Origin of the sequence: Streptomyces tyrfis (assembly GCF_037034285.1) — a bacterium.
Classification (GTDB): domain Bacteria; phylum Actinomycetota; class Actinomycetes; order Streptomycetales; family Streptomycetaceae; genus Streptomyces.
Map to the genome: position 1 here is coordinate 1 of NZ_JBAGJZ010000034.1, position 84,006 is coordinate 84,006.

Consider the following 84,006-nt stretch of genomic DNA (forward strand, 5'->3'; position numbering starts at 1 on the left):
AAGTCCGGCGCTTCCGCGCTTTTCCCTTTCCGGCGGTTCCGACTCTATCAGATCCTTTCGGGCCTGATTCCCAGTCAGCGGGATTTGTCTTCCCGGCCGCTGGGTCGTTCCGACGAGTGAGACTTTAGCGGAATCACGGGCCTCGACGCTAATCGGGGTCGCGTTCCTTCGAACGCGGATTCCTCATTTCGCAAATACACACAAGAGGCATGACGACATGCGTCGTCGGCCGAATGTGGTTACTGCGGAATGGCTGTCCGGGGACCGACAGGGTCGGCGCTCACGTCGGACAACTCGGAGAACCTTACGGACACGGGTACGTCATGTCAACCTCCGGCCGGTCAAGGCACGGGAGGGGTGTCGGGCCCGGGCGGGGAACGGCTCGGGCCCACCGCCGTGTCCTCGCACGGTGGTGGGCCCGGTGGCGGGTCAGCCGTTGCCGGAGGCGAGTTCGCGGCTGCGATCGCGGGCGGCTTCGAGGGCGGCGATGAGCGCGGCGCGTACGCCGTGGTTCTCCAGTTCGCGGATGGCGCTGATGGTGGTGCCGGCGGGGCTGGTGACGGCCTCGCGGAGCTTCACCGGATGCTCGCCGCTGTCGCGGAGCATCACGGCGGCGCCGATGGCGGCCTGGACGATCAGCTCGTGTGCCTGGGCCCGGGGCAGACCGAGCAGGATGCCCGCGTCGGTCATCGCCTCGACGAGGAAGTAGAAGTACGCCGGGCCCGAGCCGGACAGGGCGGTCGCCGCGTCCTGCTGGGACTCCGGGACGCGCAGGGTCTTGCCGACGCCTCCGAAGATCGCTTCGGCGGCCGCGAGGTGCTCGGTGGTGGCGTGGCTGCCGGCGGAGATGACGGACATGCCCTCGTCGACGAGAACGGGGGTGTTCGGCATGACCCGTACGACGGGAGTGTCCGGGGCGAGACGCTCCTCGATGGACGCGGTGGTGATGCCGGCGGCGGCGCTGATGACCAGTCGGTCGGAGGTGACGTGCGGGGCGAGCTCGTCGAGGAGCCGGCCCATGTCCTGGGGCTTCACCGCGAGGATGAGGATGTCGGCGTGCTTGGCCGCCTCGGCGTTGCCGACGGATTCGACGCCGTAGCGGTCGCGCAGCTCCTGGGCGCGTTCGGAGCGACGGGTGGTGACCAGTAGGTTCGCCGGACGCCAGCCCGCCCGGATCATGCCGCTGAGGAGGGCCTCCCCGATCTTGCCGGTGCCGAGGACGGCAACTGTCTGGGTCATGTGGTTCACCCTCCGGGCTGTGCTCGCGGTGTTCTTGGTGTCGGTCGGTTCTCGTCGTCCGTGGCGGCCCCGGGCGGCGGTGGCGGCTCCGGCGGCCGTGGCGTTCGTGTGTGCGTGACGGCCGCGGGGTCCGTGTTCCGCGGCGTGCGTGGGATGCGTGGTGTGCGCGTCGTCCCTGACGTCATCCTCGCACCGGAGGCGCGGGCCGTTCCGGGCGGAGGGCCACGATGAGCTCGACCACATAGCTCTCCACGACCGTGCCGTCCGGGAAGAGTTCCGCGAGCCGGTCGCGTTCCTCGTCCAGGAAGCGCCGCGCGGCGTCGTCGCCGAGGACCAGGAAGGCGGAGTGGGTGCCGAGGTTGGCGAGGTGCGCGTCGAGGGAGACCCTCCGTGCCCAGGGCACCGTGCGGTGCGCGCGGTCGAACTCGGGCGGCAGGCCCGGGGAACGGTCCGGGGAACCGTGGGCGCTCCGGTCGACGCCGAAGAAGCGGCGGAGGCGGACGTCCTGCTCGGCGATCCACGGGACGGAGTGGTCGGAGGTGTTCCACCAGAGGGCGAGCGCGCCGCCGGGGCGAAGGACGCGCAGCGCCTCGGGGCCGGCCAGGCTCGGGTCCGTCCAGTGCCAGGACTGGGCGTAGGTGATCAGGTCGGCGGAGGCCGTGGCGAGGGGCAGACGGTTGCCGTCGCCGCGCACGACCGGGATGTGCGGGAGCGTCCGGTGCAGCTGGCCCGCCATGCCGGGCCCCGGTTCGACGGCGAGGACCCGGGCGCCCCGGTCGAGGAGCAGCCGGGTGGCGATCCCGGTGCCCGCGCCCACGTCGACGGTGCGGGCGCCGCGCAGGGGACGGCCGGCCAGTTCCTCGACGGCGTCGAAGAGGGCGGGCGGATATCCGGGGCGGGCCTCGGCGTACCGGGCGGCGGCGCGGTCGAAGGAGAGCGCGCGGGACGAGTCGTCGGCGGGGGAAGCGGGAGAAGCGGGAGAAGCGGAGGAAGCGGGGGCTGCGTCGGAGGGGGCCATGGGGAGAATCGTGGCCCATTCGGGCGTCCCTCGCCCGGTGATCACGCGAGCCGGGGAGAGCGGACGCGGGAGCGGGTTCGGCCGTCGGCGGGTTCGACCGTCGGCGGGTTCCACCGTTCGGCCGGTTCGACCGTCGGCGGGTTCCACCGTTCGGCCGGTTCGACCGTCGGCGGGTTCCACCGTCGGCCGGTTCGACCGTCGGCGGGTTCCACCGTCGGCCGGTTCGGCCGTCGGCGGGTTCGACCGTCGGCCGGTTCGCTCGCGGGCGACGGCTCCCGTCGGGACGGGGCGTTCGGGCGCGGTGCGGGCTACCGGCGGCGCTTCGGGCGCTTGCCCTTGGGGGCGGCGGTCCGGCGGGCGGCCGGGTTCCCGGTGCGGGCGGAGCGGCGCTTCTCGTAAGCGGCCAGGGCCGTCTCGTACTCGGTGCGGCGCAGGCGCTCGCCCGGGGCCTCCAGGAACGTGCGGAGGAAGTAGGCGATCAGTGAGCCGATGAAGCCGATCGCCTTCAGGCCGCGCAGGCTGGCCTCGCGCGCCGGGTCGGCGGGCCGCCGGCTGAATCCCTCCCAGGTCTTGCGGAAGGCGACGGCGCTGCAGATCGCGAACATCACCACCACCAGGATGCCGACGGCGTTGCCGACGTCGGCGATCTCCAGGCCCTGATAGGCGAAGCGGAGCACGAAGCACGCGGCGACCGTGGCGGCGAGCGAGCCGACCGCCGCCCCGGCCCGCCGCAGCCCGTAGCCCCCGTCGTGGTCGACCCAGGTCGTGCCGAAGAAGGGCAGGGGCTCGGGCCGCGGGCCGGGCGCGGTGGAACCGGGCTTGGCGCCGCCGGGCGTGGCGTCGGCGCCGGAGGCTTCGCTGTTGTCGCTCACGAGGTCGATTATCCCCGGGCCGTTCCGGTGGCGGCCGGTGCGTCGGACCGCCCCGGTCACGGGCCGGCGGCGGGTCCGCCGAGCCGTGACCGCGTGCGCGGGACCGGTCAGTCGCAGCGCGGGGCGATGTAGCCGTCGCTGCCCGTGTGGACGTAGGCGTCCGACACGAACTGGCCGTTGGCGATGTTGTCCCAGATGTTCGAGGTGCCGTAGGGGCCGGTGACCCGCTCCCCCGCCTTCTGGCAGTAGACCGGGACCTTCATGCCGTACGGCAGGGTCCGGACGATGCCGTACTGGGTGCCCGGTCCCCTGCGGACGTTGACGCGGTAGCCCGGGGCGATGGGGTACCGGGCGACGTCGTCGGCCGCGAGCGCGGCCACGCCGTCGGCGGCGTCCGCGGGCGCGGCCGTGTCCGCGTCGGCGTTCACGATCCCGGTCGTGTCCGCGCCCGCGTTCGCGGTCGTCTCCGTGGTCGTCGCGGTGTGCTCTTCCATGGCCATGCGGCCCTCCCCCGTCGAGAGTCGATGTGTACGACGCGCAGCGTATAAGCCCCGCTCGTATCGCACGCATCATCGACTAGGCTCCGTGCGTCGCGCTTGCGGACGAACACACGGGGGTGGGCGATGCCGCCGCTGCGAGGTGCCGACGCCGATCCGGAAGCGGAGCATCCGGAGTACGCCGGTCAGTACCGCCTTGAAGCACGTCTCGGCGCGGGCGGCATGGGCGTCGTCCATCTGGCCCGCTCCCCCTCGGGGCTCCAGCTCGCGGTCAAGGTGGTGCATCGGCACTACTCCTCGAACCCCGAGTTCAGGGCGCGTTTCCGGCAGGAGGTCGGGGCGGCGAGGCGGGTCAGCGGGGCCTTCACCGCGCCGGTCGTCGACGCCGATCCGGACGCCGGGCGGCCGTGGATGGCCACGCTGTACGTGCCCGGCCCGACGCTCTCCGACCAGGTGAAGCGGAACGGGCCGATGGCTCCCGCGGCGCTGCGCAGGCTGACGGCCGGACTGGCCGAGGCGCTGCGCGACATCCACCGGGCCGGGGTGGTCCACCGCGACCTCAAGCCGAGCAACGTGCTGCTCTCCGACTCCGGTCCCAAGGTCATCGACTTCGGGATCTCCCGCCCCTACGACAGCGATCTGCGCACCGAGACGGGCAAGCTGATCGGCTCGCCGCCGTACATGGCGCCCGAGCAGTTCCAGCGGCCGCGCGAGGTCGGGCCCGCCGCCGACGTGTTCGCCCTGGGGGCGGTGCTCGTCCACGCGGCGACCGGCCGGGGGCCCTTCGACTCGGACAGCCCGTACATCGTGGCGTACCAGGTGGTGCACGACGAGGCCGATCTGACGGGGGTGCCCGAGGACTTGGTCCCGCTGGTCGCCCGCTGTCTGACGAAGGACCCCGCGCGGCGGCCCACCCCGGACGAGGTCATGGCGGAGCTGCGGCCTCCGTCGTACGACGCCGCCGCGTTCGTACCGGCACAGCGGCGTTCCGCCGGTACGGCCGCCGGGCCGGAGGGGGCGTCCGGGCCGTCGCATCCGACCGCGGGGCCGGTGGCGGACCCGGCGTCGGAGCACGCGTCGCCGGGTCCGCGCCCCGCGGAACCGGAGGCGGTGCGTCCGGCGGCCGGGGAGTCCGGGGCCGGCTCGGAGGCCGACACGCATGTGGGGACGCGGACGGCCGCGCGGGGGCGCGGGCCGGCCGGGTTCCGGGGCGGCCCGCGACGGTGGCTGATCGCCGCCGCCGCGCTGGCCGTCGTGGGGGCCGCCGGGGTGTGGGCGGTCGCCGCGACGGGCGGCGCGAGCGGTTCGGGCGGGCCGGGCGGAGGGGGCGGGCGCAAGGAGCCGGCGGTGGCCCTGTCCGCGCCGTGGCGTACCTCGCTCCCGGCCGCCGGGCCCGCCACCACGCCGGTCTGCCACGCGCCGGAGCAGGTACGGGGGAGCGCCGACGGGAACGCGTCGGGAGACGGGAACGCGTCGGGAGACGGGAACGCGTCGGGAGACGGGAGCACGGCTGAGGACGGGGGCGGCGGCGAGGACGACCCCGGCGCGTCCGCCGCGCTCTACTGCGCCGCCGGCGGGATCGCCGCCGCCCGGCTGGCCCCCGAGGACGGCCGGGTGCTGTGGTCGCGCCGTTCCGCCGGAACCGGGAGCGCCCCGGAGGGCTCCGTGGTGACGCTCTCCGGCGGGCTGGTGCAGACGGCGGCGCCGGGCGGGAAGGTGCGTGCCTACGACCCCGCGAAGGGCGAGCGGGTCTGGGAGGCGGACCTCTCCCCGTACCTCGGCGTCCCCTTCGTCGCGGGCGGCACGCTGCTGCTGACCGCGGAGGACGGCACGACCGAGGCGCTCGACTCCGCGACCGGCGTGTCCCGCTGGCGGCATCCGCTGCCGGGCCATCGCCGCCCCGACTACGCGCTGTACGACGCCGGGCCGGGGCTGGCCTACGCGTTCGAGCACTCGGCCTACGGGTCGACCACCCTCGTCACGGCCGTCGACGCGGGGACGGGGCGGGTGGCGTGGCAGCGGCGGCTGGACGGCATGCTCACGCCGGTGGGGGTCTCGGACGGCGCGCTCGTGCTGACGTCCATGAACGGGGACGCCCAGACCGTGGGCCTGGTCCGGTACGACCCTGAGGACCGGAGCGTCGCACGTGTGGAGCTGCCGTTCCGGATGAACGAGCCGGAGGCCGTGGTGGGCGGGGACACCGCCTATCTGCTGGCCCGGGGCGGAACCCTGGTCGCGGTCGGCCTGCGCCCGGACGGCGGCGGAACGATCCGCTGGCAGCTGGAGACCGCCGCGGGACGGACGTCGGCCCCCGTGCTCTCCGACGGGGACCGGCCGGACCGGCTGTACTTCTCGGCGGCCGACGGGCGGCTGCTCGCCGTGGACACCGAGCACGGGAGGCTGCTGGGGCAGACGCCTCCCCGGCTGCGGGACGGCAAGCTCGCCTACGCGTCGGAGCTTCCGGCGCCCGTCGCCATCGGCCGGGCCGTGTTCGGCACCGCGCCGGACGGGTCCGTGTTCGCCGTCGACGGCGAGGACCCCGCCCGCTGGTGAGAGCGGGCGGGTTCCGCGCCGGACGGTCCTGAGCGGATCGTGAGGCGGGCGGATCGCGAGGCGGATCGTGAGGCGGGCGGCCGGGGGCCGGACCGGCTCAGCCGAGCTTGGAGACGTCCCGCACCGCGCCCCGGTCCGCGCTGGTCGCCATCGCCGCGTAGGCACGCAGCGCCGCGCTGACCTTGCGGTCCCGGTTCCTCGGCGCGTACACGCCGTTCAGCGCCTCGCGGCGGGCGGCCAGCTCGGCCTCGGGGACGAGGAGCTCGATCGAGCGGCCCGGGATGTCGATCCGGATCCGGTCGCCGTCCTCGACGAGCGCGATCGTGCCGCCGGACGCGGCCTCCGGCGACGCGTGCCCGATGGACAGACCCGACGTGCCGCCGGAGAACCGGCCGTCGGTCACCAGGGCGCAGCTCTTGCCGAGGCCGCGGCCCTTGAGGAAGGAGGTGGGGTAGAGCATCTCCTGCATGCCGGGGCCGCCGCGCGGGCCCTCGTAGCGGATGACGACGACGTCGCCCTCCTTGACCTCCTTGCGGAGGATCTTGTCGACGGCCTCCTCCTGTGACTCGCAGACGACCGCCGGGCCCTCGAAGGTCCAGATCGACTCGTCGACGCCCGCCGTCTTCACGACGCAGCCGTCCTCGGCGAGGTTCCCCTTGAGGACCGCGAGGCCGCCGTCCTCGGAGTACGCGTGCGCCAGGTCGCGGATGCAGCCGCCGGCCGCGTCCAGGTCGAGGGACTCCCAGCGCTCGGACTGCGAGAAGGCGGTCGCGGAGCGGACGCAGCCGGGGGCCGCGTGCCACAGCTCGACGGCCTCGGGGGACGGGGAGCCGCCGCGGACGTCCCAGTCCTTCAGCCACTGGGCGAGGGAGTCGGAGTGCACCGCGTGCACGTCCTCGTTGAGCAGACCGCCCCGGTGCAGCTCGCCGAGGATGGCGGGGATGCCGCCGGCCCGGTGCACGTCCTCCATGTAGTACGTGCCGCCGGGGGCGACGTTGGGCGCGACCTTCGACAGGCAGGGGACACGGCGCGAGATGGCGTCGATGTCGGTCAGGTCGTAGTCCAGCTCGGCCTCCTGGGCGGCGGCGAGCAGGTGGAGGATCGTGTTGGTGGAGCCGCCCATGGCGATGTCGAGCGCCATGGCGTTCTCGAACGCGGCACGGGTGCCGATGGCGCGGGGCAGGACCGTCGCGTCGTCCTGCTCGTAGTGGCGCCTGGTGATCTCGACGACCGTGCGGCCGGCCTCCTCGTACAGCGCCCTGCGGGCGGTGTGCGTGGCGAGGACGGTACCGTTGCCGGGCAGGGACAGGCCGAGCGCCTCGGTCAGGCAGTTCATCGAGTTGGCGGTGAACATGCCGGAACAGCTGCCGCAGGTGGGGCAGGCGTTCTCCTCGATGCGGAGGATGTCCTCGTCCGAGATGTTCTCGTTGACGGCGTCGCTGATCGCGTTGACCAGGTCGAGCTTGCGGACCGTGCCGTCGACCAGGGTGGCCTTGCCGGCCTCCATCGGGCCGCCGGAGACGAAGACCGTCGGGATGTTGAGGCGCATGGCGGCCATCAGCATGCCGGGCGTGATCTTGTCGCAGTTGGAGATGCAGATCAGCGCGTCCGCGCAGTGCGCCTCGACCATGTACTCGACGGAGTCCGCGATCAGGTCGCGGGACGGGAGGCTGTACAGCATTCCGCCGTGGCCCATCGCGATGCCGTCGTCGACGGCGATCGTGTTGAACTCGCGCGGCACGGCGCCCGCGGCCTTGATGGCCTCGGAGACGATCCGGCCGACCGGGGCCAGGTGGGTGTGGCCGGGGACGAACTCGGTGAAGGAGTTGGCGACCGCGATGATCGGCTTGCCGATGTCCTCGCTCGCTACGCCCGAGGCTCGCATAAGGGCGCGGGCGCCCGCCATGTTGCGGCCATGGGTGACAGTGCGGGACCTCAGCTGGGGCATCGTCTCTCGCTCCTTCGACATGTGCAGACTGTTCCCAGCCTACGCCTCCGGCTCCAAGATCTGGACACTGTGTCCGGTATGCGGGACGGGTTGCTCGGTGGGCGAGCCGGGGTCCGGGGCGTCGCTGGGGCGGGCGGGGGGTGCGGTACGCGAGGTGCGGGCAGCGGGCTACGGACAGCCGGCTCACGGGCAGCCGGCTCACGGGCAGCGCGGCACCTCGGTGGAGGACGAGGCCAGATGGAGGCGGGTGAAGGCGAGCGCCTCCGCCAGGTCGGCCTCGCGTTCGGCGGCGGACATGGCCCGCCGGGTGTTGACCTCGATGACGACGTGCCCGTCGAAGCCGGTGCGGGCCAGCCGCTCCAGGAGTTCGGCGCAGGGCTGGTCGCCGCGGCCGGGCACCAGGTGCTCGTCCTTGTTGGAGCCCTTGCCGTCGGCGAGGTGGACGTGGGCGAGCCGGTCGCCCATCCGCTCGACCATGGCAAGGCCGTCGGTGCGGGCCGTCGCCGTGTGCGAGAGGTCCACGGTGAAGTGGCGGTAGTCGTCGTTGGTGACGTCCCAGTCGGGGGCGTACGCGAGCATCTCGCGGTCCCGGTACCGCCAGGGGTACATGTTCTCGACGGCGAACCGGACGTCCGTCTCGTCCGCCATCCGCCAGATCCCCCTGACGAAGTCCCGCACATAGCTGCGCTGCCAGCGGAACGGGGGGTGCACGACGACGGTCGTCGCCCCGAGCTTCTCCGCGGCGGCGCGGGCCCGGCGGAGCTTCACCCACGGATCGGTGGACCAGACCCGCTGGGTGATCAGCAGACAGGGCGCGTGGACGGCCAGGATCGGCACCCGGTGGTGGTCCGAGAGCCTGCGCAGCGCCTCGATGTCTTGGCTGACGGGATCGGTCCACACCATGACCTCGACACCGTCGTAACCGAGACGCGCGGCGATCTCGAAGGCCGTCGACGTCGACTCCGGGTAGACGGAGGCCGTGGACAGGGCGACCTTCGCATCCGGGACGCGCACCACTGGTTCTGCCACTGGGCCAGCGTACGGGCACGGGCACGCCCCGCCGAGGGCCCCGGGCGGAAAGTGACGAGGGACATCACGGGGTCGGTCGAGGGGCGTCGGGGCGGGGCGGGGCGCATCACCCGGTCGGCGCGGCCGGCTCTCGGCCGCCGGAGCGGCGCGCTTCTCTCCCAGCCGCCGGCCCGGCCCGCTCTCAGCCGCCGGAGCGGCTCAGCGCGGCCCGCTCCGCCGGCAGATGGTCCAGGCGGCGCAGGATGACGCCCTCGCGCAGCGCCCACGGGCAGATCTCCAGCTCGTCGATCCCGAAGAGGTCCATGGCGCCCTCCGCGACCAGCGCCCCGGCCAGCAGCTGCCGGGCCCGGCCCTCCGAGACGCCGGGCAGCGCGAGGCGCTCCTCGACGGTCATCTCCGCGAGCCTCGGCACCCACTCCTCCAGCGCCTTGCGGGTGAGTCCGCGCTGGACGTACAGGCCGTCGGTGGAGCGCGCGGCGCCCGCGATCCGGGCGAGCTGCTTGAACGTCTTGGACGTGGCCACGACATGATTCGGACGCCCAAGGCGGGTGAACTCCCCGACGTTCCGGGCGATGCCGGCACGTACGTGGCGGCGCAGCGACTTCACGTCCGCCGGGTCCGGCGGATCGCCCGGCAGCCATCCGGCGGTCAGCCGGCCCGCGCCGAGCGGCAGCGAGACCGCCGCGTCCGGTTCCTCGTCGAGGCCGTACGCGACCTCCAGCGAACCACCGCCGATGTCCAGGACCAGCAGCCGCCCCGCCGACCAGCCGAACCAGCGGCGCACGGCGAGGAAGGTGAGCCGCGCCTCCTCCACCCCGCTCAGCACGGCGAGGTCGACGCCCGTCTCCTCCCGCACCCGGGCCAGCACCTGGTCCGCGTTGCTCGCCTCCCGCACCGCGGAGGTGGCGAACGGCAGGACGTCCTCGCACCCCTTGTCCTCGGCGGCCTGGAGCGCCTCGGTGATCGTGGCGACCAGCCGGTCCACGCCATGGGGGCCGATCGCTCCGTCGTCGTCGAGGAGTTCGGCCAGGCGCAGCTCCGCCTTGTGCGAGTGCGCCGGCAGCGGGCGGGCGCCGGGGTGCGCGTCCACCACCAGCAGGTGCACTGTGTTCGAACCCACGTCGAGGACTCCGAGTCTCATACCCGGAACGCTACCGGCAGCGCGGACTTACGCTTGGCCCGTGCCAAAGACGAAAAAGACGAAGCCGGGCAAAAGCGCAAAGACCAAGAATGCGAAGAAGCAGGACACGAAGCGGCAGGAAACGAAGCAGGAGATGCGACAGCAGGAAGTGACCGGACCGGACCGGTCCGAGGACGAGGTCGGCCTCGACTTCGCGCGTGCCTGGGTCGAGTTCCCCGATCCCGCCGACGACGAGCAGGTCTTCCGCTGCGACCTGACCTGGCTGACCTCCCGGTGGACATGCGTCTTCGGCAGCGGCTGCCAGGGCATCCAGGCGGGGCGCGCGGCCGACGGGTGCTGCACGCTGGGCGCGCACTTCTCGGACGAGGAGGACGAGGAGCGGGTGGCCGGCCATGTGGAGCGGCTGACGCCGGAGCTGTGGCAGTTCCACGACGTCGGCACGGAGTCGGGCTGGGTCGAGGTCGACGAGGACGGGGAGCGCCAGACGCGGCGCTGGAAGGGCTCGTGCGTCTTCCAGAACCGCCCGGGGTTCGCCGCCGGCGCGGGCTGCGCGCTGCACATCCTGGCGCTGCGGGAGGGCCGGGAGCCGCTGGAGACCAAGCCGGACGTGTGCTGGCAGCTGCCGATCCGGCGTACGTACGAGTGGATCGACCGGCCCGACGACACGCGTGTGCTCCAGGTGTCGATCGGCGAGTACGACCGCCGGGGCTGGGGGCCGGGCGGGCATGACCTGCACTGGTGGTGCACCTCGGCGACGTCGGCGCACGGCGCCGGGGAGCCGGTGTACGTGTCGTACCGCCCGGAGCTCACCGAGCTGATGGGCCGGGAGGGGTACGAGCGGCTGGTGGAGCTGTGCGAGCAGCGGCTGGCCTCGCTGCTGCCGATGGCCCCGCACCCCGCCGACCCGGCCTGACGGCGCCGGCCCCGGCCCCGCTCCGACGGGGCCGAGCCGCGTCCGACCGAGCCGCGTCCGGCCGAAGACGCCGATCCGGCCTGGCCGGGTCGGCCTGGCCGAAGGCGCCGCCCCGCCGACGGCCGCCCGCGTCCAGCGGCCCCTGCGGACCGCCCCGGTCCTGCTCGGGCCTGCCCGGCCCTTCCCCGCCGGGCCGCGCCGCACCGCACCGCAGCGCGCGCACCGGGCCGCGTCGGACCGCACCGGGCCGCGTCGCGCCGCGCCGCGCCCGTCAGCGTTTCAGCGCGGCGCGGTCCGGTTCGGTGGAGGGCTGCGGGGCGGACGGGTCCGGGGCCGGGGCGGAGTCGGTGGGGCCCGGTTCCGCGGGCGTCGGCGCGGAGCCGGTCGCCGCGGGCGCCGGCTCGCCCGGCCGCCCGGGCCCCGGCGGGAACGGGGGCCGGGGCGAGGGCGCGGACGGGCCGACGAGGGCGGGCACACCCGGGCGGTCCGGCACCCCGGAGGACGTCTCCGCCCCGCGCCCCCGGATCGCCACCACGGAACCGGACGGGGCGAGGGCGACGCGCGCGCTCCAGCGGCCGGCCGGTTCGCGCAGCCGGTCCACCACGATCCGGACCGTGACGCTCTCGCCCGCGCCCAGCGTCCCCGAGGAGTCGCTGAGGCGCAGCCATGACACGTCCGCGCGGGCCGACCAGGCGACCGCGGCGCCGCCCGACGCGGTCAGGCGGACCAGGGTCAGCGGGCCGGACGACCGGGCCTCGACGGCGAGCCCGCCGCGGCCGTCCGCCGTCGGTCCCGCGCTGATCACCTCGGCCGAGACGCCCGGCGCGCGGCCGTCCCCGAAGCGGTCGCCGGACCGGGGCCGGGCGTTGCCCGCGGTCTCGTAGTGGTCGTGCGGCGCGCCGGGGTCGTGGCGGAGGTCGGTCCCGGTCGCCGTGACCCAGGCGCCCTCGTGCCCCTCGCCGGGCTGCGGGGCCCCGCGGTAGGCGGTCCACAGCGCGATCACCGGGGCCGCGACGACCGTGGCCACCACCGTCGTCGTCACGACCCTGGCCCGCAGCCGGTCCCGGCGCGCGGCGTGGTCCTTCGGGTGCAGGGGGAACCCGGTCCGGTCGAAGCGCGGGCCGCCGGACCGGCCCCGGCGGGCGTGGGCCGACGCCACGTACGCGGAGGGCCGCGGCGCCGGCACGACCGGCAGCGCGGCGGCCGGGGTGATGGGCGTGCCCGGCCAGGGGCCGTCGGCGCCGACCCGCTCGGCGGCCCGGCGGCACCGGGGGCAGTCGTCGACATGGCGGACGAGCTCCCGGCACAGGGTGGCCGAGAGCAGGACGTGGCGGCCGTCGGTGAGCCGGGCGACGGTGGGGCAGTTGCCGGACTCGACCACGGCGAGGGCGGCCCGGGTGCGCTCCACCTCGCAGGCGGCGGCTGCCAGCAGCTCGCGGGCGGCGGCCGGTTCGAGGCCCAGCACGGAGGCGACGGCCTGCGGGGTGAGGCGGTGGCGCACGGCGAGTTCGAGCGCCTCGCGCTGCTCCGGGGTGGTGCCCGCCGCCTCGGGCCAGGCCAGCTGGGCGAGTTCGCGGCGGTGCGCCTCGGCGGTCTCGGCCGCGGCGGCGGCGCGGTCCTGGTCCGTCGGCGCGCCACCCGGCGCGCAGGGGGTCGAGGGGGCGGTCCCCGCGCCTGCGGGGGGCGTGCGGCGGCCGGCGCGCGCCCCCTGGGCGGCCGGTCCGCCCGGCTGCCCGCCCGCCCGCTTCGCCTCCCGCCGGCCCTCCCGGCCGCGCTGGGGCTCCCGCTCGGCCGGCTGTCCCCCGGACCGCCCGGCCTCGGGGTGATGCGCCCGGCGGCCCTGCCGCCGCTCGGCGAGCATGCGCAGGCACATCCACCTGGCCAGGGCGTACAGCCAGGATTTACGTTCCTCCTCGCCCTCCGGACACCGCGCGTCCTGCCGCTCCGCGATCGCCAGCACCCCGCCCAGCGCCTCGGTGGCGGCGTCGTGATCGCAGAGCACGGACAGGCAGTAGGTGAACAGGCCGTCGAGATGCGGCTCGTGGCGCACGGGGGGCCGCTGCGGCACAGGCTGCGTCGAGGAGTGGGGCGCACGTCGCCGTACCCGGTGTGCGCCGGTGGTGTGCGTGGGTGGCTCCAGCCTGCTGCTCGTCATCCGGTGACGGTAGGCAGCAGTGCACACACCTTTGGAGGCCCTTGCGTACATTTAACCCTTACGGGTGAACGTATCGCTCAAAAGGGGACAGGAATCCCTGATTCGGCGCCTTGAAATCTGCTAGCCCGTCGGGACGGGCACCGCGCCGACCGGCGCACGCCCGCGCTCAGGGCCCCTTGCCGGACCGCGCCGGAGCGCGCCGGGTGCCGCCGGACGCGCCTCCGCCGCCGCCCGGTCCCTTCCCGCCCCGCGCGGGGAACCCGCCGAAAACCCTGCGGGAGAAGCCCGCGAACCCCGCCGGAGAAGGCCGCCGGAGAAGCCCGCGCCGCCGGCCCCCGGGATCGCCGGGCGCGGGCCGGACGGCGCTGTCGTACCGCGCCTATACGGTTGCGCCATGGCTGCCCGTACGAAAACCGCGAAGGACCGGCCGTCCTACCGCTGCACCGAGTGCGGCTGGACGACGGCCAAATGGCTCGGCCGCTGCCCCGAATGCCAGGCGTGGGGGACGGTCGAGGAGTTCGGCGGCGCCCCCGCCGTGCGGACCACCGCGGCCGGCCGGGTGAGCGCCGCCGCCCTGCCCATCGGCCAGGTCGACAGCCGGCAGGCCGCCGCCCGGTCGACCGGCGTCGGCGAGCTGGACCGGGTGCTCGGCGGCGGTCTCGTCCCGGGCGCGGTCGTGCTGCTCGCGGGCGAGCCGGGGGTCGGGAAGTCGACGTTGCTGCTGGACGTGGCCGCCAAGGCGGCGAGCGACGACCACCGCACGCTGTACGTCACGGCCGAGGAGTCCGCGAGCCAGGTCCGGCTGCGCGCCGACCGGATCCGGGCGATCAACGACCATCTCTACCTCGCCGCCGAGACCGACCTGTCCGCGGTCCTCGGCCATCTGGACGCGGTCAAGCCGTCGCTCCTCGTCCTCGACTCCGTGCAGACCGTCGCCTCCCCCGAGATCGACGGGGCGCCGGGCGGCATGGCGCAGGTCAGGGAGGTGGCCGGCGCGCTCATCCGGGCGTCCAAGGAACGCGGCATGTCCACGCTCCTCGTCGGCCACGTCACCAAGGAGGGGGCGATCGCGGGACCGCGGCTGCTGGAGCACCTGGTCGACGTGGTGCTGTCCTTCGAGGGCGACCGCCATGCCCGGCTGCGCCTGGTGCGCGGCGTGAAGAACCGGTACGGCGCGACCGACGAGGTCGGCTGCTTCGAGCTGCACGACGAGGGCATCACCGGCCTCGCCGACCCGTCCGGGCTGTTCCTCACCCGCCGCGACGAGCCCGTGCCGGGCACCTGTCTGACCGTCACCCTGGAGGGCAAGCGCCCGCTCGTCGCCGAGGTCCAGGCGCTCACGGTCGACTCCCAGATCCCCTCGCCCCGGCGCACCACCTCCGGGCTGGAGACGTCCCGGGTGTCGATGATGCTGGCGGTGCTGGAGCAGCGCGGCCGGATCAGCGCGCTCGGCAAGCGGGACATCTACAGCGCGACCGTCGGCGGGGTGAGGCTCTCCGAGCCCGCCGCGGACCTGGCGGTCGCCCTGGCCCTGGCCAGCGCCGCGAGCGACACCCCCCTCCCCAAGAACCTGGTGGCGATCGGCGAGGTCGGGCTCGCGGGCGAGGTCAGACGGGTCACGGGGGTCCAGCGCAGGCTCGCCGAGGCGCACCGACTGGGCTTCACCCACGCACTGGTTCCACCCGACCCGGGCAGGATTCCAGCCGGTATGAAGGTCATAGAAGTCGCCGATATGGGTGACGCGCTCAGAGTGCTCCCGCGCCGGGCTCGCGCACAGGCCCCCCAGGAGGAGGAAGCGCGCCGGTAGACTTTGCCCTGGTCTCGCCCGTCCGTACGAACGGTATGAGGAACGTAAGGGCACCGCCAACCCGCGACCGGAGGAGTGCAGTGGCAGCCAGCGACCGGGCAACATCGCCCGGAAAGTCCGGCCAAAGCACCGGTGGCGAGGCGCTCATGCGCACCTCGCTGTCCGCCGTCGCGCCCGGAATGGCGCTGCGCGACGGGCTGGAGCGCATCCTCCGCGGCAACACCGGCGGGCTCATCGTGCTCGGCATGGACAAGACGGTCGAGTCGATGTGCACCGGCGGATTCGTGCTGGACGTGGAGTTCACCGCGACGCGCCTGCGCGAGCTGGCCAAGCTCGACGGGGCGCTGATCCTCGACAAGGACATGACCAAGATCCTGCGCGCGGGCGTGCAGCTGGTCCCGGACGCCTCCATTCCCACGGAGGAGACGGGCACCCGCCACCGCACCGCGGACCGGGTCTCCAAGCAGTGCAACTTCCCGGTGGTCTCGGTCTCGCAGTCGATGCGGCTGATCGCGCTGTATGTGAACGGGGAGCGCCGGGTCCTGGAGGAGTCCGCCGCGATCCTCTCCCGGGCCAATCAGGCCCTCGCCACCCTGGAGCGGTACAAGCTCCGCCTCGACGAGGTCGCGGGCACGCTGTCGGCGCTGGAGATCGAGGACCTGGTGACGGTCCGGGACGTGGCGGCCGTCGCGCAGCGCCTGGAGATGGTCCGCCTGATCGCGGCGGAGATCGCGGAGTACGTGGTGGAGCTGGGCACCGACGGCCGGCTCCTGGCGCTCCAGCTGGACGAGTTGATCGCGGGCGTGGAGCCGGAGCGCGAGCTGGTCGTGCGCGACTACGTGCCGGAGCCGACCGCGAAGCGGTCCCGCACGGTCGCGGAGGCGCTGGCCGAGCTCGACTCGCTCACCCACACCGAGCTGCTGGAGCTTCCGGTGGTGGCGAGGGCGCTGGGGTACAGCGGCTCGCCGGAGACGCTCGACTCGGCGGTCTCGCCGCGCGGCTTCCGGCTGCTGGCGAAGGTGCCGCGGCTGCCGGGGGCGATCATCGACCGGCTGGTGGAGCACTTCGGCGGCCTGCAGAAGCTCCTCGCCGCCAGCGTCGACGACCTCCAGACGGTCGACGGCGTGGGCGAGGCGCGGGCGCGCAGCGTCCGCGAGGGTCTTTCGCGGCTGGCCGAGTCGTCGATCCTCGAACGGTACGTCTGAGCCGGTTCGCGAGAGCCGGCGCTGCTGAGCCCGTATGTCCGAACCTGCACGTCCGAACCTGCACGTCCGGGCCCGCGCGTCCGAGCGCTCCCCGGCCGGGCTCCGGACCCGCCCGTCTGCGAGCCCGGCCCGGTCCCCGGCTCCGACGGCTGCCCCGCGGGGCTCAGTCCTTGGTGAGGACGAACGAGGCGCGCTGCACCGGCTCGCCCGGCGCCTTCGCCTCGACCAGATACGTGCCGGGCCGCGCGTCGCCCGCGGGGGCGGTCGCGCAGTGCGCGTCGCTCTTCTTGCGGTCCCACTCCACGGTGTGGACGACGGTCGTGCCCGCCGGGATGCTCAGCAGCAGGCTTCCCGGGTTGCGCGGGCAGTCCTTGGAGGACCACACCTGGCGGTCGTCGCCGCCCGCCTCGGTGATGGTGAGCACCGTGCTCTTCGGGCCGAAGTCGGCCTTGCAGGTGGTGGACGAGGTGTTCCTGGCGACCAGCCGGAACTTCGGCTTCTCGCCCGGGGCGTAGCTGATCTCGGTGTTCAGGCTCAGCTGGAGGGCGGCCGGGACGCAGTCGGGGAGCGACGAGCCCGCCGGGACCTGCTGGGCGGTCGTCGCCCCGCCGTCGCCCCCGGCGCCTCCGGTCCCGGCGCCACCGCCCGTACCGGCGTCGCCGCCCCTGCCGTTCGCCGAGCCGGCGTCCGTGCCGCCGTCGTCCGGACCGCCGCCCGAGTCGCCCGGCTCGTCGCGGCCGCCCGGCTGTTGGGTGATGGCCGGGCCCGAGGGGGTGGGCCCGGGCGTGATCGAGCGCGCGGGGCTCGACCCGCCGGACCGCGAGTCGTCCGCGTTCCGCTTGCCGCCGTGGGAGGTGACGGCCCATACGATCAGCAGCGCGAGCAGGGCGACCAGCGCCAGCGCTACGGCCCTCCGGCGCCAGTAGATGGCGGAGGGAAGCGGCCCGATCGGATTACGCAAAGATCCCACGCCGCAAACTGTACGAGAGATCCGGACCAACTCCCGCCCCACCCGCCGCCAGAGCGCCAAGTTTTACGCATCATCATCTCGGTTCGGCCCTCTTCCGCCCCGTTCCGGCATCGCCCGGGCGGACCACCCCCAACGGTTGACTACCCTCGGTCAGATGGATAGTTCAGCCACTGCCCCGCTCTACCGGGACGTCCTCGACTTCGCGCATGACACGCCGTCATGGGTGCAACATCTGGCCGAAGCCTGGACGGAGTTCGGTCTCCTGGTCTTCGGCGTCCTGTTCATCACCGGGTGGTGGCGGGCCCGTCGCGCGGACGAGGGCGCCCTCGCGCTGGCGGTGCTCGCCCCCGTCGCCACGGCCTTCGGCTATGTGGTCAGCGAGGTGCTGAAGTCGTTCGTGAACGAGGAGCGCCCGTGCCGCGCGGTGGCCGGGGCGGCGGCGTCGCTGGTGCCGTGTCCGCCGGCGGGCGACTGGTCGTTCCCCAGCAACCACTCCGCGATCGCGGGCGCGGCGGCCGTCGCCCTGACGCTCTCCCGGCCCCTGCTGGCCTGGCTCACCGTGCCGATGGCCCTGCTGATGGCGTTCTCCCGGGTCTTCGTCGGCGTGCACTATCCGCATGACGTGGCGGTCGGCCTGGTCATGGGCGCGGCGGTGTCGGCGGCGGTCGTCCTGCTGCTGCGCCGCCCCACCCGGTCGCTGGCCCTGACGGTACGGAGCAGCGGGGCGCCGGTCGCCGCCCTGGTCTCCGGCCCGGGCACGGGGGCGGGGGCGGGGGCCGCGACGCGGAGCGCCGGCCGGGGACGACGGCACGCCAGGCGGCGCTGACCCCAAAGCCGCCCGGCCCGAGCGGAACCCCGGCGGGCGGCGGGCCCCCGGGGCGACGGCGGGCCTCCGGAGCGACGCCGGGCCCCGGAACGGCGGCGGGCCCCGGCGCCCGCCGCTCCCGTCCCCGCCCGTCGGGATCCGCTCCGCGCCCTTGGGCCGGTTGCCGGACACCGGTGGGACAAGACGGGTGGCATTATCACCCCAAGGGCCCCCCGGAGCGGCGACACCGCCGTGCGCGGGACCGTCGTCCGTTCTTCCGTGCCAGGATCGTCCGTGCGATGACTGCCATGACTGCGACCCAGACGTCCCCCGCCGCCCTCCACACTCCCGTCATCGGGTGGTTCGAACAGCACGCCCGCGATCTGCCCTGGCGCCGCCCCGAAGCGGGCGCCTGGGGTGTGATGGTGAGCGAGTTCATGCTGCAGCAGACCCCCGTCAACCGGGTCCTCCCGGTCTACGAGCAGTGGATGACCCGCTGGCCCCGCCCGGCCGACCTGGCCGCCGAACCGCCCGGCGAGGCGGTCCGCGCCTGGGGCCGGCTCGGCTACCCGCGCCGGGCGCTGCGCCTGCACGGCGCCGCCCAGGCCATAACGGAACGGCACGGCGGCGACGTGCCGAGCGAGCACGCCCAGCTGCTCGCGCTGCCCGGCATCGGCGAGTACACCGCGGCGGCCGTGGCCTCGTTCGCGTACGGGCAGCGTCACGCGGTGCTCGACACGAACGTCCGCCGGGTGTTCGCCCGGGCCGCGACCGGCATCCAGTACCCGCCGAACGCGACCACCGCCGCCGAGCGCAAGCTGGCCCGCGCGCTGCTCCCCGAGGACGACGAGCGGGCGGCCCGCTGGGCCGCCGCGACGATGGAGCTCGGCGCCCTCGTCTGCACCGCGAAGAACGAGGACTGCGCCCGGTGCCCGATCGCCGCGCAGTGCGCCTGGCGGCTGGCCGGGAAGCCCGCCCACCAGGGGCCCCCGCGGCGCGGTCAGGCGTACGCCGGCACCGACCGGCAGGTGCGCGGGCGGCTGCTCGCCGTGCTCCGCGACGCCGTGGCCCCGGTCCAGCAGTCGGCGCTGGACGCCGTCTGGGACGAGCCGGTGCAACGCGCCAGGGCGCTGGACGGCCTGGTCGCGGACGGCCTGGTCGAGCCGCTGGCCGGCGGCCTCTACCGGCTGCCGCTGAGCTGAACCGCCCGCCCCGCGCCCCTCCCCCGCCCCGCGCGATCCGCCCCGCGGCCGCTGTTACACAACCGATGGACAGCCGTGCGTCGGCGTATGGCTGCTCCGCACAACCTCGTGACAACGGCTCCGTAACGTCGTCGACGTCGGCCCGACCGAAGCACCTGGCCGACGGCGGTGACACGGGGTTCCACGGGGACGGAGGCGGTTGGAATGGCACAGGGTGAGGTACTCGGGTTCGAGGAGTACGTCCGCACCCGGCAGGACGCGCTGCTGCGCAGCGCGCGCCGGCTGGTCCCCGACCCGGTGGACGCGCAGGACCTGCTGCAGACCGCCCTGGCCCGCACGTACGGCCGCTGGGACGGCATCGCCGACAAGTCCCTCGCCGACGCCTACCTGCGCCGCGTCATGATCAACACCCGTACCGAGTGGTGGCGGGCCCGCAAGCTGGACGAGGTCCCCACCGAGCAGCTGCCCGACGCGAGCGTCGAGGACGGCACCGAGCAGCGCGCCGACCGCGCCCTGCTGATGGACGTGCTGGGCGTCCTGGCTCCGAAGCAGCGCAGCGTGGTCGTGCTGCGACACTGGGAGCAGATGAGTACGGAGGAGACGGCTGCCGCGCTCGGCATGTCGACCGGTACGGTGAAGAGCACGCTGCACCGTGCGCTGGCGCGCCTGCGCCAGGAGCTGGAGAGCCGTGAGGCGGCGAGCCGGGAGGCCGCGCTCGCCGAGCGGCGGAGGCCGGCGTCGGCCGGTCATGCTCCGGCCGACGGCGCCGCGGTGCGCGCACGGGCGACCGCCCGGGTGCCGGCGCGTGCGGGCAGGCGTGTGGACGAACGGGGGCGGGAGCGGTGCGCGGCCTGAGAGCCGACGATGACGGCTGCAACGGCGACGCCGACCGCGACGGCGGGCGCGGCGGCGGGGAGCGGAGGGGCCGGGTCCTGTGGGCCGGTCTGGCGGCGGGCGCCACGGCCCTGACCGGGCTCGTCGCCTTCGGGCTGCTCGCGGCCGGCTGCTCCGCCGGCGGCACCGGCACGCGCGACGAGGGTCCGGCGGGCTCCCAGCCGGTGGCCCAGGTCACGCCCAGCCCCGGCACCACGTCCACGGCCCGGCCCACGCCCCGGGTCGACCCGGTGAAGCTGGTCAAGGCCGACCCGAAGGTCAGCGAGCGGGTCAGGGCCGATCTGAAGCCCTGCGCCGGCTCCGAGTACCCGGTGGACACCTCGTACGGGACGCTGACCGGCGGGTCCTCCCCCGATGTCGTGGTGAACGTGATGACCTGCGCCGACTCGGTGGGCGTCGGCACGTACGTGTACCACCGGGAGCCCGACGGCGCGTACCGCAACGTGTTCACGGTGGAGCAGCCCGCCGTGTACGGCACCATCGACCGCGGTGATCTGGTGGTGACGGCCCAGGTGTACGAGAAGAAGGACGCGGTCGCGTACCCCTCGGGCGAGGAAGTGATCACCTACCGCTGGGCGGGCAGCCGGTTCGAGGAGCACGACCGGGTGTACAACGACTTCAACCGAGCCGTCGGCAACGGGACAGCCGGACTCCCGGAATCCGCCGAGCCGGTGGGAAACTGAGGGCAGTCCGATGGCCGAGACCCATGTCCTGTTCGTCGAGGACGACGACGTCATCCGCGAAGCCACCCAGCTGGCGCTGGAGCGCGACGGTTTCGCGGTCACCGCGATGCCCGACGGTCTGTCGGGCCTCGACGCGTTCCGGGCCGACCGCCCCGACATCGCCCTGCTCGACGTGATGGTGCCGGGCCTGGACGGGGTCAGCCTCTGCCGCCGGATCCGCGACGAGTCCACGGTCCCCGTGATCATGCTGTCGGCCCGGGCGGACTCGATCGACGTGGTGCTGGGCCTGGAGGCCGGCGCCGACGACTACGTCACCAAGCCGTTCGACGGGGCGGTCCTGGTCGCCCGCATCCGTGCCGTGCTGCGGCGCTTCGGGCACGCCTCGGGCGGGCAGCCGGGCGGCGGCGAGCAGGAGCCCCGACCCGCCGGCGGGGTGCTGGTCTTCGGCGACCTGGAGGTCGACACCGAGGGCATGGAGGTCCACCGGGGCGGCGAGCAGGTGGCGCTGACCCCGACCGAGATGCGGCTGCTGCTGGAGTTCTCCGCCGCCCCCGGCACCGTGCTCTCCCGCGACAAGCTCCTGGAGCGCGTCTGGGACTACGGCTGGGGCGGCGACACCCGGGTCGTCGACGTCCACGTACAGCGCCTGCGCACGAAGATCGGCCAGGACCGGATCGAGACGGTCCGCGGGTTCGGCTACAAGCTCCGGCCATGAGGCGGCCGACGCTGCGGACGAGCGTCCGCTGGAAGATCAGCATCGCGATCGCCGCGGTCGGCGCGCTGACCGCGGTGGCGCTCAGCTTCGTCGTCCACAACGCCGCCCGGGTCTCGATGCTGGAGAACGCGCGCGAGGTCCAGCTGACCCGGCTGACGTACGCGCAGCTGCTGTACGAGGCGAAGAAGCCGCAGAAGGCCGACCCCCGGTTCGGCGCCAAGCTCAACGACCCGATGATGCCGAGCAGCCTGCGCGCGGAGACCCGGAAGAACCGCCGGGCCACGCATGTCGAGATGCTGCGGAACGGCGTGCCCGACGTGTGGGCGGCGGTCCCGGTCGGCAACGACGACGTGCTCTCCCTGCACAGCCGCTTCACCGGCCGCAGCGCCAAGATCATGGGCGATCTCGACCGGGCGCTGATCATCGGCTCGGTCTCGGTGGTGCTCGGCAGCTGTGCGCTGGGCGTGCTGATCGGCGGGCAGCTGTCGCGCCGGCTGCGCAAGGCCGCCGCGGCGGCGGGCAGGGTCGCCCAGGGCAATACGGACGAACGGGTCCGGGAGGCCGTCGGCGGGGTCGTCATGGACGAGACCGACGAGCTGGCCCGCGCGGTGGACGCGCTGACGGACGCGCTGAACGAACGGATCGAGGCGGAGCGCCGGGTCACCGCGGACATCGCGCACGAGCTGCGGACCCCGGTGACCGGTCTGCTGACGGCGGCCGAGCTGCTGCCGCCGGGCCGCCCCACCGAACTGGTGCGGGACCGGGCGCAGGCGCTGCGGACCCTGGTCGAGGACGTGCTGGAAGTGGCCCGGCTGGACAGCGCGTCGGAGCGGGCCGAACTCCAGGAGATCGCGCTGGGCGAGTTCGTCAGCCGGCGGATCGCCCTGCTGGACCCGGACGTGCGGGTGCGGGTCGTCCACGAGTCCTGGGTCAGCACCGATCCGCGCCGGCTGGAACGCATCCTCGGCAATCTGCTCGGGAACGCCGCCAAGCACGGGGCGACCCCGGTGGAGATCACGGTCGAGGGCCGCGTGGTGCGGGTCCGCGACCACGGGCCCGGATTCCCGGCGGCGCTGCTGCGCGAGGGCCCGAGCCGGTTCCGTACCGGGAGCAGTGACCGGGCCGGGCACGGGCACGGGCTGGGGCTGACCATCGCGGCCGGTCAGGCACGGGTCCTCGGGGCCCGGCTGACCTTCCGCAACGCGGCCCCGGAGGGGGCGGCGGAGGGGACGGGCGGGGCCATCGCCGTGCTGTGGCTGCCCGAGCACGCGCCGACGAACACCGGCAGCTTCCCGGTGCTGCGCGTGTCCGAGCAGCGGGCGGCGGAGGACGGCACGGCGAAGAACGCGCCCTCCGGCGCCTGAGGGCCGGGCCGACGGTCCTCGGACGCCATCGGCGCGCGTGTCCCGGGCCCGGGAGCGCCCGACGCGCCGTCGGCGCGTCCGAGGCCGGGGGCGGGCGCCATCGGTGTCTCCGGCGGAGGCCCTGACGGGCCGTGCCGGGCCCTCGCGGCGGGGGCCCGGGGCGTCGTACGCGCGGAAGCCCGCCGCGGGGGCCCGGCACGGGACCGGTGGCCGGGAGGGACCCGGCCAGGAGGCGCCGGCGATGGTGTGCCGACCGTGGTGTGCCGGCGGCGGCCGGGTCAGACCCGGACGCCCTCCTTGTGCAGGAACGAGACCGGGTTCACCGCGGAGCCGTAGTCGGCGGTGCGGCGGATCTCGAAGTGCAGGTGCGGGCCGCTGGAGTTGCCGGTGTTGCCGGAGAGCGCGATCCGCTCGCCGGTCGTCACCTTCTGACCGACGTACACGTCGATCTCCGAGAGGTGCGCGTACTGCGAGTACGTGCCGTTGCCGTGCTTGATCACGACGGCGTTGCCGTACGCGGGGCCGTCGCCGCCGCCGTTCGGGCCGGCCTTCACGACGACGCCGGTGTGCGCGGCCTTGACCTTGGTGCCGATCGGCACGGCGAAGTCCTGGCCGGAGTGCTTGTGGGCCCAGCGGCTGCCGTCGTTGCCGAAGCTCGCGCTCAGCTCGTAGTGGCTCACCGGCTTCTGCCAGCTGCGGGCCTTCTTCAGGGCCGCCTGCCGGGCCGCCGCGCGCTCGGACTTGGCGGCCTTCGCGGCTTTGCCCTGCACGGCCGCCTGCTTGGCGACCGACTCGGCCGCGACGGCGTCGATCAGCGGCGCGGACGCGGGGGAACCCGTCACACCGGCCGCGAACGCGGCGCCCGCGCCCAGCGCCATCGTCGCTCCCAGGCCGACCGCCAGCACGGTGCCACGGACACGGGACAGGGACGGACGGCGGGGGTGCTGGAACGAAACGCGCTTCGACATATGCGGGATTCCTCCGGGATGACGGGATCCGACGGTTTCGCCGGACTGGCCATCCCTTGGTAACCCGCACCCACATCTCCGCTCAAACACCCCATCTACGAACAAAAGCCGTAGCCGGCATGCCCGACGATGGCGCCTTCCGGCCCACCCGGACCCGGCGCATCGCCACCGGAGCTCCACCCGGGAAGGGTTCAGCCGCAGCTCGAAAACCCCAGAAAAGGACTAAACCCGACCATTCGCGTTTCTTCTACTCCGGCACCGGAGCCCCCACCGGGACGGGGGCGCACGCGAATGTCCGGTTCACACCGTTTTCCCCTATGTGCCGTAGTAGTGCCGGTAGGGGCTGTGTGCCTTGTCACCGCCGAGGGCCCCGCAGGCCGTCCGTTCCGGGCCCTTCACCTGCCCTCCGGTCGCGGATTCTCCGCCCGCCCGGCCCGCCCGCCGGCCCCGCCCGCGTCCCGTGCCCCGCCCCGTGCCCGCCCCTCGCCCACCTCCGCCCCGGGCAGCACGAAGACGGGCGCGGGCACGGGCCGGGGCACGGGCACAGGCACGGGCCCGGGCACAAGCACGGGCGTCAAAAGGGGCTGCCCCGGAACCGTTCAACGGTCCGGGGCAGCCCCTTCGGTCGTTCAGACGCGCGTCGGCGTCCTCACACGCGCGGTCACACGTCCTTCGAGAGGTTCGGGCCCGCGCCGCCCGCCGCCTGCTCGATCGGCGGGACGTCGGGCAGCGCCGACTTCTCCTCGCCGCGGAAGGTGAACGTCTTCTCCTCGCCCTCGCCCTCGGTGCCGACGACCACGATGTGGCCGGGGCGCAGCTCGCCGAAGAGGATCTTCTCGGAGAGGATGTCCTCGATCTCGCGCTGGATCGTCCGGCGCAGCGGCCGGGCGCCCATCACGGGGTCGTAGCCCTTCTTCGCCAGGAGCGACTTGGCGTCCGAGCTGAGCTCGATGCCCATGTCGCGGTCCTTCAGGCGCTCGTCCACCTTGGCGAGCATGAGGTCGACGATCTGGATGATGTCGTCCTCGCTGAGCTGGTGGAAGACGACCGTGTCGTCGACACGGTTGAGGAACTCGGGGCGGAAGTGCTGCTTGAGCTCTTCGTTGACCTTGCTCTTCATCCGCTCGTAGCCGGTCTTGACGTCGCCCTGGGCGGCGAAGCCCAGGTTGAAGCCCTTGGAGATGTCCCGGGTCCCGAGGTTGGTCGTCATGATGATGACCGTGTTCTTGAAGTCCACGACCCGACCCTGGGAGTCGGTCAGACGACCGTCCTCCAGAATCTGGAGCAGGGAATTGAAGATATCGGGATGGGCCTTCTCGACCTCGTCGAAGAGGACGACGGAGAACGGCTTGCGGCGCACCTTCTCGGTGAGCTGGCCGCCCTCTTCGTAACCCACGTAACCGGGGGGAGAACCGAAGAGGCGGGAAACCGTGTGCTTCTCGCTGAACTCCGACATGTCGAGAGCGATCAGCGCGTCCTCGTCGCCGAAGAGGAATTCGGCGAGCGTCTTCGAGAGCTCGGTCTTACCGACGCCGGACGGGCCGGCGAAGATGAACGAACCACCGGGACGCTTCGGGTCCTTCAGGCCGGCCCGCGTACGGCGGATCGCCTGGGAAAGGGCCTTGATGGCGTCCTTCTGGCCGATGACGCGCTTGTGGAGCTCGTCCTCCATGCGCAGCAGACGCGAGGACTCCTCCTCGGTCAGCTTGAAGACGGGAATGCCGGTCGCGGTGGCGAGGACCTCGGCGATCAGCTCGCCGTCGACCTCGGCCACGACGTCCATGTCGCCGGCCTTCCATTCCTTCTCGCGCTTGGCCTTCGCGGCGAGGAGCTGCTTCTCCTTGTCGCGCAGGGACGCGGCCTTCTCGAAGTCCTGCGAGTCGATCGCGGACTCCTTGTCGCGGCGGACGCCCGCGATCTTCTCGTCGAACTCGCGGAGGTCCGGCGGCGCGGTCATCCGGCGGATGCGCATCCGGGAACCGGCCTCGTCGATCAGGTCGATCGCCTTGTCCGGCAGGAAGCGGTCCGAGATGTACCGGTCGGCCAGCGTCGCGGCCTGGACCAGTGCCTCGTCCGTGATGGAGACGCGGTGGTGGGCCTCGTAGCGGTCGCGCAGACCCTTGAGGATCTCGATCGCGTGCGGCAGCGACGGCTCGGCGACCTGGATGGGCTGGAAGCGGCGCTCCAGCGCGGCGTCCTTCTCCAGGTGCTTGCGGTACTCGTCGAGCGTCGTGGCGCCGATGGTCTGCAGCTCGCCGCGGGCCAGCATCGGCTTCAGGATGCTGGCGGCGTCGATCGCGCCCTCGGCGGCGCCCGCGCCCACCAGAGTGTGGAGCTCGTCGATGAACAGGATGATGTCGCCGCGGGTGCGGATCTCCTTGAGGACCTTCTTCAGGCGTTCCTCGAAGTCACCGCGGTAGCGGGAGCCGGCGACCAGGGCGCCGAGGTCCAGGGTGTAGAGGTGCTTGTCCTTGAGGGTCTCGGGCACCTCGCCCTTGACGATGGCCTGGGCCAGCCCCTCGACGACGGCCGTCTTGCCGACGCCGGGCTCGCCGATGAGCACCGGGTTGTTCTTGGTGCGGCGGGACAGCACCTGCATGACCCGCTCGATCTCCTTCTCGCGCCCGATGACCGGGTCGAGCTTGGACTCGCGGGCCGCCTGGGTGAGGTTCCGGCCGAACTGGTCGAGCACCAGGGACGTGGAAGGGGTGCCTTCCGCGGGTCCGCCCGCGGTGGCCGCCTCCTTGCTGCCGGAGTAGCCGGAGAGCAGCTGGATGACCTGCTGCCGCACCCGGTTGAGGTCGGCTCCGAGCTTCACGAGGACCTGGGCGGCGACGCCCTCGCCCTCGCGGATCAGGCCGAGCAGGATGTGCTCGGTGCCGATGTAGTTGTGGCCGAGCTGGAGGGCCTCGCGGAGCGACAGCTCCAGGACCTTCTTGGCCCGGGGCGTGAAGGGGATGTGCCCGGACGGGGCCTGCTGGCCCTGGCCGATGATCTCCTCCACCTGCTGGCGGACCGCCTCGAGCGAGATCCCGAGGCTCTCCAGGGCCTTAGCGGCGACACCCTCACCCTCGTGGATCAGGCCCAGGAGGATGTGCTCGGTGCCGATGTAGTTGTGGTTGAGCATCCGGGCTTCTTCCTGAGCCAGGACGACAACCCGCCGCGCGCGGTCGGTGAACCTCTCGAACATCGTTAATCGCTCCTCAGAGCGGTCAGGCAGTAAGGGGTCGGTCCCCTCCCTGTCCTTCCGCAGCTTAGTCCCGCAAGCGGGGACCGCTCATTCCAACTGCCGACACCGTCCGGATCCGCCCCCGCTCGCGAGGACGGACGTGCCGCTTCGCGATCGCCCGAACGCCCGAAACGCCGACATCTGCTCCAACCCGATGGTGCGAGACGATGTTCCCGCAGGCCAGGCAGATACGCCTTTCGCCAGTACGCCGACGGCGAACGTCAGATCCGTCGGCCCGGGTGCCGTCCCTCCCCACTAGGGATGTCTTACCCGCAATTACAGACAGTCCATGCGACGCGCGGCGGTTCCCTCCGCTACGGGCGAACATTTTTGCGCCGCCGAACCCTTCCGTGCTCCCCCCGTCGACACGCTGTGCGTCCGGGCGGGGACGCCGCGTAGCGAAGACGCGTGACTCCGGAGGCCGCCGGGCCGTTCCCCCGGCATGGCGAACACCTCCCCGCCGCCTTCTCCGCCGTCGCCCGGCGACGGGCGGGAGGGGCATGACGAGGGCGCGCGCTGGGCGCGGTGGTACGAGCACGAGCTCGGCTGGGCCACCGAGGGCACCGCGCCGGTCCGGCTGTTGACCGGGCTGCTGTTCGACGTCCTGGAGGTGCCGGCGGTCGTGGGCCGCGCGGTGCTGCGCCGGGTGGGCCGCACCGGTCCGGTGGCGTCGACCGGGTCGCGGACGAGTCTGCTGGTGGCGGCGGGCGCCGCCGAGGAACTGCCCGGGCTGCTCGACTGGCTGGAGTGGCGCGGGGTCACCCTCTCGTTGACCGCCGTCGGCAAGGGCGGCCGGATCGCCGCGCCGGTGCCGCCCGGTGGGGCGCCCGGCCGGTCAGGGGCCGCCGTCTGGCTGCGGCCCCCCGGACTGCCGCGCGAGGGAGAGCCTGCGCTCCCGGACCTCGTCGGCCTCGGGAGCAGCGGTGGGGATGCTCCCGATCTCGTGCGGCTGGTGGACGCGGTGGCGTCGGAATGCCACCGGGCCCGGTTGACGTATGCCCGCGCGGGGCGGTCGACCGGGGGGTCGGCAGCTCAGCTGTTGGCTTCCTCGTAGGCCTTGCGGATATCGGCGGGAACGCGGCCGCGGTCATTCACGTTGTGGCCGTTCTCGCGCGCCCACTTACGGATCTCCGCGGTGTCCTTGCCGCCGCCCGCGGCGGCACGGCCCCGGCCGCGGCCGGATGCCGCGCGGCCTCCGGTGCGCCGACCGCTCTTGGTGTACGGCTCGAGAAGACCGCGGAGCTTGTCCGCGTTGCTCGTCGTGAGGTCAATCTCGTAGGTCTTGCCGTCCAGAGCGAACGTGACCGTCTCGTCCGCCTCGCCGCCGTCGAGGTCGTCCACAAGAAGGACCTGAACCTTCTGTGCCACCGGATTTCCTTTCATCGAAAATGCAGTACGCGGAAAGGAAACCGCTTTTCTCCGGAAAACTCAAACCCTCGGCAGAGGTTCAGGATCGCGGGAAGCCGGGAAACATGCGCGATTCGGACATAGGGCCACGGCTTCTTGCGACCGTCACAGGTGCAGAAGCATCCGGCTGTTGCCCAAGGTGTTCGGCTTCACCCGTTCGAGCCCCAGGAACTCCGCCACGCCCTCGTCATAGGAACGCAGCAGCTCGCTGTAGACATCTCCGTCGACCGGCGTCTCTCCGATCTCCACGAAGCCGTGCTTCGCGAAGAAGTCGACTTCGAAGGTCAGGCAGAAAACCCGGCGCACGCCCAGCCAACGGGCGGTCTGCAACAACTTGTCCAGTACTCGGTGCCCGACTCCGGCGCCCCGGATGCCGTGATCGACCGCGAGAGTACGCACTTCGGCCAGGTCTTCCCACATGACGTGCAACGCGCCGCATCCGACGACCCGGGCGTCCTCGTCGCGTTCCGCGACCCAGAACTCCTGGATGTCCTCGTAAAGCGTCACGGTGGCTTTGTCGAGCAGGATGCCTTCCCGTACGTACCCATCGAGGAGACGGCGGACCGAAGCCACATCGCTGGTCCTGGCCCGGCGGACGGTGACGGGCGTCTTTATAACCGACGGCTCGGTATGGAAATCGGTATGCGGTAGCTCTGAGGACATACCCCCGACGCTATCGTCCGGGCGCCGGCCGGACGTCATCGGCCGGAACTCCGGCCCCCCGTCCGGCCCGTTGTACGGGCTGTTGTCCGGTCGGATGTCCCGCCTGTCCGGTCGGATCTCCCGCCCCGATGTCCCGCCCGGTCCGCGGAGTCCCGGTCCTCCCGTTCATCCGGCGCTCCGCCCGCCTCTTCGTCCGCCGGCCGGGCCTCTTCATCCGCCGGTCCGTCTTCTTCCGCCGGTCGGGCCTCTTCATCCATCGCCGGCCGGTCCTCTTCGCCGGGTGATTCGTCCGGCGGCCGGTCCTCTTCGCCGGGTGATTCGTCCGGCGGAGGACGGTTCGGAACTCCGGGCGGGACTTCGGGCGGGACTTCGGGTGAAATGCCGGGCGGGGCTTCGGCCGGTTCGGCCGGCACCTCGCTCCCGGAAGGCGCGGGCGCGTCCGACGGTGCGGGGCGGATGATTCGCACGGCGTCCCGGAGCGCCTCGCGCTGTTCGGCCGACATCATGCCGAAGAAGGCGACGAGGGCGGCCGCCGGATTGTCACTGCGCGACCACGCCTCGTTCATCAGTGCGGCCGAGTAGGCGGCGCGGGTGGAGACCGCCGTATATCGATATGCGCGGCCGTCGACTTCCCTGCGCACCCAGCCCTTCTGATGGAGATTGTCCATTACCGTCATGACGGTGGTGTAGGCGATGGAGCGTTCCCGCTGGAGGTCCTCCAGCACTTCCCGCACGGTGACCGGGCGGTTCCATTGCCAGACCCGTGTCATCACGGCGTCTTCGAGCTCTCCCAATTGACGGGGCACAATGTCATTTTAGTGCCAATTGTCCGGAATGCCGGGTTATTGGCATGGCAAAAGGGCGCACGGCTCCGAGGAACCGTGCGCCCTTTCGGTGCGTACGACGGGGACGCCGGGCGTCGTGCGCGGTGCGCTCAGGCGCCGCCGCCCCGGGAAGCCTGCTGGACCGGCTCGGCGCGGCTCATCACCGCGTCCACGGCCGCGTCTTCCTTGGCCTTGTTGGGACCGCCCTGGCTCTTGATGATCGTCACGATCAGATAGATGAAGAAGACGGCCATCACCACGGGAGGCAGGAGCGCCGATACATAGTCCATGGTTTCCAGAGTAACGAGGCCGGTGCGGCCCGCCGCGCGCGCCCTCGGGGTGGCGGCGAGGTCATCCGGCGGCGCGCGGCCGCCCCACGGTCCGCTGCCCGGGCGGCGGCACCGGGCGGCGACGGGGCGGGAACACCTCGGAGGGCTTGGGCGCCGCCGGACGCTCGGACGGCGGGGCGGGCCTGGGCGGGGTCGCGGGGCGCGGCGGGGTCTCCGGCTTCTTGGGCGTCTTGGGCCGTCCGGGTTCGGCGGCGGCCCGGCCGCCGGGCAGGGCGAGGAGGCGGCTCCGGGGCGCGGGGGGCGCCGCGGACACGGCGCGTCCGGCGAGCCGGGCCCGCACCGAACGTTCCGCGAGCACCCGGCAGCGCTCCAGGAGCACCGCCGCGGCGGGCCGGTGGCGCAGGGCGCGGAGCGCGGCGAGGTCGTCGGGGACCGGGTCGTATCCGCCCGCGAGGGCGTCCTGGAGGAGTTCCAGGTAGCCGCCGGCGGAGCCGGGGAGGGCGTCGCGGTAGCGGGCGAGGTCGGCGAGGAGGAAGGCGCGCAGCCGTCCCGCCTCGCCCACCGCCTCGTCGACCGCGCCCGCCAGCCGCAGGCAGTCCTGGACGTCCTCGTCGGGCAGGGGGGCGGGGTGGAGGGCGACGGCGAGAGCGCGTCGGAGCACGCGCAGCTCGTCCGCGCCGAACGCCATACCGCCGCGTGTTCCGTAAGGCGTGGGCATGACGCGACAATACGTGCTAAATGGACAATATCCGTTTAACTGGGTGTCGGCGGCGCGGCGGCCGTCACCGGCCCGCCGCCCCGTTCCCGCAGGTGAGCCCGGGTACCGGCTACATTCGGGCGACGTTGCGCTCGTACACCAGGCGCAGACCGATGAGGGTCAGCCACGGTTCGTGCTCGTCAATGGCGGAGGACTCGCCCAACACCATCGGAGCAAGTCCGCCGGTCGCGATGACGGTGACGTCGTCGGGGTCGGCCGCGAGCTCCCGCTTCATCCGGGCCACGACGCCGTCGACCTGGCCGGCGAAGCCGTAGATGATGCCCGCCTGCATCGCCTCGACGGTGTTCTTGCCGATCACGCTGCGCGGCCGGGCCAGCTCGATCTTGCGGAGCTGGGCGCCCCTGACGCCGAGCGCCTCGACGGAGATCTCGATGCCGGGGGCGATGACGCCGCCGGTGTACTCGCCGCGCGCGGAGACCGCGTCGAAGGTGGTGGCCGTGCCGAAGTCGACGACGATCGCGGGACCGCCGTACAGGTCGGCCGCGGCGGCCGCGTTGATGATGCGGTCCGTGCCGACCTCCTTCGGGTTGTCCATGAGGATCGGCACCCCGGTCTTGATGCCCGGCTCGACGAGGACCGCGGGGACGTCGCCGTAGTAGCGGCGGGTCACCTCGCGCAGCTCGTGCAGGACGGCCGGGACGGTGGAGCAGATCGCGATGCCCTCGATGCCGTCGCCCAGCTCCTCGCCCAGCAGCGGGTGGGCGCCCATCAGGCCCTGGAGCAGGACCGCGAGCTCGTCGGCGGTGCGGCGGGCGTCGGTGGAGATCCGCCAGTGCTCGACGATCTCCTCGCCGTCGAACAGGCCGAGGACGGTGTGGGTGTTGCCCGCGTCGATGGTGAGCAGCATCAGGCGTCGGTCCCGTCGGTGTCGGCGGCTCCGGGGGCCGCGGGGTCGCGGAAGTCCAGGCCGATGTCGAGGATCGGCGAGGAGTGGGTGAGCGCGCCGACGGCGAGGTAGTCGACGCCCGCCTCGGCGTAGGCGCGGGCGGTGTCGAGGGAGAGGCGCCCGGACGACTCCAGGACGGCGCGTCCGCCGACCAGGGCGACGGCCTCGGCGGTCAGCAGGGGGGTGAAGTTGTCCAGCAGGATCAGGTCGGCGCCCGCGTCGAGGACCTCGCGGACCTGCTGCAGGGTGTCGACCTCGACCTCGATCGGCACGTCGGGGAACTCGTCCCGCACCCGCTTGAACGCCTCGGCCACCCCGCCCGCCGCGACGACGTGGTTGTCCTTGACCAGCGCGGCGTCCGACAGCGACATGCGGTGGTTGACGCCGCCGCCGCAGCGCACCGCGTACTTCTCCATGGCGCGCAGGCCCGGGGTGGTCTTGCGGGTGTCGCGCACCTTGGCCTTGGTGCCCTCCAGGACGTCGGCCCAGGCGCGGGTGGCGGTGGCGATGCCGGAGAGCCTGCACAGCAGGTTGAGCGCGCTGCGCTCGCCGGTCAGCAGGTCGCGGGTGCGGGTGGTGACGGTGAGGAGCTTCTGGCCGGGGGCGATCCGGTCGCCGTCCTCGACGTGCCGCTCGACGGTGAACTCGTCGGTGCAGACGATCGACAGGACCGCCTCCGCGATGCGCAGACCGGCCACGACGCCGGCCTCGCGGGCGGTGAAGTCGCCGGTGGCCACGGCGTCCTCGGGAACGGTCGCGACGGTGGTGACGTCGACCCCGCCGTCCAGGTCCTCCGCGAGGGCGACATGGGCGACGTCCTCGACCTGCACCGGGTCCAGGCCCGCGTCGGCGAGGAGCCGGGCCAGGTCGGGGTCGAGCCCGCACTCCAGCTCTTCGGCGTCGCCGCAGCCGCAGCCGTCACCGCAGCCGCCCGCGGCGGGTGCGGGCGCGCCGATGTGGATCAGCGGTACGTCCACAGGGGTGGGGCGCGGATTCTCTTCGGGCGTGCTCACGGTTGCGGCTCCTCGGTGACGTCGGCGGGGGTACGGGTCGGGGGTCGGTCGGCGGGGCGGCCCGGGGACGCGGCGGCGCGGTCCGGCGCCTGCGCGGAGCGTACGGGGCCGAACGCCTCGGTCTCCGTACGGCGGAGGACGAGCCGACGCCGCGGGGTGAGCCGGGCGACGAGGTGGCGGCGCCAGTTCTCGTCGTCGCGCTCGGGCCGGTCCTCGCGCCAGTGGCAGCCGCGGGTCTCCTCGCGGCTGCGGGCGGCGGCGACCAGGACGCGCGCGACGAGCAGCAGATTGGTGGTCTCCCAGGCGTCGACGCCGGGCTCCACGGGCTTGGCCTCGGCCCGGTCGGAGGCGGGGGCGGTACGGCCGGAGCCGGCGCGGCCGGAATCGGCGGGGCCGGGGCCGTCGGCGTACGGGGCGGGGTCCGCCCCGGCGGCCTCGGCGGCGCGGACGGCCTCGTCGTGCAGGGCTTCGAGCGCCTCGGCGGCGGCGGCCAGGCTCTCGGCGGAGCGGAGGACGCCCGCGCCCCGGGTCATGATCCGCTGGACGGCGACGCGCGCCTCGGGGTCCAGCAGCGGGGACGGGGCGGGGAGCCCTGCTCGGTCCGCGTCCGCCCGGTCGGCGCCGGTCTCCTGGGCCGGACGGCCGGCGCGGTCCGAAGCCTCTGTGCGGTCCGAGGCGTCCGTGCGGTCTGAAGCGTCCGTGTGGTCCGAGGCGTCGCTGCGGCCGGACCGTTCGGCGATGTCCGCCGCGATGCGCTCGGCGAAGACCAGGCCCTCCAGGAGCGAGTTGGACGCCAGCCGGTTCGCGCCGTGCACGCCGGTGCAGGCGACCTCGCCGCAGGCGTACAGGCCGGGCACGGTCGTACGGCCCCGCAGATCGGTGCGGACGCCGCCGGAGGCGTAGTGCGCGGCGGGCGCGACCGGTATCGGCTCGGTGACCGGGTCGATGCCGTGCGCCCGGCAGGCGGCCAGGATCGTGGGGAAGCGCCGCTCCCACATCTCGGCCCCGAAGTGGCGGCCGTCGAGGTACATGTGCTCGGCGCCGAGCTCTTCCATGCGGCGGGTGATGGCCTTGGCGACGATGTCGCGCGGGGCCAGCTCCGCCAGCTCGTGCTGCCCGGCCATGAAGCGCGTGCCGGACGCGTCGACGAGATGGGCGCCCTCGCCCCGCACCGCTTCCGACACCAGCGGCTGCTGGCCCTCGGAGTCGGCGCCGAGGTAGAGGACCGTGGGGTGGAACTGGACGAATTCGAGGTCGGAGACCTCCGCCCCGGCCCGCAGCGCCAGGGCCACGCCGTCACCGGTGGAGACGGCCGGGTTGGTGGTGGCGGAGAAGATCTGGCCCATGCCGCCGGTGGCGAGGACCACGGCGGGGGCGCGGACCGCGCCGACGCCGTCGTGCCGGCCCTCGCCCATGACGTGCAGGGTGACGCCCGCAGTACGGCCGTCGGCGTCGGTGAGGAGGTCCAGGACGAGGGCGTTCTCGATGGTGCGCAGGGCGGCCCCGCGGACCGCCTCGACCAGGGCGCGGGAGATCTCGGCGCCGGTGGCGTCACCGCCCGCGTGGGCGATCCGGTTGCGGTGGTGGCCGCCCTCCCGGGTCAGCGCGATGTCGCCGGCGTTCGTGGTGTCGAAGCGGGCGCCGATCCCGATCAGCCTGCGCACCGCGTCCGGGCCCTCGGTGACCAGGGCCCGCACCGCGTCCTCGTCGCACAGGCCCGCGCCCGCGACCAGGGTGTCGTCCAGGTGCTGTCCGGGCGTGTCGCCCTCGCCCAGGGCCGCGGCGATGCCGCCCTGCGCCCAGCGGGTCGAGCCGTCGTCGAGACGCGCCTTGGTGACCACGACGGTCGCGAGGCCCGCGCTGGCGCAGCGCAGCGCGGCGGTGAGACCGGCCACACCCGAGCCGACCACCACGACGTCGGCGTCGATGAACCAGCCGGGGGCGGGGGCGGTCAGCCGTATTCCGGTCGCGCGATGCCCTGTTCCGGTCGCGTGGTGGCGTATTCCGGTCACGGAATTGCTCCGAAGGTCAGCGGGATGTTGTCGATGAGGCGGGTGGCGCCGACCCTCGCGGCGACGGCGAGGATCGCGTCGCCGGTGGTGCGGTCGTCGGGGATCTCGGTGAAGTCGGACGGGTCCACGAGCGCCAGGTAGTCCAGGTCCAGCGGCGGCTGCCCGGCGGCCGCGTCGTCGAGGACCAGCCGCGCCGCGGCCCGTACCGCGGCGGGCCCGTCCACCGGGCGGGCCAGGGCCACCGCGTGGGTGTCGGCGGCGGCGCGGGCCTCGCCGAGCGCGGTGAGCGCGGCGGCCCGGCCGGTGGTCGCCGCGGTGGTCTGCGCGCGGGCGTGCAGCGCCTGCTGGGCGGCGAGCCGGTCGCGCGCCGCGAACAGGGCACGGGACAGGGCGAGGGCGGTACGCCGCTCCTCGACGTCCAGGAAGCGGTTGCGGCTGGAGAGCGCGAGGCCGTCGGGCTCGCGGACGGTCGGCACGCCGACGATCTCCACCGGGAAGTTCAGGTCGCGCGCCATGCGGCGGACCAGCGCCAGCTGCTGGGCGTCCTTCTCCCCGAAGAACGCGACGTCGGGGCGGGTGAGGTGGAGGAGCTTGGCGACGACGGTGAGCATGCCGTCGAAGTGGCCGGGGCGGGAGGCGCCTTCGAGGCGTTCGCCCATGGGGCCCGCCGAGATCCGGACCTGCGGTTCGCCGCCGGGGTAGACCTCGTCGACGGAGGGCGCGAAGACGGCGTCCGCCCCGGCCGCGCCCGCCACGGCGAGATCGGCCTCAAGAGTGCGGGGATAGCGCTCCAGGTCGGCCGCCTCGCCGAACTGGAGCGGGTTGACGAAGACGGTGACGACGACCTGGCCGTCCGGGCCCGCGGCGGCGCGGGCCGCACGGATCAGGGCGGCGTGGCCCTCGTGCAGAGCGCCCATGGTCATGACGACGGCCCGCACGCCCCGGCGCGGGGCGAACGCGGCCGACTCGGCGGCCGTGCGGAGGAGGGCGGCCGGGGAAACGGGCCCGGGGGACGCGGCGGTGGGCGTCGCGGCGGCGGGCGTCTCGGCGGTGGGCATCTCGGGCGCGGGCATCTCGGTGAAGTGTGTCTCGGTGGTCGGCGTGTCCGTGGTCGGCGTCTCGGGCGTGGGCGTCTCGGCGGCGGGTGAGGCGCCGGCCGTGGCGGTGCCGGGTCCGGGGGCGGTGTCGCGGGCGGCACGGGGGGCGGCGGCGCCGGGCCCCGGCGCGGAGGAGGACCCCGGCAGGGAGGAGGACCCCGGTACGGAGGAGGAGGGCGCGGGCACGGGGGCGGCGGTGCCGCGTTCGCCGGGCGGGTGGGTCATCAGGGCTCCCGAGGTCCGGTGCCGCCCGTGGCGCCGGTGTCGTCGGCCAGGACCCCGAGCAGGTTCTCGGCCGGTTCCGGCTTGAGCATGCCGTGGGCGAGCGCGCGGTCGGCGGTGGCCCGGGCCATCGCGACATAGCCCGCCACGGCCTGCGGCGCGTGCCTGCGCAGCTCGTCGATGTGCGCGGCGACCGTGCCCGCGTCGCCGCGCGCCACCGGCCCGGTCAAGGCCGCGTCGCCGGAGCGCAGGGCGTTGTCCAGGGCGGCGCCGAGCAGCGGGCCGAGCATCCGGTCGGGGGCGGCGACACCGGCCGTACGCAGCAGGTCCATCGACTGGGCGACCAGGGTGACCAGGTGGTTCGCGCCGAGGGCGAGCGCCGCGTGGTAGAGCGGACGGGCTTCCTCCGCGATCCACTCGGGCTCCCCGCCCATCTCGATGACCAGCGCCTCGGCGGCGAGCCGCAGCTCCTCCGGGGCGGTCACGCCGAAGGAGCAGCCGGCCAGCCGCTGGACGTCGACGGAGGTGCCGGTGAACGTCATCACCGGGTGCAGGGCCAGCGGCAGCGCGCCGGCGCGCAGGGCGGGGTCCAGCACCTTCGCGCCGTACCGCCCCGAGGTGTGGACCAGCAGCTGGCCCGGCCGCACCGCGCCGGTCCCGGCCAGGCCCTCGACCAGGCCGGGCAGGGCGTCGTCGGGCACGGTCAGCAGCACCAGCTCGGCGCGCGCCAGCACCTCGGCCGGCGGCACCAGCGGGACGTCGGGGAGCAGGTCGGCGGCCCGGCGCACGGACGCGTCGGAGACGCCCGACACGGCGACCGGACGGTGCCCGGCGAGCCGCAGGGACGCGGCGAGGGCGGGGCCGACGCGGCCCGCGCCCACGACGCCGACCGTGAGGCGTGCGGGACGGTCCCTCGCGTCGAGGGGTTCCTTGGGGGTTGTCGCGTTCACTCGGCGGTGGCCTTCCGTTCCAGTCCGCAGGGGGTACCGGACGATTCCCCTGCATGCTACGCCAGCGCCTCGCCCGGCCTCCCGGCCATCCACAGCCTGTGCATGACTCCCGCCCGGGAAACCCCCGTACGGCTCCCGCCCGGGACAAACCGTGCGGCGTCGGCCGCGCCCTGCGTGATGATCGGTTCATGACGCATACGGACGACCGCCTCGCGGCGGACCCCTCGGACACGGCGACGGCCTCCTCGGGCACGGCAGGGACAGCGGACACGACCGGCACGGCGAACGCGGCGGACACCGCCGCCACGACGGACCCGGTCGGCACGGACACGGCGGACACAACGGACACGGACCCGGCCGGCTCCGGCGGGCCGGGGGCGAAGGAGGAGCTGCGGCTGCGCAAGCTGCGGGCCTGGCGTTCGGCCGAGCGGGTCCTGGACCGGCCGCCCGTGCACCTGCCGCTCGGCGAGCGGCTGGCCGCCCTCGCGGCGGAGGCCGGGACCGTCGCCGATCTGGACCGTCCCGCCGACGTCTACGGCGACGGCGTGGTCGCCGAGCTGGAGGAGCGGGTCGCCGAGCTGCTGGGCATGGAGGCGGCCGCGTTCTTCCCGACCGGGACGATGGCGCAGCAGGTCGCGCTGCGCTGCTGGGCCGGGCGGACCGGCGACTCCGCGGTGGCGCTGCACCCCCTGGCCCACCCCGAGGTGCACGAGGGCGGCGCCCTGGGAGCGGTGAGCGGGCTGCGCACCGTCCACCCGACGACCGAGCCCCGGCTGCCCACGGCGCGGGAGGTCCGTGACTTCGCCGAGCCGTTCGGCACGCTGATGCTGGAGCTGCCGCTGCGCGAAGCCGGTTTCGTCCTGCCCTCCTGGGAGGAGCTGGAGGCCGTGGTGGCGGCGGCGCGGGAACGCGACGCGGTGGTGCACTTCGACGGCGCGCGGCTGTGGGAGTGCCCCGCGCACTTCGGGCGGGAGCTGCCGGAGATCGCCGCGCTCGCGGACAGCGTGTACGTCTCGTTCTACAAGTCGCTGGGCGGGATCTCCGGGGCGGCGCTGGCCGGCTCCGAGTCGCTGATCGGGGAGGCCCGCGTCTGGCGTCACCGCTACGGCGGGCAGCTCTTCCAGCAGTTCCCGGCGGCGCTCGCCGCGCTGATCGGGCTGGACCGGGAGCTCCCCCGGCTGCCCGCGTACGCGGCACGGGCGAAGACGGTCGCCGGGGCGCTGGCCGAGGGCCTCTCGGCGGCCGGCGCGAGCTGGTTCCGGGTGCATCCGGAGCCGCCGCACACCCATCAGTTCCAGGTGTGGCTGCCGTACGGGGCGGACGCCCTGACGGAGGCGTCGGTGCGGCAGGCGGAGGAGACCGGCGTAGTGCTCTTCCGCAACTGGCGCCCCGCGCCCGCCGGGCCGCCCGGGGTGGCGTTCACCGAGGTCACGGTGGGGCCGGAAGGGCTGGAGTGGTCGGCGGAGGACGTACGGAAGGCGGCGGCGGACTTCCTGCGCCTGGTGACGCGCTCCTGACAGGCCGCGACCTGGTGACGCGCTCCTGACGGGCCGCGGGCCGTCCCGTCCCCGGCCCCCGGACACCGGCCGGCGCGCCCGCCGGGCTCACCGCACCGGCCGGGCGCGGCGGCCGGCGAGCGCCGTGCGCAGGGCCCGCAGCGCCGCCCGCCGCCGGCCGCGCGCCGGGCGGCCCGCGAGCACGGCCTCGAACCGGCGCAGGTCGCGGACCCCGCGCAGCACCTCCCAGTCGTGCCGGCCCGGCGTCGGCGGCGCCGGCTCGCCGCGCCGGGCCGCGCGGTAGCTGTCGTACATCTGCTGCTGAATGGCGTCCATGGCCTCAGCCTGGGCCGGGCCCGCCGGTTCGCCCCGTCATTTGACGAGCGCCGTCAAACGACGGGGGCCGTTCCGCGGACACCCCGCACCATGGAGGGGTGAGTGTGCACATCGACATCAAGGGGCTGACGCCCGAACGCATCGTCTTCGCGACCTCTCCCCTCGCCGAACTGGGCCTGGCCCTGCACGCCCTCTCCGAGCCCGGGCACCACCCGGGCATGCACGGCTGGGCGACCGCGACCGCCAGCGCGCTGGAGCCCGACCTGGCCGACCGGCTGCACGAGGCCGACTTCCTGTGGCGGCACACGTTCTCGGACGTCTTCATGGCGTTCGCCGGGATCCGCGACGGCTCGGGCAGGCCCGGCGCGAGCCTCGCCGAGGACCTGGACGTCCTCGACCGGATGGACGACGAGCGGTACGTCGCCGCCGCCCTGGAGTTCACCTGCACCAGCCTGTACGGGCTCGGCGCGCCCTCTCCGCTGGAGAACGCGACGATGCGCGCCCGCGCCCTGGAGATGGCGGCGGCCCGCGGACCCCGGCAGGTGGAGTTCACCCAGCAGCTGCTGACCGATCCCGCCACCGTGCGCCGCTGGGTCCGGCGTCTCTTCGAGGACTGCGACCAGGCGTTCTTCGCGGACACCTGGCAGCGGGTGCGGGTCCAGCTGGTGGCCGACGCCCGGCACAAGACGGACCTGCTGCGCCGCAAGGGGCTCGGCGAGGCGCTGGCGGCGGTGTCCCCGGCGCTGACCCTGGACGAGGCCGGGACCCTGATCAGCGCCGACAAGCTGTCCGACGGCCGGACCAGCGCGGTCGGCCCCGGGCTCACGCTCATCCCGTCCGCCTTCGGCTGGCCGCACCTCAACCTGCTGCACGCCCCGGGCTGGCGCCCGGTGATCCACTACCCGGTGCACCAGCCGGAGCTGCCCTCCGCCGCCTCCCTGGAGCTGCTCCAGCTGCGCATGGAGGCGCTGGCCCATCCGATGCGGATGCGCCTGTGCCGCCACCTCGCCCGTTCCGCGCACACGACCGGCGAACTGGCCGACACCCACGGCATCACGGCGCCCGAGGTCTCCCGGCACCTCGCGGCGCTGAAGAAGGCGGGCCTGGTCCTCACACGTCGGCGCGGCCGGTACGTGCTGCACCAGCTGGACCTGACCACGGTGGCCCGGCTCGGCAGCGACTTCCTGGAAGGCATCCTGCGCTGACGCCTGACGGCCGGGGCCGACACCTGACGGCTGACGGCCGGGACCGATGCCTGACGGCCGGGGCCGACACCTGACGGCTGACGGCCGGGGCCGATGCCTGACGGCCGGGGGCTGGGGGCTGACGGCCGGGACCGACGCCTGACGCCTGACGGCCGGGGCCGACGCCCGCCGCCGCACCGGCCCCGGCCGCCGCGCCGCACGCCCCGGCGGCCGTAGCGGTCAGCCCGCCCCGTTGCCGCCGGCCCGGACCAGGCCGGTCTCGTACGCGAGGACCACGACCTGCACCCGGTCCCGCAGGCCGAGCTTGGTGAGGATGCGGCCCACATGGGTCTTCACGGTCGCCTCGGAGAGCACCAGGCGTCCCGCGATCTCTCCGTTCGACAGGCCCTGCGCGACCAGCAGCATCACCTCGCGCTCGCGCTCGGTGAGCCTCCCGACGCCCGGGTGCTTCGGTTCGCTCGTGGCGCCCGGCAGCATCGGGGAGAAGCGGTCGAGCAGCCGGCGGGTGGTGGACGGGGCGACGACGGCGTCGCCGCTGTGCACGGCCCGGATGGCGGAGAGCAGCTCGGCGGGCGGCACGTCCTTGAGCATGAAGCCGCTGGCCCCGGCCTTCAGCCCGGAGAAGGCGTACTCGTCGAGGTCGAACGTGGTCAGGATGAGCACCTTGGGCGCGTCCGGCTGGGCGCAGATGCGGCGGGTGGCCTCGACCCCGTCCAGCCTCGGCATCCGGACGTCCATCAGCACCACGTCCACGGCGGTGGAGCGCAGGATGTCGATCGCCTCCGCGCCGTCGCCGGCCTCGGCCACGACCTCCATGTCCGGCTGGGCGGCGAGCACCATCCGGAAGCCGGTGCGCAGCAGCACCTGGTCGTCGACGAGCATCACGCGGATCGCCATGAGGGTTCTGTCTCCTGTCTGTCCCGCGTCATCCGGGGCGAAGGGGCGAAGGCTGGGATGGAACGGTGAAACGGTGAAACGGGCGGAGCGGGGCGAAGGCCGTGGTCAGTGGGCCGGCTTGAGCGGCAGCAGCGCGCTGATCCGGAACCCGCCGCCGGGCCGCGGCCCGGCGTCCAGCGTGCCGCCGACCATGCCGACCCGCTCGCGCATCCCGATCATCCCGTGTCCCGCGCCGTCGGCGCCGCCGTCCTCGTACATCTCGTGGGAGGCGCCCCGCCCGTCGTCCTCGACCAGCAGCCCGAGCCCGTCGTCGAAGTAGACCAGCCGCACGCTGGCCCCCGCGTCCGGGCCGCCGTGCTTGCGGGTGTTGGTCAGCGCCTCCTGCACGATGCGGTACGCGGTCAGCTCGACGCCGCTGGGCAGCGGTCGCGGCGTCCCCTCGATCTTGAAGTCGACGACCAGACCGGCCTTCCTGACCTGCTCGATCAGGACCTCGATCTGGCCCACGTCCGGCTGCGGCACGTACTCGCCGCTCTCCGGCGCGTCGCCGGTCCGCAGCACCCCGAGCAGCCGCCGCATCTCGGCCAGGGCCTGCCGCCCCGTGGTGGAGATGGTCTCCAGCGCCTGCTTGGCCTGGGCGGGCGCGGTGTCCATGACGTACGCCGCGCCGTCGGCCTGGACCACCATCACCGACACGTTGTGCGCGACGACGTCGTGGAGCTCGCGGGCGATGCGGGCCCGCTCGGCGGCCACCGCGACCTTCGACTGCGCCTCGCGCTCCCGCTCCAGCCGGGCGGCCCGCTCCTCCAGCTGGCTGAAGTAGGCGCGCCGGGTCCGCATCGAGTCGCCGAGCACCCAGGCGAGCACGAACGGCACGGTCATCACGGCGACCACGAAGATCTGCTGGGCCCACCCGCTCTGCTGGGTGTCCGCCGGCCAGCGCGCCTGCGCGAGCCCGGCCGCGCACAGGCTGCAGGCCAGCGCGAGCCGCGACGCCCAGCGCCGCCCCACCGCCGCCGCGGTGAACACGATCACCAGCAGCGCGAAGTCGACGATGCCGGGCACGAACCCGGTCACCAGTTGCACCAGTCCCGCCGCGATGGCCAGCACCAGCATCTTCTCCGGCGCGCGGCGGCGCAGCGCGACGACGGTGCACAGGGCGACGGCGACCAGCACGCCGACCGCCCGCTCCCCGGCGCTCGCCGGGGCCACCGCCAGCGACAGCCCGGAGAGCCCGAGGAGGAAGACGGCCCAGAAGGTGTCGACGCCCGTCGGGTGCCTGCGGAGGAAGTCGTAGAGGCGCTGCACGCAACCCAGCGTAGGGACAGGCGGAAGGTACCCGGGTCAGCCGAAGGGCCGATCCGGCCTGCGGGGCCGTACTCCCCAAGGTGGAGACTTGGAACGTGACGGGCGAGCGGGGCGAGTGGCGCGGGTGGCGGGAGGCGGCGCGGGCCGCCCTGTACGGGGACGGGGGCTTCTACCGGAGGCCGGAGGGACCGGCCGGTCACTTCCGCACCTCGGTGCACGCGTCCCCGCTGTTCGCCGCCGCCGTCGCCCGGCTGCTGGTGCGCACGGCGCGGGAGCTGGGCACGGACGCGGTCGATCTGGTGGACCTCGGGGCGGGACGCGGCGAGCTGTTGACGGGGGTGCTGGCGGGGCTGCCCGGCGAGGAGGGCGCCGAGGGGCTCGCGGTGCGGGCGTACGCCGTGGAGATCGCCGCCCGGCCGGACGGTCTCGATCCCCGGATCGAATGGTGCGCCGAACCGCCGTCGGAGGTCCGCGGTCTGCTGTTCGCCAACGAGTGGCTGGACAACGTCCCGGTCGACATCGCCGAGACCGACGCGGCCGGCGTCGACCGGTACGTCCTGGTCAGGGCGTCGGACGGGGCGGAGCGGCTGGGTGATCCGGTGACCGGGGCCGACGCGGAGTGGCTGCGCCGCTGGTGGCCGCCGTCCGGGCCGGGCGGCCGGGCGGAGATCGGCCGCCCGCGCGACGAGGCGTGGGCGCGGGCGGTGTCCACGCTGACCGGCGGGCTCGCGGTGGCGGTGGACTACGCCCATACGCGGGCCGCCCGGCCGCCCTTCGGGACACTCACCGGCTTCCGCTCCGGTCGCGAGGTGCGTCCCGTGCCGGACGGCAGCTGCGACCTCACCTCGCACGTGGCGCTGGACGCCTGCGCGGCGGCGGGGGGCGGGGCCTCCGGTCCGGGCCCCGGGGCCCGCCCCCTCGCGCCGGCCGAGGTGCTGACGCAGCGCGAGGCGCTGCGCCGGCTCGGCGTCGACGGCGGACGCCCGCCGCTCTCCCTGGCCTCGACCGACCCCGCGGCCTACGTACGGGCCCTGGCCGCCGCGGGCGAGGCGGCCGAGCTGACCGCCGGGGGCGGCCTGGGCGACTTCGGCTGGCTGATGCAGCGGGTGGGGCCGGAGTCTCCCGGGGCCTGAGCCCGGAACACGGGCCCCGCCCACCGCCCGCCCCGCGCCCCGCGTCGCCCGTCCCCGCGCCACCCGCCGCCCCGCCGCCCCGCCGCCCCGCCCGCTCAGGGAATACTGGCCGTATGACGGAGACGACGGTCGGCATCGGCGGCGCGGCGGAGAGCACCGACATGGTGCTCAACATCGGCCCTCAGCACCCCTCCACCCACGGCGTGCTCCGACTGCGCATCGTTCTCGACGGCGAGCGCGTCCAGCGCGCCGAACCGGTCATCGGCTACATGCACCGCGGCGCGGAGAAGCTGTTCGAGGCCCGCGACTACCGGCAGATCGTGATGCTGGCCAACCGCCACGACTGGCTCTCGGCGTTCTCCAACGAGCTGGGCGTCGTGATGGCCGTCGAGCGGATGCTGGGCATGGAGGTCCCGGAACGGGCGGTCTGGACGCGCACCCTGCTCGCCGAGCTGAACCGGGTCCTGAACCATCTGATGTTCCTCGGCTCCTATCCGCTGGAACTCGGCGGCATCACACCGGTGTTCTACGCGTTCCGCGAGCGCGAGGAGCTCCAGACGGTCATGGAGGAGGTCTCCGGCGGCCGGATGCACTACATGTTCAACCGGGTCGGCGGTCTCAAGGAGGACCTCCCCGCCGGCTGGCTCGGGCGCGCCCGGGACGCCGTCGCCGCGGTCCGGTCCCGGATGGACGTGTACGACGACCTGGTGCTCGGCAACGAGATCTTCCGGGGCCGCACCCGCGGGGTGGGGGTGCTGTCCGCCGCGACCGCGCACGCGTACGGGGTGTCCGGGCCGATCGCCCGCGCCTCGGGCGTCGACTTCGACCTGCGGCGCGACGAGCCGTACCTCGCGTACGGGGAGCTGGGCGACACCCTGAAGGTCGTCACCCGCGCCGAGGGCGACTGCCTGGCCCGCTTCGAGTGCCTGCTGGAGCAGACGCACAACTCCCTGGACCTGGCGGACGCCTGCCTGGACCGGATGGCGGGGCTGGCGCCCGGCCCGATCAACCAGCGGCTGCCCAAGGTGCTGAAGGCCCCCGAGGGCCACACCTACGCCTGGACCGAGAACCCGCTGGGCGTCAACGGCTACTACCTGGTGTCCAGGGGCGAGAAGACCCCGTACCGGCTGAAGCTCCGCTCCGCCTCGTACAACAACGTCCAGGTGCTGAGCGAGCTGCTGCCGGGCACCCTGGTCGCCGACATGGTGGCGATCCTGGGCTCGCTCTTCTTCGTGGTCGGCGACATCGACAAGTAGCCGGCGCCGCCGGTCTCCCGGCCCCCGGGCGGCCGGCGCCGGTACGCGGAACGGTCCGGGCCGCCCGTCCGCGGACGACGGGCGGCCCGGACCGGGCACGGCGTGAGGAGAAGGGCCCGGACGGCGCGGTCCGGGCCGCGCGGCTACGAGATCGCGGTGCGCAGCTCCACCATGTCCATCCGCTCCGTCTCGTCGTGCGCCGTCAGGTCGATGACCTTGCCGGCGGCCTGGTCCCCCGCCGCGCCCGTGCGGTGCGCGGCCAGGGCCTCCTCGCCCACCACGTCCGCGAGGTCCTCGTCCTGCACCGACTCGATCGCGGCGCGCTTCTTGTGCGTGCCGAAGAAGTCGAAGCCGCCCTGCGGGACCTGCCGGCGCCGGGGCGGCTCCGGGGGGACCGGGCCGGCGGGCGGCACGGGCCGGGCCGGGGTCAGCGCCGGCGGGCGGAGGTGCTCCGCCGAGGAGGCGTCGTCCGCGGCCTCCGGGCGTCCGCCGCGCCCCTCGTCCGTCGTCCCGGCCCGCTCCGCGGGCTCCCGCTTCCGGGTCTCCTCGGCGGCCCGCCGGGCCTCCTGGAGCGCCCGGTTGCGCGACAGGTCCTCCAGCGCCTGGGCGGCCCGCAGATAGGCACCCGGGGTCGGGGTGCTGCGCGCGGGCGGCAGCTCCCGGGGAGCGGTCGCTTCGAGCGCGAGCCGCCTGCGGCCCTCCAGCGCGCTGGCCCGCCCGGTCTCGGCGTTGGCGTACCGGCGCAGCAGCGCGGCGTGCTCGCCGCGCAGGTTGGCCAGCTCCACCCGCTTGCGCCGCAGCTTCGTCTCCAGCCGGGCGCGCAGCTCCCGCAGCTCCTCCAGATCGGTCTCCAGCTCGGCCACGCGCTCCTCGGCCCGCCATTCGTCCCCGGCCCGGGCCCGCTTCAGCTCCGCGATCCGTCGGCCCGCCTCCCGGTCCCAACGGCGCATCAGATACGCGCCGGTCACGGCGGCGGCCGCGGCGGCGGTCACCAGACCGCGCAGGACCAGGGGCTCGGCGAGCAGCCAGGCGCTCGCGGCACAGAGAACCGGGACTCCGGCGACGGCCGAAGGCGGAAGGATTCTGTGCAGCGGTGTCGAATGGCGATGACGTCCACGTGGCATGGCCTGAAATTTACCGTGTGTAGGAGGCACTTGGGGGGTCGCCCGGCAATCTGTTCCCGGCCGGTTACCTTACGAGTCGTCTTCCGGCCCCCTCTCGCCCCGAATCCTCACTTCCCTACGAGCTTCTCGGACCGCAGATAGTCCTTGGCGACATCGGCGGGCTTTGCGCGCTCCGCGTCGACCTTGCGGTTCAGTTCCGCGAGATCCTCCGTGGTCAGCACCTTGGTGATCTTGGCGAGCGCCTCCGCGACATCCGGTGAACCCGCGTCCTTCGCATTGACGACCGGCAGGACGTTGTCCGCGTTCTGGAGCTTCTTGTCGTCCTCCAGGAACACCAGCCCGTAGCTCTCCAGCACCGCGTCCGTGGTGGTGGTGAGGACCAGTTGGTCCTTGCCGTCCTTGACCGCCTGCTTGGACTGCGGCGTTCCCACTCCCTTGGGGTCGACGCCGGTGACATTGATGCCGTACGTCTTTTTCAGACCCGGCGCGCAGAACGGCCGCACCTCGCACTCGTCGCCCGCCGCGATCTTCACCGCGGTCTTCGACCTGCCCAGATCCGAAAGGGATGTGAGCTTGTGTTCGGCGGCGAATTCCTTGGTCACCGCGAAGGCGTTCTGGTCGACGGCCGCGCCGGCCGGGAGCACCTTCAGTCCGCGCGGCGCGGCGAGCTTCTCCAGCGCCGCGACCGTGGCGTCCGCGTCGCCCGAGGCCACCGGCTTCCGCGCGGCCTCCTTCGCCCCGTTCGTCTTCGCGTTGAGGAATTCCGCGAGCGTCGCGGCATATTCGGGGACGACATCGATCTCGCCCTTCTCCAGGGCGGGTTCGTAGAGTTCCCGGTTGTCCACGGTGGTGACCGAGGTGCGGTATCCGGCGTCGGCCAGGATCTGCGCGTACAGCTCGGCGAGCACCTTGGACTCGGTGAACGACGCGGCGCCGACGACGAGTGAACCCTTCTTGCCGGAACCACCGGAGGAATCCGCGCCGCTCCCGCTCTTCTCCAGACTGTCGCCGCCGCAGGCGGCGAGCGAGCCCGCCAGCGCGACGATGCCGATGACCGCGCCCGCTGTGCGCGAGGTCCTGCTCATGGTGTTCTCCGTCCACAGCACCGGGGCTGTACGAGAGGGGACAGGTTCGTAAGGGTGCGGCGGCGCCGCACCGGTGTGCCCGGGTCCGGGTCCGGGCCCAGGCACGGGCACGGGCACGGGCACGGGCACGGGCACGGGCACGGGCACGGGCACGGGCACGGGCACGGAACGCGCCGCCCCGCACCGGGGCGAGCGGGCGGCGCGGCCGTCATGCCGCCCCTCGGCGGCGGCGGGGCGACAGCGCCCGTTCCAGCACCGTCAGCGCCGCCTCCACCAGCAGGGCGAGCGCCGCGACCAGCAGCGCCCCGGCGACCACCTGGGGCGTGTCGTACGTGTGGAAACCGGCGGTGATGATCCGTCCGAGGCCGCCCTGTCCCGCCATCGCGGCGATCGTCGCCGTGGCGACCACCTGGACCGCGGCGGAACGCAGCCCGGTCATGATCATCGGCTGGGCGAGCGGGAGCTCGACCCGCAGGAACAGTTGCCGGCCGGACATGCCCATGCCGCGCGCGGCCTCGGTCACGGACCGGTCGACCTCTGTCATCCCGACGTAGGCGTTGGTGAGCAGCGGCGGCACGGCGAACAGCACCAGCGCGGTGATCGTCGGCAGATATCCGGCGTTGCGCAGCGGCGAGACCATGAAGAGGGCCAGCACGGCGAAGACCGGCACCGCCCGCCCGGCGTTGGAGACGTTGACGGCCGGCGCGCCGCCCTTCCCGATGTGGCCGAGGTACAGCGCGACGGGCAGCGCGATCGCGCAGGCGACGGCGAGCGCGACCCCGCTGACGTAGAGGTGCTCGACGAGCCGGTGGGCCGCCCCGCTCTCCCCCGTCCAGTTCGCCCCGGTGGTGAGCCAGGTCCACGCCTGACCGATGACCCCCATGGTTCAGACCGCCTTCGCCATGGCACCGCCGGGCCCGCCCGCGCCCGCGGCCCGCCCCGAGGCCTCCGCGCCCGCGCCCGGGCGCGGGGCGCGTATGCGGGTCCAGGGGGTCAGCAGGCGCTGGAGGCCCAGCAGCAGCAGATCGGCGGCGACCGCGAGCAGCACGCACAGCACCGAGGCGGTGAGCACCTGGGCCTTGAAGAAGCTGGGCAGGGCGTCCCCGATGAGGTTGCCGAGGCCGCCCCGGCCGACGATCGAGCCGACCGTCGTCAGGGCGATCGTGGAGACCGTGGCGATCCGCACGCCCGCCATCAGGGCGGGCGTCGCCAGCGGCAGCTCGACCTCCCACAGCAGCCGGACCGGCCCGTACCCCATGCCCCGGGCGGCCTCTCTGGCCTCCTGCGGAACGGCTTCGAGGCCCGCGAGGATGTTCCGGACGAGGATGGTCAGCGAATACAGCACCAGGCCGGTGACGACCAGCGCCGCGGACAGCCCGAAAAACGGCAGCAGCAGCGAGAACATGGCGAGCGAGGGCACCGTGTAGAGCACCGTGGTCAGCCCGAGGACCGGTCCGGCGAAACGGCGGCCGCGGCGGGCCAGCAACGCCAGCGGAAATGCCACCAGCAACCCGATCAGCACCGAGACCGCGGTGATCCAGATGTGCTGAATCGTCGCGTCCGTCAACTCCTGGCTGCGGGAACGGAGATATTCCCCGCAGATCCAGTCGTTCGTCACCATGCAGTTCCGCGCGGCGGCCATCCGTCCCCCTCCTCCCGTTCACCGCCCCGTGCCGAAGCACCGGAGTACCGAAGTGCCGGACGCCGAAGCGCCGGATTTCCCGAGCACCGGAGCACCCGGGACCGAAGCGCCGGGACACCCCGGGCAGCGGCGTTCCACGACCCTATCCCCGACCACTGACACTCGCGAGGCCGTTGTATTCCGGCAACATGTCCTTCACACAACGCCCTCGACAACCCGCGGCCACCCCCGACAATGGGGAACCATGATCCGTTTCGAGCACGTCACCAAGCGGTACGCGGACGGCACCACCGCCGTCGACGACCTTTCCTTCGAGGTCGCGAAGGGCGAACTGGTCACGCTCGTCGGACCGTCGGGCTGCGGCAAGACGACCACGATGAAGATGGTGAACCGGCTGATCGAGCCGACCGAGGGCCGGATATTCCTCGACGGGGACGACATATCCGCCATCGACCCGGTCCGGCTGCGCCGTCGTATCGGGTACGTGATCCAGCAGGTGGGCCTGTTCCCGCACCGCACGATCCTGGAAAACACCGCGACGGTCCCTCATCTCCTGGGCTGGAAACGGGGAAAGGGCCGCGCCCGCGCCGCGGAACTCCTCGACCTCGTCGGACTTGATCCCTCCGTTTATGGCGACCGCTATCCGGAACAGCTCTCCGGCGGTCAGCGCCAACGCGTCGGCGTCGCCCGGGCCCTGGCCGCCGACCCGCCGGTGCTGCTGATGGACGAGCCTTTCGGCGCGGTCGATCCCGTCGTACGGGAACGGCTGCAGAACGAATTCCTGAAACTCCAGGCGCGGGTCCGCAAAACCGTCCTGTTCGTCACGCACGACATCGAGGAGGCGGTCCGGCTCGGCGACCGGATCGCCGTCTACGGACAGGGCGCGATCGAGCAGTTCGACTCCCCGGCGACCGTGCTCGGCGCGCCCGCCACCCCTTATGTCGCGGACTTCGTCGGCGCCGACCGCGGTCTCAAGCGGCTCTCCGTGACCCCCGTCGAGGAGGGCGACCTCGACCAGCCGCCCGTCGTCCATCTCGACGACTCGCTGGAGCGGGCGACCGAGCGGCTGCGGGCCGAGGGGGCGCGCTGGGCGGTGGTGCTGGACGGTCAGGACAACCTGCACGGCTGGATCCCGGCCGACCACCCCGCCGCGGCCGCCCGATCCGGTTCCGGTTCCGGTTCCGGAGGCACGGTACGGGCCCACGCCCGGCGGATGGAGGCGTGGCTTCCGGTCGGCGCCCCGCTCAAGCAGGCGTTCGCCACCATGCTCCAGCACGACGCGGGCTGGATCGCCGTCATCGACGAGGAGGGCGACGGTCGGTTCCTCGGCGTGCTCACCCCGGCCCGGCTGCACGAGGCGCTGCGCCGTTCCATCGACGCGGACGCCCAGGACGTGCCGCGCACCGAGGTGGCCGTCGAATCCGTGGCGAACCTGACCGGTCCGGCCGCGCGCTGACGGTGCGGCGCCCCGGCGCCGCGAGCGACCTCCGCCGTCCCCCTGACGGCCCCCGGCCGCCGCGCGAGAGCCCCCGGCCGGGCGGTCCGCCGGGGCGGCTCAGTTCTCGCTGAGCCGGCTGCTCATCCAGTCCAGGGCCGAGGGGATCTCGCGCCGCCAGGTGTTGAAGTTGTGCCCGCCGCTGTCGAGCACGATCGACGAGACCTGGGCGGGCGCCTTGACCCGGGCGATGAACTGCTGCGTGGAGCGGTAGTTCCCCTCGCCCTGCCGGGAGGTCGTGACCAGGAAGGAGGAGTCGGGCTGCGGCAGGTGACGCAGGCTCCACAGCAGGTTCGCCCGCTCGCGCGCCTTCTGGTCGCCCTGGAAGAGGTCGCCGGTCGTCGGGTCCTCGGCGGCCTTGTAGTACGCGGAGAGTCCGGCGCTGGCCGCGAACCGGTCCGGGTGGTGCAGCCCTATCTTCAGGGCGCAGTAGCCGCCGGTCGAGTTGCCCATGATGCCCCAGTTGCGCGCCTCGGCGCCGACCCGGTACGCCTCCGAGACCGCGCGCGGCAGATCGTCCGCGAAGAAGGTCTCGGTCTGCGGCCCGCCCTTGATGTCCACGCACTCGGTGTCCCGCGGCGGCGCCACCGTCGGACGCAGCATCACCAGGATCATCGGCTGGGCGCGGCCGGCCTTCACCCGGGCGTGCGCCGTCTGGGGGTACCGCAGGCCCTTGAGGAGGTTCTCCGACACGCCCGGGTATCCCGTGAGCACGACGACCGCGGGGAACTTCCGCCGGGCGTAGGCGGGCTGGAAGTACTCCGGCGGCAGGTACACGTACGCCGAGCTCTCTATCTTCGACTTCCGGCCCGCGATCACGACCTTGTCTATCCGCCCGCCGGTGGCGGGGCGCAGACTGCCCGGCACCCCCGAGTGCTGGGTGCCGACCAGGACGATGTTCCGGGCCTGCGCCGCCCCGTCCGCGTGGTCCGTGACCACGCCGAGCTCCTGCTCCTGACCGAACAGGTCGGACCAGGAACCGTAGAAGAGGAACGAGTTGTTGGCGACCAGACCGACCGAGACGAAGAGCATCACCTGGGTCACCAGGAGCAGGCCGATCCTGCCGAACACGGCGGACGCGCCGCGTCGGGCCAGCTTCGGCCAGAGCCAGACCGTGGCGGCGAAGGAGATTGCGGCCAGCGCAATGGCCAGGGCCAGAAGCGTCGTGCTGGTGAGACCCATGGGTTGAGCTTTCTTGTCCGGAAATTTCCTGTGCGCGGGTAAACCTGCCGCGCGGAAGCCTCGTCCTACAGTTCGCACATCGTCCGGAAGCCCTCGGCCGAAGGACTCAGGAATCTCTCGCGGAACCACGGGAAGCGATGTCTGTCACGCTAGATGGGGATAAATCACGATCGGTTCCGAGCCCCGTACGCAAGTTCGTACGCGGCCCGCGGCCCGAGTCCGTGCCTAAGCTGATCGGAACCGCCTGCACCGTCGTCGGCCTGATCGATGTCGCCGCGGGCGTCTTCCCCCGCTTCCGGCACAGCCGGATGCACACGCTCGCCGAGGTGCTCCCCGGCGCCCTCGGCCCGTTCGCCGCCGCCCTCTCCCTGAGCGCCGGCGTCCTGCTGCTGCTCCTCGCCCATGGTCTCAAGCGGCGCAAGCGGCGGGCCTGGCGGGCCGCCGTCCTGCTGCTGCCGGCCGGCGCCCTGGCGCAGTTCCTCTACCGGCACTCGGTCGTCGGCACCCTCATCTCGCTGGCGCTGTGCGTCCTGCTGGTCCGCAACCGCGGCGAGTTCGCCGCGCTGCCCGACCCCAGGAGCCGCTGGCGGGCCCTGGCCAACTTCGTGCTGCTGGCCGCGGGCTCGATGGGCCTGGGGCTGGTCATCGTCAGCGCCCACCCCGGCCGGATCGTGGGCAGCCCCAGCGTCGCGGACCGGCTCCAGCACGTGCTGTACGGCCTGTTCGGCGTCGAGGGCCCGATGGAGTACGCCGGTGACACCTCCTGGACCGTGGGGTACTCGCTCGGCGCGCTCGGCCTGCTGACCGCCGTCACCACCATCTACCTGGCCTTCCGCCCCGAGCGCCCGGCCGCCCGCCTCACCGAGGACGACGAGGCCCGGCTGCGCGCCCTGCTGGAGAAGCACGGCGGCCGGGACTCGCTCGGCCACTTCGCGCTCCGCCGCGACAAGGCCGTCGTCTTCTCCCCCAGCGGCAAGGCCGCCGTCTGCTACCGGGTCGTGTCCGGCGTGATGCTGGCGAGCGGCGACCCGATCGGGGACGTCGAGGCGTGGCCGGGCGCCATCGAGCGCTTCATGGACGAGGCCAGGGCCCACTCCTGGACTCCCGCCGTGATGGGCTGCGGCGAGACCGGCGGCGAGGTCTGGACCCGCGAGACCGGTCTCGACGCGCTGGAGCTGGGCGACGAGGCGGTGGTGGACGTCGCGGATTTCTCGCTCGCCGGGCGCGCGATGCGCAACGTACGCCAGATGGTGAAGCGCATTGAACGCCTCGGCTACGAGACCCGGGTCCGGCGCGCCCGGGACATCGACGAGGACGAGCTGGAGCGCATCCGGCGGGCCGCCGACGACTGGCGCGGCACCGACACCGAGCGCGGCTTCTCCATGGCGCTGGGCCGGATCGGCGACCCGGCCGACGGGGACTGCGTCATCGCCACCGCCCACAAGCCCGGCGACGGCGACGACGACTCCCCGTACGGCGACCTGAAGGCCGTGCTCCACTTCGTCCCGTGGGGCCGCGACGGCATGTCCCTCGACCTGATGCGCCGTGACCGCTCCGCCGACCCCGGCATGAACGAGCTGCTGATCGTCGCCGCCCTCCAGGCCGCCCCCCAGCTGTCCGTCGAACGGGTCTCGCTGAACTTCGCGATGTTCCGCTCGGTGCTCGCCCGCGGCGAGAAGCTGGGCGCGGGCCCGGTGCTGCGGCTCTGGCGCGGACTGCTGATCTTCCTGTCCCGCTGGTTCCAGATCGAGTCGCTGTACAAGTTCAACGCCAAGTTCCGGCCCCGCTGGGAGCCGCGCTTCGTGGTCTACCGCGCCGCCGGCGACCTGCCCCGGATCTCGCTGGCCGCCATGCAGGCCGAGGGCTTCGTGAACCTGGCGCTGCCCCGGCCGTTCGCCCGCCGGTTCCCCCGCCCGCAGCCGCGCCCCTGCGCCCATACCGGGATTCCGGAGCAGGAGCGGCACACCCGCGCCGCGTAACGGGGCGCCGCGCGGGGCCTGGCCAGGCCCTGTCTTCGGGTCCGTCCCGTCGCCCGCCGGGGACGCCGGACCAGCCCTTAGGCTGGTCGCATGAGCACGTTGCGTGGACGGGACGGCCGGGGCACGGTCCTGGGGCTGCCGGAGTGGGACCGCTGCGCGGTCATGGGCGTCGTGAACGTGACCCCGGACTCCTTCTCCGACGGTGGCCGCTGGTTCGACACCGCGACCGCGGTCAAGCACGGCCTCGACCTGGTCGCCCAGGGCGCCGACCTGATCGACGTCGGCGGCGAGTCGACCAGGCCCGGCGCCAGCCGGGTGGACGCCTCGGAGGAGCTGCGGCGCGTGATCCCGGTGGTCCGGGGCCTGGCCGCCGAGGGCGTCCTGGTCTCCGTGGACACCATGCGGGCGAAGGTCGCCGAGGAGGCGGTCGCGGCCGGCGCGGTCCTGGTCAACGACGTGAGCGGCGGCCTCGCCGACCCGGCCATGGTCGAGGTCGTCGCCGCGTCCGGGGCGCCGTTCGTCGTCATGCACTGGCGCGGTTTCAGCGAGTCGATGAACAGCCGCGCGGTGTACCGGGACGTGGTCGCGGAGGTCGTCCGGGAGCTGCGGGAGCGGATGGACGCCGTGGTCGCGGGCGGTGTCGCCCCGGAACGGATCGTCATCGACCCCGGCCTCGGCTTCGCCAAGGACGCCGCCCACGACCTGGCCCTGGTCGCCCACCTCGACGAGCTGCGCGCCCTGGGCCGCCCGCTGCTGGTCGCCGCCTCCCGCAAGCGTTTCCTCGGCCATGTGCTGGCGGGCGAGGGCGCCGCCCCGCCGCCCGCCCGGGAGCGGGACGCCGCCACCGCTGCGGTCTCCGCCCTCTCCGCCCACGCGGGCGCCTGGGCGGTCCGGGTCCACGAGGTGCGGGCCACGGCCGACGCCGTGCGGGTCGCCCGCGCCGTCGAGGGCGCCGCGTGACCGGGCCCCGCGACGACCACGCGGCGGCGGCCGCCGACATCGCTGCCGTCGAGCAGGCCAACACCGCCTTCTACGAGGCGATGGAACGCGGCGACCTGGACGGGCTCTCCGCGCTGTGGCTGCCGGGCGAGGACCTCATCGTCTCCTGCGTCCACCCCGGCTGGCCGGTGCTCACCGGGCGCGGCGAGGTGCTGCGCAGTTACGCCCTGATCATGGCCAACACCGAGTACATCCAGTTCTTCCTGACCGACGTCACGGTCTCGATGACCGGCGACATCGCCCTGGTGACCTGCACGGAGAACATCCTCAGCGGCGGGCCGGCGGAGGACGGCGGCGCGCTCGGGCCGCTGGTCGGCCAGCTGGTCGTGGCCACCAACGTGTTCCGGCGCACCCCGGACGGCTGGCGGCTCTGGTCCCACCACGGCTCGCCGGTCCTGACCGAGTCGGACGAGGACGAGGACGAGGACGACGAGACCACCCCCTGACCGGCCGGACCGGCCCCTGACCGCCCAGTCCGGCCGGACGAACCGGGCGAGTCCGGGCGAACCGTCCCGTCCCCCGCCGTCCTCCCGCCCGTTCCCCGCCGTCCTTCCGCCGTCCTTCCGCCGTCCTCCCGCCCGTCCCCCGCCGCCCGGACCGATATATCTCACGTCGCCCGGAGGGTTGGAATCCACTGCTGCGGGTAAAAGCGGCTACCAGTCCCGTGAGGTTCTGTCCATAGCCCCCACGGGGGAGCACTGTCAGTGCTCGCAGGTAGATTCGAAAGAGAGCACCTCGCCGTCCGCACACGGCCCCGTGTCTCTACGCCCGACGACAGCAGGAGTGATTCGCGTGGATCGTGTCGCGCTGCGCGGCCTCAAGGCCCGTGGGCACCATGGCGTCTTCCCCCGGGAACGCGAAGAGGGCCAGACCTTCATCGTGGACGTGGTGCTCGGCCTGGACATCCGCCCCGCGGCCGCCTCCGACGACCTGACCAAGACGGTGCACTACGGCATCGTCGCCGAGGAGGTCGTCGAGGTCGTCCGGGGCGAACCGGTCGATCTGATCGAGACGCTCGCGGAGCGCATCGCCCAGACATGCCTCAAGCACGAAGGAGTCGAGGAAGTGGAGGTGGTGGTGCACAAGCCGGACGCGCCGATCACCGTCCCCTTCGACGATGTGACCATCACGATCACCCGGAGCCGAGTATGACTGGTTTTTCCACCACCGGGCAGAGCGACCCGACCGTACAGCCGGTTCCCGCCTCCGTGGTCGCGCAGGTGGACGCCGCCGACAGCACCCTGTCCAACCCCAAACGCGCCGTGCTCTCGCTGGGGTCCAATCTCGGCAACCGCCTGGACACCCTCCAGGGGGCCATAGACGCCCTGGAGGACACGCCGGGTCTCCGGGTCAAGGCCGTGTCGCCGGTGTACGAGACGGAGCCCTGGGGCGTCGCCCCCGGCTCCCAGCCCTCGTACTTCAACGCGGTGGTCGTGGTGAAGACGACGCTCCCCCCGTCCTCGCTCCTGGAGCGCGGTCAGGCCATCGAGGAGGCGTTCGATCGGGTCCGCTCGGAGCGCTTCGGCCCGCGCACCATCGACGTCGACATCGTGACGTACGCGGACGTCGTCTCCGACGACCCGGAGCTGACCCTCCCCCACCCGCGAGCCCATCAGCGGGCCTTCGTCCTCGCCCCGTGGCACGACATCGAACCGGACGCGCAGCTGCCCGGCGCCGGTCCCGTCGCGGAGCTGCTGGCCGCCGTCGGGCGGGACGGCGTGCAGCCCCGCGCCGACCTGGAACTCCGTCTGCCCGAGTAGTCGTTAGGCTCGACGGCGACAAGGACCACGGGCGGCGAAGGGCGGATCACTCGGTGAAGCAACTACGGCTCGGGGTACTCATCGGCCTCTTCGTCGCGGCCGGGGTGCTCTCCTGGGGCGGCGCGCGCCTCTGGGACTCCCTGGGCAACCTGCCGAGCGTCCCCCTCGCCGCGCCGATCGTGCTCGCGGTGATCGCCGCCGTGCTGTTCGCGACGACGCTCTCCATCCGTTCCCGGCTGCGCGCCCAGCGCGAGCGCCGGCCGGGCGCCAAGGGCGTCGAGCCCCTGATGGCGGCGCGGGCGGTCGTCTTCGGCCAGGCCAGCGCGCTGGTCGTCGCCCTGGTCTCCGGGATGTACGGCGGCACGGGCGTCTTCCTGCTCGGCTCCCTCGACGTCCCGGCCCGCCGTGACCAGGCGATCTACGCCGGCCTCGCGGTCCTGGCCGGCATCGCGGTGGTCGTCGCCGCCCTCTGGCTGGAGCGCGTCTGCAAGCTCCCGGAGGACGAGAACGGCGACGGAAGCCGCTCCTCCGCGTAACGGCCGGGGGCCGCGGACCGGGGCCGGGGGCACCGCCCCCCGCTCGGCCCCCGGCCCCTGGCTCCCGGCCTCCGGCTCAGCGCGCCAGTATCAGGCTCATCGCCTCGGCCCGGGTCGACGCGTCGCGCAGCTGGCCGCGCACCGCCGAGGTCGTCGTCTTCGCGCCGGGCTTGCGAATGCCCCGGACGGACATGCACATGTGCTCCGCCTCGATGACCACGATCGCGCCCCGCGCCTCCAGGATGCGCATCAGCGAGTCCGCGATCTGCGTGGTCAGCCGCTCCTGCACCTGCGGCCGGCGGGCGAAGACGTCGACCAGGCGGGCGAGCTTCGACAGCCCCGTGATCTTGCCGCTCTCCGCGGGGATGTAGCCGACGTGGGCCACCCCGTGGAACGGGAGCAGATGGTGCTCGCAGAGGCTGACGATCTCGATGTCCCGCACCAGGACCATCTCGTCGTGCCCCAGGTCGAACGTCGTGGTCAGGACGTCCTCGGGCTCCTGCCGCAGACCTGCCAGGATCTCCTTGTACGCCCGCGCCACCCGCCCCGGCGTCTCGCGCAGCCCCTCACGGTCCGGGTCCTCGCCCACGGCGAGGAGGAGTTCGCGCACGGCCGCCTCGGCCCGCTTCTCGTCGAACTCGCCGATCGGCCCCTGGCCGTCCAACGTCACCGGGTCGGTCATCTGTGCCTCGTTCCTCTGAGCTGTCACCCGCACACACTTCTCATACGGTCGCATCTCGTACGGTCGTACGAAAATGCCGCGCCTCCACAGGCTAGAACCTGCGAAGGCGCGGCATCCATTCCGAGCCGGGTCCCGTCCCCGTGACAGGGAACACATCCGGATCAGCCCTCGGCGGCGTCCTCCGGACGCACCTCGGTGGACGGGACGTTCTCCGTGGGGACGACCGACCCGTTCGCCGCGGCGGCGCCGTTGGTGAGGGCGAGCTCCTTCGGCGAGAGCACCGGCGGACGCGTCGACGGGGTGCGCCGGGCGGAGCCGGTCCACGCCGGGCGGGCCGGACGCTTCACGACCGGGGCGAAGATCTCCGCGATCTCCTCCTTGCCCAGCGTCTCCTTCTCCAGCAGCTGGAGGACCAGGTTGTCCAGCACGTCGCGGTTCTCGACGAGGATCTCCCACGCGTCGTTGTGGGCGGTCTCGATGAGCTTCTTGACCTCTTCGTCGACCAGGGCCGCGACCTCTTCCGAGTAGTCGCGCTGGTGGCCCATCTCCCGGCCCACGAAGGGCTCGGTGTTGTCGCCGCCGAACTTGATCGCGCCCAGCCGCTCCGTCATGCCGTACTGCGTGACCATCGCGCGGGCCGTGGCGGTGGCCTTCTCGATGTCGTTCGCCGCACCGGTGGTCGGGTCGTGGAAGACCAGTTCCTCCGCCGCGCGGCCGCCCAGCATGTACGCCAGCTGGTCGAGCATCTCGTTGCGCGTGGTGGAGTACTTGTCCTCCTCCGGGAGCACCATCGTGTAACCGAGGGCGCGGCCGCGGGAGAGGATCGTGATCTTGTGGACCGGGTCCGCCTGCGGAGAGGCCGCCGCGACCAGGGCGTGTCCGCCCTCGTGGTACGCGGTGATCTTCTTCTCCTTCTCGGACATGATCCGGGTCCGCTTCTGCGGGCCCGCCACGACGCGGTCGATGGCCTCGTCGAGCGTCTTGTTGTCGATCAGCTTCTGGTTGCTGCGCGCCGTGAGGAGCGCCGCCTCGTTCAGCACGTTCGACAGGTCGGCGCCGGTGAAGCCGGGCGTGCGGCGGGCGACGGCGCCGAGGTCGACGTCCTTCGCGACCGGCTTGCCCTTCTGGTGGACCTTGAGGATCTCCAGACGGCCCTGCATGTCCGGCCGGTCGACCGCGATCTGGCGGTCGAAGCGGCCCGGGCGCAGCAGCGCCGGGTCGAGGATGTCCGGCCGGTTGGTCGCGGCGATCAGGATGACGCCGCCCTTCACGTCGAAGCCGTCCATCTCGACGAGCAGCTGGTTCAGCGTCTGCTCGCGCTCGTCGTGGCCGCCGCCCATGCCGGCGCCGCGGTGCCGGCCGACGGCGTCGATCTCGTCGACGAAGACGATCGCCGGGGCGTTCGCCTTGGCCTGCTCGAAGAGGTCGCGGACCCGGCTGGCGCCGACGCCGACGAACATCTCGACGAAGTCGGACCCGGAGATCGAGTAGAAGGGGACGCCCGCCTCGCCCGCGACGGCGCGCGCGAGCAGCGTCTTGCCCGTACCGGGCGGACCGTACAGCAGCACGCCCTTGGGGATCTTGGCGCCGACGGCCTGGAACTTCGCCGGCTCCTGGAGGAACTCCTTGATCTCCTCCAGCTCCTCGACGGCCTCGTCCGAGCCCGCCACGTCGGCGAACGTCGTCTTCGGGGTGTCCTTGGTGATGAGCTTGGCCTTGGACTTCCCGAACTGCATGACCCGGGAGCCGCCGCCCTGCATCTGGTTCATCAGGAACAGGAAGACGACCACGATCAGGACGAAGGGCAGCAGCGACAGGAGGATCGAGATGAACGGGGACTGCTTCGACGGGGAGACCGTGTAACCCTTGTCGATCTTGCCGCTCTCGAACTTCTGCTGCAGCGTGTCGGCGAGCTGGACACCCTGGTTGCCGATGTAGCTCGCCTGGAACTTGCCGCCGGACTCGCCCGAGAGCTTCTGGCCCTTCTTCAGCTCGATCTTGATGATCTGTTCGTCACCGGTGGTCAGCTTGGCCTGCGCCACCTGGTCCCTGCTGATCGCCTGGACCACCTTGCCGGTGTCCACCGATTTGTAGCCGCCCGACGAGCTGACGACCTCCATCAACACGACCACGGCGAGGACGGCCAGCACGATCCACATGACCGGCCCACGGAAGTATCGCTTCACGTCCATCCATACGGGGCGATGACGCCCCGTCCCTCCTGCCCGTAGGTAAATGCTGCTGTGAGAAAAGACTGTTCTTCGGACGGTACCCCAGCATTGTCACCCGCGACTGCCGGGGACGTCTGTCAAAACCCGCCTTCCACGTCTGAACGACGGGAATCGCGTGAAAGGTTCCCGCCCGTGCGCTCCGGGCGGCGGTCAGCCGCCGTAGACGTGCGGGGCGAGCGTGCCGACGAAGGGGAGGTTGCGGTACTTCTCCGCGTAGTCCAGTCCGTAGCCGACGACGAATTCGTTGGGGATGTCGAAACCGACCCACTTGCAGTCGAGCGCCACCTTGGCCGCGTCCGGCTTGCGCAGCAGGGTGCAGATCTCCAGGGACGCGGGCTCGCGCGACCCGAGGTTGGACATCAGCCAGGACAGGGTCAGGCCCGAGTCGATGATGTCCTCGACGATCAGGACGTGCTTGCCCTTGATGTCGGTGTCCAGGTCCTTGAGGATCCGGACGACGCCGGAGGACTGGGTGCCCGCGCCGTACGACGAGACGGCCATCCAGTCCATGGTGACGGGGTTGGACAGCGCACGCGCCAGGTCCGCCATCACCATCACCGCGCCCTTGAGGACGCCGACGATGAGCAGGTCCTTGCCCGCGTACTCCGCGTCGATCTTCGCGGCCAGCTCGACGAGCTTCGCGTCGATCTCTTCCTTGGTGAGGAGCACCGACTGGAGGTCGGTGCCCATGTCCTTCTCGTTCACCCGCGTCTCTTTCTGTGCCTGCCGGCCCCCGGGGCGGGTGCCCCGCGCCGGCGCGGCCGTTCGCCTGCGTGTCAGCCGCTCGTGCTTCAGCTCTGCCGAATCACAAGTCTGCCACCCTGGCGCATGGCCTCGACGCGGCCGGGCAGGTTGATGGCCCGCTGGCCGCGCCAGCCGGTGATCAGGCGGTCGACCTCCTCGATGTGCCGGGCGAACAGCGAACCGGCCGGGGAACCGGCCTCCACGACGGCCCGGCGCAGCACCCGGCGGCGCACGGCGGGCGGCAGCGCGTACAGCTTGGCGCACTCCAGGCGGCCCGCCTCGTCCCGGACGCTGCGCGCGGCCTCGGCGGCCCAGGTGTCCAGGGCGTCGGCGTCGTCGCGGGAGAGCTGCGCGGTGCGGGCCAGGGCCTCGACGACCCCCTTGCCCAGTGCTTTCTCCAGGGCGGGCAGGCCCTCGTGGCGCAGTCGGGAGCGGGTGTAGGCGGGGTCGATGTTGTGCGGGTCGTCCCAGACGGGCAGGGACTGGGCGAGGCAGGCCGTGCGGGCGGTCTGCCGGTCGAGCTGGAGGAAGGGGCGGCGGTAGCGGCCGGCCGGGCCGGAGGAGGCGGCCATGCCGGAGAGGGAGCGGATGCCGGAGCCGCGGGCGAGGCCCAGCAGCACCGTCTCCGCCTGGTCGTCGCGGGTGTGTCCCAGCAGCACGGCGGTGGCGCCGTGGCGTTCGGCGGCCGCGTCCAGGGCGGCGTAGCGGGCGTCGCGAGCGGCGGCCTCGGGGCCGCCCTCGTGGCCGACCCGCACGGCGACGGACTCGACCGGGTCGAGCCGCATGGCAGTGAGGCGGTCGACGACCTCGGCGGCCCGCGCGTCGGAGCCGTCCTGGAGGCCGTGGTCGACGGTGACGCCGCCGGCCCGGACGTCGAGTTTGCGCGCCTCGAAGGCGAGGGCGGAGGCGAGTGCCATCGAATCGGCCCCGCCGGAGCATGCGACGAGCACCAGCGGGGTATCGGGGCGTTCGGGGAGTGGGGCGCGCTGCCTGCCCGCACCGGCTTCGGCGAGCTCGGGGTGCGGGGTGCGCCGGGGGTGTTCGGCGTTCCGGGTGTGCTCGTTGAGGATGTCGTGGAGTACGCGGCGGACCGCCAGGCGTATCGCCGCGACCGCAGGATGGGGACCCATGTCCGGTGCCCTTCGTGGAGTGTCGGGAGTGCTTCGAGTGCCGGGATGAGCGGAAGTTCCGTCACTCAGAGTGCATCGATGGTGACAGAGGCAGGCCGTCCATCGAGCATTGCACGCCTTCCCATGCCTCTACGGTCCCTCGGATGGGTGATTACCGGTGCGTTCTTGTCCTGTCGCGTGTTGTCCGGGCCGTTGTGATCACGACTCTGCCTTACGGTGCACCCTCGCGATCCAGTCCTCGGGCTTCGCGATCTCCGCCTTGGTGGGGAGGGTGTTCGGCGAGGTCCAGACCCGGTTGAAGCCGTCCATGCCGACCTGGTCGACGACGGCGCGGACGAACCGCTCGCCGTCGCGGTACTGGCGCAGCTTGGCGTCGAGCCCGAGCAGCTTGCGCAGCGCCTGGTCCAGTCGGCCGGCGCCGCGCGCCCGGCGCTGCTGGAACTTCTCGCGGATCTCGGCGACGGAGGTGACGACCTCGGGTCCGACGCCGTCCATGACGTAGTCGGCGTGCCCTTCGAGGAGGGACATCACCGCGGTGAGCCGGCCGAGGATCTCGCGCTGGACGGGGGTCTGGACGAGTTCGACGAGGCTGCGGCCCTCGTTCTCGCCGGTCTCGCCCTCGGGGCGGCCCCCGGCCAGGGCCTGCGCCGCCTCGCGGAGCCGTTCCAGCACGGTCATCGGGTCGACGTCGGTCTCCTCCAGGAACGACTGGATCTCGCCCTGGAGGTGGTCGCGCAGCCACGGCACCCCGGTGAACTGGGTGCGGTGGGTCTCCTCGTGGAGGGCGACCCAGAGCCGGAAGTCGTGCGGGTCGACCTCCAGCTCGCGCTCGACGTGGACGATGTTCGGGGCGACCAGCAGCAGCCTGCCGCCGTCGGCCGAGGCGGGGAGGTCGCGGCCCATGGGGGCGAAGGTCTCGTACTGGCCGAGGACCCGGGAGGCCAGGAACGACAGCAGCATCCCCACCTCGACGCCGGTCACCTTGCCGCCGACCGCGCCGAGCACGACGCCGCCGGGTCCGCCGGGGCGGCGCTCGCTCAGCTTCCCCAGCAGCGGGCGGAGCAGCTCCCGGAAGCCGTCGGCGTTGGCCCGGATCCAGCCGGCCCGGTCCACGACCAGGACCGGGGTGTCCGCCGGCTCGGCGCCCTCGGGGATCATCCGGGTGAAGGAGCGGACGTGGTCCTCGGACGCCGTGGCGTGCCGGCGCAGCTCCGCGACGACCGCGCGCGCCTCCTCGCGGCTGATCTCCGGCCCGGGCCGGACCAGCCTGGTCGCGGTCGCGACCGCGAGGTTCCAGTCGACCATCTCGGCACCACCGATGCTCGTCATGGGTCAACCGTACGTGCTCGGGTCCGTCCGCGCCGGGGTGTTGACGGGGCCGTCGGACGGGACGGGCGGCGCGACGGGTCGGGCGGTACGGCGGACGGGACCGGTACGGCGGGACGGCCCGGCGGGGCGGCCGGCACCCGGCGCGGCCCGGCGCGACCCGGGGCGGTGCGGCGGGACGGCCCGGCGCGGGACGGCCCGGCGCGGGCCCCGCCGGGTCACCTGGCGGGGGCGGCCAGGGCGGTGGCGAGGGAGTCGAGGGCGGACTGCGCCTCGGACGGGGAGGTGGTGCCCGACGCCAGGAAGGCGAAGGCGAGCAGCCGGCCCCGCGCGTCGACGACCGTGCCGGCGAGCGAGTTCACCCCGGTGAGCGTGCCGGTCTTGGCGCGGATCAGGCCGGTGCCCGCGGACTTCGCGCTGTAGCGGTCGCTGAGGGTGCCGGTGAACCCGGCCACCGGAAGGCCGGTGAGGACCGGGCGGAGCTCGGGGTGGTCGGGGCCCGCGGCCCGGGCGAGGAGACCGGCCAGCAGTCCGGCGGTGACCTTGTCCTCGCGGTTCAGCCCGCTGCCGTCGGCGAGGTTCGCGCCGGCCATCGGCAGGCGGAGCCCGGTGAGCCGGGCGGTGACGGCCCGGCGGCCGCCGGCGAAGTCGGCCGGCTCCCCCGCGGCGATGGCGGTCTGCCGGGCGAGTGCCTCGGCGATGTCGTTGTCGCTGTTGGTCAGGGCGCGTTCGACCAGGGCGGAGAGCGGGGCGGACAGATGGCGGGCGACCGGGCGCGATCCGACGGCCGGGCGGCCGTGCGCCGGGGCGGACGCGACGGCGATCCCGGCGTCGCCGAGCAGTTCGCGGAAGGTGCGCGCGGCGTCGCGGGCCGGGTCGTCGCTGCGCGGGGCGGGCCCGCTGTCGCTGCGGTCGAGGCGGCCCTCGTCGGTCATCAGGGCGGTGACGGGCGCGATGTTCTCGTTGGGGCCGATCGGGTGCCGGGCGGGCCCGGAGTAGTGGGAGGTGTCGTAGCCGAGGCGGACCCGGTCCACGCCCCGCTCCTTCAGCACCCGGGCGGTGTCGGCGGCCAGCGCGCGCAGGGCCGCCTTGTCGAGGGTGGGGTCGCCGCCGCCGACCAGGGTGACGGCCCGGGCGTCGGGGGACGCCTCGACGGTCGTGGCGATGCGGTGGTGCGGGCCGAGCGCGCTCAGGGCGGCGACCGAGGTGGCGATCTTGACCGTGGAGGCGGGCGTCATCGGGGTGTCGGCGCCCTGGCCGTAGAGCCGTTCGCCGGTGGCGGCGTCGATGACGACGGCGGAGCGCACGGAGCCCAGCGCGGGGTCCTTCAGCAGCCTGCCGAGGGTGGCGCGGAGCTCGGCCGACGCCCGGTCGGGGCCGGTGCGGGCGTCGGAGGCGGCGTCGTCGGCCGCGCCGGCCGGGGCGGTGAGCGGGGCCAGGACGGGCGGGGCGCTGGGGGCGGGCGGCGTCCCGTCCGGCGTTCCGGCGCCGTGATGTGCGCCACCTGTGCCGCCGCGGGCGGCGACCCAGTCCCGCTCGGCCTTACGCTGGCCCGAGTCCCAGGGGCCGGCGGCAAGGGCGACGCCGGCCGCGAGCACCAGACCGAGGCCGGCGGCGACGGCCGTGAACCGGCGGTCGCTCAGTCCCGCCGGGCTGAACGCACGGCCGCGCCGGACCAGCGCGCCCAGCCTGTCCAGCGGGTCGACCGACGGTCTCTTCACCGGCTCGTCCACCGTTGACCAGCCCCTTTCGCGAGCACACATCTGCGTGGGGGACACTTAACCACCAGTCTTATGTCTTGATCATGGAGGAGCCACCCGTGGAGTTCGACGTCACCATCGAGATTCCGAAGGGTTCGCGGAACAAGTACGAGGTGGACCACGAGACCGGCCGGATCCGCCTGGACCGCCGCCTCTTCACCTCGACGAGCTACCCGGCGGACTACGGCTTCGTCGAGAACACCCTCGGTGAGGACGGCGACCCGCTGGACGCGCTGGTCATCCTGGAGGAGCCGACCTTCCCCGGCTGCCTCATCAAGTGCCGCGCCATCGGCATGTTCCGGATGACGGACGAGGCCGGCGGCGACGACAAGCTGCTGTGCGTGCCGGCGTCCGACCCCCGGATGGAGCACCTGCGCGACATCCAGGACGTGTCGGAGTTCGACCGCCTGGAGATCCAGCACTTCTTCGAGGTCTACAAGGACCTGGAGCCCGGCAAGTCCGTCGAGGGCGCCGACTGGGTGGGCCGCGCCGAGGCCGAGGCCGAGATCGAGGCGTCCTACAAGCGTCTGGCGGCGCAGGGCGACGCCCACTGACCCGAGCGGTCGCGGCCGGATCCCGGCCGTCCCGGCATACGAAACGGGCGGTGCTCCTCTCCGGGGGGGGCGCCGCCCGTTTCGTATGCCCGGGGAGGGCCCGCCTCTCATGCCCGGGAGGGCCTGCCCGTCCGTCCGTGCCGGTGCCCGGCCGGTGGGGCGGCCGCCGCCGCGTGCCGTCCCCGGTTGTTCCGCATGACCCGTTCCTCCGGGTTCCGCTTCCTTTTCCTTTCGTCCGGGTTCCGCTTCCGTTCGTGGCGGGTTCCGTTCGGGCCGTCCGGGTCCGTCGTCCGGCCTCTCGCGGCGGTCTCCGCACCCCTGAGCGCACCTTTCGGCCGCGACCGTCCCGTATGCCCCACCCTTACCCCCGGTCATACTGGGCAGCAGCGCAGTCGAAGACGCGCAGCCGAGACGAGCGAGGTCGGAATGGTGTCGGAAACGGGCGGTCCGGAAGACCAGAAGCCCCAGTCCGACGAGGCGCGCAGCGCCTTTGTCCCGCCTGCCGGGGTGGAGCGGCGGACGACCGCGCCCCCGGACGACCAGCCGACGTCGGAGTTCGCCATTCCGGCGGGCCTGGCGACCGGTCCGCAGGATGCCGTCCCCGGCTCCGGCACGGGTTCCGCTTCCGGCTCCGGCACGGGTTCCGGTTCTGGTTCGGGCGCCGCCGCTCCGGGCGCTGGGGCCGGGTCCGGGACGGGCTCGGGGTCGGACACGATCGGCTCCGCCTTCGCCCCACCGAGCACGTACCGCGCCCAGCATTCGCCGCCCGCCTTCACCCCGGCGCACGGCAGCCCGATGGTCCGGCTGACCAAGGAAGCCCCCTGGCAGGACCGGATGCGCACGATGCTGCGCATGCCGGTCGCCGAGCGCCCCGCGCCCGAGCCGGTGCAGAAGTCCGACGAGACGGGCCCGGCGGTGCCGCGCGTGCTCGACCTGACGCTCCGCATCGGCGAACTGCTGCTCGCGGGCGGCGAGGGCGCCGAGGACGTCGAGGCGGCGATGTTCGCGGTGACCCGCAGCTACGGGCTGGACCGCAGCGAGCCCACGGTCACCTTCACCCTGCTGTCGATCTCGTACCAGCCGTCGCTGGTGGACGACCCGGTGACGGCGAGCAGGACCGTACGCCGCCGGGGCACCGACTACACCCGGCTGGCCGCCGTCTTCCGGCTCATCGACGACATCACCACCGGGGACGTCGAGGTCACGCTGGAGGACGCCTACCGGCGGCTGGCGGAGATCCGGCGCAACCGGCACCCCTACTCCGGCTGGGTGCTGACGCTGGCCGGCGGCGGCCTCGCCGGGGCCGCGTCGGTGCTGGTCGGCGGTGGCGCGCTGGTGTTCGTGGTGGCCGCGATCGGCGCGATGCTCGGCGACCGGCTCGCCTGGCTCTGCGCCGGGCGCGGGCTGCCGGAGTTCTACCAGTTCGTGGTGGCGGCGATGCCGCCGGCCGCGCTGGGGGTGGCGCTGACCCTGACCCACTGGTCGGACCTGCGGCCGTCCGCGGTCATCACCGGTGGGCTGTTCGCGCTGCTGCCCGGACGGGCCCTGGTGGCGGGCGTACAGGACGGGCTGACCGGCTTCTACATCACGGCGGCCGCGCGCCTGCTCGAAGTCATGTACCTGTTCATCGGCATCGTCGTGGGCGTGCTGCTGGTGCTGTACATGGGCGTGCAGCTGGGCGCGCAGCTGAACCCCGGGACCAGGTTCTTCGCCCCCGACCGGCCGGTGGTGCAGATCCTGGCGTCGATGGCGCTCTGTCTCGCCTTCGCGATCCTGCTCCAGCAGGACCGTTCCACGGTTCTGGCGGTGACCCTGAACGGGGCCGTGGCCTGGGTGATCTACGGGTCGATGGCCCGCACCGGCCACATCTCGCCGGTGCTGGCGACGGCGACGGCGGCCGGTCTGGTGGGCCTGTTCGGGCAGCTCTTCTCGCGTTACCGGCACTCCTCGTCGCTGCCGTTCATCACGGCCGCGATCGGCCCGCTGCTGCCGGGGTCGGCCACGTACTTCGGTCTGCTGGCCGTGGCCCAGGGGAACGTGAACGCCGGGCTGGTCTCGCTGTCCACGGCGGTGGCGACGGCCCTGGCCATCGCGATCGGGGTGAATCTGGGGAGTGAGATCTCCCGGCTGTTCATGCGGGTGCCGGGGGAGGTCGGCGGCGCGACCCGCCGCGCGGCCAAGCGGACGCGCGGCTTCTGAGAGCGCCGGGCCCCTCCGGAACGGAACCCGGAGGCCGGAGGAGGCCGGAGGCCGTACGCCGGAGGCCGGAGGAGGCCGTACGCCGGAGGCCGGAGGAGGCCGTACGCCGGAGACCCGCGGGCCGGGATACGGATACGGGCCCGGATACGGGTCGGGCCCGAGGCCGTGTGCCTCGGGCCCGTGCGGGCACGGCCCCGGGCGGGGCCGGCGCCGGTGGGATGCGGGTCAGCGCTTGGCGTGACGGCCGCGCTGGACCACGGCCGGGCCGCCACCCTCCGCGGGCGCCCCGCCGGCCACGGCGTCGTCCGCCGCCGCGGCCTTCTTCGCCTTGGAGCGGGCCCGCAGGAACTCGATCGCGATCGGCACCACCGAGATCAGCACGATCAGGATGAGCATCGCCTCGATGTTCTGGTGAACGAAGTCGATCTTGCCGAGGGCGGAGCCCAGGAGCGTGACGCCGACCCCCCACAGCACGCCGCCGATGATGTTGAACACGATGAACGAGCGGTAGTTCATCCGGCTCACACCGGCGATGATCGGCGTGAACGTGCGCACGACGGGGACGAAGCGCGCCAGGACCAGCGACTTCGGCCCGTACTTCTCGAAGAACTCGTGCGCCTTCTCGACGTTCTCCTGCTTGAAGAGGCGGGAGTCCGGCCGTCTGAAGAGCGCCGGGCCGACCTTGCGGCCGAAGAGATACCCCACCTGGTCGCCGATGATCGCCGCCAGGGCCACCAGGACGCAGACCAGCCAGAGCGGAGTCCGCAGCTGGTTCGTGGTGACCAGCAGGCCCGTGGTGAAGAGCAGGGAGTCGCCGGGCAGGAAGAAGCCGATCAGCAGTCCGGACTCGGCGAAGACGATGAGGAGGACGCCGGGGAGTCCGAAGGTGTTGATGAGATGGTCCGGGTCCAGCCAGCTCGGTCCGAGCGCAAGCGTGTTCAAGGGTCCGGGCTCCTGGGTCGGTCGATGGCGGCTGAGTGGCCGCCGACAACTGCGTGGCCGCCCAAAGCTATCAACGCGGTACGACGTCGTCGGGTTCCAGCCTCCCCGTCGGCGCACCCCCCGGGCCCGGCGACCGGGCCAACCGGGACAAAGCCCTCCCGACGGCCGTCGCGCACGGCACGTCCGCGCGCCGGCCGCCGGAAGGGCGGTCCCGGTGGAGTTCCGCGCCCCCGGCCCCGCCCTCGGGACCTGTCCCCCGGGACCTGCCCCCCGACCCTGGGGTCTGTCCTCCGGGGCGCCTACGACAGGCGTTCCGCGTTGGCGTCGATGGCGTCGTGCAGGTGCTCGGCCATGCCCGGCCAAATCGCCTCGTAGTGGGCCCGGAACCTCGGGTCGGACACGTACATCGCGGCGAGCCCCCGGTGCATCTCGGGCGTGCACTCGTAGAACCACCGGGTGATGTGCTGGCGGTGGGCCTCGGCCAGCTCCCTCGCCCGCTCCCCGACGGCCGGCTCGCCGGCCTCCATCAGCGCGGCGTAGGCGGCGTCCCAGTCGGCGGACTCCGCCTGCATCCGCTGCCAGTCCTCCTTCGTGTACCGGGCGGCCTTGCGCCGCGACTCCGCGTAGGCGTCGGTGTCGCCCCAGCGGCGTCCGGCCTCCTCGGCGTGCTCCTCGGGGTCCCGGTCCCCGAACACCTCGAACCTCTCCTCGGGCGTGAGGTCGATGCCCATCTTTCGCGCCTCCATTGCTGTCTCGACGGCGTCCGCCATCCTTCGGAGCTCGGCGATCCGGTCGGTCAGCAGCCGGTGCTGGCGGCGCAGGTGCTCCTGCGGGTCCGCGTCCGGGTCGTCGAGCAGTACCGCGATCTCGTCGAGCGGGAAGCCGAGCTCCCGGTAGAACAGAATCCGCTGCAACCGGTCCAGGTCCGCGTCGTCGTACCGGCGGTGACCGGCATGACTGCGACCGCCGGGCGAGAGCAGCCCGATGCCGTCGTAGTGGTGCAGGGTGCGCACCGTGACGCCGGCGAAGCCGGCGACCTGTCCCACGGAATAGTCCACGTCTTCACGCCCCCTTGTCTCTTCTCTCCGATCGGGTACGCCCCGAGCCTGAGCCCTGACGCCACGTGAGGTGCAAGCCGCCCGGGGGAAGCGGGACCCCGCCGTTCGACGCGCCGGACACCCCGTCTTCCATATGGCCACCTTCGTGCAGATACGTCCGGATACATTCTGATGCATCCGCTTCTGTCTCGCCGGAGGTCTCCGCGATGCCCATGCCCGTCAACGTCGCCGTCATCTACTACTCCTCGACCGGCACGGTCGCCACGATGGCCAAGGCCGTCGCGGAGTACGCCGAGAAGGCCGGCGCGCAGGTACGGCTGCGCAGGGCCGCGGAACTCGCCCCGCAGGCCGCGATCGACTCCAACGCGGCCTGGGCCGCCAACACCCGGGCGACCGCGGACATCCCGGAGGCGTCGCCGGACGACATGATCTGGGCGGACGCCGTGATCTTCGGTACGCCCACCCGGTTCGGCAACGTCACCTCGCAGCTGAAGCAGTTCCTGGACACCCTCGGCGGCCTCTGGCAGGCCGGCCGGCTCGCGGACAAGGTCTACAGCGGCTTCACCTCCACCAGCACCGCGCACGGCGGCCAGGAGTCCACCCTGCTGGCGCTCTACAACACGGTCCATCACTTCGGCGGCATCCTCGTCCCGCCCGGATACACGGACCCCGCGAAGTTCGTCGACGGGAACCCGTACGGCACCTCGCACGTGTCCGGGCAGGGCGACATCCCAGTCGGCGAGCAGACCCTGACCGCCGCCCGGATCCAGGCCGAGCGGGTCGTGAAGTTCACCCGCGCGATCAAGCAGGGCCTCGCCGCGGAGAGTTGATCCCTCCCCCTTCCCATCCTCCGCACCGCGCCCCGCACCGCACCGTCCGATGTCCGTCGAGAGTCGAGAGCCGAGAAGGGCTGTCCGCCGATGCCTCTCCACACTGGTTCGCCCCGCGGCACGGAGCCGTCCCGGGAACGTCGCAGGCTCGCCCTCAACCCGTTCTTCGGGGAGGCCGATCCGGTCGCCGGCATGGAGGTGGCGCCGCCCCGGCACCGGCTCCCGGACGGGCCGATGCCGCCGTCGACCGCGTACGGTCTGGTCCACGACGAGCTGATGCTCGACGGCAACGCACGGCTCAACCTCGCGACCTTCGTCACCACCTGGATGGAACCCCAGGCCGGGGTGCTGATGAACGAGTGCCGCGACAAGAACATGATCGACAAGGACGAGTACCCGCGCACCGCCGAGCTGGAGCGGCGTTGCGTGTCGATGCTCGCCGACCTGTGGAACGCGCCCGATCCGGCGGCCGCCGTGGGCTGTTCGACGACCGGCTCCAGCGAGGCCTGCATGCTCGCGGGGATGGCGCTGAAACGCCGCTGGGCGGTCAGGAACGCCGACCGCTACCCGGCGGCCGCCCGGCCGAACCTGGTCATGGGCGTCAATGTGCAGGTCTGCTGGGAGAAGTTCTGCGACTTCTGGGAGATCGAGGCGCGGCAGGTCCCGATGGAGGGCGAGCGCTTCCATCTCGACCCGCAGGCGGCGGCCGACCTCTGCGACGAGAACACCATCGGCGTGGTCGGCATCCTCGGCTCCACCTTCGACGGCTCGTACGAGCCGATCGCGGAGCTCTGCGCGGCCCTGGACGCCCTCCAGGAACGCACCGGCCTCGACGTCCCGGTCCATGTCGACGGCGCGTCCGGCGGAATGATCGCGCCCTTCCTCGACCCGGACGTGGTGTGGGACTTCCGGCTGCCCCGGGTCTCCTCGATCAACACCTCGGGACACAAGTACGGCCTGGTCTACCCGGGCGTCGGATGGGCCCTGTGGCGTTCGCCCGACGAACTCCCCGAGGAGCTGGTGTTCCGGGTCAACTACCTGGGCGGCGACATGCCGACCTTCGCGCTGAACTTCTCCCGGCCCGGCGCCCAGGTGGTCGCCCAGTACTACACCTTCCTGCGACTGGGCCGGGAGGGCTACCGGGCCGTCCAGCAGTCGTCCCGGGACATCGCCGTCGCACTGGCCCGGCAGTTCGAGGAGTTGGGAGACTTCCGGCTGCTCACCCGGGGCGACCAACTTCCCGTCTTCGCGCTGACGACCGCGCCGGACGTGAAGGCGTACGACGTCTTCGACGTGTCGCGGCGGCTGCGCGAGCACGGCTGGCTGGTGCCCGCGTACACCTTCCCGGCCAACCGGCAGGACCTGTCCGTGCTGCGGGTGGTGTGCCGCAACGGGTTCTCCTCGGACCTGGCCGCGCTGCTGCTGGAGGACCTGCGCCTGGTGCTCCCCGACCTCCGCCGCCAGGACTGCCCGCTGAGCACCGACAAGCAGGCGGCGACGTCCTTCCACCACTGACCGTCCCGCGCTCCCCCCGGGCCGGCACTCCCCCGCGGGCCGGTGCGGGAGGTGGGCCGGCGCGGGGTGGCCGGTGCGGGGGGGGGGGGGCGGTCACTCGTCGTCGCCGGGATCTCGGACGCCCGTCGCGTACGGGTTCTCCTGCCCCTCGGCGAGCACGCCGACGAAAGGTTCGCCCTCTCCGGCGAAGGTGTACGCCCCGCCCTTGATCCGGGCGATCAGGCCGCGGGTCCACTCGGCGTCCGCGTCCGAGGAGTGGACCCACATGTTCATGATCTCGCCGATGTGCCCGATCGACTCGGGCCCTTCCTCCGGCGTGTAGTACTCGGTGACCGACGTCCGCCAGGCGGCGAGGCCCGCGACCCGTTGTTCGAGCAGCGCCACCGCCTCGGACCGCTCCAGGTCGACGATGCCGCCGAGGCCCGCCGCCAGCACGTCCGGCTTCTGGTCGTACGAGGTCAACGCCTCGCGCAGCAGCGTCAGGTACTCCTCGCGGCCGCGCTCGGTGATCTCGTACTCGGTGCGGGGCGGGCCGCCCACCGTGCTCGGCGCGGTCTCGTGGGCGACCAGCAGCCCCTGCTTCGCCATCTGCTTCAGCGCGTGGTAGACCGATCCGGGCTTGGCGTTGGACCAGTCGTGCGCGCCCCAGTACTCCAGGTCGTTGCGCACCTGGTAACCGTGCGCGCGGCCGTGCTGACGCACGGCGCACAGGACCAGCAGCCGGATCGCGGACATGGCACGCACCCTCTCCTAATCAACTTTGATCAGCGTAACCCTCCCCGCTCTCCACACTCTCCGCGCTCTCCACACTCTCCGCGCCCTCCGCGCCCTCCACACTCTCGGCGCCCTTCGCACCGTCCGCCCTGGCGACCAGCTCGAACGCGGTGCTGCCGTCCAGGGACTCCCGGATGACGTCGGCGTGACCGGCGTGCCGGGCGTGCTCCTCGACGAGGTGGAGCAGCAGCCAGCGCAGGGAGACCCGTCCCTCCTTGGGGAACCAGGGTGCCGGGGGCAGCGGGAACGTGTCGTCCAGGCTGGGCGCCGAGCGGATGAACTCCTCGACCTGGGCCGCGACGTCGTCCCAGAACCCCAGCATCCCCTCCACGGTCTCGTCGCCGACGAGCCGGAAGCTGTCCGCCCAGGTCTTCTCGTTCCGGGAGGTCTCGCTCGGCCGCTGCTGGGCCATCCGCAGCCAGTTGAGCTCCGTCTCGGCGACGTGCTTCAGCAGCCCGCCCAGGGACAGTTCGCTCGCGCTGGGGCGGCTCGCCGCCTGCTCGGCGGTCAGCCCGATCAGCGAGCGCCGGATCGCGCCGCGCTGGGCCTCGACGAAGGAGAGGAGCGCGCCGCGCTCGTCGCCGAGGGCTTCTGCGGGAACGTGAGTGACCATGATGTCCACCTCGGGAACCGTGCCGGTCTTCTTCCTGACACCGGCCACGCTAGGAGCCCCATAGGACAGTTCTTGACCTAAGCGGCGGCGCGGCCCGGAACCCGGCGACACGGCCCGGGAACGAGGACGGCGTGGCCCGGAACCCGGCGACGCGGCCGGGCACGGGGACGACGCGTCCTAGAACGGAAACGCGCTGCGCCCGTACTGGATGGACATCCACGTCTGGGTGGTGAACGCCTCCACGGCCGCCTCCCCGTTCAGCCGGCCGAGTCCGGAGGACTTCTCGCCGCCGAAGGCCACCAGCGGGTCGTCCTGCACCGTGGAGCCGTTGACGTGGAACATGCCGCTGTCGACGCGCCGCGCGAACCGCACGCCGCGTTCGACGTCGCGGGTGTGGACGGCGCCGCCCAGGCCGTACGGGGTGTCGTTGGTCATCCGTACGGCCTCGTCCTCGCCGTCGAAGGCCATCAGCAGGGCCACCGGCCCGAATATCTCCTGGGACAGCAGCGGGGAGCCCTCCGGCAGCCCGGTGAGCACGGTCGGCTCGACGAGGTTGCCCCGGGTCCGGCCGTGCACCGGCGCGGTGGCGCCCTCCGCGAGGGCCTGGTCGACCAGGGCGGTCAGCGCCTCGGCCTGGAGGGCGTTGATGACCGGGCCGATCTGGGTCGCCGGGTCGCGCGGGTCGCCGGTCCGCAGCGCGGCCACCCGGGCGGTGAACTTCTCGGTGAACTCCCGCTCGACGCGGCGGTCCACCAGGATGCGGTTGGCGGCCATGCAGACCTGCCCCTGGTACATGAAGCGGCTCAGCACGGCGGCGTCGACGGCGTTGTCGACGTCCGCGTCCTCCAGCACCACCAGGGCGCCGTTGCCGCTGAGTTCGAGAATCGTGCGCTTGAAGTGCCCGGCCGCGACGGCGCCGACGTGCCGCCCGACCCGGTCCGTGCCCGCGAACGAGATCAGTTTGGGCACCGGATGCTCGATGAACGCATCACCGATCTCGGCGATATCGGTGACGAGCACATTGAGAACTCCCGCGGGAAGCCCGGCTTCCTCGAAGACCTTCGCCACCAGACCGCCGCCGACGACCGGGGAGTTCTGATTGGGTTTCACGACGACGGCGTTGCCGAGGGCCAGCGCGGGCGCGACGGACTTCATCGCCACCAGGAAAGGGAAGTTGAAGGGACTGATGACCCCGACGACGCCGACCGGCCTCCGGTGGAGCCGGTTCTCCTTCCCGTCCGCCATGGAAGGCAGGATGCTGCCGAGCGGGCTCAGCGCCAACCGTGCCGCGTCGCGCAGGAATTCAGCGGCGGCGCGCACCTCCTGCTCCGCCTTGGCGCGGGTGCCGCCCAGTTCGTCGACGATCGCCTCGACAATGGCGTCGTGCCGTTCCCCGACGACGCCCAGGGCGCGTTCCAGAATCGCGCTGCGCCGGTACGGGCCGGTGGCCGCCCAGGACCGCTGGGCGCGTTCCGCGGCACGGTAGGCCAGGTCGACTTCCCGCTCGGTCGCGATGGTGATGGCCGCGAGTTTCTCACCGCTGTAGGGATTGAAATCGATGATGTCCCACGAGCCGGTTCCGGTACGCCACTCGCCATCGATGTACTGGTCGGCCAGCTCGTAGAAGAACGACATACGATCCCCAACTCAGGTGCAGTCTCCCATCGGACCGCCATGTTAACGATGAATCAGATGAGTTGGAGGAGACCGCGGAGGAGATCTCTGCTCTCCTCCGGGCCGGGGCTGTCCTCGTGCAGCCGGGTCATGGCCCTTTCGTACTGGGCGACTTCCTCGGCCTTGTCCAGATAGAGCGCACTTGTCAGTTGCTCCAAATAGACAATGTCCGACAGGTCGGATTCCGGGAATCGGAGCATCGTGAAGGAGCCCCCTTCCCCGGCGTGTCCGCCGAAACTGAAGGGCATCACCTGGAGGGTGATGTCGGGGTGTTCCGACATCTCGATGAGATGCCGCAATTGCCCGCGCATCACGTCGCGGTCGCCGTACGGACGGCGGAGCGCCGCCTCGTCGAGCACCGCGTGGAAGCGGGGCGCGCGTTCGGACACGAGGGCCTTCTGGCGTTCCAGCCGCAGCGCGACGCGGCGTTCGACCTCGACCGCGGGGGCGTCGGGGCCCATCCCCCGGGTGACGACCGCGTGCGCGTACGCCTCGGTCTGCAACAGTCCGTGGACGAACTGGACTTCGTACACCCGGATGAGCGAAGCCGCCCCCTCCAGACCGACATAGGTCTGGAACCACCCGGGCAGCACATCGCCGTAACTGTGCCACCAACCCGCCACGTTGGCCTCGCGCGCCAGACCGAGCAGGGCCTCGCGCTCCGCCTCGTCCGTCACTCCGTAGAGCGTGAGCAGGTCCTCGACGTCCCTGGCCTTGAAGCTCACCCGTCCCAACTCCATGCGGCTGATCTTCGATTCGGATGCCCGGATGGAGTAGCCGGCCGCCTCGCGGGTGATCCCGCGCGAATCGCGCAGCCTTCTGAGCTGTGAGCCCAGCAGGATGCGCCGCACCACAGATCCACTCGACTCGCCTGCCGCCACTGGTCCGGTCCTCCCCATCGCTTCCTGGACACGGGGCTCCCCCCAGAACCCCAAGTGCCGGATTCTGCCACCAAAACGCTTCGCCCCGTACTCATCCGATTACACAGACAGGAAGGGCTTCGTAAAGCTGTGAAAATCCCCGCAGGAAGAAATGACCAAGAACCGGCACGGGTTCGGACAGGTCCGGCGCGTGCACGTGCATCTGCCCTTGCATCTGCTCAGCGCATTCGGAACGATGGCCATCGCGCACCTGCGTGCTCGTTCGTGTTGTGCCGCTGTACCCCGTAGTACCGATACAGCCGCGAATCCCGGGAGTGCCTCGCATGGGGACGAATGGATCGACGATGCTCGCGCCGTTACGGCAAGGGCTTCCACCCATCGATCCCTCAGCCGTCTCCGGCTCGGCCACCTGCACCCTGCCCGCCCGCTACGAAGCGGTCGGCGGAGCACGGCGTTTCACCAGGACCACCCTGGCCGGCTGGGGCCTGGACGACCGCTTCGACGACGTCGCCCTGGTCGTCTCCGAGCTGGTCACCAACGCGCTGCGCCACGCCCTCCCCTCGGACATCGCGACCGCCCCCCAGGAACCACCCGTACGGCTGCACTTGATGCGTTGGAGCTCGCGCCTGGTGTGCGCCGTGCGCGACCCCAGCCAGGAGAGCCCCATCGCCTCGGAGGCGGCGGACTCCGCGGAGTCGGGCCGCGGTCTCTTCCTGGTGGAGTCCATCAGCGACTCGTGGGGCTGGTACCCCTCGCCCTTCCTGGGCGCCGAGGGCGTGGGCGCCGGGGTGATGCCGCGCGGCAAGGTCGTCTGGGCGCTGTTCCGGCTGCCCGACGGCAGATGAACCCCCTCGGGCCCGGCCGCGCGACCCGGTCCCCGGGAACCGGCACGCCGACCGGCACGCCGGAGCCCGCGCCCGGGCGATCCGCGTAGGGGGAGTCCGCGCGGGAGATCCACGCACCGGAGTCCACGCGCGGAGAAGCCACTTGGGAACACGACGCGCGGCGACCGCCGTACGCGACGGCAGGCCGGGCGGCGATCAGCCCCCGGCGACGAGATGGTCGAACTCGCCGTCCTTCACCCCGAGCAGCAACGCCTCTATCTCGGCCGGCGTATAGACGAGGGCCGGGCCGTCGGGGTGCCGCGAATTCCGCATCGCCACCTCTCCGCCGGGCAGTTTCGCGAACTCCACGCACGATCCTTGGGAGTTGCTGTGTCTGCTCTTCTGCCAGACGACTCCGCGAAGCTCTGTGGCCGCCATGCCGTTGTACACGTGGTGCACAGGACGCTCCCCGATTACAAGGTGCAAGTGTCAACTGTCTCGGATCATAACCTTGTTCAGATATCCCTGCATGAGCAGATGCATGAGCGGATGCACGTGCACGCGCGGTGTCGCCGCGATTACAGACTCAGACGCGAGAAGAGCCCGTTCGGATGCCTGCGCTCTTCGCCTACCCCGGCTCGGTCCCCCCATCCCGATACCGCCCGCTGGTAACTTGGCGCGGTCTTATGCCGTACAAGGGGGAATTGCAGATGCGGAAAGTCTTACGCGGCCCCGCCGCGATCACCGCCGGACTCCTCGCCGCGCTCGTGCTGACCGGCTGCGGCGGGGGCGGTGACGACGACGGCGGGAAGAACGGCCCGGACAACGCCTCCGAGGCCGGCGGGCCCGGCCGGACTCCCGCCGGCGACGGCCCCGGGAACGGTGCCGGGGGCGACTCCGGCGGCGGTACCGGCGGCCCGGAAGGCGGCACGGGCGCCGGCGTCGCGGCGCTGGAGGGCGCGTGGGCCGGGAAGACCGGCGGCAAGGCGGTGGTGCTGTCCGTCGCGTCAGGGAAGGCGGTGCTCATCACCGAGCAGCGCGCCTGCACGGGGGACGCGGCCGAGACGCGCGGCGCGGGCACGGGCGCGGGCACGGGCCCGGCGACGGTGACGCTGTCGCTCAAGTGCGCCGACGGCAGCGCCGACCGCACCCGCGGGACGGTGGAGTCCAACGACGGCCGGACGCTCGTGGTGTCCTGGGCCGCCGGAGGGAAGGACACCCTGGCGAAGACCGCGCCGGGCGCGCTGCCGTCCGGCCTCCCGGACCTCGCGGATCCGCCACCCGCGCCCTGACGGCCGGCCCCTGACGGCCGGCCCGCCGAGGTCCGGGCGGCCGGACCACGCGGAGCCCGGCGGCCGGACCGGCCGCGCCCGGGGAGCCGCATCGCTGCCGGGCGCCCGGCAGCTGTGACGCCCCGGCGGCCGTGGCGTGGCGCCGGGAGCCGTACCGCCCGCGCACCGACCACCGCGGCTCCCGCGCCCCGACGCCCGACCGCCCAGACCACCCCGACCGCTCAGGCCGCTCAGGCCACCCCGACCGATCGGGCCGCCCCAACCGAACGGGCCGCTCAGGCCGCCCATGCTGATCGAGCCGCATACCCGCCGGGCGTCAACGCTCGCCGCGACCGGGCGGGTTGGCGCCCGGCGCGCCGTCCAGCCCCCGGGAGAACTCCTCCAGCGCGTCCAGCAGCAGCCCGGCCCCGTTCCGCACCACCGGGTCGGCCTCCCCCTCGCCCGCCCGCCGCCGCGCGTCCCACTCCTCCAGCACCTCGCGCACCTCCGCCCAGTCCGGCACCCGCCGCTCGCGCACCTCCTTCGCGCCCCGCTCGGTGGCCCGGCGCAGCGCCCCCGCCAGCCCGGCGGCCTCCGGTACGGGGGTGGCGGCGCCGCACGGAAGGTGCGCCTCCAGCAGCATCGCGACCCGCCCGAACTCCGCCAGCGCGTGTTCGCCGTCGGCGGCGGCGGCGCGGGACAGACCGCGGTTGCGGACCGGTTCGTGCTGGGCGGCGGCCGCCGCCTCCTGCCAGGCGACCCGGGCCTCGCGGGTGTCGAGCAGGGCGGCGCGCACCTCGTCCTGGCCCCGCTCGGCCGGTTCCGCGTACTGGCCGACGACGCAGGCCGCGTACCGTCCGTTCGCCTTCAGCCAGTCGCCGAGCCTGCCGCGCAGCCGGGGGGTCTCCCAGGCCGGGTAGAGGGCGTACGAGACCATCGCGAGCAGCCCGCCGACGAGGGTGAGGACGACGCGTTCCGGCACGGTCTGCGCCCAGCTGTCGCCTCCCATGCCGAGCAGGAAGACGACGTACGCGGAGACGCACGCCTGGCCGACCACGTACCCGGTGCGCATCAGCAGGTACATCAGCAGGGCGCAGCCCACGGCGAGCGCCGCCGACGCGGTCACCCCGGGCCGGACGGTCTGGACGATCGCGGTGGCGAGCGAGACCCCGACGATCGTGCCGCCGAAGCGGGCGACGGCGCGCCCGTACGTCTGGGAGAACTCCGGGCGCATCGCCATCACGGCCGCCATCGGCGCCCAGTAGCCGTGGCCGAACGGCAGCGCGGCGCCGATGAGATAGCCGATCGCGACGACGACGGCGACCCGTACGGCGTGCCGCAGGATCGGGGAGCCGGGGCGCAGTTCGGCGCGCATGGCCGCCGCCACGACGGGGACCAGCCGCAGCAGGGTGGGGCGGCGGCGGTGCGGGGCGGGGGCCGTCTCCTCGCCCGCCGCCCGGATGGCCTCGGCGGCCTCCTCGGCGCGGGCCTGCTCCTCCTTCGTCCCCTCTCCCTCGGCGGTCTCGATGACGTCGGAGAGCAGGGTGTCGAGGCGCTCGGCGGCGCGGCGGGGCGGGCCGGTGAGCAGGGTGCCGGTGTCGGGGGTCCGCAGCGCGGCCACGGCGGACGGGGACAGTTTCACCGGGTCGCCGTGCCGGATCGCGCGGGCCGCCGCGTCGAGCACGGAACCGGCGGCGGCGAGGAGTTCGCGGACCCGGTCGCGTTCCGGCCCCTCGGACGGCACGCCCACGGCCGGGTCCGCGAGCGAGGCCAGCACCGGCCTGATCCGCTCGGCGACCCCGCGCGACCCGTGCAGCTCCGGCGGCCGGCGGCGGGCCTGCCAGGGGGTGACGGCGGCCGCGCTGCGGGCGGTCATCAGCGGCACCGGGTCGAAGGGAGCGAGCGGGTCGTGCCGCAGCCGGCGGGCGTAGTCGGCCTCGGCGGCCAGGGCGTCGGCGAGGGCGTCGCGCTGGGCCCCCCACCTGCGGACCGGGAACAGGACGACCAACGCCGCCTGCACGACACCGCCGAACAGAATCACCGCCGCGTGCACGGCCGAGTCCGCCACGGAGGTGGGCAGCGTGATCGTCACCAGCATGATCGCCACATTGGACGAGGCGATGATGCCGCCCGTCGGCCCCACCGCCCAGGCCAGGCCCGCGAGGAACGTCCAGAGCACCAGCAGGGCCAGGAAGAGCGGCGGATGCGCCCCGGTGAGATAGCCGAGGAAGGTCGACGCGGCCAGGCTCGCCCCGGACACCAGCGCCAGCACGGGCCGGGGCCGCCAGCTGCGCTGGAACGTGGCGATGGCCGCCTGGAACGCCCCGAACGCGGAGCTCGCGGCGACGACCGGCCCGAAGAACGCGAGGCTGATCCCGACGACGAGCGCGAGCCCTGCGGCACCGCGGATCGCGACGAGCGGTTCGAGCCGCCGCCGCTCGATCGTCAGCCCCGAGCGGGCCGTCTCCTTCAGCGCCCGGAGCCAGCTCATGCCCCGAGCCTAACCGGAATCTCTGATTCACCCGATGTACCGGATTCATCCGGATTGCACGGTTCGTCGCGGGGCGCCGGGGCGCCGGGGCGCCCCTCCGGCCTGCCGCTGTTACGGCTTGGCCCGCCTCCGTTACCGCTCGGCCCTCCGGCCCTCCGCCGTTGCGGCTTGCCCCGTCCCGCTATGGCTCGGCGCGTCCTCGTTATGACTTGCCGCTCGGGCGCATACGGCTTGGCCCGTCCCCGTTACTTGGACCGCCCTTGTTTACCGCTCGGCCCTCGGGCGCTTCCCACGTCCGCCGTCGATGCCCGGCCCCGGGCCGCGGGTCCTGGCCCGGTCCGCGGCGGCCGTGCCGTCGTTCCACCCGTCGAGATCGGTGACGCCCCGGACCCGGGTGGTCGTGGTCTCGGGGAACATCCGCTCGGCGGCCTCCGTCACGGCCAGGTCGCGCGCCGCGAGCACCGGCAGCAGCCGGTCCGCCGACGCGCCCTCGGCCCGGTCCCCGGTCCCGTTCCCGCTCCCGTCTCCGGCCCCGTTCCCGCGTCCGGCCTCCGCCTCCGCCGCGGTGACCCGGGCGGTGTCGGCGGCGAGCCGTTCGCCCAGCCGCTGGGCGTACGCCATCAGAAAGGACTGCCGGAACGTCTTGGTACGCCGACGCCCGCCGGCCCGCTGCCCGGCCTCCGCCTTCGTCATCGCCGCCGTGCCCTGCACCAGCAGCGAGGTGTACAGCAGCTCGACCGCCTCCAGGTCCGGTTCGAAGCCGATCACCGTGGAGAAGCCGAGGTCGCCGTTCCACACCGCGCGGCAGCGGTTCGCCGAGGCCACCGCGTCGAGCAGGATCGCCTTCGCGGTCTCGTACGGTGCGTCGACCCCGATCCGGCACGCCCCCGGGGCCTCCGCGCTGTGGGTACGGGCGGCGAGCAGGGCCTCATCGATGGAGTGCCGGGCCATCAGCTCCTGCGCCTTGGTGGTGAGGGCCTCCGCCTCCTCGGGGAAGCCGGTCGCCTCGGCCTTGGCGAGCAGGGCGCGTATGCGGGTCAGCATCCGGGGTTCGTCGTGCGCGGGCGGCAGATGCCGTCCGCTCGCGGCGGACCCGGGCGGCGGACCGACCGGTTCGATGGCGGGGAGCCGGAGCAGCAGCCGGTAGAGCCCGAGAACGGCGGACGCATAGGAGAACCGGTCGGGCCGGTTGCGGGCCGGGACGGTCGGCAACATGTCGACCTGTCCGCGCCAGCGCGGCGGCAGCCGCTCGTACCGTCCGGTCTCCGAGACGATCAGCCCGGCGGCGAGACCGGCGGCCGTCTCGTCGAGCTCGCGGCGGACGAGACGTATGACGTCGGCGGGCTGCCAGCCGCGCTCCCAGGCACGGCGGACGAACTCCTCGCCGCGCCGCACCAGCTCCGCGTCCGCCGCCGGTTCGGCGGCCAGCAGCGAGGCCCCGGCGTCCAGACCGGCATCGCCGTCCGAGTAGAGCGCCGCCGCGAATGCCTGGTCGATCACCGATTCCATGAGGTCAGCGTAGGCAGAGCGCCGCACGGACGTCGGCGGGGGCGAAGCGCCTCACGGGGCACGGCGGGGCGAAGCGCCTCACGGGAGGTCCGCGGGGCAGAGCACCTCGCGGAAGGTCCGCCGGGCGGAGCGCCTCACGCCCCGGAACCCGTGGGCGGAACGCCTCACACCCTCGGGGCCCCGTACACGCGTCGGTACGCCCGGCCTTGTACGTACGCGATGACCAGGGCGACCGCGACGACGACGCACACCAGCAGTCCGCCGACCAGGAAGGCGATGCCCGCGTCGCTGATGCCCGGCTGGAAGCTGAGCCCGGTGTTCCCGGAGGCGTCCGTGATCCGCTCCTCCTTGTCCGGGTGGCCGATGATGTAGAGGACGATCGCGACGACCCCCGCCGCGCACACAGCCACGCCGACGAGCGGCCAGTGACCGGCCCTGGCGTACCAGGGCACGCGGGGAACCAGCGCGACGTCGGGGCACCGCGCCATCAGCGTGCGCCCCAGGTGCCCGGCCTGCCGCGTCATCCCGTCCACCCGTATCCGGCTGCCGTCGTCCATGCCGATCACACAGCGGAAACCGTTGCCCAGCCGGGCCGCCAGCGCGTTCGTCCGGCCCTCGTCGACGTGGAGCGAGGTCACACGGTCCCAGGCCCAGCCCGACGCCCCGCGCCGCGACCCATGGACCAGGCCGCCCTCCCGCACCTCGAAGTACTCCCCCGGCACACCGCGCACGGCCCGGACGATCTGGTTCACCGCGACGCCCAGGGCTCCCAGCGCCAGACCGATCAGCAGACCGACCGCCTTGTACGCACCCGCCGCCCCCGAGTCACCGATCGCCGCGACGCCCCACGCGCCCAGCCAGCCGAAGGGAACGGCCACCACCAGCGCCCCGGCCGCATTCGCCCACCGCTTCCCGTGATCCACCACGTACCGCCGCCCGACCAACGGGCCCAACTCTTCGAAGTTGTCGCCACTCTGAGTGTGTGTCACATCCGACAAGTCAAACACCAGGCCACCCCACCCTCAAGGCCCAAACCCGAGCACACGGACGCGAGCCCGAAACGAGGCCCGAACCCACGCCGGAACCTCCGGTCCTGGGCCCATCCCCGCGTGCGCGGGGAGCAGTTCCCGGAATCGCCGCTCGGTCTGCGGGCCGAGGGACCATCCCCGCGTGCGCGGGGAGCAGGGCACACTCGCACGGTCACACCGGCAGGCTACGCAATCCCTTGCCGTAGGGAAGCCCGCGCACGGCATGAAGACATGCCCAACAGTCGCCAGACAGCGCACCGAACGCCTGCGGACACGAGAGGGCCGCCAGACGACGCGCGGCGCGGTGATGCCGAGGCCGGGGCAGGAGCTGACCCGAGGGCAGGGCCCGAGCCAGACCAGACACCGGGCCCAACCGCCCGCCGTTCACGGCTGCTTCGTGTCATCGCCGTCCCTGTGGTCCATGTCCTCGTACTTCCGCCGCTCGGCCTCCGTGTCCCGTTCGTACAGCACGTCCCTGAGCGGGTCCGTCACGTCCCAGGAATGCGGAGTGGAATGCCTGTCGAAGAGTCGGCACGTACGCACCGCGCCCGCCGGAATCCTGCGCATGACGGCGGGGCACCGGGGCAGCCTGGCGAAACGGTATATCCGATGCGCCCCAACACCGGCCCAGAACAACCACAGGTCACGCGCAGCCGGCGGCTGCGCGCACCAGATCAGCACAGCATGCTCGACCCGCTCGTCGTGTTCCCCGAGTTCACACAGGACGTACTCGTCCAGACACGCCTCGGACAGGTCATCGGGCCCACCGCGCATGGTCAGCAGCAAAGGCGCGGCATCCGCCTCGGGAATGCCCGTCAGGGCAGTGCACTGCAGCACTTCAAATCTCATTCCTGGTCGTAGGACAACGCAGAACCCCGCCCGTGCGCCACGGGACAGCCGCGCGGACGGGGCTCCGCCCTTCCTCGCCCGCTCGCCCGGCGACGCATGACCGCGCGAGCGGGCAAGGTCCCCGATGCACGCGCGCCACATGCCCCCGGGGAAAGGTGGACGACGCTGTCAGGCGTGCTGCGGACCCGCACACCGAGCAAGAGCAACGCGCCATCGGTGCGGGGTTCAGGGCGGACCTACGCGCTGATCGGGGAGCCCGGGGTCCGCATGAACTCCGTTACGGGCAGCGGGCGGGCGGTGAGCCCGTACCAGCCCACCTCGTCCCGGGTGATGAACTCG

Annotated in this window: 72 protein-coding genes and 2 pseudogenes; 28 read left to right on the top strand and 46 right to left on the bottom strand. The window is 73.2% G+C overall.

The window, feature by feature from the left end:
* Positions 1-429: 429 nt before the first annotated feature.
* The 4 genes from proC to WA762_RS24050 form a co-directional block, all read right to left on the bottom strand.
* Positions 430-1,239, bottom strand: a complete 810-nt coding sequence (gene proC / locus WA762_RS24035) for a pyrroline-5-carboxylate reductase (protein ID WP_335938259.1) — start codon at positions 1,237-1,239, stop codon at positions 430-432.
* A gap of 181 nt (positions 1,240-1,420) precedes the next feature.
* Entirely contained in the window at positions 1,421-2,257 is an 837-nt protein-coding gene (locus WA762_RS24040; RefSeq protein ID WP_335938261.1) for a class I SAM-dependent methyltransferase, read from the bottom strand.
* 308 nt (positions 2,258-2,565) lie between these two features.
* Entirely contained in the window at positions 2,566-3,129 is a 564-nt protein-coding gene (locus WA762_RS24045; protein WP_335938262.1) for a hypothetical protein, read from the bottom strand.
* Between the two features lie 107 nt (positions 3,130-3,236).
* Complete coding sequence (locus tag WA762_RS24050) at positions 3,237-3,629, bottom strand: SH3 domain-containing protein (RefSeq protein ID WP_443080659.1); 393 nt, start codon at positions 3,627-3,629, stop codon at positions 3,237-3,239.
* Between the two features lie 123 nt (positions 3,630-3,752).
* On the opposite strand from WA762_RS24050, the gene WA762_RS24055 reads away from it, so the two are divergent.
* On the top strand, positions 3,753-6,179 hold the full coding sequence (locus WA762_RS24055) for a protein kinase domain-containing protein (protein ID WP_335938363.1): 2,427 nt from the start codon (positions 3,753-3,755) through the stop codon (positions 6,177-6,179).
* Between the two features lie 97 nt (positions 6,180-6,276).
* Here the strand turns inward: WA762_RS24055 and ilvD are convergent, their stop codons facing one another.
* The 3 genes from ilvD to WA762_RS24070 all read right to left on the bottom strand — a co-directional run bounded on the left by ilvD (position 6,277) and on the right by WA762_RS24070 (position 10,297).
* Complete coding sequence (ilvD, locus tag WA762_RS24060) at positions 6,277-8,127, bottom strand: dihydroxy-acid dehydratase (protein WP_335938365.1); 1,851 nt, start codon at positions 8,125-8,127, stop codon at positions 6,277-6,279.
* A gap of 198 nt (positions 8,128-8,325) precedes the next feature.
* Positions 8,326-9,156 carry a sugar phosphate isomerase/epimerase family protein gene (locus WA762_RS24065; protein ID WP_335938263.1) on the bottom strand — a complete coding sequence of 277 codons (831 nt, stop codon included), beginning with the start codon at positions 9,154-9,156 and terminating at the stop codon, positions 8,326-8,328.
* Positions 9,157-9,337: 181 nt separating this feature from the next.
* A complete protein-coding gene (locus WA762_RS24070; RefSeq protein ID WP_335938265.1) occupies positions 9,338-10,297 on the bottom strand; it encodes a Ppx/GppA family phosphatase in 960 nt (319 codons plus the stop codon).
* Between the two features lie 40 nt (positions 10,298-10,337).
* Here WA762_RS24070 and WA762_RS24075 point away from each other — a divergent pair, with 40 nt between their 5' ends.
* Positions 10,338-11,210: a DUF3109 family protein gene (locus tag WA762_RS24075; RefSeq protein ID WP_335938267.1), complete on the top strand. Its 873-nt coding sequence runs from the start codon at positions 10,338-10,340 to the stop codon at positions 11,208-11,210.
* 271 nt (positions 11,211-11,481) lie between these two features.
* Here WA762_RS24075 and WA762_RS24080 read toward each other — a convergent pair whose 3' ends face one another.
* Positions 11,482-13,365, bottom strand: a complete 1,884-nt coding sequence (locus tag WA762_RS24080) for a BACON domain-containing protein (RefSeq protein WP_335938269.1) — start codon at positions 13,363-13,365, stop codon at positions 11,482-11,484.
* Between the two features lie 394 nt (positions 13,366-13,759).
* Here WA762_RS24080 and radA point away from each other — a divergent pair, with 394 nt between their 5' ends.
* Both radA and disA read left to right on the top strand, forming a co-directional pair.
* The gene (radA, locus tag WA762_RS24085; protein WP_335938270.1) at positions 13,760-15,172 is read left to right on the top strand and encodes a DNA repair protein RadA; all 1,413 of its coding nucleotides are present in this window, start codon (positions 13,760-13,762) and stop codon (positions 15,170-15,172) included.
* A gap of 80 nt (positions 15,173-15,252) precedes the next feature.
* The gene (gene disA, locus WA762_RS24090; RefSeq protein WP_335938272.1) at positions 15,253-16,377 is read left to right on the top strand and encodes a DNA integrity scanning diadenylate cyclase DisA; all 1,125 of its coding nucleotides are present in this window, start codon (positions 15,253-15,255) and stop codon (positions 16,375-16,377) included.
* Between the two features lie 163 nt (positions 16,378-16,540).
* Here disA and WA762_RS24095 read toward each other — a convergent pair whose 3' ends face one another.
* Positions 16,541-17,347 (bottom strand): hypothetical protein, encoded by an 807-nt coding sequence (locus tag WA762_RS24095; protein ID WP_335938274.1) that lies wholly within the window; start codon positions 17,345-17,347, stop codon positions 16,541-16,543.
* Between the two features lie 154 nt (positions 17,348-17,501).
* On the opposite strand from WA762_RS24095, the gene WA762_RS24100 reads away from it, so the two are divergent.
* The 6 genes from WA762_RS24100 (at position 17,502) to cseC (ending at position 23,010) form a co-directional block, all read left to right on the top strand.
* Positions 17,502-18,173 (top strand): phosphatase PAP2 family protein, encoded by a 672-nt coding sequence (locus WA762_RS24100; protein ID WP_335938276.1) that lies wholly within the window; start codon positions 17,502-17,504, stop codon positions 18,171-18,173.
* A 278-nt stretch (positions 18,174-18,451) separates the two neighbouring features.
* Complete coding sequence (locus WA762_RS24105; RefSeq protein WP_335938278.1) at positions 18,452-19,354, top strand: HhH-GPD family protein; 903 nt, start codon at positions 18,452-18,454, stop codon at positions 19,352-19,354.
* 204 nt (positions 19,355-19,558) lie between these two features.
* The gene (locus WA762_RS24110; protein WP_335938279.1) at positions 19,559-20,209 is read left to right on the top strand and encodes a SigE family RNA polymerase sigma factor; all 651 of its coding nucleotides are present in this window, start codon (positions 19,559-19,561) and stop codon (positions 20,207-20,209) included.
* Positions 20,197-20,931 carry a hypothetical protein gene (locus tag WA762_RS24115; RefSeq protein ID WP_335938280.1) on the top strand — a complete coding sequence of 245 codons (735 nt, stop codon included), beginning with the start codon at positions 20,197-20,199 and terminating at the stop codon, positions 20,929-20,931. Before WA762_RS24110 ends, WA762_RS24115 begins: the two co-directional genes overlap by 13 nt.
* A 10-nt stretch (positions 20,932-20,941) precedes the next feature.
* Positions 20,942-21,646, top strand: coding sequence for a two-component system response regulator CseB (gene cseB, locus WA762_RS24120; protein ID WP_335938282.1), 705 nt, complete (start codon positions 20,942-20,944; stop codon positions 21,644-21,646).
* Positions 21,643-23,010 (top strand): two-component system sensor histidine kinase CseC, encoded by a 1,368-nt coding sequence (gene cseC, locus WA762_RS24125; protein ID WP_335938284.1) that lies wholly within the window; start codon positions 21,643-21,645, stop codon positions 23,008-23,010. The genes cseB and cseC overlap by 4 nt, the downstream gene beginning before the upstream one ends.
* Positions 23,011-23,288: 278 nt before the next feature.
* Here the strand turns inward: cseC and WA762_RS24130 are convergent, their stop codons facing one another.
* Together WA762_RS24130 and WA762_RS24135 are read right to left on the bottom strand one after the other, a co-directional pair.
* Positions 23,289-23,978, bottom strand: coding sequence for a M23 family metallopeptidase (locus WA762_RS24130; protein WP_335938286.1), 690 nt, complete (start codon positions 23,976-23,978; stop codon positions 23,289-23,291).
* A 661-nt stretch (positions 23,979-24,639) separates the two neighbouring features.
* Positions 24,640-27,168: an ATP-dependent Clp protease ATP-binding subunit gene (locus WA762_RS24135; protein ID WP_335938287.1), complete on the bottom strand. Its 2,529-nt coding sequence runs from the start codon at positions 27,166-27,168 to the stop codon at positions 24,640-24,642.
* Positions 27,169-27,649: 481 nt separating this feature from the next.
* Between WA762_RS24135 and WA762_RS24140 the strand changes: the two genes are divergently transcribed.
* Positions 27,650-28,261: an SCO3374 family protein gene (locus WA762_RS24140; RefSeq protein WP_335938289.1), complete on the top strand. Its 612-nt coding sequence runs from the start codon at positions 27,650-27,652 to the stop codon at positions 28,259-28,261.
* Here WA762_RS24140 and WA762_RS24145 read toward each other — a convergent pair.
* The 10 genes and pseudogenes from WA762_RS24145 to WA762_RS24190 all read right to left on the bottom strand — a co-directional run bounded on the left by WA762_RS24145 (position 28,240) and on the right by WA762_RS24190 (position 37,349).
* Positions 28,240-28,575 (bottom strand): histone-like nucleoid-structuring protein Lsr2, encoded by a 336-nt coding sequence (locus WA762_RS24145; protein WP_335938290.1) that lies wholly within the window; start codon positions 28,573-28,575, stop codon positions 28,240-28,242. The two genes, WA762_RS24140 and WA762_RS24145, sit on opposite strands and share 22 nt — an antisense overlap.
* A 144-nt stretch (positions 28,576-28,719) precedes the next feature.
* Complete coding sequence (locus WA762_RS24150) at positions 28,720-29,277, bottom strand: amino-acid N-acetyltransferase (RefSeq protein ID WP_335938292.1); 558 nt, start codon at positions 29,275-29,277, stop codon at positions 28,720-28,722.
* Positions 29,278-29,731: 454 nt separating this feature from the next.
* Positions 29,732-30,083 (bottom strand): annotated as a pseudogene (locus tag WA762_RS24155) (BlaI/MecI/CopY family transcriptional regulator); the annotation flags it as partial.
* A 128-nt stretch (positions 30,084-30,211) separates the two neighbouring features.
* The gene (locus tag WA762_RS24160; RefSeq protein ID WP_335938294.1) at positions 30,212-30,391 is read right to left on the bottom strand and encodes a hypothetical protein; all 180 of its coding nucleotides are present in this window, start codon (positions 30,389-30,391) and stop codon (positions 30,212-30,214) included.
* 61 nt (positions 30,392-30,452) lie between these two features.
* On the bottom strand, positions 30,453-31,079 hold the full coding sequence (locus WA762_RS24165) for a hypothetical protein (protein ID WP_335938366.1): 627 nt from the start codon (positions 31,077-31,079) through the stop codon (positions 30,453-30,455).
* 139 nt (positions 31,080-31,218) lie between these two features.
* The gene (locus WA762_RS24170; protein ID WP_335938296.1) at positions 31,219-32,016 is read right to left on the bottom strand and encodes a type III pantothenate kinase; all 798 of its coding nucleotides are present in this window, start codon (positions 32,014-32,016) and stop codon (positions 31,219-31,221) included.
* On the bottom strand, positions 32,016-33,068 hold the full coding sequence (gene nadC / locus WA762_RS24175) for a carboxylating nicotinate-nucleotide diphosphorylase (protein WP_335938298.1): 1,053 nt from the start codon (positions 33,066-33,068) through the stop codon (positions 32,016-32,018). Before nadC ends, WA762_RS24170 begins: the two co-directional genes overlap by 1 nt.
* Positions 33,065-35,080, bottom strand: a complete 2,016-nt coding sequence (locus tag WA762_RS24180) for an L-aspartate oxidase (RefSeq protein ID WP_335938300.1) — start codon at positions 35,078-35,080, stop codon at positions 33,065-33,067. The genes nadC and WA762_RS24180 overlap by 4 nt, the downstream gene beginning before the upstream one ends.
* On the bottom strand, positions 35,077-36,138 hold the full coding sequence (gene panC / locus WA762_RS24185; protein WP_443080661.1) for a pantoate--beta-alanine ligase: 1,062 nt from the start codon (positions 36,136-36,138) through the stop codon (positions 35,077-35,079). Before panC ends, WA762_RS24180 begins: the two co-directional genes overlap by 4 nt.
* Before the next feature lie 263 nt (positions 36,139-36,401).
* Positions 36,402-37,349, bottom strand: coding sequence for a Rossmann-like and DUF2520 domain-containing protein (locus tag WA762_RS24190; protein ID WP_335938306.1), 948 nt, complete (start codon positions 37,347-37,349; stop codon positions 36,402-36,404).
* A 188-nt stretch (positions 37,350-37,537) separates the two neighbouring features.
* Between WA762_RS24190 and WA762_RS24195 the strand changes: the two genes are divergently transcribed.
* Positions 37,538-38,866 (top strand): threonine aldolase family protein, encoded by a 1,329-nt coding sequence (locus tag WA762_RS24195; protein ID WP_335938308.1) that lies wholly within the window; start codon positions 37,538-37,540, stop codon positions 38,864-38,866.
* A gap of 87 nt (positions 38,867-38,953) precedes the next feature.
* Here WA762_RS24195 and WA762_RS24200 read toward each other — a convergent pair whose 3' ends face one another.
* Complete coding sequence (locus tag WA762_RS24200; RefSeq protein ID WP_335938310.1) at positions 38,954-39,181, bottom strand: hypothetical protein; 228 nt, start codon at positions 39,179-39,181, stop codon at positions 38,954-38,956.
* A gap of 104 nt (positions 39,182-39,285) precedes the next feature.
* Here WA762_RS24200 and WA762_RS24205 point away from each other — a divergent pair, with 104 nt between their 5' ends.
* The gene (locus WA762_RS24205; RefSeq protein WP_335938368.1) at positions 39,286-40,386 is read left to right on the top strand and encodes a DUF5937 family protein; all 1,101 of its coding nucleotides are present in this window, start codon (positions 39,286-39,288) and stop codon (positions 40,384-40,386) included.
* Positions 40,387-40,605: 219 nt separating this feature from the next.
* On the opposite strand, the gene WA762_RS24210 is transcribed toward WA762_RS24205, so the two are convergent.
* Together WA762_RS24210 and WA762_RS24215 are read right to left on the bottom strand one after the other, a co-directional pair.
* Positions 40,606-41,283, bottom strand: a complete 678-nt coding sequence (locus WA762_RS24210) for a response regulator transcription factor (protein ID WP_335938312.1) — start codon at positions 41,281-41,283, stop codon at positions 40,606-40,608.
* A gap of 105 nt (positions 41,284-41,388) precedes the next feature.
* Positions 41,389-42,591, bottom strand: a complete 1,203-nt coding sequence (locus tag WA762_RS24215) for a sensor histidine kinase (RefSeq protein WP_335938315.1) — start codon at positions 42,589-42,591, stop codon at positions 41,389-41,391.
* Positions 42,592-42,671: 80 nt separating this feature from the next.
* Here WA762_RS24215 and WA762_RS24220 point away from each other — a divergent pair, with 80 nt between their 5' ends.
* Together WA762_RS24220 and WA762_RS24225 are read left to right on the top strand one after the other, a co-directional pair.
* Positions 42,672-43,724 (top strand): SAM-dependent methyltransferase, encoded by a 1,053-nt coding sequence (locus WA762_RS24220; protein WP_335938317.1) that lies wholly within the window; start codon positions 42,672-42,674, stop codon positions 43,722-43,724.
* A 113-nt stretch (positions 43,725-43,837) separates the two neighbouring features.
* Positions 43,838-44,980, top strand: a complete 1,143-nt coding sequence (locus WA762_RS24225) for an NADH-quinone oxidoreductase subunit D (RefSeq protein WP_335938319.1) — start codon at positions 43,838-43,840, stop codon at positions 44,978-44,980.
* 143 nt (positions 44,981-45,123) lie between these two features.
* Here the strand turns inward: WA762_RS24225 and WA762_RS24230 are convergent, their stop codons facing one another.
* The 4 genes from WA762_RS24230 to WA762_RS24245 form a co-directional block, all read right to left on the bottom strand.
* Positions 45,124-46,104, bottom strand: coding sequence for a hypothetical protein (locus WA762_RS24230; RefSeq protein WP_335938320.1), 981 nt, complete (start codon positions 46,102-46,104; stop codon positions 45,124-45,126).
* A 107-nt stretch (positions 46,105-46,211) separates the two neighbouring features.
* Positions 46,212-47,189: an ABC transporter substrate-binding protein gene (locus WA762_RS24235; protein ID WP_335938321.1), complete on the bottom strand. Its 978-nt coding sequence runs from the start codon at positions 47,187-47,189 to the stop codon at positions 46,212-46,214.
* Positions 47,190-47,397: 208 nt separating this feature from the next.
* Positions 47,398-48,072 (bottom strand): ABC transporter permease, encoded by a 675-nt coding sequence (locus tag WA762_RS24240; protein WP_335938322.1) that lies wholly within the window; start codon positions 48,070-48,072, stop codon positions 47,398-47,400.
* A gap of 3 nt (positions 48,073-48,075) precedes the next feature.
* Positions 48,076-48,831: an ABC transporter permease gene (locus tag WA762_RS24245; protein WP_335938323.1), complete on the bottom strand. Its 756-nt coding sequence runs from the start codon at positions 48,829-48,831 to the stop codon at positions 48,076-48,078.
* Positions 48,832-49,075: 244 nt separating this feature from the next.
* On the opposite strand from WA762_RS24245, the gene WA762_RS24250 reads away from it, so the two are divergent.
* Complete coding sequence (locus tag WA762_RS24250; RefSeq protein ID WP_335938325.1) at positions 49,076-50,287, top strand: ABC transporter ATP-binding protein; 1,212 nt, start codon at positions 49,076-49,078, stop codon at positions 50,285-50,287.
* A gap of 99 nt (positions 50,288-50,386) precedes the next feature.
* Here WA762_RS24250 and WA762_RS24255 read toward each other — a convergent pair whose 3' ends face one another.
* Positions 50,387-51,508 carry an alpha/beta hydrolase gene (locus WA762_RS24255; protein ID WP_335938327.1) on the bottom strand — a complete coding sequence of 374 codons (1,122 nt, stop codon included), beginning with the start codon at positions 51,506-51,508 and terminating at the stop codon, positions 50,387-50,389.
* A gap of 137 nt (positions 51,509-51,645) precedes the next feature.
* On the opposite strand from WA762_RS24255, the gene WA762_RS24260 reads away from it, so the two are divergent.
* From WA762_RS24260 to WA762_RS24285, 6 genes are all read left to right on the top strand, one after another.
* Positions 51,646-53,487: a phosphatidylglycerol lysyltransferase domain-containing protein gene (locus WA762_RS24260; RefSeq protein WP_335938329.1), complete on the top strand. Its 1,842-nt coding sequence runs from the start codon at positions 51,646-51,648 to the stop codon at positions 53,485-53,487.
* A gap of 90 nt (positions 53,488-53,577) precedes the next feature.
* Positions 53,578-54,447 (top strand): dihydropteroate synthase, encoded by an 870-nt coding sequence (gene folP, locus WA762_RS24265; protein ID WP_443080660.1) that lies wholly within the window; start codon positions 53,578-53,580, stop codon positions 54,445-54,447.
* Positions 54,444-54,932: a nuclear transport factor 2 family protein gene (locus tag WA762_RS24270; protein WP_335938331.1), complete on the top strand. Its 489-nt coding sequence runs from the start codon at positions 54,444-54,446 to the stop codon at positions 54,930-54,932. Before folP ends, WA762_RS24270 begins: the two co-directional genes overlap by 4 nt.
* A gap of 346 nt (positions 54,933-55,278) precedes the next feature.
* A complete protein-coding gene (folB, locus tag WA762_RS24275; protein ID WP_335938332.1) occupies positions 55,279-55,638 on the top strand; it encodes a dihydroneopterin aldolase in 360 nt (119 codons plus the stop codon).
* A complete protein-coding gene (gene folK / locus WA762_RS24280) occupies positions 55,635-56,246 on the top strand; it encodes a 2-amino-4-hydroxy-6-hydroxymethyldihydropteridine diphosphokinase (protein WP_335938334.1) in 612 nt (203 codons plus the stop codon). The genes folB and folK overlap by 4 nt, the downstream gene beginning before the upstream one ends.
* A 53-nt stretch (positions 56,247-56,299) precedes the next feature.
* The gene (locus WA762_RS24285) at positions 56,300-56,782 is read left to right on the top strand and encodes a DUF3180 domain-containing protein (RefSeq protein WP_335938335.1); all 483 of its coding nucleotides are present in this window, start codon (positions 56,300-56,302) and stop codon (positions 56,780-56,782) included.
* A gap of 76 nt (positions 56,783-56,858) precedes the next feature.
* Here WA762_RS24285 and folE read toward each other — a convergent pair whose 3' ends face one another.
* The 6 genes from folE to dacB all read right to left on the bottom strand — a co-directional run bounded on the left by folE (position 56,859) and on the right by dacB (position 64,628).
* Positions 56,859-57,464: a GTP cyclohydrolase I FolE gene (folE, locus tag WA762_RS24290; protein ID WP_335938336.1), complete on the bottom strand. Its 606-nt coding sequence runs from the start codon at positions 57,462-57,464 to the stop codon at positions 56,859-56,861.
* Between the two features lie 161 nt (positions 57,465-57,625).
* Positions 57,626-59,656, bottom strand: coding sequence for an ATP-dependent zinc metalloprotease FtsH (gene ftsH, locus WA762_RS24295; RefSeq protein ID WP_335938338.1), 2,031 nt, complete (start codon positions 59,654-59,656; stop codon positions 57,626-57,628).
* A gap of 189 nt (positions 59,657-59,845) precedes the next feature.
* Positions 59,846-60,385: a hypoxanthine phosphoribosyltransferase gene (gene hpt / locus WA762_RS24300; RefSeq protein ID WP_335938371.1), complete on the bottom strand. Its 540-nt coding sequence runs from the start codon at positions 60,383-60,385 to the stop codon at positions 59,846-59,848.
* Between the two features lie 101 nt (positions 60,386-60,486).
* A complete protein-coding gene (gene tilS / locus WA762_RS24305; protein ID WP_335938339.1) occupies positions 60,487-61,569 on the bottom strand; it encodes a tRNA lysidine(34) synthetase TilS in 1,083 nt (360 codons plus the stop codon).
* 198 nt (positions 61,570-61,767) lie between these two features.
* Positions 61,768-62,898 carry a zinc-dependent metalloprotease gene (locus tag WA762_RS24310; protein WP_335938340.1) on the bottom strand — a complete coding sequence of 377 codons (1,131 nt, stop codon included), beginning with the start codon at positions 62,896-62,898 and terminating at the stop codon, positions 61,768-61,770.
* A gap of 215 nt (positions 62,899-63,113) precedes the next feature.
* Complete coding sequence (dacB, locus tag WA762_RS24315; RefSeq protein ID WP_335938341.1) at positions 63,114-64,628, bottom strand: D-alanyl-D-alanine carboxypeptidase/D-alanyl-D-alanine endopeptidase; 1,515 nt, start codon at positions 64,626-64,628, stop codon at positions 63,114-63,116.
* Between the two features lie 86 nt (positions 64,629-64,714).
* On the opposite strand from dacB, the gene WA762_RS24320 reads away from it, so the two are divergent.
* Together WA762_RS24320 and WA762_RS24325 are read left to right on the top strand one after the other, a co-directional pair.
* The gene (locus tag WA762_RS24320; protein WP_335938372.1) at positions 64,715-65,209 is read left to right on the top strand and encodes an inorganic diphosphatase; all 495 of its coding nucleotides are present in this window, start codon (positions 64,715-64,717) and stop codon (positions 65,207-65,209) included.
* Positions 65,210-65,635: 426 nt separating this feature from the next.
* Complete coding sequence (locus tag WA762_RS24325) at positions 65,636-67,408, top strand: threonine/serine exporter family protein (RefSeq protein ID WP_335938342.1); 1,773 nt, start codon at positions 65,636-65,638, stop codon at positions 67,406-67,408.
* A 225-nt stretch (positions 67,409-67,633) separates the two neighbouring features.
* On the opposite strand, the gene WA762_RS24330 is transcribed toward WA762_RS24325, so the two are convergent.
* Positions 67,634-68,350, bottom strand: coding sequence for a DedA family protein (locus WA762_RS24330; RefSeq protein ID WP_335938343.1), 717 nt, complete (start codon positions 68,348-68,350; stop codon positions 67,634-67,636).
* Positions 68,351-68,649: 299 nt separating this feature from the next.
* Positions 68,650-69,408 carry a MerR family transcriptional regulator gene (locus WA762_RS24335; RefSeq protein ID WP_335938345.1) on the bottom strand — a complete coding sequence of 253 codons (759 nt, stop codon included), beginning with the start codon at positions 69,406-69,408 and terminating at the stop codon, positions 68,650-68,652.
* A gap of 206 nt (positions 69,409-69,614) precedes the next feature.
* Here WA762_RS24335 and wrbA point away from each other — a divergent pair, with 206 nt between their 5' ends.
* Together wrbA and WA762_RS24345 are read left to right on the top strand one after the other, a co-directional pair.
* On the top strand, positions 69,615-70,238 hold the full coding sequence (gene wrbA, locus WA762_RS24340) for an NAD(P)H:quinone oxidoreductase (protein WP_335938347.1): 624 nt from the start codon (positions 69,615-69,617) through the stop codon (positions 70,236-70,238).
* Between the two features lie 90 nt (positions 70,239-70,328).
* Complete coding sequence (locus tag WA762_RS24345) at positions 70,329-71,753, top strand: glutamate decarboxylase (protein WP_335938349.1); 1,425 nt, start codon at positions 70,329-70,331, stop codon at positions 71,751-71,753.
* Positions 71,754-71,846: 93 nt separating this feature from the next.
* Here the strand turns inward: WA762_RS24345 and WA762_RS24350 are convergent, their stop codons facing one another.
* From WA762_RS24350 to WA762_RS24365, 4 genes and pseudogenes are all read right to left on the bottom strand, one after another.
* Positions 71,847-72,488, bottom strand: coding sequence for a PadR family transcriptional regulator (locus tag WA762_RS24350; protein ID WP_335938351.1), 642 nt, complete (start codon positions 72,486-72,488; stop codon positions 71,847-71,849).
* A gap of 118 nt (positions 72,489-72,606) precedes the next feature.
* A pseudogene (locus WA762_RS24355) lies at positions 72,607-73,140 on the bottom strand (DinB family protein); the annotation flags it as partial.
* A gap of 177 nt (positions 73,141-73,317) precedes the next feature.
* Complete coding sequence (locus tag WA762_RS24360; protein ID WP_335938353.1) at positions 73,318-74,775, bottom strand: aldehyde dehydrogenase family protein; 1,458 nt, start codon at positions 74,773-74,775, stop codon at positions 73,318-73,320.
* Positions 74,776-74,828: 53 nt separating this feature from the next.
* Entirely contained in the window at positions 74,829-75,713 is an 885-nt protein-coding gene (locus WA762_RS24365) for a helix-turn-helix domain-containing protein (protein WP_335938374.1), read from the bottom strand.
* Positions 75,714-76,039: 326 nt separating this feature from the next.
* Between WA762_RS24365 and WA762_RS24370 the strand changes: the two genes are divergently transcribed.
* Entirely contained in the window at positions 76,040-76,540 is a 501-nt protein-coding gene (locus WA762_RS24370; protein ID WP_335938375.1) for an ATP-binding protein, read from the top strand.
* A gap of 195 nt (positions 76,541-76,735) precedes the next feature.
* Here WA762_RS24370 and WA762_RS24375 read toward each other — a convergent pair whose 3' ends face one another.
* Positions 76,736-76,978, bottom strand: coding sequence for a DUF397 domain-containing protein (locus WA762_RS24375; RefSeq protein WP_335938354.1), 243 nt, complete (start codon positions 76,976-76,978; stop codon positions 76,736-76,738).
* A 251-nt stretch (positions 76,979-77,229) separates the two neighbouring features.
* On the opposite strand from WA762_RS24375, the gene WA762_RS24380 reads away from it, so the two are divergent.
* Positions 77,230-77,811, top strand: a complete 582-nt coding sequence (locus WA762_RS24380) for a hypothetical protein (RefSeq protein ID WP_335938355.1) — start codon at positions 77,230-77,232, stop codon at positions 77,809-77,811.
* Between the two features lie 316 nt (positions 77,812-78,127).
* Here WA762_RS24380 and WA762_RS24385 read toward each other — a convergent pair whose 3' ends face one another.
* From WA762_RS24385 to WA762_RS24400, 4 genes are all read right to left on the bottom strand, one after another.
* Entirely contained in the window at positions 78,128-80,281 is a 2,154-nt protein-coding gene (locus WA762_RS24385) for an FUSC family protein (protein WP_335938356.1), read from the bottom strand.
* Positions 80,282-80,545: 264 nt separating this feature from the next.
* Positions 80,546-81,790, bottom strand: a complete 1,245-nt coding sequence (locus tag WA762_RS24390; protein WP_335938358.1) for a DUF2786 domain-containing protein — start codon at positions 81,788-81,790, stop codon at positions 80,546-80,548.
* Positions 81,791-81,954: 164 nt separating this feature from the next.
* Positions 81,955-82,779, bottom strand: a complete 825-nt coding sequence (locus WA762_RS24395; RefSeq protein ID WP_335938359.1) for a hypothetical protein — start codon at positions 82,777-82,779, stop codon at positions 81,955-81,957.
* A 423-nt stretch (positions 82,780-83,202) separates the two neighbouring features.
* Positions 83,203-83,655, bottom strand: coding sequence for a hypothetical protein (locus WA762_RS24400; RefSeq protein ID WP_335938361.1), 453 nt, complete (start codon positions 83,653-83,655; stop codon positions 83,203-83,205).
* Between the last annotated feature and the right edge of the window lie 351 nt (positions 83,656-84,006).

Coding starts and splice junctions, on each gene's coding strand:
- proC (WP_335938259.1), bottom strand. CDS start 1,239: ATGACCCAGACAGTTGCCGTCCTCGGCACCGGCAAGATCGGGGAGGCC.
- WA762_RS24040 (WP_335938261.1), bottom strand. CDS start 2,257: ATGGCCCCCTCCGACGCAGCCCCCGCTTCCTCCGCTTCTCCCGCTTCT.
- WA762_RS24050 (WP_443080659.1), bottom strand. CDS start 3,629: ATGGCCATGGAAGAGCACACCGCGACGACCACGGAGACGACCGCGAAC.
- WA762_RS24055 (WP_335938363.1), top strand. CDS start 3,753: ATGCCGCCGCTGCGAGGTGCCGACGCCGATCCGGAAGCGGAGCATCCG.
- ilvD (WP_335938365.1), bottom strand. CDS start 8,127: ATGCCCCAGCTGAGGTCCCGCACTGTCACCCATGGCCGCAACATGGCG.
- WA762_RS24070 (WP_335938265.1), bottom strand. CDS start 10,297: ATGAGACTCGGAGTCCTCGACGTGGGTTCGAACACAGTGCACCTGCTG.
- WA762_RS24080 (WP_335938269.1), bottom strand. CDS start 13,365: ATGACGAGCAGCAGGCTGGAGCCACCCACGCACACCACCGGCGCACAC.
- radA (WP_335938270.1), top strand. CDS start 13,760: ATGGCTGCCCGTACGAAAACCGCGAAGGACCGGCCGTCCTACCGCTGC.
- WA762_RS24100 (WP_335938276.1), top strand. CDS start 17,502: ATGGATAGTTCAGCCACTGCCCCGCTCTACCGGGACGTCCTCGACTTC.
- WA762_RS24105 (WP_335938278.1), top strand. CDS start 18,452: ATGACTGCCATGACTGCGACCCAGACGTCCCCCGCCGCCCTCCACACT.
- WA762_RS24110 (WP_335938279.1), top strand. CDS start 19,559: ATGGCACAGGGTGAGGTACTCGGGTTCGAGGAGTACGTCCGCACCCGG.
- cseB (WP_335938282.1), top strand. CDS start 20,942: ATGGCCGAGACCCATGTCCTGTTCGTCGAGGACGACGACGTCATCCGC.
- cseC (WP_335938284.1), top strand. CDS start 21,643: ATGAGGCGGCCGACGCTGCGGACGAGCGTCCGCTGGAAGATCAGCATC.
- WA762_RS24130 (WP_335938286.1), bottom strand. CDS start 23,978: ATGTCGAAGCGCGTTTCGTTCCAGCACCCCCGCCGTCCGTCCCTGTCC.
- WA762_RS24135 (WP_335938287.1), bottom strand. CDS start 27,168: ATGTTCGAGAGGTTCACCGACCGCGCGCGGCGGGTTGTCGTCCTGGCT.
- WA762_RS24140 (WP_335938289.1), top strand. CDS start 27,650: ATGGCGAACACCTCCCCGCCGCCTTCTCCGCCGTCGCCCGGCGACGGG.
- WA762_RS24150 (WP_335938292.1), bottom strand. CDS start 29,277: ATGTCCTCAGAGCTACCGCATACCGATTTCCATACCGAGCCGTCGGTT.
- WA762_RS24160 (WP_335938294.1), bottom strand. CDS start 30,391: ATGGACTATGTATCGGCGCTCCTGCCTCCCGTGGTGATGGCCGTCTTC.
- WA762_RS24165 (WP_335938366.1), bottom strand. CDS start 31,079: ATGGCGTTCGGCGCGGACGAGCTGCGCGTGCTCCGACGCGCTCTCGCC.
- WA762_RS24170 (WP_335938296.1), bottom strand. CDS start 32,016: ATGCTGCTCACCATCGACGCGGGCAACACCCACACCGTCCTCGGCCTG.
- panC (WP_443080661.1), bottom strand. CDS start 36,138: ATGCCCACCGCCGAGACGCCCGCCGCCGCGACGCCCACCGCCGCGTCC.
- WA762_RS24195 (WP_335938308.1), top strand. CDS start 37,538: ATGACGCATACGGACGACCGCCTCGCGGCGGACCCCTCGGACACGGCG.
- WA762_RS24200 (WP_335938310.1), bottom strand. CDS start 39,181: ATGGACGCCATTCAGCAGCAGATGTACGACAGCTACCGCGCGGCCCGG.
- WA762_RS24210 (WP_335938312.1), bottom strand. CDS start 41,283: ATGGCGATCCGCGTGATGCTCGTCGACGACCAGGTGCTGCTGCGCACC.
- WA762_RS24225 (WP_335938319.1), top strand. CDS start 43,838: ATGACGGAGACGACGGTCGGCATCGGCGGCGCGGCGGAGAGCACCGAC.
- WA762_RS24230 (WP_335938320.1), bottom strand. CDS start 46,104: ATGCCACGTGGACGTCATCGCCATTCGACACCGCTGCACAGAATCCTT.
- WA762_RS24235 (WP_335938321.1), bottom strand. CDS start 47,189: ATGAGCAGGACCTCGCGCACAGCGGGCGCGGTCATCGGCATCGTCGCG.
- WA762_RS24240 (WP_335938322.1), bottom strand. CDS start 48,072: ATGGGGGTCATCGGTCAGGCGTGGACCTGGCTCACCACCGGGGCGAAC.
- WA762_RS24245 (WP_335938323.1), bottom strand. CDS start 48,831: ATGGCCGCCGCGCGGAACTGCATGGTGACGAACGACTGGATCTGCGGG.
- WA762_RS24250 (WP_335938325.1), top strand. CDS start 49,076: ATGATCCGTTTCGAGCACGTCACCAAGCGGTACGCGGACGGCACCACC.
- WA762_RS24255 (WP_335938327.1), bottom strand. CDS start 51,508: ATGGGTCTCACCAGCACGACGCTTCTGGCCCTGGCCATTGCGCTGGCC.
- WA762_RS24260 (WP_335938329.1), top strand. CDS start 51,646: ATGTCTGTCACGCTAGATGGGGATAAATCACGATCGGTTCCGAGCCCC.
- folP (WP_443080660.1), top strand. CDS start 53,578: ATGAGCACGTTGCGTGGACGGGACGGCCGGGGCACGGTCCTGGGGCTG.
- folK (WP_335938334.1), top strand. CDS start 55,635: ATGACTGGTTTTTCCACCACCGGGCAGAGCGACCCGACCGTACAGCCG.
- folE (WP_335938336.1), bottom strand. CDS start 57,464: ATGACCGACCCGGTGACGTTGGACGGCCAGGGGCCGATCGGCGAGTTC.
- ftsH (WP_335938338.1), bottom strand. CDS start 59,656: ATGGACGTGAAGCGATACTTCCGTGGGCCGGTCATGTGGATCGTGCTG.
- hpt (WP_335938371.1), bottom strand. CDS start 60,385: ATGGGCACCGACCTCCAGTCGGTGCTCCTCACCAAGGAAGAGATCGAC.
- tilS (WP_335938339.1), bottom strand. CDS start 61,569: ATGGGTCCCCATCCTGCGGTCGCGGCGATACGCCTGGCGGTCCGCCGC.
- WA762_RS24310 (WP_335938340.1), bottom strand. CDS start 62,898: ATGACGAGCATCGGTGGTGCCGAGATGGTCGACTGGAACCTCGCGGTC.
- WA762_RS24325 (WP_335938342.1), top strand. CDS start 65,636: ATGGTGTCGGAAACGGGCGGTCCGGAAGACCAGAAGCCCCAGTCCGAC.
- wrbA (WP_335938347.1), top strand. CDS start 69,615: ATGCCCATGCCCGTCAACGTCGCCGTCATCTACTACTCCTCGACCGGC.
- WA762_RS24345 (WP_335938349.1), top strand. CDS start 70,329: ATGCCTCTCCACACTGGTTCGCCCCGCGGCACGGAGCCGTCCCGGGAA.
- WA762_RS24350 (WP_335938351.1), bottom strand. CDS start 72,488: ATGTCCGCGATCCGGCTGCTGGTCCTGTGCGCCGTGCGTCAGCACGGC.
- WA762_RS24360 (WP_335938353.1), bottom strand. CDS start 74,775: ATGTCGTTCTTCTACGAGCTGGCCGACCAGTACATCGATGGCGAGTGG.
- WA762_RS24365 (WP_335938374.1), bottom strand. CDS start 75,713: ATGGGGAGGACCGGACCAGTGGCGGCAGGCGAGTCGAGTGGATCTGTG.
- WA762_RS24370 (WP_335938375.1), top strand. CDS start 76,040: ATGCTCGCGCCGTTACGGCAAGGGCTTCCACCCATCGATCCCTCAGCC.
- WA762_RS24380 (WP_335938355.1), top strand. CDS start 77,230: ATGCGGAAAGTCTTACGCGGCCCCGCCGCGATCACCGCCGGACTCCTC.
- WA762_RS24385 (WP_335938356.1), bottom strand. CDS start 80,281: ATGAGCTGGCTCCGGGCGCTGAAGGAGACGGCCCGCTCGGGGCTGACG.
- WA762_RS24390 (WP_335938358.1), bottom strand. CDS start 81,790: ATGGAATCGGTGATCGACCAGGCATTCGCGGCGGCGCTCTACTCGGAC.